The organism is Winogradskyella rapida (assembly GCF_042675845.1).
GTDB classification, from domain to species: Bacteria; Bacteroidota; Bacteroidia; order Flavobacteriales; family Flavobacteriaceae; genus Winogradskyella; species Winogradskyella rapida.
In genome coordinates, this window is sequence record NZ_JBHTKM010000017.1 from 1,328 (window position 1) to 116,670 (window position 115,343).

Genomic DNA, 115,343 nt, shown 5'->3' on the forward strand with positions numbered 1-115,343 from the left:
TGCTCACGCTAAGAGAGCTGCAAAAAATGCAATTAATTTATACAACGAAATAAGATTACATTTATCTTTAGACTATAAAACACCTAATATGGTACACAAATTATCAGCGTAAAACCAATTTTAACCTGTAGCCGTATTTCAGGACTAGACAACATATGAAAAGAATATTGAGTATCATAATATTATTGGTTTCTACATTTGGTTTCGCTACCGAACAAATTCCTGATATTTTGATATGGAAAAATGACACAATTTCTTTACATAGCAATCCATTAGGTTCATATTCGAAATTAGACGACTTGAATTTATTTGGAGACAAAGATGCTGGATATTCGACCGCTTGTTGGAGAGGATATATTGCAGAGTGGAAAATTATTGATAATAAACTTTACTTATCAAATATCTACAGTTGTGATTATTTCTATTCAGAAAATAAAACTAAAGCTGATTTGAAAAAATTGTTTCCAAAAAAATATAACAATGGAATTGTATTAGCAAATTGGTATTCTGGAAAACTTTCAGTACCGAATGGAAAATTAATAAATAAAGAATTGAAAATCTATGAATCAGAATGGCTATTAAGAATAAAAAAAGGACAAGTCATCAATGAAAAACAATTCGACAATTCAAGTTGTCATATTTCTATTTACACAAAAAATCAAGATAGTTTAAATCATTTCATAACAACAAACATCAATTGGAATAAAATACCACGTTTAGAAAAAGGAATTCATAAAGTTTATGGACTTATAAAATCTGGAAAATCGAAGACGGAATTTAGCTTAGAAATAAAATCAAGGACCGAATACAAAGAATTGGAAAAAGAAGCTTTAAGAATATTAAAATTACTACCTGAATTTGATTTTTATATCAAAGCAGGAGAAGTAATAAATGTTAAGTACACTATACCAATAATGTTTAACGAAAATAACAGACCGAAATAAAATACGTATGCTAACACCGTGTATAATTAATTGCTTTGTAAGTGCTCATCTGGAATATTCCTTCGGAATATTCTCAGGTTCGTAAAAGTTTGTTAAATTAGTTGCTAAACCACGCAACTAATCATACACAAACACGTTACCAATAATTCCGATGAAACTCACAAAAATCTTAATATTAGCTATCGGACTATTAACCCTGATTGCATGTGGAACCTACGAACGTAAAAATGACTTAATCGGAATTTGGGAATCCTACGAAACTCATCACGATAAAATTGCTTTGACTTTTTTCATGGATTCAGTCATTACGGAATCTTTCGGAGGGGATATGAGAACGAATTATAAATGGGATGTTGACCAGAGTAAAATTTATCTCAAACAAGTTCGACTTAAAGATACAGTTTTAAAAGACCAGTTGAATTATGAATACAAACTGAATAAAACAAAGGATTCGTTGTGGATTAAAGTTGAGAATGGAAATGAAGACGATTACAGTGTTATGAAAAAAGTGGCTAAAAATCCATTTACACCTTGAATTATAAAAACTATAGCTAACAATTTGTATATTCAATAGCTTAGTCTTACCTATGTGAAAATTTCTTAGGAATTTCCTCAAGTGCGGTTCGTTTTTACTAAATTAGTACCGTAACCACAATAAAAGTGTTTTCAAAATTATGATAAACAGAATCCTAATATACTTTTTGGTATCCATATCGATATTTACTTGCAAAGAAAAAACTGTTGAATTTAAACCTACAAATCCTTTTAAAAATCTACTTGTAATAGAGAAACAAATCTTTGATTTAAACACTCTAAATTACAAAAAAATTACTGGAGAAAAGGGAACAATAATATACTTCAAGCGAGAGAATTTTGACATTAATGAAAATGATAAAGTAACATTAGAACTAAAAGAATACTATAATCGACTGGAGCTAATTTCTGATAATTTAAATACAATAACCGACAAAAATGAACTGTTAGAATCCAACGGTGTGATATATTTAAACCTAAAGGTTGGAGACAAAAAAATCGAGCTTAAAAAAGACAAAAAATTAAAAATCGAATTTGCTCAAAAATTCAGAAAAGGAGACAGGATTTTTAACGGCGTTTTAGATTCCATAAATCAAATTACTTGGAAAGATGATAAAGAAGCATATATAACTTTTCCTGTATTTGATTCTGTAGAAACAAGTCAATTATATGGCGTAGAGACTTATAAAAACAAAATAATATCAATCGATTCTTTAGATTATTATTCTCAGTTAAATCTAGATATGCCATCTGATGCAACAAGTGAACTTTATGCTGTAAACTGGTGGGATTACCCTTCTATTTTGATTAGTGATTTAGGTTGGATAAACGTTGACAAAATTATAGAGCCAGATGCAATTATCTCCTACGAACTAAACCTGAACCAATCAAACCTAGATAACGTATCTACATATTTAATTTATCAAGATTTAAATTCATTCATATCAGATTATCGCCAGCCAAATAATTTAAAATTCACCGATATACCTTTAAAAAATGAAACTTCTTTAGTTGTAATAGCTAAGAAGAATAAAGAAATTTTCACCAATAGAATCCTGCTGTACGAAAACACAATAGGTAAACTACAAATTGAACTGAAAAAAACGGACTCAACTAATTTAAAAAAACTCTTAAAAAAGTAACAATATCCAACTCCCCACAAAATTAATTACTGACCAATCAACTATCTAAAATCCTAGCAAAATCAAAAACTCCATAAAATGTAATTAATAAACTTTATTAGCTCTTTATTTATACTAGCATGCGTTAGCTGTATAAATGATAAAGGACTTGTTAAAGAACTTCCTAAAATTTCTGAAACTAAAACGGAATACGACTTAAGCAAAGCGATAACTATTTACATAGAAGGAAACAATCAATTACTCGTGAATAATGAAAAGGCAGATATTGATGCACTGAAAACGAAAATTCGCGAATATGAAAGTAAAAACAAATCTAAATCAATCATTTCTATAAAAAATTCGCGGGAATCTAGCTACAGTACTTACATCGATGTACAAAATGCCATAGTTGGTGAAATTCGCATGTTAAGAGAAACACTATCTAAAGAAAAATATGATCTTGAATTAGATAGTTTAACCAATGAACAATTATCTAAAATACGAAAAGTCTATCCTTTGAATTTAGTTGAATAAAACCTAAAGCCAAAAACGTAAATGATTAATGGTTTACGGATGACCTAAATAGCAATGCCTTAGGGTCTTTTTACTCACATAGTTGTTTATTATCACCATTAATTCTATACAAAAACCTTATAAAATAATTGAAGAAAACCCTGAACATCCTATTGCTCATTCTTGGAATCGGCGGCCTAATTCTAATCGGAATTACAATTTTTATCGGCACTTCAATGGGAAAGAAAGCTGATAATTATGTTTATGAAAAAACAATACCTCCCCCTCTATTAGGCACTGAAAAAAGAACACTTTTCGTTTTTTATACTGAAATGGCAAAACCAATTATGGACTACGAATTAGTAATTTCAGAGAATGATTCAATCACCAAATATGCTTATAACAATCTAAAAGATACAGAGATGAATATGAGGTTTTCTTATCATAAAAGATCTAAAAAACTAGTTTTCAACTTTAAAGAATACCTTATCACTTCGGATATTGAATTCCAAAATCATAAAATATCAAAATTTAACTTCAGACCTTACAAATTAGAAGCCCCTACCGGTCATGCCACTGGACCAATACTATTCAATCTCAATTATGGAGTGTTAGGTATAGGAAATGGCGAAGGGCCACAATTTATCTTTTTACCAAGTTCTAATCTTGATTTAACAAAAGAAGTAATCAATGAATTGTATAACTAAAAATGTTCTACAATTCCTTATATATTTAATTTCCTGAATCTTGTATTGTAGAAATTTGTAATAAATTTCCGCTCGTTCATTTCGTTTTTCCTAAATTAGATCTTTATCACTAAACCAAATTAAACAGCAATAACAAAAAAATGAAGAAGCTAACATACTTATATTTTTTTTGTTTTGCTTATTATTTTAAGCTGGGAAACCGATAATAGAAACCACGAAAATAAACTAATCGGAAAACGGTGTAATTGTAGAAATAAGAGAAGGAGAATTTGATATGAAATATTGAAAAACGATTTACCATTAACGTATATAATCCTTACAGATATTCTATTTGTTTTTTTTAGTATTAAATTAGTTGCCTAAATATGTATCGAAATTATAACAGAAAACAACAAAAATAAAATGAAAAAATTTATCATCATTTTCACACTTTTAATTTTATCCCAGTCTTGTTCAAAAGATGATCAAGTAAATACTACACCTGACGAAGAAATTGTCGTTGAATTAAATTTATCATTAAGGAGCATTAACTCTTATAGCTCTAGTTTGCAATACAGTTATAATTCACAACTTGAAAATGTGAAATTAATTTATGATTACGACAGCGATGTAGATACGAATAATTATCTTGAAAAAATCGATATTTCAACAAACAATGCAAGTACAACAATCAATAATTTAAAACCAAACAGAGATTATGTTTTTAAGCTTGTTGCAGAAATTGATGGTGAAGCATATTATAGTGATGCCGTTTCTACACGAACTTCAGAAATCCCAACATTATTTAATGGTGAAATTGCTAGCTCCATCACAACTAGTAGTATTGAAGAAGTACTTAAAACAGATGATGGTTACATAATTGTTACTGGATATGGAGAACTTTTTGTGCATAAGATAGATAATGACTTTAACCTTGTTTGGTCAAAAGAAATAGTGGAACGAGATACCAATAACTTCAAATCCATCATTGATTTAGAAAATGGTGAATATATTATATTTGGATCTGGACCTGGAATTACAAATGTAGGTACATACAATACAAAATCTTTTGCTATTAAAATTGATAATTCAGGAAATACACTTTGGACAAAGTATTATCATTACGCAGATAATACAGATATTTCATTTTGGTGGAACGACATTGTGAGATTCAAGAGAAATGGTAGTGACCTAAAACTTCTGACAACAGTTGATACGACTTATTCTGATGCTACTAATAAATTTTATCATGAGTACACTTTAGATTTTAATGGAGATATCATATCACAACAAACGCTTCCTGATAGTAATGACCAGTTTCTTAATATCGTGTATGATGATGAAGGTAACATTTATAATTATGGCTCACCGTACTTTAATTCAAATTACAATTCAACCATAGGATTAATAGAAAAATACAACCAAAATCATGAACTGATTTGGTCGGAACATTATAATACCGAAATTAACGGCGATGATACATTAAATCAAGTTTTAGTCGATCAAAATTATGTGGTAACTATAGGAAAAGAAAGTGATTCTTATGATAAATATCGATTAGTTCAATTTAGAAACAATCAAGGAGATCTATTATGGGAATTTAAAGAACCCGGTAATTGTGATTATGAAGGTTATGATATTATTTCAGAATCTGATGATAATTTCATTGTGTTATTTTTAGACCGTTGCTCTTTATCAAATAAAGCTACATTAATAAATTTTGATACCGAAGGAAATATTATTTGGAGATATCTACATAATGGTGGTTATACTCCGCATAAGATTCTTCATAATAATGGTGAGTATCACATTTTTGGAGTAAAAGAATTTAAACTTTGGGTAAAAAATATTATAATAGATTAAATATGCAATTAGCATTATAACCGTTTAATCATGTAGCTCCATCTTAAACACAATTTCGGTTAGCGATAGAAAATGTACAATAGATCTAAAAGTGTACAAATTCTATTTGGACTATTAGGAGACAAAAACATAGTTGTCGTTAATATTTAGGGTTTTAGTTACAAAGCGTCTATTAGGCTTATCCGAATATTTATCCCTAATTTGCGCACAGTAAACCATATACAATCCGTTGCAGGTAATTAACTATATATATAATGCAAAAACTGAAAGAACAAACTGACGCTAAAATTGCCTTCAGAAGAAAAAACAACCCTGAGTTTATGAAAGGTGTTGATGAAACAATCAATTACTCGTGAATAATAAAAAGGCAGATACAGAATAGAAGATGTTACCGCAGTACGTGTTAATGATATTGAAAATCGTAAAAGAGTAATGCTCTATAAGTGGCGAAAAACTAGCTTGTAATAATATTTAACTATAATAAAGCGATTAAGGTGGAGAAATTTTAATCCAATCATTATAACGCAATGCTCCTCCTCCACGCTATTCAATAACCTTCACCCCATAAAACAACCGCGCCCCAATCCTTAATACAACTACAATCATGAATAAATTAATTCTAGTTACACTACTAATTTTTGCAATTGTAAGTTGTAAAAAAAAACGGATTTACCGCTCGTTGAAAGTCAATTACGCAACAAAACCTTCAGTGTTCCGATCCCTTCTCAAAACGACACTATTTTTTACGAATTCAAAGATTCAACATATCAAGAATATGGTAATTTCTGGAATGGAGAAATTCCTTGGCGCCTTACCCGCTATGAAAATGTCAATTTTTTAGTTCTACGGAATAGGGTTATTGGAATAAGAAAAACGAACGACACGACTTTTAGTTGTCGATATATAGGTTCCTATGAAAATGATTTTGAAATGATTGAAAGAAAGCCAAAATGGAATAAAGAACTTTTAACAGGGACTTGGGTTGAAAAAAATCAATTTGATTATTATACCAACGACAGTATCCCAAAACCACCACCAGCCCCTAAACCTCCTGCACCAGAGGGGTTTTCAGAAAGTGATTTTCACAATATACCACGTTATAGAATAGATACCGATTCAATTTATTTAGACTATAACTATTATAGATCAAAATCAAAAATCCAGATCAACACGACTGGTGAATTTATAAAAATGAATTTAACAAATCATCATATCGACTATAACGTCCAAGAAAATTTTTGGCGAATAAAGCATTTGACAGACAGTACAATGATCATAGATAAAACTTCAAATCATTTACTTGGAAGAAAACATAATAAAGCCTTAAGCAATATTAAACTCATTAAAATACGTTAACGACCGCTTTGAACAACGCATTGTCAGTTCTCTTTTAGATTAAAAATCCAAATAGATATTCTGTTTTGTTTTAATTTATTAATTTTAGAGCTTCATCAAAGCAAGTAAAGTTGCGCAATTTCAATACCTTATCAACAACTTCAGAACAACAAGAATGAAAAACCTATTAGGATCTTTAATTGCCATTTTATTTGTGCAAATCAGCTTTAGCCAAGATTACCAATCTGAATTTTTAAAATATTGTGAGGCTAAGGACAGTATTAAACAGTTAGATGTATTAACCAAATGGGAATCTAAAAACCCAAAAGACGCTGAACTTTTTACGAGCTATTTCAACTATCACGTTATGAAATCTATGCAAGAAGTTATAGCGCTAACTACTAATACACCTAACGAGGAAGCCATGGTGCTCAAAGATAGCCTCAATAAAACAACAGCTTATCTAGAAAGCCAACTATACTACAACCCACAAGAGTTAAAAAAAGGCTTCGATAAAATTGACCAAGGAATTACACTGTATCCTAACCGCCTTGATATGAGGTTTGGTAAAATATATGTTTTAAGTCAAGCTCTAGATTGGGAAAATTTCACTTCAGAAATCATTAAGACCATTGCGTATTCTGCAGCAAACAATAACCAATGGACCTGGACTAACCATGAACCCTATGATGGCACGGAAAAAGAATTTCTTTTAGATATTCAAGATTATCAATATCAATTATACAATACAGGAAATGATGATCTGTTGATTAATATGCGCGAAATTGCCAATGAAGTGCTCAAATATTATCCCAATCATGTAGAAAGCTTATCTAATCTTTCTGTCACCTATTTACTAACAGGACAATACGATAAAGGCATTGCGCCGCTTCTAAAGGCCGAAAAATTAAACCCTAAAGATTATATCGTTCTTGGAAATATTTCCCAAGGCTACAAACTTAAAGGCGATAAGCAAAAAGCTATTGCGTATTATAAAAAGATGGTCCACTTTGGAGATGAAAACGCTAAGGCTTTCGCAAGTCAACAAATTACAGTCTTAGAGAATTAAAACAGTATAACAAATACCATTCTCGTAATTATTTAAGCTTCTTGACTATCATTAAAACCGATTAAAACTTTAGATGAGACACATTTATTATAGACTTATAGATTACAAACAAATCCATCCCATAAGATTTTGGATTATTCTCTTGGTTGTCCTCCTCCTCCTCATCTTATCGGTTTATATCATAAAAAAATAGCCACTAAGAAAAAATCTAAAGCAAATGCTGAAGAAGAAAACCTAAATCCAGAAATAGATAAGCCAAAGGAGAACCGCTACTTCCGTTTTTTAAAGAAAAACAGCTTACTTATAGGCATCATATTAGGGCAATTGATCATCATTATCGCACTCGCTTCATCAATAACGACTAATTATTATCCAATAAAAAACTTAAGGGAAAATCCATCAATCTCCAGTTCAGAGTACCTTTTTGGTATTGATATATCACATTATCAAGGCAAAATTAATTGGACTGAAATGCAGACCTCTCATCACCCCATTGAGTATATCTTTATACGATCAACCATGGGGAAAAATGGGACGGATATACATTTTGAAGACAATTGGAAAAACGCCAAAGCACACAACTACATACGAGGCGCTTATCATTATTATAGACCCAACGAGAACTCTACATTACAGTTTGAAAATTACAAATCCATTGTAAAATTAAATAAAGGCGATTTTGTTCCTATCCTTGATATAGAAAAAGAAAGTCGATTTGGAAGAGAAAACCTAAGAACAGGCGTTTTAAATTGGCTACAACTAGCAGAAGAAGAGTACGGTGTAAAACCTATGATTTATACAGGTTTAAAATTCTACCAACATATTCTAAAAGGGCATGTAGACGACTATCCGCTATGGATAGCTGCATATTCCGGTAAACATCGCGTAAAACATGAACGTTGGACTTTTCATCAATTTACAGAAAAAGCAATCGTTAAAGGTATAAGTACAACCGTAGATGGTAATGACTACAACGGCACTTTAGACGATTTAAAAACCATGTTAAAAAAGTAAAAACACCTTACAATACAGGACTGATTTAGCTGACAACAATCCAGTTTCAAAAATCCAAAAAAATTTCCTAATCATGTTTTATTTACTAACTTAGTTGCTTAACACTACCACTAATTTGAGACCAAGCAGTTCACCACACTAATTAAAAATAAAACCCATGAAAAAATCAAATTACATTTTAGTATTTGCCTTTTTGTTAACCTTTTATGCATTATCTGCACAAGAGGAGATAAAGGTTTCTAAATTTCAATTAATTGCCTCTGGCGGCATTGGTTATGGTATTGTTGAAAATGAGAACGAACCAAATTATAATTTGAATAACAATAGCGGAGAATTGCTATTAAACTATAACATGGCACGTTACTTAGGCATCGCTACCGGTTTAGGTCTAAATGAATTATCTGGAAATGGATTTAATTCTGTTGGTAATTTTTATCAAGAAAGAACCTTAATTAAAATTCCGATAGTATTAACCTTAAACTCAAAAATATCAGACACCTTTACCCTATTTGCAAATTTTGGTTTTTACGGGCAAACCATAGTTAAAGATGAATATCGTTTTTTAAATAGTACTCAAGAAGATGTATATGGAGGCTGGAATTTTGGTACTCAACTAGGCCTTGGTTTTGTATTTAAAATGTTCGATGGTGTTAGCGCTGGTCTTAATTATAGCGGTCAATCTGATTTTAGCAAATTTGAAACCAATAACAATGTGGGCATAAATGACAAACAGAAAATGAAAAACTTGAATTCAATTGGCATAATGCTGATGATTGATCTATAAAAAACAACACTCTAACACTTACACAAACTTTTATTTGACAGCTTATTATAATGACAAAGACCATTCTTAACGTATTACTTCTAATAACCATAAACGTATATGGTCAAAACAACGATAAGCCCGAATTAAGAGGAAATTGGATTAAATACAACATAGAAATGAAAGACGGGAGTCAATTAATTGATCGCTTTCTTACAGATTCCTCCTATCTTAATTTTAGCTTCAAAGAGGAAAAGATGTGTATTAATGGAAATCCCACGCATCATGTAAACATGACCTGTTTACCGTATACCATACAAGAAGATTATATCAAAACATCTTCAACTTCCGGGTATCAAATAGAACGTATAGCCAATGATACTTTAATTCTTAGTGAAAGAATGGAAGGTTTTGAAAATGACAAACTAAAACGATTTTATTTTGTTAGAGCACAAAAGTTGTTTAATGACATAAAAAAGAAAAAAGGGGATCGTAAAAATCAAATTGCAAACCAATTTTACACCCCTGTTCTAACCTCTAGTCTTATGCTTCAACTGAATAAGGGGTTCAAGAAAAAGCATAGCAATTTTAAGGTCAAAGGAACGATAACAATCGATTTAAAAAACGAAAAGATAAATACTTTAATACATGATGCTACTACAGCTGACTCTAGCAATCTTCAGCGTATTAAGACAATCATTAACAATTCTTATTCACTTTGGAATTTAGACAAATTCAAACATATTGAAACCTTGCAAATGCCGTTTGTTTTAAAAGACGAGAAAACAAAAAACTATAGAGGCATTACCGTGAAATTCTTTACGGATTCCTTTTATCAGCTCGATAATTTTTACGGTGGCGACATAAGGGTAATTCAAAAAGCACGAACACATTTCAACAAAGGTCTAAAAGCCTACCAGAAGAAAAAATATGAGGATGCTATTACATTTTTCAGCAAAAGTTATCGACTAGATTCTAAAAATATAGATGCGCTTTATAACAGAGCTGCGATTCATTATGAAACAGGAAAATTGGTTTTAGCATGTAACGATTGGGAGGAACTCTCTCAACTAGGACAAATAAAAGGCACAACACTTTTTACTAACCACTGTAGAAAACCAACCACTAACAAAATTAAATATGAATAGTAGGCCACGGACTATCATCCACTAATTCTATAGATTCACCCCAATGCACTATATCATTTTAAGCTTACTTTTCTTCATAATCCTTATAGGGATCGCCTATTATTATGACTACAAAAAAAAACCACAACAATTTACTTCCGCTGCGCAATCTATAGGAAAAGCCATACTTTTAGGTCTCGTATACGTTGGTTTACTATTCGCATTGAATAGCATCTATGAATTAGTCGTCCCCTTTAACAAAGATCATGGTATGGCCTTCAACACCAAACGTGAACAACTAGGAATACCTAAACTCGGACCAGATTGGGAAAAGCGAAGCAATGATGATGACCAATTTTCCACAGTATGGTGGAACAAGAACGCTAAAGACCCGCATTTTAAAAAAGTCATTGAGTACGGGATACTGAATGCAAAATCTGAGACGGATTATTACACAGTCCCAAATAAAAAAGGAACATTTGCTTGGTCTACATACCATTATGGAAATAATACCCTAGACTATTATTTAGAAAAACCCAACAACACGGATTTTTCAGTTACTAAATCTGGACGCCTAAAGTTTGCAAAGCCAACGATAACAAAAAAAATAGATCGACATGAATTTGAAACCTATAGCCGAAAATAAAACCGTCCATTTTTCAAGGAAAAGAAAAGACCTCGCTACAAGCAGAAACCCCATCTCAAATTTTTAAGGGGAGATACACTCAAGATAAAATGACGCTAACGAGCACAATTCTTGGAGGTTCAACAACGTACCAAATTGTTAAACGTTCTGACAGCACCTTGCATCTTAAATCGCAGCGTTATCAGGTCCCTCCTATTTCTGAAGATGATCGGAATAAAATTGCAGAGCACTATTTTACACTAAGACACAAGCAAACTCTTCAGAAGTAAAATTTACCATTTCAATGGGCTAAAACAAACAACATCTCCCACTCTTACCACCACGTTTATAAAAAAATATCTAATTAGAGATGAATGAGAACATACAGAATATAGCCGACAAGCATAATGCAAAAAAAAGCCCCTTGAATAAAATGAATGAGATTCACCTTATAAAGGAGCTATTTTTAGACTCAAATAATAATTAATTTAGACCATTAAAATCCATTGATTTCAAACTCAATATATTTAAATGTGCTTCTGTTATAGGTAATATTCGTATATACTACACCGTAATAATAGGTTCCGTTTTCCCAAGTTTTACCGCCAGTTATAGGATTAGGAGTTGGCAAAAGATTATCTTCAGTAGCACCAATGGTCAGCGGGGCTCCGTACATATAATGGTTATTATAATTGATGTTGAAACTGTTTTTCATTCCTCTAGTTTCTTCATAACCCGTATGCTCTTTAATTTCAGTTACAATAGCTTTTGAAAAATCAATAGCCTCAATGTTTTCTGGTTTATGGTTATGACTCTTTTTAATTAATAAACCATACATAATACCATCACCTTTAATACTCCCAATTTCTATTGAAGCCCATAATGCTTCATCAATGCTAAACGAAGGATTATCCGCGTCTCTAAAATCGTCATTATTATAAAAATTATTAAAACCGCCTGTACCATTGACATCTATTTTATCGACTCCGAAAACTTGGACGTAAGGAGTAACTTCTGGGTAATCTGAAGCATCAATTAAATTCACTTCTCGTACCTCTTCTAAGACCGCTCCATTTTGGTCTATAACGGTAATAATATAATCGTATGTTCCTCTTGCGGCGTTGGCATCAATATCAAAATGTTGGTGAATTTGAGCATTTTTAACGCCTTGGTATTGATCCCAAATAATCTCATAAGACCAGTCATGAGAATAGGTCTCATCTGTGCGTTGTACGATATTAACCTTTACTAAATCGATAACATCACCAGCTAATATTTCGGCGTTAAAGTGAAAATCTTCACCCAAAACACCCAATTCATTATCGTGTAATCCGACTTCTACATTAAAGATTGTAGGCATTAAGGGTTCAGACACATCGTCACTACTACAAGCGCAAAGCCCAAGCATCAATAATAAAAGAATGGCATTTTGTTTTAAATTTAATTTCATCATGTTTTAGTTTCTTCTGTTTTAAAGATTTAATAAGTTAATTAAGCTTGCACAAGTATATCTAAATTACACTAACGCAATTAAGTTGCAATTATAACAAGAAGTATTAAACTGTACAATGAAATCCTTGCTTATTTAATAAGAAATTAGTTGGTATCGTTCTATTAAATTTTGTGTAAGATGACGCACCAAAATTCTAACTGGAATTTCCTTTTGATTAGGGAAAGGACAACCGATTCACTTTAAGTCTACGCAGATGTTTTACCCCTACTCCAACAATCTTCGATAGTCATAACATTCAATTTCATAAGAAATACCATCATTAATCACTACATGCTTCAAAATTTTATGAATTTTATTTAAAAAATAAAATGCTGATATACAGAAATATACAACCTTACAATTCAAAGTTATTTTTCAACCCGTTTAAACAGACAGCTTTTGTCTATTTGGATTCTAGATTTACAACTGAAATCAAAACTTAACCAAAACAAAAATATGGCCACATTCGAGATTAAAACCAAACGGGCAATGAATGTACAAGGCAAGTATGTAGATGCTGGCTTATCTGTACAAGTCAATAGTATGTTTTCTAACCCTTTTGACGAAGTAGACAAAATAGATAAAGCTTTTAAAAGAGTTCATGGCATTGACTTAAAACCTGAAGGGTATTTGAGTTTGGGGTATTTGGAGTATAGATCAATTTAAAAGAACTACTATTCTGTTCTAAATAACTGATTAATAATAAATTTAATAAAATGTAAATATGGGATTATTTAAAATTTTAACAGCAGCAAAGGCAATTGCTGATTTCGCTACAGATGAAACAACAATTAAAGCGACTAATAATATAAAAGCTTTAGGTCAAAGTGTATCCGGGAAATTTAGAGATACCGATGGAGATGGTGATTTCGATATGGATGATTTTAATTTTCTCTTAGAATTTTCTTGTATGTATTCAAGCATAATTGGACATATCTCAACTGTCGATAGTGAAGAAATTAAAGACGATGAGATGGATGTTGCTATAGAAATTATAAACAATATTTGTTTTTCAGAAAATGGTTTTTTGAATGATGCTGTTATTGAATTTTCTGAAATACCAAAGAAACAAATTAGAAATATGGTTTATGACAAATTCAGTAAACCTAACAGTCTAAAGAAGATAGCTAAATTTGCAACGAATACAGAAAAAGAAGAAGAATTTTATTCAATAGCTTGCACCATCGTAATGGCAGATGGAATCGAAACTAAAAATGAACGAGAATTTTTAAATGTATTTGCAAATGAATTAGAACTAACCAAATTTGATGTAAGAAGTATAGAAAAACAAATAGAAAGGTAATTATGAATAATATTTCAGAATTAAAAGAGGAAAAAAAGAAATTATTAAGAAACTTGAAAATAAAATCTATCGCAATCAAAAAATCATTCTTTTTTGCAAATCATTATTCTTACCTAGATCAATCAGGAAAACAAATTCTATTATTAGTATCTACTTTTATAATAGGTATAATGCTGTCAGCACTTTTGGGATTTACAGGGTTCTTTGTCCCATATTTCGCTTGGGTAGGATATGATATTTATCGTATGGAAGATTTAGTTAGTAAATATAACGCCCCTATAAATCAAAAATTGACTGAAGTAAATAATTTAATAGATGAACATATGAAGGTAAAGTCAGCAATAGAAAATACAGTAGTATTTTTAGGTAAGTTTAATAAAAAAGCATCATAAATCTATGGCATTATTTACGATTTTAACGGTAGCAACAGAGATAGCTTCAAATGAAAAAGCAATGGAAGGGCTTTCTCAATTTGCTAAAAAAGGTTCAAATGCGATTAAAAATTTTCTTAAAGATGAAGATGACTTACCAGAATTAACTGAAAAAGATCTTGATATTATATTTGAATTTACAGAAATGATTTCAAGTTTATTAGGTCAAGGAGCAAAGGTTAATCAACATTTGAGTATAGATAAAATGAAAGTGGTTAGTGAGATCATCGATGAGCTATGCTTATCTAAAAATGGATATATGCAAGAGCCATTACTTAATTACTTAGGATTGTCTGTAGAGAAATTCGAAGAAAATATAGCTCAGAGGATTAAAAATCCCTTTACAATAAAGAAAATTACTCGGTACGTAGCAAAATATGAATTAGAGGATGAATTTTACTCTTATTTATGTAGAGTAATGATGTCCGATAATATTGTAACAGTTGATGAGCAAGAGTTTTTAGATACAATTTCAGATTCATTCGGTATTAATAAATTTGATAAAAGAGCTTTAGAGACATCTTTTAAGGAGTAAGGTAGTTTACTTTTTAGAGTTTTTTTTAAAATATTAGTAATTGAAAAATAACCCATCCCGCCCATACCACCGCGCAGAGATAGACCAACGCTTCACCATAGTAAAAGCGCAAATGCATCAGCAAGCTTTAACTAAAGGTGGAGATGGTATTGCGCTTTATACCGATTGCTACACTGGAAAAACCTTGCGTGGTGGCGATAGGTATGATTACGAGCACATACGGTCTTCGGAAGCTATTTTTATGACTTATAGAGACCGTCTAACCAATACTGAAATCGCTGAACTTGTTAATTGTCCAGGAAATGTTGCGGTGACCTTAAGAAGCATTAATCAATCAAAAGGAAAAATGAGAATGGAAGATTGGATGGCCAAATCTAATAATGTCTTAAATCATGAAATCAATATTCTCTTAACGAAAACGACTTTAGCTAATGCGGATAGAAATATTTTAGAAAAATTAAAAGAAATTGAATCTAGATAAAATAAATTCTCTCTAACATTTTTATAAACGCTGTAATTATAAGCATCTACCCTAGTGTTGCATTTAACTCCGACCATTCCTAATCAGGTCTATCGCGCCCCTATTGATAGGGTTTTAGAAAAATATTAACAGTGTATAAAGTCAAACTATCAGATTAAACTAGTCTAAAAACTATAGGTTCAACAACACATAACACCATTAAATGATTAACTAATAATTCATAAAATTGCAACCCTGTTTAAGGGCTAGTAAATTTAATATGCCTTAAATTTACCCCATAAATAGTCAGTTTTTCATGAAATACCGTATAACACTCGTCATCCTAGCATTTTCACTTCTACTCTGCAATCAAAGTTTTGCCCAAGACAATCTTCAAGGGTCAAAAACGGTCACCTCTGTTTTTAAAGCGCTAAAAAAACAGAATGAAAAAAAATTCTTGAAGCGGCTCCCTACTAAGAAAGATATTGAATATCTGATCCCTCTAATTAAGGAGGCCCGTCCAGAAGAAAAAATTCCGGAAGTCGATTCTGTCATTGCTAATTTTAAGACAGACGCCAGTGAGAATTTTATAAAAGTGATCAAAAAAGGAGAAAACCTTGGCATCAATTGGAACACAATTATTTTAAAAGACGTCAGATCAAAATCGAATCCAGATCATAGAATCAATGTGGAACGGAGAGACATTATTCTTGAATGCACTAGTGGTGACAAAACCTTTATAATCACCTTAAAAAAAACCTACTACATCCGTAACAAATGGCGCCTTATGAATACCATGAAATTACAGCTCTTATAAAGTAGCAAATATATCATTTCAGACATCCCTTAATCCTAAGAACTCATGACCAGCACATTTAAGGACCCTCATATTGAATGCAGAAATGAAGCCAACACCCTAGAAGGCGTTTATTACAAAAACAAACCCTTTACAGGCACCATTATTAATGGCTTAGAAACCATCAATTATAAAAATGGTTGCGTGCATGGCGCTTATACAACGCACTATAGTACGGGCGCCTTAAAACGTGTAGAAAACTACGACAACGGAGATCTAATAGCCTACATTGACTATTACCCTACAGGACGAAAAGAATCAGAACTGCGAGATGGCTCCTATTACAAATGGACCCCAAAAGGTATCCTTTATCAAAAAGATAATTGCTATTTTTTTGAAAATGGAAAAGTAAGAAGTCGTCATGGGAATACAACGGACCATTTCAATATGCAATACTTCTCACCAAACGGAGATTTGTTGGCTACAGAACTAAAGCCAAGCACAAGTGATCCAAATACTGACATACGTTTAGAGTATAACCACAATTCTATGTACAAATGGTACTTCGAGCTTTTAAAGATTGAAATGGCAGGCGCTTCAGAGAATCATCTCAATCAATTTATTTGGAATTGGTTTTGGTACATTTTTGACAACAATCCAACAGAATATTTCAAAATCATAAATACCCTACTCGGACATCCCAATGAAAAGGTTTTAAAATTTATTGCTCAAATTATAGCCTTGCATCGCTTTCAGCCCTATATAGAACCCGAATGTCAAACCAACACAAAAGTCTATAAATTCATCAGAGCCTTCTCTTCAGATCTCGATGAAAAATTTCCGGAACGCCCCACTAAGATCGTTAACTTAGCCCCTAGTTGCTACATCATACCTTTACTGAGACTTAACTCTAACCCAAGCACAATGCAGTTAAAAAATTATGCTAAGGTCGTAGTTGAAAAAATAAAATCAATTTTATAATTTAGAGCATTAAGAATCATTTAAAGTCAAGACTAAATATATTAAATCATGACCGATGGCAATTTGTTATTATTATGGTGTTAATAGCTGTACTCATTGGTGCAATTTCCGTATTATTTGTCCATTAATCACATAAAAACCGAACAACACACTTCACATCTTATAGGTTATTTAACTTAGTATTAATCAACCCATAACACAACGCTAATAAGTCTATAATTCACCCTTATGAAATACAATTCGTATATAAAAGACACCGTTAAGGTTTCTGAAATTGGCTTTGGCGCATGGCAGCTAGGCCAGAATTCAGGATGGAAAAGTATGTCTGAAAATGAGGCGATACAACTGGTAGAAAAAGCCATCGATTATGGCGTTAATTTTTTTGATACAGCCCCAAATTATGGACATGGTTCAGGAGAAGAACGATTAGGAAAAGCCTTAAAAACGACCGACCGCTCTAAGATTGTTATAAACACAAAATTTGGGCATACACATACAGGGACCACCAATTACGAGGCCAGTTACATCCGAGAATCTTTAGAAGGAAGTCTTAAACGTCTACAAGTCGATTATGTCGATTCACTCATTATCCATAATCCACCGTCTTCCTACCTAGATGGCTATAAAAACGACCACTATGAACTCTTAGAAACCTTAATTGAAGAAGGAAAAATAAAGGCTTATGGCGCTTCCGTAGACACCTACGAGGATATAAAACTACTTATAAGCACCACTAATGCTAAGGTTATTGAAGCCTTTTTCAATATTTTACATCAAGACACGGCTAGAGGGTTTGATTTGGCAAAAGAAAAAGATGTCGCGATCATTGCTAAAATCCCGCTAGATTCAGGGTGGTTATCCGGAAAATATAACAAGAACTCTAACTTTAAAGGTATTAGAAGCCGTTGGGCTAAAAAAGATATAGAAACCCGCGCACAGCTCATAGAAAAAATTAAAACCATCACAGGTGAAGACACTCATCTCGCTCAAAAAGCACTTTCATTCTGCCTAAGTTACGATGCTGTTTCTACAGTAATTCCAGGGAATTCCAATTGTAATCAGTTAAAAACTAATGTTGAAAGTGTAAATTATCCCTTGTCTAAAAACACTATTGCCGAATTAGAACAATTTTACCAAACAGAAGTAAAACCTCTTAATTTACCCTGGTAAGCTTTAATCAGAGAACACAACAACGTCTAAACCAAAAGTTTCTTTTGATTAAAAACATGTAATACAAAGTTATTTTCTCTTGAAAAACAAAAAAATAGACAGACCTGTCTATTTTTAAAAATATTGTCTATATTTGTCCCATGAAACATGCCGAAGTAAAACATAGAATTACCGAAACGGCCTCTTTTTTATTTTATAAAAATGGGTATAATTCTACAGGTATTAATCAAATTATTGCTGAAGCAGGAATTGCCAAGGCCACGCTATACAATCATTTTAAATCTAAAGAAGACATCTGTCTTGCCTACCTTCAGCATAAAAATAACAGCTTTCTAAAAAATTTTGAAGCCTTTACAAGCTCAAAGCCTAAAGGGAAAGAACAGATTTTAGCGATGTTCGATTTCTTACAATTGTTTTATCAAGATAAAGATTTTAACGGGTGCTGGTGTATTAAAACAGTTTCAGAAATACCAAAAGATAATGAACGTATTCGCAATGAAATTCAATCTCAAAAAAACGGTTTCATTACTCTTATTACGAAACTTATTGACAACAACCTAGAAGATATTAAGGCGGAACAAATCCCCTCTCTTGCCCGACAAATTTACCTCCTTTATGAAAGTGCTGTTGGCGAAAGTCACCTCCATCAAGACGATTGGCCTATTGTAGAGTCTAAAAATTTATGTCAAAAAATAATCAACTAAAAAAATTTACCAGAACAAAGACAGACTTGTCTGTCTATAATTAATTATTAAATAAAAATTGCTATGAAAGAATTTGAAAACAAAACAGCCTTAATTATTGGCGGAACAAGTGGTATTGGTAAAGCAACTGCCCAAACCCTACTCCAAGGTGGGGCTACTGTTCACGTTGTAGGTAGAAATACAGACAAAATTGAAGAGGCTCCAAACTTAATAAAGCACAGCGCAGACATATCAAACACCAATGATGTTGAGGCCTTAATCGCTAAAATAGATGCCTTTGATCATTTAGATTATTTGGTTAATGCTTCTGGAATTTTTGGTCCTAAACCTTTTTTAGACCATACTATGGAAGATTATAATTCCTATTTAGACCTCAATCGTGGATTCTTTTTCATAACACAAAGCGCTGCTAAAAAGATGAAAGTCAACAATGGCGGATCTATTGTAAACGTCGGATCCATGTGGGCAAAACAAGCCGTAAAAGCAACGCCTTCTTCAGCCTATTCTATGCAAAAAGCAGGTTTACATTCTTTAACGCAAAACCTGGCTATGGAATTAGCAGACGATAATATTAGAGTAAACGCTGTATCACCAGCTTTAGTTAATACACCAGTTTACCACGGCGTTTTTGGTGGTGAAGCGGCCGCACAAGAGGCTTTAGTGGGGTTCAATGCTTTTCATCCGATTGGGCGTTTTGGGGAGTCGCAAGACATAGCCAATAGTATTGCATTCTTACTTTCCGATAAGGCCGCTTGGGTCACGGGAGCTATTTGGGATACTGACGGTGGAGTTATGGCCGGAAGAAACTAAAAACAACCTACACAATATAAGCCATGACCCTGACTGCGGTCATGGCTTTTTTTTAACATGCATTTAAAAGTATAAAATAGAGACGCAACGCATGAAACAATCCCTATTTGCTCTAATTATCGCCTTGATCCTATTCGCTTGATCCTATTGACTTGATCCTATTGACTTGATCCTATTGACTTGTAAAGCTAATGACAGTACAATAGCGCAAACCCTTACACAAACCACAAAACAACAATGCATGATAACCTATAAAACAATTCAAGTTAACGGCTTAAAAATTGCCTATCGCGTAGCGGGTAATCCCCAAAACCCTACCCTAGTTTTGCTTCACGGTTTTCCCGCATCTTCTTTTCAATATCGAAAAGTTTTATAACAAGATTACAATATTTACGATACCGGACATTTTGCTTTAGAAGAAGAGGGCGATGCTATAATTCAAAAAATAAGAAGCTTTATGAGAAAGCTCAACGCAGAAAACCGTCTAAACTAAAAGTAACCATTCCCCTAACCCTAAAACAACCTTATGAAACCATTGATCTTAATCCCCTTTATCGTTTTAACGCTTTGGGCTTGCCAGAATCCTAAAACTGAAAACAACAGTACTACACAGACCAATATTTTGCCACCGCCAACAACTTATAATTATGTAGAGATTGATTCGGTTAAGCTGTTTTACAGAGAAGCAGGACCTAAACATAAACCGACCATCGTGTTGCTTCACGGTTATCCATCCTCATCACACTCGTACAGAAACCTCATTCCTATGTTGGCTTCACAGTACCACGTTATTGCTCCAGATAATTTAGGCTCGGGTTACAGTACGCATTTAGATCCTGAAACGACCAAACATACCTTCGATTTGCTAGCCGATTACACCGAAAAGCTCTTAGACACCCTACTTATCAAAAACTACGTGATGTATATGCAAGATTTTGGCGCTCCTGTTGGCTATCGTTTAATGATGAAAAACCCACAGCGCATAAAAGCTCTAATTGTTCAAAATGCGAATGCTTATTTAGACGGCTTAACACCACAACGTCAAGAGTTTTTTAGAACCGCACAAACAGATACAACGCAAGCAAAGCATGATTTTCTGTATAATTTAACCAGTGAAGATGCTATTATAAACAAGCAATATTTATTTGACATAGATCCTTTAAACAGAAACAGTCAAAGTCCGGATGCTTGGACCCACGACCTGGCGTTTTTAAGCACTAAAAAGGATAGAGAAATTCAAGTGCAACTATTTCAAGATTACAATACCAATTTAATACGCTACCCGAAGTGGCAAAACATGCTGAAAACACAACAACCAAAAACCTTGATTGCTTGGGGTAAAAAAGATGTAAAATTCAACTATAAAGGCGCCAAAGCTTATTTGAGAGATCTCCCCAATGCTGAATTACACTTGCTAGATGCAGGACATTTTGCGGCTGAAGAAAAGACAAGAGAAATTGCAAAACTGATATTAGATTTCTTAGCCAAACACGAAATAGAATAAGCTTAAACAGCACTATTGTAAACCTTAAAAACGTTAAGCCTAGCATATAAAATAATGTGCTATGGCATAACGTTTTTTTGTTTCAGAGCAACACAGCATTAAGAGCTAAAGCCTCCTATTATCTATAAAATAACTTAGGAATCCTCACAAATTTCTATTTGTTTACTACATTAGTTCCAACAACGAATCATTAGGCGATAGTTATACAGTCCTTAAACCCTATTTAAAATGAAAATTCACTACTTACTTGGTATATTATTATGGATTACCCAACTCTCGTTTGGACAAAACCCTCCCAAACTTGTTGAAGAAACTGAATTTTCCATTGGTAAAACCCTTCAAATTAAATCAGAAATCCTAAACGAGGATCGTGTTTTAAATATTTATTTACCGTCAAGTTATACTGAAGACAAAGCTAAAACTTATCCCGTTATTTATTTACTCGACGGTTCTAAAACGGAGGATTTTATACATATCTCAGGCATTGTTCAATTTGCTAGTTTTTCTTGGATCAATATACTTCCGGAATCTATTGTTGTTGGAATCGCAAACGTTGATAGAAAAAGAGATTTCACCTATCCGTCTCAAAATAAATTAGATCAAAAAGAATTCCCGACTTCCGGAAAATCCGAACAGTTTATAGCATTCATTCAGCAAGAACTTCAACCTTTTATAGAAAACAAATACAGAACCACAACCGCTAAAACCCTTATAGGGCAATCCTTAGGCGGGCTTTTAGCCACAGAAATTCTATTTAAATCACCAGAGCTTTTTGATAATTACATCATTGTAAGCCCAAGTTTATGGTGGGACGATCAAAATCTCCTTTCTGAAATTCCTGCTTCTTATAACGATGAAAAATCTATTTATATCGCTGGTGGAAAAGAAGGCGAGATTATGGAAAAAACCGCAAAAACTCTTTATCAAAAATTAGCAGAAAACAAAGGTGCACAGACCCAATTGTACTATGAGTTTCTAGAAGATAAAACCCATGGCGATGCCTTACATATCGCCGTTTATAACGCATTTGAGAAAATTTTTAGCACAGATAAAGAGTAAACCTTCCTGTGAAACGTGTTTAAGCAAGATTCATCCTAAAACATGATGTTTACGGTTGTTTAGACATTTTATATTCCGTATTTATTTGCTAATTTTAAGGTATAATCGTACTGTAAATAAGACCTATATTTCAGTTGTGAATTAAGATCCCAAGACGCTTAAAATGAAAGAACTTATTCTATACTCAGGTTTTGCCGGCATTACTGTTTTTATCGGCGGACTTTTAGCCAATTATTTTAATCATCATATTAAGGAAAGTCCGGTTAAGTATGAAATTACCCATACCATGATGTCATTTGGAGCTGGCATTATTTTATCGGCTTTGGCGTTAGTCCTCATCCCTAAAGGTCTTGAAGAATTAGAGCTCCTCCCCTTTACACTTTCCTTCCTTTTTGGAGCCTTGTTGTTTTTAGTGATCGACCAATATCTGTCTAAAAAAGGCAACCAGACGGCTACACTTTTAGCAATGCTTATGGACTTTATTCCAGAATCTATTGCCCTCGGTGCTGTATTTGCCATAGAGCCTAAAATGGCCACCTTGCTCGCCCTTTTTATTGGCTTACAAAACCTTCCTGAAGCTTTTAATTCCTTTAGAGATTTAGTTCAAAGCGGATTCCCCGTTAAAAAAACACTAGTCATCTTTTTCTGTCTTAGTTTTTTCGGTATTGCAGGGGCACTCATTGGGCATTTCTTCTTAAGTGATTATCCTAATTTAACGGCTCACCTCATGACCTTTGCCAGTGGTGGTATCTTATATTTATTGATTCAGGACATTATCCCTGAAAGCAAATTAGACAAGACATATTTAACGTCCTTAGGCGCTATAATTGGTTTTTTGGTTGGTGTTATTGGTGAAAAGCTTATTTAAATTTGAAACTTTACATAAAGGGTAGATACCGTCAAGAAAGCTAAGAGCATTAACGTTAAACCAAAAGCATTCCCATTTCTTTCCAAGTTTTTGAAGTAAATTTATGCTGTGAAAATTTTAGTAATAGAAGACGAGCCTCAATTGCTCAAAAACATAAAAGAATCTCTTGAAAAAGAGAAGTTTATAGTAGAAACAGCTACCGACTACCCAAGTGCCATCGATAAGATTTTTATTTATGAGTACGACTGTATTCTGCTCGATATTATGCTGCCCTATGGCAATGGTCTTGATATCTTAGTTGAACTTAAAAAAAAGGAAAAGAATGAAAATGTCATTATCATCTCGGCCAAAGATGCTTTAGATGATAAGCTTAAAGGCTTAGAACTTGGTGCTGACGATTACCTTACAAAACCTTTTCATTTAGCCGAACTCAATGCTCGCGTAAAAGCCGTATTAAGAAGACAGAAAATGGAAGGTAAAAATACCATTGAGGTCGCTAACATTGCATTAGACATTACCGAACGTAGCTTTATGGTTCAAAATAAGGTCGTTCCTTTAAACCGAAAGGAGTTTGATATATTGAATTATTTTTTACTGAACAAAAACCGACTCGTAACCAAATCGGCCTTAGCCGAACACGTTTGGGGCGACCATTCTGACGGCGCTGACAACTTTGATTTTGTTTATTATCAAATTAAAAATCTACGGAAAAAATTACAATCGTCTAAGGCTGAGATAGAAATTGAATCGGTCTACGGCGTAGGCTATAAACTTGTTGTAGTATGAAGCTTCTTAACCAATCTATGACCTATTTATCGGTTTCAATCTTAGCTATTGTAACGTTATGGGCGACTGTATTTTACTTTAATATGCTAAGCGAAATTAAAAGCAGTATAGATGAAGGGCTTGAAAATCATAAACGTGTTATCATTAAAAATGCCCAGCAAGACCACACCATACTGACCAAAAACTACTTTGACGAAAGTTTCTTTACCATTGAGCAAATCGATAAGAACCAAGCCTTGGGTATTAAAGATTTATATCTCGATACCTTTTTAAATATGCAAGATGCTGATGATGATGCTCCTGAAGCTGAACCTGTAAGAATGCTCATTACCGCATTTGAATTAGATAACGCTTATTATAAGCTGAAAGTGGCTAATTCTATGGTAGAAGAGGACGATTTAATGCAAGAATTACTCTACGATATTATCTGGTTATACATCTGCTTAATCGTCGCCATCATTTTCATTAACAACCTTGTCTTAAAGAAATTGTGGACGCCTTTCTACAATTTATTACATCAGTTAAAAGATTACCGCTTAGGAAAAACTAAAAATTTGCCTCAAGTACAGACCAATACCAAGGAATTCACCGATCTTCAGAATGCGGTTAATACTTTATTACAACACACGGTTGCCACCTATGAGCAACAAAAAAAGTTTATCGGTAATGCTTCACACGAATTACAAACCCCTTTAGCCATTGTCACTAACAAATTAGAGTTACTCCTAGAAGATGGGAACTTGCAGCAGACACAAGCTGAAAACATTGCTGAAGTAATGGCCATTATTGAGCGTTTAGTCCGCTTGAATAAATCGTTATTGCTTTTAACCAAAATAGAAAACAAACAATTTTTAGAGCATAAAATCATTTCTCTAAACAAAATTGTCAATAACAGCATCCAAGATTACCAAGACATCGCCAACTTTAAAGAGGTTTCATTCCGTTATACTGAGCATGATGACCTTGGGGTTAAAATGGATCCTGCTTTGGCCAACGTCATTGTTTCAAACTTATTTAAAAATGCTATTTTTCATAATTATGACGGTGGTACTATTGCCATAGATATCGCGAAAAACAGCCTAACTATTAGCAATACCAGTAATACTGAAAAGCTCGATGGCAAGCTTATTTTTAATCGATTCTACAAACCCAATCACAATACTAAAGGTACAGGTTTAGGCCTCGCTATTGTAAAAGCCATTTCAGACCTCTACGGCTTTAAAATTTCATATCAGTATACTAACAATAGGCACAGTTTTAAGATAAATTTCCCGCCAACCGCTTAAGTCTTCCCAAGTCTTTCCAAATTCAGGTTGTTCTTTTGTCTCGTAATAAATTATAAATCTAAAAATTTTACAAGATGAAAAAACAAATTTCAATTTATGCCACGGCACTAGCCCTATTTTCTGCGTTACATGCCCAAGACATTCCTCAAAGTCAAGTTCCATCTGTTATCGTCAACGCCTTTCATAAACAATTTCCTAAGGCTATAGATTTAGAATGGGAAATGGATGGGAATTTATACAATGTCGATTTCGAAATGCATTGGAATGAAGATCATGATGTGTGGTATAATGCCGAAGGAAAAATGGTGAGACACAAGGAAGATCTTTCTAAATCCGACTTACCTGAAGCCGTACGTCAACGCATAAAAACAGATTTTTATGGTTATACTATAGATGATTTAGAACGCATTACAGATCGTGGCAACGTGATCTATAAAATGGAACTTAATGCCTTTACCACAACCGATTGGGACGTTGTTATTGATTCTGAAGGCCACATTATTAGTAAAATAGCGGACTAAACAACACTTCAGAAATGCTAAGAATTATCTTAACGCCCCTACTGGTAATTAGCTTTATTTTCAAGGGCTTTGCTCAATTCTCTCCACCAGGATTGGGCGAAGCTCATACCGCAAGTTGGTTTGCTCTTGGTCTAAAACAACCGCTTAATAAAAGCGGAACACTAAGCTCTAAAACTTACTTAGGCTTAGGACGCATAAGCACACCAGACCGTTACAACGGCTTTGAAAAACCTGCAATTTATGTGTTTAATCAAGAAGTTACACACCGATTTCATAAAAATTGGTCCTACGCAGCTGCCTTAAGTTATCGCTATCAATACCAATACAACAGCACACCGCCCTATGCCCAAAGTTCCCCTGACGCACGTCAAGAATTAAGAGCTTACAGCCGATTTTCTTATCATAATTCGGTAGGGAAATTTAATTATGGTTTGAGTTTTAGACCCGAACTTCGTTTTTTTTATAATCCCGACTTTAGTCCTTATTCTAAAAACACACAGCTTAGATCGCGTTTACGCGCTAAAGCCTCATTCTTTCTTAATTCGTCAAAAACACAGCAATTTATAACTACAGCCGAGGTCTTATATGCCACAACTAAAACCAATCAATGGAGCACCTTTAAATATCAAGATACCCGCTTTTGTTTTTATTATTCCGTTGCCTTATCCCAACCGCAAGTCGTTCTAAATGTTGGCTATATGACCGATCTTATAGGGACAACATCGTTAACTGATGTGCACTATATTGCCTTTGATGTGCTACTTATAAACCCTTTTAAACGTAAATAATTGAAGAACATCTAAAGCAAAAATAGGGCGTTTGATTTTTAATCAAACGCCCTATACTATTTATAAGCTTACGGACTAAAAGCTTAGTGTCTACAAGCTTCACATTGTCCCATTAAAAGAATATCTGTAGAATCAATTTTATGATTCTTAACTTGTGGAATTTCAATTTCTAGAGATAAACATTCCACCTTATCACATTCCGTACATTGAAAATGCGGATGGGCATCTACGTGATGTTTAGAATCACAGCCATGACATTTCGCATACCATCTTAATCCATCTTTTCCATTAAACGAATGAATTATTCCATCTTTTTCAAGCCGATCTAAAATACGATAAACCGTGGTTCTATTCATCTCATCTTTCAGCAATTCTATGAGATGAACAACGGATTGCGCATCTTCTTGTTCTTCAAAAATTTGAAGTACAGCAGCTACCGATTTTGTTTTTCTAATTATTCCCATAAATACTAATTTAATGCAACTAAGCCGCATTTACAAATTATTTGAGTCCTTTTTTACATCTATCCGAAAGCTTTAAAAGGGTAAGCTTTATACGGTTCCTATTTTACACCTTCAGAAACCCTAAACGAAAAATAATTCCTCTTCAAATTCCGAATATAGCTTATTGATTTTTAGCATTCTTAACGAATAGACCTCCTATTCCATGTTTAACTCAACCATATAAGAACCATGATGTCAACTTTCGGTTCAAACAAAAAAAGGCCTTCTTAAAAATTGCTAAGAAGGCCTTTTACATTCGCGTAATCCCCTATTTAGCGTTTGGTAAATTTTATAGTATTCCCATTTTCAAACTTTATAATATATAAACCGTCTGGAAAATTAGAAACCTCAATTTTATCGTTATTAGACGCCGTCCCTTGAAACATTTTAGACCCTAAAATATTGTAAATTGAAAAACGTTCATTAGCTGTCATTCCTGAAACCTGAATATAATCACTAACAGGATTAGGATATAACGAAATGCTAGGCGTATTTGGCGTTAACTGATCGTCTAAAGACAATGTAGCAACCTCTACACCTCCAACCCAGTTAGAGCTTGTTGCGGTTAATTCAAAATTATATAAAGTTCCATCTACACCTGAGCTTGAAGCATCGGTTAACGTCGTTACTCCTGTATTATCGCCATTTGCGGTCCCTTGGTCAAAAGTATAATACCCTATTAATCCGGTTTCAGTACCCGTAGAGGCCGTGGTATAATGTTGTGAAATTTCAGAATCTGTACGGGCTATATTCCATAGTCTTACTTCATCTATATGCCCATGAAAAGCATCCGAAGCAGACCATTTTCCTATTTTTAATTTTGAAGAACTAACGGTTATCGATCCCGTTTGTGGTTTTGAGGCGCTTAAAACCCCATTTACAAAAATTTTCATAGTCGCCCCATCATAAACCGCAGCGATATGCGTCCAAGTGTTCAAACTTACAACGTCTGTAGCATCAACTTGGGTCCAACCCAATCCTACAATTTTAAGATGAAACGTAGGAATACCGTTTTGAAGTCTTAAGAGATAAGAATCTTGGTACGTTACATCTCCATATTTGGTAATGATAGAGTTCTCGTTGGCATATTGCGTAGGATAAACAAAAGCTTCCAGAGAAATTTCAGAGGTAATATCGAAAATGGCATCACTAGGAAACTCAACATAATCGTCATTACCATCAAAATTTAAAGCGTTGTTTTGGGCCTTTAACGAAAAAAAAGAAATCAGTAAAAAGGTTGTTAAGTAGAAATGTTTCATAATTTTAATTTTTAAATTTAGTTATAATTAGAGTTAATTGTTTACGTGTTGAGCTACATAAAACAGAAGCGTTTCATGAGCATGAGACATCAAAAGACTGAGGCGAATAGAACCCGATTAATAGTCTACCCACATCTTTTATAAGACGTACAAAATATTGGAAATGAGATTTAAGATTAGGAACTTAACGTGAGGTCCGTTTTGGTCTTAAGATTAAGACTATGCGTTAAGAATAATTGAAGCGTTGGTTCGCTTATAGATTGGTCGTCAAGTTCTCCTATTTGAAATTGCGTTAAAGATTCTGAAGAATTTTTCAGAGCTTTAACAATCGAAATAAAAAAGATTTGGGTCATTTTTTTCAATTTAATCGGTATTTAAAAAAGTAACACCTTTTATAGATATTAGGCGTTGTCACTTCGTTTATGCTACTCCAAATCTAGTCTTTGTCTTCAAATTTTACTTTCAAAATATAACAAATGATACAAAACCTATATTTTTTGATATGAAAACTTGACGCTACAATTTTACCGTGTCATTAAAATGGTAAATTTGCTAACTTTAAAGTATGACACATTTTTAGAGGTTCTTTTCCACACCCAACATTATGCGGTATACTTTAAATGCAAGGCCTTAAAAACCAATAAATAACCCAAACCGTTAAGCAATAAAGCCTACTTGAAAGTTTTTTTAATCCTCATAGCACTACTCTCTTCCTTTTGCGGTTTTTCGCAAGACAGCAACTATGATGAATTTTATAAAACGATTGAAAAACGCGTATTTTATCATGAGCATGCCAAGCTCTTAGATGAGATCAATGTTGTACTGGCTAATAATCCGGATGGGTATAGCACAAGTGAAATTGAGAACTTGAAGGTCTTAAAAGTACAGGCGCTCGTAGATGCCAATTTATTAGATGAAGGACTAGCCCTTTCTAATGAAATATTATCAGAAAATCATTTAACGCCTTACCATCTCACAAGCTTATTAATTCAGCGTGCACTGATCTACGAAATTTTAGAGGAGTTCCAAAAGTCTTTTGATGATCTTAGTGCTGCAAAAGTTTATATCGATAAAGACCAGCGTATTAAAACCAAGTACTACGCCATATGGTTAATACGGATGTCTTCATGGTATCGGGTTCAAGATAAAAAAGAACAATCTTATCACCTTGCGCTAAAAGCTAAGGAATTTGCAGAAGCGCAGCACAATCTTAGTAAAAGCTCTGAGGCCGGTATTCTCCTCGCTTTTTACCATTCAGACCACAAAAATTACGACGAGGCTATTGCGTTAAACAATAAAGCCATCGCTGTGGGAAAAGCGCTAAACAACAAAATAAGCGTTACTTACTTATACTTAAACCTCAGTGGGATCTATAAAAAATTAGATCAGGAACGGCTCTCTAACATCTATATAGACTCGGCCTTTAATCATATTAAGAACACCGATTATCTCGAAATTAAATCGACGAGTTATAAAATGAAAAGTGAAGCTTCTGAAGCCCGACAATTGCTAGACTCGGCCTTATATTACTACAAAACAGCTGTAGACTATGAAAAAGCGCACAATTTTAATCTAAAAACAATTAAAATCAATGAGCAAACTTTAGATTTTGAACTAAAAAAAGAGCAGATTGAAAAAGAAAAGGTCGTAACAGAAAATAAAACCCTCTACAAAAATCTTCTTCTAATTTTTATCATAGCCCTTGTCTTATTAGCTTTTTTAATTCAAGAAATCAAAAGAAAAAAGCAAACGGACCGACAAAAACTCATCATTGAAAAAGAGGCTTTAAAGCTAGAACAAACGGTTAAGGATAAAACCTTTCTGATTCACGAAATCAATCATAGGGTTAAAAATAATTTGGCTGTAATTTTGAGCTTAATCGAAATTCAGGGTCAAGAAAGCAATAAAACCACGGAAGAGCAGATTAAGCAACTTCACGATCGTGTTAATACCATAGCGCTTGGGCATCAACTTTTTTCATACGACCTTGATACGGCAGAGAAATCCTTTGTGAATATGGAAACCTATGCCAAAACGGTTTTTGAAACTAAACGTTCTGCCACGACTAAACCTTTTAGTTACGACATTGAGGCCTCTAAAGTAGAACTCATGGTTGATATTGCCCTTCCTTTTGGCTTGGTGTTAAACGAACTTATTACCAATTCAATTAAGCATGCCAAACCCAGTAATGCTAAGGTTTTAGCGCTGAACTTAAACATTAGTTTACAAGACCAAAACATACAGGTTATTTATAAAGATAATGGAGCTGAATTTCCAACACCTCAAAATTCTGAAGCCATGGGGCTTTATATTGTAGAAGGTATGCTGAACCAAATATCTGCAAGCTATACAAGAGAACAAAGTACATTTTTCATCACTATTCCTTATGCCAAAAACAGCTAATATCCTTATTGTAGAAGATCAAATGCTTATTGCATATTCTATAAAAAAAATGATAGAGAAACACTTCAATACGGTTGAAGTGGTTAAGAATTATGATGAAGCCTTGCAATGCTTAGCCTCTAAACCTATAGACTTAGCGCTTATTGATATTACCTTAAACCAAAGTAAAAGCGGTATTGACGTTGCCATGCAAATTAATAGAACTTATCACATTCCTTTTATTTACTTAACCGCCTCTACAGACGATGCCACCTTAGCAAAGGTATTACAAACGGCTCCTAGCGCCTATATTTCTAAACCTGTACAAGAAACCAATGTTATTACAGCTATGAAAATAGCATTGGCCCATACCACAACAAAAAACATTACGCTAAACGTTGGTAAAACGGAATATCATCTTAATATGTCGGAATTTTTATATGCCGAATCTGAAGGCGTATATATCACCTTACATTTTACGCGAACTTCCTCTATGTTGTTAAGAACCACCTTTGCAAAGCTAGAAACACAACTCCCTGAAAGTCATTTTAAACGCATTAATAAAAGTGAAGCCATTAATCCAGAATTCGTGACCAAAAAAGATACAAATTGGGTTTTTATTGATAAAAAAAGTTTTAAAATCTCTAAGAAATTTTGGAATTAGGCCTTTGAGTCACAATTCTAAATCAACAACAATCGGCTTCACCGAAAAGCAAGCTAAACCAAGTTCACATTTTAATTTTTTAAGGTCAAATAAGCGCTTTTAGCAAAATGACCATGGTCTTCCGACGCCGATGTTTTAGTTAGCGTTCAAGACATACATCCCTAACTTCTACCCTTTCCATTCGTTTATTCGGCATTAATTTGTTAAATTACCTGTAGACGATGATTTCCAATCGTACACTTACCCCCTGTGTATCAACCTTTAAAATTTCAATAAAATGAACACTTCAAATTATACGAAATTTATTCTCATGCTCCTTTGTTCGGCAGTATCAATGTACATCACTATGTATTTTAACACCTATGAATTTAGTCATGTCTTTTTTAGTTGGACTAGATTCTATATGACCCTCATTGGGATTGGTGGAATGGCTCTTATTATGTTTTTGTTTATGCGTAACATGTACAACGATAAAGGTAAAAATAGAGCTCTTGTTCTTGGGAGCATACTGCTCATGATAATCCCAACCTATTTGGTTAGACAACAAATTCCTATTGATGATATCAAGTGGATGAGAGCCATGATTCCGCATCACTCTATCGCTATTTTAACGAGTAATAAAGCCGATATTAAAGATCCTGAAGTCAAAAAATTAGCAGAGGATATTATAAAAGCGCAAGAAAGAGAAATTGCCGAGATGAAGAAAATGATTCAACGACTTGAAAACGAAAAATAGAATGCTAAGAAACATCATAATCCTTGTACTTCTTGTTTTAAACAACAATAGTGTCATTGCTCAAATAGGAACAAATGGAGACGACCGATCCGAAGAAGGACGACCAATAAAGACCTACAATTTAACTATAAATCAAGATGAGGTCACACTTGCTGGCGTAACTGCGGATGGGATGACGGTTAATGGCGGGATTCCTGCACCAACATTAGAGTTTACCATTGGCGATCTTGCTATTATTAATGTCACAAATAATATGGATGTAGAAACCTCTGTGCATTGGCATGGCATTATCCTTCCTAATTTTTATGATGGCGTTCCCTATTTAACCACGCCACCTATAAAACCCGGTACCACATTTCAATATAGAATCCCCATAAACCAAACAGGCACCTATTGGTACCACTCGCACACCATGCTTCAAGAACAAAAAGGCGTGTACGGTTCAATCGTTATCCAGCCCAAGGAAAAAACTTTAGAATATGATAAAGAATTGGTCGTAGTCTTATCCGATTGGACCAATGAAAAACCAGAAAACGTCCTTCGAAATCTTAAAAGAGGGAATGAATGGTATCAAATAAAAAAAGGAACCGCTGTCCCCTTAAGCCGCGCTATAGCAAGAGGTGCCTTTGGTGCGCAACTAAAGATGTGGAGAGACCGCATGGAAGGTGCAGATATTGCTGATATTTATTACCCTTCTTTTTTAAGTAACGGGAAGGCTACAGCCAACTATCCGAATTTTGAAGTTGGAGAAAAAGTACGGCTGCGCTTTATCAACGCTTCGGCATCTACTTACTTTTGGTTAGATTTTGGCGCTGGTAATCCACAAATTGTTTCAAGTGATGGACTAGACGTGCAACCCGTAGCCAAAGACCGATTTCTTTTCGCTATTGCTGAAACCTACGATGTATTGGTGACAATTCCAGATGGCACATTAGAGATTACCGCAACCGCACAAGATGGTTCGGGACATACGTCTATTCGACTGGGAGAAGGCAACCTACTTCCTGCAATGGTTATTGACAGACCGGATAAGGTTGCCATGATGCAACAAATGGCAAAAATGGATATGAAAATGGGCGCGCCGTCTATTGTATTCAACCTTAAAAAGAAAGATCCTCAATTCTTAAAAGACCGATACGGGATGAAAATGGATATGAATCACAATAGCATGATGATGCAGAATTCAACCATGAAAGATTCCACTACAATGCAAAACATGACGATGGCAGGCATGGAACATCATAAGCACCACCAGTCCACGATGCAAAAGGAAGCTACGACATTTGATCACGCAATGCGGAAAACATATTTCAATTATGACTTTTTAAAAGCCAAGACCCCAACAACGTTTCCCGAAGAAGCCAAAGTGAACACGCTTTTGCTTAATCTTACTGGGAATATGAACCGATATATTTGGAGCATGAATGGTGTTCCACTAGCGGAGACGGACAACATCAAAATTAATAGCGATGAAGTTACCCGGATTACCTTTAATAATTCAACTATGATGCACCACCCTATGCACCTCCATGGGCATTATTTTAGGGTTATCAATAAAAACGGCGAACGCTCCCCCCTTAAACATACCGTAAATGTTCCTCCGATGCAGGAGTTAACTATAGAATTCTATAATGAAGAATATGGCGACTGGTTTTTCCATTGTCACGTCTTATACCATATGATGAGTGGGATGACGCGTATATTTAGCTACGACACACCAACAGATGAACGCATGGAAGCCTACCCTGTTGAAAACCTAATTCATGAAACCAATCAATATTACCATTGGGGAATGGCCCGTTTAGGATCAAATTTTAATGAACTAACGCTAACCTCTAGTAATATTAGAAACGAATTTGGACTAAAAGCCGAGTTTGATTATGACGAAAATGCAGAAATTGAAGTGAGCTACAACAGATATCTTAACGATTGGGTGCGGTTATATGCTGCTGTGAATGCAGAAAATGAAAGTCCAGATAGCTTTGGCAACGTAAATACCGTTGGTTTAGCAGGTGTCAAATACTTCACGCCTTATATGTTCAATGTTGATCTAAGTATAGACCATCAATTGCGTCCAATGATCAGGCTAGATAAGGAGCTATTGTTATTCCCAAGGCTATTTCTGGAAGGTGAATATGAATATAGAACCGATTTTGGTTGGGTTAATGATTTTGAGGAAGACGTAAACTATAAAGAGGAAACTGAATGGCTTGTGGCGCTGTCCTATATCCTTTCTAGAAATTTCTCTATCCAAGGTAATTATCACAATCATTACGGTTGGGGTGGCGGTGTATTGGTTCGGTTTTAATACTTCCTCAAGCCAAGAAGAAAAACGACTATTACTGTCGTTAGCTTTTCGTCTACTTTCTTGATTTCATCGCTACTTGAACAGGTTTAAATTTCTCTAAAAAAAGATAACGAACGTGACAAAAGTCATGTTTCTAAAGCTCTACTCATCGTAAATTTACGATAGTTAATTCGTAAAGAGATTTAGCCACATGGATACTATAAATGAATCTGAAAGTTTAGCGAAATACGCCAAAGCCTTAAGTCATCCCACTCGACTTGCCATCTTAAAGCATCTCGAGAACCAATCGTGTTGTTATACAGGTGATTTGGTAGAAATATTTCCCCTCGCACAATCTACAATCTCTCAACATCTTAAAGAGTTAAAAAATGCGGGATTGATTCAGGGGGAACTGAATCCGCCAAAAATAAAATACTGCATCAACCAAACCCATTGGCAGCAAGCCCAAGTCTTATTTCAACAATTTTTTAGTTGAAACCTGCTATAAAACAAACGTATAATTTACCTGAAATAAAAATTTAAAACATCATGAGTAGAGTTATTAAAATATTAGGAACCGGTTGTCCAAAATGCCAATCTATGACTAAGGTCGTACAAACTGTGATTACTGAAAATAACATCGATGCCAGCATTGAAAAAGTTGAAGATATGATGGACATTATGAAGTACAACATCATGACGACTCCAGCATTAGTTATCGATGATGCCATTACCATAAAAGGCCGAGTGCCTTCTAAAGATGAAGTTTTAGCCCTTTTAATATGATCTAAAATGACGTATTCAATTAAAGCAACCTCCCTTGCTAATAAAGCCGGGGAGATTCAGATTAAACAATCGCAGATCACTTTTGGAACCACCTTTCAGAGCTCAGAAACCTTAGCAAACCCTGCGGAATTATTTTTAGCAGCTTTCAGCGCCTGTATGCTTAAAAATGTAGAGCGTTTTTCAGCCATGATGAATTTTTCTTATACCAAAGCAAGCGTTGAAGTCCAAGCGACACGACTAGAGCATCCCCCTAGAATGGACCAGATCAATTATGAGTTAACCCTATACAGTAATGATGACAGATTGAATGTTCCACTTTTAAAGAAGAACATTGAAAAACATGGCACTATTTACAATACAATAGAACAATCGTGCGCCATAATAGGCACTATTAAAACAACAGCAAATGTTTAATTGGCTACAAAATTTTGCAGATTGGCTTATTTACAGCATTTTTAATATTGCTCCTGAAAGCCATTTAGGAACGGCCCTTAATTTTTTTGTATACGATACCCTAAAGATATTAATCCTCTTATTTGTCATTGTATTTTTTATGGGGATTGTAAATGCCTACTTCCCTGTGGAACGGCTTAAAAACTACCTTCAAAACACAAAACTATTTGGCTTAGAATACGTCTTCTCCTCTATTTTTGGAGCCTTGACTCCATTTTGTTCTTGCTCTTCTGTACCGCTATTTATTGGGTTTGTACAAGGTGGAATTCCTTTAGGAGTTACCTTTTCTTTTTTAATTACCTCGCCTTTAGTTAATGAAGTTGCCATTGCTATGTTTATAGGAATGTTCGGACTTAAAGCTACTTTAATCTATGCTTTATCAGGAATTTTATTAGGTACACTAGGCGGCTGGCTTCTTGGAAAATTACATTTAGAACCTTTACTATCAGATTGGGTAAAACAAATTTTAAACCAGAATACCCAACAAAATTTATATGAAACGGAAACGCGTACCTTCTACCAACGCTTGCCTGAAATAGGTCGTGGTGCTTGGAGTATTGTTAAAGATGTGCTTATTTACGTTATAATAGGTATTGCTATTGGGGCCGCGATGCATGGCTTTGTTCCTAAAAACTTTTTTAGTCAGTATCTCGGTGGTGGCCAGTGGTGGACCGTTCCCCTTGCCGTACTTATTGCAGTACCCATGTATGCTAATGCCGCAGCAATTGTACCTATTATAGATGTTTTTGTTGCAAAGGGAGTGCCGTTAGGTACCGCCATTGCCTTTATGATGGCAACCGTTGGCTTATCCATTCCGGAAGCCACCTTATTAAAAAAAGTGATGTCCTTAAAACTGATCGCCATTTTTTTCGGTGTCATAACACTGGCTATTATTTTTTCAGGATTCTTATTTAATCTTCTACTATAAGACTCATGAATTATAGAAACAGTATAAATGCTAACGGACAATAAGGTCTTTTGAAATGAGTAATAAGTCTATTAAATCCTGTTCTAGCCCAAAATTTTAACGAGTAATTCCTTGAGCAAGTCGCCCTGAGAAACCGCATAAGACCCCACACCTTTACTTTTTACATCAAACTCTCGAAGCACTTCAATAACATAACTTACCTTTTTCATAGGGTAGTTTCTGGAAGCTTCAAGATATTCGTTTACAAAATAAGGATTCACTTTTAAAGCTGAGGCTACAGATCGCGGACTCTTATCAGACATACCGTGTAAGTGTAATAACTGAGAGAAAAAACTAAACAATAAAGACACCGAAACCACCATAGGATTGTCCTTCGGGTTTTCAGCAAAATATTTAGCGATTTGATGAGCTTTCACAATATTCCGTTGCCCAACGGCTTTACGGAGCTCAAAATTATTATAGTCCTTACTAATCCCAATATTCTCCTCTATATGGTTGGGCGTAATCTGAGTCCCTTCAGGTAAAACAATTTTAAGTTTATTAAGTTCATTATCTATTTTACTTAAATCCGTACCCAGAAATTCTACGAGCATCTGTGCTGCTTTTGGAGAAATCTCGTAATTTTTTCCTGCGAGGACACGTCTAATCCAATCGGCAACCTGATTTTCGTAAAGCTTTTTACTTTCAAAAACAACACCGACTTTTTTTAATGCCTTATATAACGCCTTACGTTTGTCTAGTTTCTTATACTTATAATTTAAAACTAAAACGGTCGTTGGTTGTGGATTTTCAGCATATTTAGCCAATTGCTCAATGGTTCTACTTAAATCTTGAGCTTCTTTTACAATAACCACTTGACGTTCTGCCATCATAGGGTAACGCTTTGCATTGCTAACAATATCATCTATCGTCACATCGCGACCATAAAGCACCATTTGGTTAAAGCCCTTTTCGGTCTCATCTAATACCGTGTCTTCAATAAAATCTGACACTTTATCAATGTAATAAGACTCATCTCCCATTAAGAAATAAATGGGCTTAAGGTCTCCCTTTTTTATCGCGGCTACTAGTTGTTTTATTTCGTCCAAATTGTAAAAAATACCAAGTTAAATAATTCAATTTTTGTTCTTATCAATGCCCTAGCTAGGAAATCCTTAGATTTTACCAATTGAATATTGTGATTTGTACTATTCTGCTGTAACTTTGAAGAAAATTAGCTATTCTAAGTGTTGCAAGAACTCAACTTTCCAAAGTTTGAATACCGCTTCAAAAGTACAGAAAATAAAGTTTCTATTTTTGATGTGATTCGTAAAAAATTCATCATTCTTCAACCTGAAGAATGGGTAAGACAGCATTGCGTTCATTATTTAATGAATGTCAAAAACTATCCAAAATCTCTAATTAATGTTGAAAAGGAACTGAATCTTAACGGCTTAAAAAAACGTTACGATATTGTTATTTTCAATCCCGATGGAAGCATTTTCTTAATTGTAGAATGTAAAGCGCATAGTATTACCATAAACCAAAACACTTTCGATCAAATTGCGCAATATAATATGGTGCTCAACGCCCAATATTTGATGGTGACCAATGGTTTAAACCATTATTATTGCGAAATGGATATGGCTAACGAACAGTATGCCTTTTTAATGGACATCCCTGATTATACTCTAAATTAAATGCTACAAACCAAAGATATTGCCGTTGTTATTTTAAACTGGAATGGAAAAACCCTCTTAGAACAGTTTTTACCTTCAGTCATACAGCACTCAAAAGACGCCCAAATTTACGTTGCAGACAATGCCTCTACAGATGATTCCGTAGCCTTTGTAAGGTCTAATTTCCCAACGGTACAGCTGATTCAGAATCGTGAAAATGCTGGTTTTGCTAAAGGGTATAACGAAGCCTTAAAAAACCTTGATGCGCCCCTACTCTGTTTATTGAATAGTGATATTGAGGTTACTGAAAATTGGCTCGATCCTATAGTGACAGAATTTAACAGCCATGAAGCTACCGCCATCATTCAACCTAAAATATTAGATTATAAAAAACCTTCTGCTTTTGAATATGCCGGTGCGGCCGGTGGTTTTATAGATGCCTATGGCTATCCGTATTGCCGTGGACGAATTTTTGATACGCTTGAAGAAGACCAAGGCCAGTATAATGACAAGGCTTCCATCTTCTGGGCCTCTGGTGCCTGCATGTTTATTAGGAATGCGGTTTTTAAAGCACTAGACGGTTTCGATGCAAGCTTTTTTGCGCATATGGAAGAAATTGATTTGTGTTGGCGCGCCTACAATAAGCAGTATCAAATTAGATATATTGGCCATTCAACTGTATATCATGTCGGTGGTGCCACCCTAAAGACCGACAATCCTAAGAAAATCTTTCTTAATTTCAGAAATAGCCTCTTTACCTTAGTAAAAAATGCAGCGTCTCAGGTATGGCTTAAAGTCTTTATTAGAATGGTTTTAGATGGCGTGGCGGCGCTTCGCTTTTTAGTCCAATTAAAGCCTTTGTTTTTTTTAGCCATATTAAGAGCTCATTTTGCCTTTTACCTTCAATTACCTCGACTTATAAAATTTAGAAAATCAGCACCAAAGCGTGATGGTTACTACCATTCTAAGTCTATTGTATGGTCTTATTTCATAAAAAAGAAACGGACTTTTGATTGTTTATAAAACTGTTAAAGTTTTTGTTAATCCATGTGTGCGCCGTTATTCTTTTGCATAATTTTGTTAGGTTAAAATTAACTTTTTAAACTAGAAATCAATTATGAAAAAATTAATGTTATTTGGTGTATGTTCTATGCTGTTTTTGGCCTCTTGTGTGTCGAAAAAAGAGTATGCTGCACTTCAAGAAAAAAATCAAAAAACCGAAGATTTATTAAATACAGCAACCGTTAAATTAAATAGTTGCCTTTCTGATGTTGCTGCGGCCAATGCGCGTGTAGAAACGATGAAAGATCAGCTTGCCGATTTACGTAAAGCTAATCAAGATTTAATTGACACCAAAGGGGATTTAACCATCTTAACGAAAAAAGGTTCTGAAAATCTGGAAAAATCTTTAGAAAGCTTAAAAGAACGTGATTTAAAAATTACGAGATTACAAGATGCTTTAACGAAAAAAGATAGTGTAACCCTTGCTGTAGTAACAAGTCTTAAAAAGGCCGTTGGAATCAACGATCCAGATATTGAGATTAATGTTGAAAAAGGTGTGGTCTTTATTTCTATTGCTGATAAACTTTTATTTAAAAGCGGAAGCTACAACGTAACTACTAGAGCTAAAGAAGTATTAGCTAAAGTTGCTAAGGTTATTAATAGCAAGCCAGATTTTGAAGCTATGGTAGAGTCTCATACAGACAACGTACCTTACAACAAACCACCATTAGTGGATAACTGGGATTTAAGTGTAAAACGTGCGACTTCTGTAGTAAGAGTTTTAGAAAGCTTAGAAGTTAACCCACAACAATTAATTGCTGCTGGACGTAGCCACTATGTGCCATTAGTAGAAAATGATACGGCAGAGCATAAAGCTAAAAACAGACGTACACGCATTGTTGTAATGCCAAAAATTGACCAATTCTACGAAATGGTTGAAAATGAAATGAAGAATTTGTCTGAAAAATAAAAAGCAGTCAAAATTTTAAAATAAAAAAGCCCAATGTTTTGCATTGGGCTTTTTCTTGTTTTATAAGCTTAGTTTAAGAGCTCATAAGATTTTACCAACCTAATAAACTCAGCTCTATAACCGTTATGATCCTCTCCTCTACCTTTCTCTGCCAAGGCTAAAACTTGGTCTATTGTAGCATCGTTATCGTATTTAGAATTTCGTAATTGCATTCCGAATAATGCTACAGCAGAAGCAAACTGCATATCCGTGGAGATGTTGTCTAAGGCATTGGCTTGTACGTGCACCATTTCAATACTTTTGTTTTCATTAGGCTTCTTGTATCTAAATTTCACCGTAAACAACTCGTCGTTATAATCCGATTTATTTTCCGCCACAGTATATTTTAAATCAGGCACATTCTTAAGATAGTCACTAGGTACACCTTGCGGAATAATTTCATACAAGGCGGTAACCGTATGCCCACTTCCTAATTCGCCAGCATCCTTAGTATCATCAACAAAATCTTCATCGGCAAGCAATCTATTTTCATAGCCAATTAAACGATAGGCTTGTACTTTATTCGGATTAAATTCAACTTGAATTTTAACATCCTTAGCAATAGTATAAAGTGTACCCCCAAACTCTTGCCCAAATACTTTCTGAGCTTCTTGCATATTATCAATATAAGCATGGTTCCCATTACCTTTATCGGCTAAAATTTCTAGCTTAGAATCTTTATAATTCCCATAACCAAAGCCTAAAACGGATAAGAATACCCCAGATTTACGTTTTTGCTCAATTAACGTTTCCATAGCGTCATTAGTTGAGGCTCCCACGTTAAAGTCGCCATCTGTAGCAAGAATAACACGGTTATTTCCATTTTTCTTAAAATGGGATTGTGCTAATTTGTAAGCCAATTCAATACCTGCTCCACCCGCTGTAGAACCTCCAGAATGCAATTGATCTAAGGCGGTCAAAATCGTTTCTTTTTGATCTCCAGACGTTGGTTTTAACACCACACCGGCAGCTCCTGCATACACCACAATAGATACTTTATCTTTAGCGCGAAGTTGATTGACTAACAGTTTAAACGCACTTTTTAATAAAGGCAATTTGTTAGAGGCTCCCATAGATCCTGAAACATCAATTAGAAAGGTTAAGTTAGAAGCAGGCAAGTCGTCATTTTCATAGGTCTTTCCCTGAAGTCCAATACGTACCAATTGCGTGTCTTGATGCCAAGGCGTTGTAACCACTTCAGAATGTATTGAAAAAGGATGCTCGTCAGTAGGTTGTGAATAGTTATAGTTAAAATAATTCACCATTTCTTCTAATTTCACGGCATCTGGAGGAATGGTTTCTCCATTATTAATCATGCGGCGTACATTACTATAACCTGCTTTATCAACGTCTATAGAAAAGGTAGATAAAGGTGATAAACCTGTAGATTCGAAATCATTTTCTGTAATATTCGCGTAATTTTCGTTGTTTTCTATACGGTAGTTTCCGCCTTTAGTGGTAATTACAATACAACCATTTTTAGCAGACAATCCAAACATTGATAGCGCCTCGTTACCTTTATAAACATTGATATGTTCTATAGATTTTGGGTCAATACTATCGACTAACGTATTGTATGTTTTTTGTACCGGAACACCATCAATAATATATAAGGGATCTTTATGATTTACAGACCCTACACCTCTAATTTGAACACCTGTAACCTGCCCTTTAAGTTGTTGAGCGATTTTAGAATGTGTTCGGTGACGTTGGTTGTTTTTTCGTGTTCTAATCTGTTTAGCAGCACCGGTATAACTGCGAGAAACATGTGTTCCATAGCCTATAACAACGACTTCATCTAACTGAACATCTTCCTCTAAAGCTACATCTATAACTGTTGCGTTTCCTACGGTTACACTAACCGTTTTCAAACCCACATAACTGAATACAAGGAGGTCTCCTACTTGAGCTTTAAGTGTATAATGGCCATCAAAATCAGTAAGCGCACCGACGGTCTGCCCTTTAATAATAACACTAACGCCAGGCAATGGAAGACCATCTGATACTGATGTGACAGTACCTGTAATGTTTTTCTGCTGTGCCTGCACCTGACATAAGGACCACATGAGGCAAAAAATAAGTGTAAGATTTTTCATAATAGACGATTTATAAGTTTATGTAAACCTATTAATAAATGCTACTATGAAAAATCTACAATGAGTGAAGTGAACCCTTCAGTGAGTTAACGTGCTAAAACGGTTTGTAGCGTTTTTTTACGTTGAATTTTTCCGTTGACGGTTTCAGCAAATTTTTCAGAAGTATAAATTTTCTTCGGAACCTCGAATTTATCTAAGGTTTTTAAGTTCTTAATAGACGTCTTAATGTCCTCTAAAGGATCCGTTGGATTTTCAATAATAAGAATTAATTTCTCTCCTAATGTTCCATCTTCTTCACCAGCAACAATAAAACGTTGCGAAATAATAGGCTGTAATTTTTCTTCTATTTGCTCTGGGAATAATTTTACACCACCAGAATTTATAACGTTATCAAAACGCCCTATAAGTTGAAAACTCGTGTCTGAATGTAATTCTACAAGATCGTTTGTTACAAGATCCTCATCGACCAAATTAGGCGCGTGGATCACCAAACAATTTCTATCATCTTTTTTAAAGGTAATGTTTTCTAAAGCCTTGAAATAAGGTTCTCGTTCTCCGGCTAAAGATTCTAACTGTCGTAAGGCTACATGTGTTACAGTTTCCGTCATACCATAGGTTTCAAAAAACTTAGACTCACAGTGCTTAATCTTTTCTACTAAAGGTTTTGTCACTTTAGAGCCCCCTACAATTATGTTCTTAATATTATGAACGTGCCCAATAGTATACTTGAGTTGCAACGGAATCATAGCACAGAAATCATAGGTTTTCTCGTAATCGAAAATAGGATGAGCAGAAGGCTCAACAAAATCAATCTCTAAGCCTAAAACCAATGCTCTTACAAACATCATTTTACCCGCAATAAAATGACTCGGTAAACAATGTAACGCTTTATCCCCAGGTTCTAAATTGAAAAAATTACCTGTAGCAATGGCGGAATTGACCATGGTTTGTTTCTGTAATTTAATCTCTTTTGGCTTTCCGGTAGAGCCCGAAGTGCTAACGTAGATATGATCTTTACGATCTAACCAATCGATTAGAAAATCACCCGTCTCCTTTTCAAAAGGCTGTCCTTCCTTAATAAGACTGTATGCCACTTCTTTTAATTCTTCATGTGTAAAATGAAGCCCGTTAAATTTAAAACGATTATGTACTTTGTCGAATGTTGGTGTCATAATTACTCTATTATTTTATAATCTTCTTTTGCTGGTACTTGTACTTTTCCTGTTAATTTCTCTTTCCAATTGGACCAACCATACTTTTTTGAAAGAATCAATAACAATATAGGATAAACAATTAAAACAGGGGCAACGATTTCAGAAAAAGCCATCTCTTTAGGATCTGCTACCGAAGTTAATAAGGCATCTGTTTGTAAGGCCGACCATTCTGAGGTTACTAGTAAAGCGACGAAAATATTGTTAGCGGCATGGAATCCTAGGGCTAATTCTAAGCCTTCATCCATCAAGGTCATAATCCCTAACAACAGTCCGGTACCGATATAAAACACCATTATTATAGGTCCTAATTTATCGACTTCAGGATTTAAACCATGCAATAATCCAAAAATCACTGAGGTGATAATCAAAGGGGCTAATCTATTTTTTAGTAAAACACCGAAGCCTTGCATAAGGTAACCTCTTAGTAAATACTCCTCGAAACTGGTCTGTAAGGGCATAAAAATAAAGGCGATTAAACACAAAATGATAAAGGGCTGTACGTCTAGGTTATAGACATAATCTTCTGGTGCCAAATAATACGATAAAAATGTACTTCCTATTGAGAAGATTCCCCAAATTACAAAGATGAATCCTACACGCTTCCAATCTATTTTAGATCGTGATGTGGTTAATTTTAAAAAGGATTGTTTATGGATCACTTTAGCCGAAACTATAATTCCAACGAGTCCTATAGCAAAGGACAAGAGCATTAAAAACAGGAATACATTATTCCCGAGTAACTTTGCCATTTGTGTTACATCTGTAGCCATCGCTAAATCGGCGCCATTCATGACTTCTATGCCAATAAAAATAAGCAAAGGAATCATTCCTATAATCTGCCAAAAGACAAAAATTAAAATTAAACCAATGAAATATCTCCACCATTCATGAAGCACGTTGTAGGCTTGTTCTATATAACCCATATTATAAATTAAATTTCCAATTATATTTTAAATCGTAATGCAAAGTACCGTTATTTACCCTTAACGGCGAAGGAAAATTATTACTAAATAAACTCCCTGTTCCTAGGCCTTGTGGTCGTGGATTTTGAAGTGAATACGTCCACTGCGCAATAGCATTGAGTCCTACATTACTTTCTAATGCACTCGTAATCCACCAATCTATGTTCTGAGATTCTGCAAGTGCAATCCACGCTTCACTTCCTTTAAAACCACCTACTAAACTCGGCTTTAAAATGATATATTGAGGTTGAATAACGTCTAAGACCTTTTCTTTATCGCTATTTGCAAAGACCCCAATTAACTCTTCATCTAAAGCAATAGGTAACGGTGTTGCCTCACACAATTTTGCCATTGCTTCTAATTGCCCAGGTTGAATAGGTTGCTCTATAGAATGCAATTGATACTCCGACAATTGCTTTAATTTTTCTAAAGCTTCATCTGGCGCAAAAGCACCATTAGCGTCTACGCGTAATTCGATGTCATCCACAGAAAACTCCTGACGAATAGATTTTAATATGGCCAATTCGGTATCAAAATCAATAGCTCCAATTTTTAATTTAATACATGAAAAACCGGCTTCAATCTTGTCTTTAATTTGACTTCGCATAAAAGCTTCGCTTCCCATCCACACCAATCCATTAATAGGAATTGCGGCAGATCCATCGGTGAAAGCTGAAGGAAAAAGTTCAAAAGGCTTCGGACTCTTTAAAGATTTAAAAGCCGTCTCTAAGCCAAACTGAATACTCGGATAGGCTGATAATTCAGCCAACAAGGCCTCTAAACCTAAATTTATATGCTTACAGGCCCATTGAAGTTTTTCTTCATAATAAGGTTGATCGTCAATAGACAATCCTCTTAAAATTCCGCATTCTCCTACACTGCTGCGATCCCCTTCTTCTAAGGTGATGAACCAGGTTTCTTTTTCGGTCATAACCCCACGAGAGGTACCACTAGGCCGATTAAAATTAAGAATGTATTTTTTATATGTTGCTTTTATCATCTTATATGGTATGGTGCATACTTAGTTGTAATTGGCCTTTACCCCAATTTACGGTCTTCTGGTTCATCCACCCTAATTGAAATCTTATATTGGGATTTAAGACATAACCAAGCCCTAAGTAAGTTCTGTTTCTATCAAAAATTTCTACTGTGTTGCCATCCCCTATATCGGTATTTCCATTTATAAAAATCTCGTTATATAAGGCAGCATAAATGGTTTTTGGATCTAATGTTTTAGCATTTAAAGGCACATTAAGGAAAAGGTTGTAACGATAACGCGTTCTAAAATCTTGATCGTCAACAAAACGTTGTTCGTAACGAAAACGATGGGTTAAGTAAACTCTATTTCCTAATTTCTGAGGTAATAATGCTTCTTGATAAATTCTATGTTCCACAGCGGTCGCAGAACTCTCGCCGAAAGCACCACTTGTTACATGCCCGTAACCTAAAGTAAATTTTACGTTGGTTTCTTTGGGCGTATAGGTAAGTCCTGAACGAAGTAATAATTGCTCCATATCACCGAGTCCTTGCCAATCTCTATATTGAAAATCACCTTGAATACCCCACGCACTTTCTTTAAACTGATGTTTATAAAAGTACATATACCAACTGCCTGTCTGAGACTCATCGACTTGGGCATATAGACCAGAAACACTTAAGCATAAAAGCCATAAAATACGGGTTAATTTCATTGATTTGTTGTCTTAGATTAAAGCATAAAAATACACATCTCCTCGTATCTAAACGCTAATTTATTCTAAAAAAATAGTCTGAATTTAAATTTGTTTTTAAGTGCCTTTGACAGGCTAAAATAGGACTTACAAGCGAATAGAAATACAGTTTTATGTTGAAGGAAACCTCATAATTGCCTTCATGTAAACTCCTAATTTCATTCATGCAATACACCATTAGTCATTACCCACTATGTGGGGGTCTTTATGGGCAGTATTGAGAAGACACTACAAGCTGCATTGATAAACCTTCAACATTTTGTCTACCATCATATCTTCAGAAAAATGACGTTTAGCATGTGCATAGGCATGTTCTCCCAAAAGTATTAATCGTTTAGGATCTGAACTTAGATGTTCAATAATCTTAGCCAATTCGTCGTCGTTTTCAGATTCAAACAAATACCCATTGACACCATCCTGAATTTGATCCTTTGCCCCTTCAATATTAGACCGAATAACAGGTGTTTTCATCATCATCGCTTCCAAAGGAACTAAAGGAAACCCTTCTACCCGAGAGGGAAGAATTAATACATCCATCATATTATAAATATCAGAAGGATCTCTAAAAGGAATAAATGTTAAGCGCTCCTCTAAATGATGTTCCCTTACAAAGTTCTCCATAGCTTTATCTTTTCCATCTCCTAAAATCACGCCATGTACATTGAGATGTGCGCAACGCTGCATTGCTTTTAAAAATATATCGATTCCTTTTCTATGGTTTAAGCTTCCTACAAAGCCAAATAGCATTGGCTCTAATGGGATATGATAGGCTTTTTTTAAATCCTGAATTTCCTGCGGCGTCAAAATACAATTCCGATCTTTAACGCCATTATAAATCCGGACCACTTCAGTCTTTTGGTAGCCGTAATTAGCGACTAAATCTTCTTCTAACTCTCTACTAATTGCAATGGCATAGTCCGCTTTCCTGTTCAACAAATGCTTAGGAATATGCATATTATGATAGGTGACAATAAATTTCTTCCCCGTAAGACTTCTATAAATCGAAGCTAAATAAGTGGTTACAGGATAATGAGCATGGATAACATCTGGCTTTAACTTAAAGAAGTAAAATAAAGCAATTGGAATAGCGAACAGGTAATGCAATAGCTGATTAAACTGCGTTATTAGGTTGATTTTGTTGTAAAGCGGAAATGGTAAGGTGATAAAATTAACTCCGCGTGATTTGGTCTGATGGTAAAGTTGCATGGCACTAGCATCCTTCCCCGGCCCTCTCGAAAGCATATAAACGGTATGCCCACGCTCCACAAGATTCTCTGCCACGGAATACATGTGAGTTGTAGAACCTTCCGCAGGTAAATACCTTGCTAATAGCACAATTTTCATAATAACATCCCCTAGAATTCTAGTCTTCTTTAGCGATTAAAGTTTAATCCATGAAGACTTTATAGCATACAGCGCATTGAAAACGCAATCTGACAGCCTCCTCTAAATTAACTATAAATAACTAGAAATCATAACAATGCAACATTTAAAAGTTCCAAATCCTTGTATTTTGATACTGAGTTTGAAATAGGCTTGAAATGCGTAGAAACTTCTGACATCACAGCCTTAAAAAGTGCTGCTAAAATTAACTATAAGGCTTATGTTTTTACGTAGGGAAAATAAAATATTAGGTAAACCTTCAACTATCGTCTTATGTCATCGACACAATAGTCTATAAAAAAAGGAAGAAATTGAAAGCTGTATAACAAACAAAAGGCTTAAAAGAAGCTTCTAGAACACAAATTATGATTCTATCTACTTTTTAAGCCTATCGTCTTTTTATTAGAAATCGTTTTCCCTTATCGTCTTTCCAACGAAAAGGAAAATCCACAATCTTAGAGCTCCATACTTTCTCCTATATCTAAAAGCATAAGGTCTTTATTTTTATCAAAGAATTTACGTTTGACCTCTTCATGATCAATTTCAATATAACCAAAGGTATCAAAATGGTAACCTAATACTTTATCGCATTCAATAAAATCACTCGCCAGAATAGCATCATCTACCCCCATTGTAAAATTATCACCAATAGGCAGAATGGCTAAATCTAATTGGGTTTGCATCGGAATTAATTTCATATCCATAGTTAAGGCCGTATCACCTGCAATATAGATGGTTTTATGCTCGCCTTCTATAATAAATCCGCCTGGTTGTCCGCCATAAGCGCCATCTGGAAATGAAGAGGTATGGATAGCATTAACGTATTTCACCGTTCCGAATTCAAAATCCCAAGACCCTCCATGATTCATTGGGTGTCCCTCTAAGCCTTTATTCTGGTAGTAAGAAATAATTTCGAAATTAGAAACGATAACCGCTCCAGTACGCTTAGCAATAGCCTCAACATCTAAAATATGATCTTGATGCGCGTGGGTTACCAAAATATAATCCGCCTTAAGGCTATCAATATCGATAGCAGAGGCTTTATCATTTCCTGTTATAAAAGGATCTACAATGAGATTTATATCTTTTATCTGAATGCCTAATGTGGCATGACCGTAAAATGTAATTTTCATAAAATTAAAATTTATCTGCTTAACAAAACACTTTAAAATTAATATAAAATATACCCAACTCCTAAAAATACAGCGATTAGAAATGTAGATAAAGCAACCACCTTTAGTTGACTATCAAAATCATCGGCCTGCTCTGCTTTCTTTACATTATTAAGATGCTTAATTAAAGGTATAAAGCCAATGAGATATAAGAAATTATAAGGCTCTACATAGTACAAAATTGAAAATAGAACCATCAGAAACATGGCTCCAAGGACAAGAGCGAAATGATAGCGCTTAGCCCCTTTTTTACCCAATTTTATAGCCAAAGTTATTTTCCCAGCATTTGTATCTGATTCTAAATCTCTCATATTATTAAGATTTAAAACGGCTACACTTAATAAGCCTAAAGCTACAGCTGGTAATAAGACCAAATGATCAATTTGCTGTACATATAAGAAATACGTCCCTATGGTACTTACCAATCCGAAGAAAATAAATACAAACACATCTCCAAGTGCCCGATAACCATAAGGTGATTTACCCATGGTATAATTTAAGGCCGCATAGACTGATAAGCCTCCTAATGCTGTAAATAACAAGACGTATACAAACTGATTCGCCCCAAAAGCCACATAAAGCAATAAGAGGGTGACCACAATCACGATAGCGATATTTAATCGTATAGCGTTCATCATTTGCTGAGGCGTTATAACCCCACTTTGAATAGCGCGCTGAGGCCCTAAACGCTCATCATTGTCGGTCCCACGAACCCCATCACCATAATCATTTGCTAAATTAGATAGCACCTGTAAGGCAATAGTGGTCAATAAAGCTAGTGCAAATACAAGCCCATTAAATTTCCCATTATAAAAGGCAAAACAACTTCCTAAGATGATTCCTGAAACAGAAAGCGGTAATGTTCTTAATCGCATGGCAGAAAGCCACGGTTTTATTTTATTCATCACCATTCAATTAAGGAATCCACTTTTTTGGAAAATTAGGTTTTCTTTTTTCTAAGAATGCATCTCTTCCTTCTTTCGCTTCTTCAGTCATATAGGCCAATCGTGTTGCTTCTCCTGCAAAAACTTGCTGTCCTACCATACCATCATCGGTAAGGTTCATGGCAAATTTCAACATCTTAATAGAGGTTGGCGACTTCGCTAATATTTCTTGTGCCCACTCATAAGCTGTAGATTCTAATTCTTCATGTGGAATAACGGCATTCACCATTCCCATTTCGTAAGCTTCTTGTGCTGAATAATTTCGTCCTAAGAAAAAGATTTCTCTGGCCTTTTTCTGTCCCACCATTTTGGCTAAATAAGCCGAGCCGTAACCGCCATCAAAACTAGTAACATCGGCATCGGTTTGCTTAAAAATAGCGTGTTCTTTACTGGCTAATGTTAAATCGCATACCACGTGTAAACTGTGACCACCACCAACGGCCCATCCTGGAACGACAGCAATAACCGCCTTAGGCATAAAACGAATAAGACGTTGAACTTCTAATATATTTAAACGGTGGTAACCATCCTCTCCAACATACCCTTGGTGTCCTCTTGCTTTTTGGTCTCCTCCAGAGCAAAAACTCCAAATCCCATCTTTAGACGACGGTCCTTCGGCACTTAACAACACCACACCAATATTTACATCTTCATTAGCATCATAAAATGCATCGTAAAGCTCTGAGGTGGTTTTAGGTCTAAAGGCGTTTCTGATATCGGGTCTATTGAAGGCAATTCTTGCAACTCCATTGCATTTATGGTAGGTTATATCTTCATAAGATTTTGCAACTTTCCAATCTATATGGCTCATATTTATCAATGTTTTAGCCACAAAAGTAAGGAAATAATAATAATACTTTAATCTCAATTTTTAATTTGAGCATATCATTTAATAGAATTATTTTTGCGTTCTATTTTACTCAAAAACAATGAATTACAACCCTAAAATAAGCCCCAAACCATACAAATCGTATCATCTTAGCATAGGAAAAGTGTTTCTTTATGAGAATTTTATCGTTACAGAATTCAATGAAGGTGTAGAAATGAATTTTGAAAGCTTCAATGAAATTTCTGAAATCATTCTGTTAAGTTATAGAAATAAACCTTTTGGTTTTATTGCTAACAGAACTAATGCTTACGCAATTAAGTTAAAGGATGTTTTAGCTTGTAAAAAATCCTACCAAAACTTAAAAGCTTACGCCATTATCGCCTATAGTGACCTTACAGAAAATATTATAGAAATTGAAGATCATTTCTTTAATTTTAACCGTAAGGTCTTTACAGATTTTTCGAATGCTATTCAATGGGTTGAAGAGGTCTTAGAGACCGAACCTAGCCCTATATTATCGTAAGTAAATCCCGTCAGATTTAATTTCAATCTGGCGTTCTTTATATAAAGATCCTACGGCTTTTTTAAAGCTCTTCTTACTCATTTGAAGACGCTCTTTAATCAGTTCTGGATCTGATTTATCATGTACCGGTAGAAAACCACCATTATCATGAAGTTCGTTTAGAATAAAGTCTGCATTAGGTTCAATATTACGATAACCTATTTGGTTTAAAGAAATGTCTAACTTATTATCGGGACGTACTTTCTTTACAATACCTTTTAAGCGATCACCAACACTGATATCTTTATAAATATCATCGTTAAAAACGAGACCTAAATGGGTTTTGTTTACAATCACGTTCATCCCTAATTCTGAAGGATGCGACACAATAAGGTCTACTTCATCAAACTGCCCTACCGTTAATTCTTTATTATCTAAAAAACGGTTGGTTTTACTAGATGCCACCAAACGCTCGGTTTCTTCATCTAAGTAACAGTGTACCAAATACCAGCCGCCTGCTTTCATTTTGAACGCCTGCTCTTTAAATGGGCAAAACAATTCTTTAACAAGTCCCCAATCTAAAAAGGCCCCATATTCTGTAACCTGATTACAGCGCAAGAGTGCAAAGTCCCCATTTTTAATATAAGGATGATCTGTGGTGGCCACAGGACGCTCTTCATTATCTAAATAGACAAAAACTTCAATTTTATCACCAATTTCAAATACCTTAGGGACATAACGGTTTGGTAAAAGAACTTCGCCTTCATTTCCGTCACCCAAAAATAATCCTGGTTCTGTGTCTCTTAATATTTCTAATGTATTGTATTCTCCTAAATGTATCATGGCGCAAAGGTAAATATATTTTTACGAGATTTAAGATAAAGTTTAAAGCAAGCGTAAATAATTTTAACAAAAGAAAAGCGTCATAGAATACATTCTAAAACGCTTTATTTTTTTAAGACGGTGCAACGCTCTATGCGTATACCGATTCTTTATTAAAATGTTTTGTAAGTAAGTAATAAATAACAACTCTATACTTCGATCTGTTGGAACGGCCGTATTGCTCTATAACGGAATCAATGGCGCTATCTAAAGCTTCGCTATCTTCTAAACCTAATTTTTTAATTAAAAAATTATTTTTAACCGTTGCAATTTCTTTAGCATCAGAACCTGAAACTGTAGAAGAATCTGCATTATAAATAGAAGGCCCTAAACCTATAGTCACTTTAGTTAATAAATCCATATCTGGAGTTACACCACATTTGTCTTTTAAATCTGCAGCATATTTAACGATTAAATCATCTCTTTTACTCATGTCTATATTTATATTAAGTTAATAATTGTGTCTTTAAAGGTAGTATTTTTTAGACACAATTAAAACGGAAAAGTCACAACTTAACAATTTAATCGTCTTTATTTAACAGCTTTAAAAAAGTCTAAAAGTATTTTATCATTGAGCTGCGAGGGCGTAAACACTTCTAATAATTTTGGGGCATCACTATCGGCGTAGAACGTCTCTAATGCCGTATTCAGCTCCTCATTATCGTTTGCTGAAACATACTGGAAACCGTACATTTCACATAAATGCGATGCACTTAGATGATGTTTGGTTTCAAAATAACGATCAAAATTAGCGGTATCTTTTTGTCCCGGAAGAATTCTAAAGATCCCACCACCTTCATTATTAACCACAATAATTCTAAAATTTTGAGGGATATAGGCATTCCAAAGGGCATTACTGTCATAGAAAAAGCTTAAATCACCTGTAATGAATGTTGTGCGTTTATCAGAACCTAAAGATGCTCCAATAGCCGTACTCGTGCTCCCATCAATACCGCTAGTCCCGCGATTACAGAAGACATGAATACTCTTTGGAACCTGGAACAATTGCGTATACCGTATTGCAGAACTGTTTCCTACTTGAAGCTGACTATGCTTAGGAAGGCTTTTTAGAAGCGTATAAAACACAGTAAAATCGCTAAATGGTAAACTCTGTATGTATGCTTTCTGCAGTTTTCTGCGCTTTTGGCGTACGGCTAGCCACGTACTCTTATAAGTACTCTTGGTATGATGTGTAACCTGTGGTAAAAACGCAGCTAAAAATGCGTTAGGTGTTAATTTAATATGTTTATTTAAAGTAAAAAAAGTGTCGTTTGCACCATACAAATCAATATGTGCATGGAATTTTGGTTTATAAGTCCTTAAGAAGGCTTTAATTTTTTTAGAGACAATAAGACCACCAAACGTAAAAAGCACATCGGGTTGAAGGGCTTTAAAATCAGCTTCATCTAAAGGTGCTATCATTTTATCTATCCCTGGAAAAAAATCAGGGTGATGCAAATTAGAGGTCGTTTCCGTAAAGACAATAACACTATCATCATCCGCAATTTCCTGAATCCACTGCGCTTCAATAGCATTCGGTGGTAAAACACCAACTAAAATCATTTTTCGTTTCGCACTGTGCCAAACTTCTAAAAGACTTTTTATTTCAAAAGGATCGACTTTCTCTACTCTTTGCTGAAGTTTAAAGGGCTTAGGATTAATACTCAGCTCCTCCACCGTATCGTATAAAGGCTCATCAAAAGGGCAATTAATATGAACAGGCCCCGAGTGTAATTTAGAAATTGTTAGAGCATCATGAATTTCAGATTCATTATGCGACTGAATATCTTTTTGTAAACCTAAGAAGCGCTCTAACTTATTCTCTATACTCTTTAAAATTGGCACCTCTTGATCGGGATGCCCCTGTTCTACCTCTAGCAAATCAAGTTTTAGGTTTGCATTGTGCAGCACATGACTTCCGTATACGTTTTTTTGATTAATGGTTTGTCCATCTCCAATATCAATAAGATGTTTAGGACGATCGGCAGAAATCACCACCAAAGGAATATGGCTATAAAACGCTTCTGAAACTGCTGGGTAATAATTTAACAACGCACTACCCGAAGTACAAACTACTGCCACAGGTTCTTCCAACTGCTGCGCGAGGCCTAAGGCAAAAAAAGCAGCACAACGCTCATCTACTATACTGTAACAAGAAAAATACGCATCGTGCGTAAAGCCTATGGTTAAAGGGGCATTTCTACTCCCCGGCGAAATCACTATATGTTTTACCTCGTGTGTTTTACAAAGCGTTACTACTGTTTGTGATAAGGGTATTTTTGAATATATCATAAAATCAATGTTCTCTTACAAGGCACAGAAGACGCTATAAAGCTCAATTAGTGCCGTGCATTTTTTTAAACTAAAACCGCACCAATCGTTCGCGATTTATTTACGGTTTCTTCCCATTCTGCCAAAGGTTGAGAATCTTTCGTTATTCCGCCGCCAACATAGAGCAGCGCTTTCCCTTCCTTTAATTGCATACAGCGTAGGTTGACATAAAAATTAGAGTGCGTCCTTACTACAGCATACGCATTGTTCTCTACATTTCTACGATTTGTATTTCTGGTTCTAGAAACTTTTAAGTTTAACTCGCCCAAAAAACCGGTATAAAATTCCCGTTTATAATTTTCCTTCTGAAGGATAAAGTTTTTGGCAGTTTCCTTAGGAAATCCACAAACTGCAGGTGTAGGATGTAAAGCCTCTATCACAGCCCTTAAATTTACCGAACGCTCCATAGTTCCTGTTATTTTGGACTTTAAATGGACTAAGTTTCCAGCTCTTACCGTTTCGGCTTGACCAACGGATGTAGTTTTACAATACGGTGCAATTTGCTCACTAATATAATCGGTAACAATTTGCTGCTCTTCCACTTCCTTTGATGACCAACTCACCTTTGAATCTGCCTTATAGGTTTGTGTCCCTGCTAAAGATATGGTGGTTAATTGTGGTCCATTGACCTTTAAAAGCAACTCTGGTGTAGCTCCTAACCACAAGCCTACTTGGGGATGGTACCAACAATAAACCATCGCCTCTTTATAGGTGTTAAATAATTTTTTAAAAATATGAAAAGGATTATCGTTGCTTAGCTCTAAAGATTGACGCCGTGATAACACCACTTTTTTAAGTGTTCCTTCCGTTATCGCTTCTATCCCATTAGCCACCAAGGCTACATGAGATGGTTTTTCAGTTTCCGAGGTTTTAAACGATGAATTCTCAGTAGACACGGTTAATTGCGAGGCATCAATTTGAAACTGTTCACAATCCTGCTCAGGAAATAAAACCGTTTGTTCATTAAAATTAAAAGGGGCAAATACAAATCCGCTTTCCGTAAACGACGCTGTTTTATGTAACGTTGCATCCTTCTGTAACCAACATTTTATTACGGAATTAACAGGCCGACTATAAACCACAAAAGGTAATTGCTTAGAGTATTGTGCTTCTAAGGCTTCAAAAAAAGAATCTTCAGACTCCATAAACTTACTTGTTTTTAGGAAGTGAAATGGTCGATAAACGACAAATGGAAATCAGCTGTCCGGCTTCATCTGTCACTTTGATATCTAGAAGTTGTGTGGTTCTTCCTTTATGCAAAAAAGATGCTTTAGCATATATAAATCCATCTTTTACACTCTTTAAATGATTGGCTGTAATTTCTAAACCTCTAACAAACATATTTTCAGTATCAATAAAAATATGCGATGCAAAACTCCCTACACTTTCCGCTAAGGCTGCTGTGGCTCCGCCATGTAAAACACCATCGGGTTGGTGCACCCTAGAAGTCACTGGCATTCTTGCTACCAAAAAATCTTCACCATAGTCCACCATAACAATATCTAAGGTTTCCATTAGGGTGTTTTTGCTTGCCGCATTGGCTTTCGCTAAGACATCCTCTTTAGTCATTTGCATATAAAAACAGTATTTTTGAATCCTTTACAAAGATACAGAAACCGCCAAGAATAATGAATTCACAAGAGAAAGAAATCACATACACCACAAGTAATTCCTACTCTACCCTTAATCCGTTAACACCACAGACAAAGAGGGTTTGGTTGGTTTTCCATGGCATGGGCTACCTCAGTCGGTATTTTTTAAGATATTTTAAAAGTTTAAATGCTGAAGAAAATTATATCATTGCCCCACAAGCACCCAGTAAATTTTACTTGCAACCCAAGCGCCATGTTGGTGCTAATTGGTTAACTAAAGATGAAACTGCAGCCGGAATGGCCAATATCCTCAACTATTTTGATGCTGTTTTAGAGGCCGAAAAGCTTCCTAAAAATCTTCAGTTAATTGTTTTAGGTTATTCTCAAGGCGTCAGCGTAGCTATGCGCTATTTGGCCCAACGCCAACTGCAATGCGAACAATTGGTATTGCATTCTGGAGGGATTCCGAAGGAATTGAAAGCTTCTGATTTTAATTATTTATCTGAAGCTACTAAGGTGAAATTGATTTACGGCACCGAAGACGAATATTTAAACAAGGCACGTATTGAAGAAGAAACATCAAGAGCCCATGAACTTTTTGGATCACGGGTAAACCTCCTACCTTTTAAAGGAAAGCATGTCGTTAACGTTGATTATATAGAGAAATTAGTCTAATAAGTCTGGACTTAATTTGAATTCTCTTGAAGGTCCGCCATAAGCGCTTTTAATTGCTTAACTTCAATAGGCTTAATAATATAATCTGAAATATCACTAATACTTTTAGCCTTTGCAATATCTACAGGATCTACTGAAGAAGACACCATATATATGGTAATCTCTTTATTAAGTTTAGGCTTAAGCTTTACGTACTCTTCCATAAACTGAAAACCATCCATAATAGGCATATTGATGTCTAAGAAAATAACATCAGGGAGTTCGCTATCACTATATAAGTTATCTATCATAAAATCTAAAGCTTCCTCGCCATCAGAGAAAAGCAATATCTTTTTATTCATTTTAATAGAACTTAAGATTTTAGTAATTGTAAACTGATAGATGTCGTCATCATCAATGACACAAATATTAAAGTGGTTATTCATATTTTTTAAAAAATTATCGTAAAAGTTGAACCTTCATTCACTGTACTGGTCACTGAAATCTCTCCTCCCATAGCTTCTACTTGCGTTTTGGTCATATACAACCCTAATCCTTTGGCCTCCGGATGGCGATGAAAAACTTTATTTAAACCAAATATTTTTTCGCCATGCCGTTCTAAATTTATTCCTAAACCATTATCGCTAACCACTAATTTAGTGCGTCGCTTAGAGGTCATGGATCTTATTGTAATTTCAGGGATTCTATCCTTTGCTCTATACTTTATAGCATTATCCAACAAATTAAGAAAAATACTCTCTAAATATATTTTATAATACTTTATTTCCGGAACCTCTGAAAAATCGGCTGTAATTTGTGCATCGGTCTCTAAAATTTCTGCACTTAAAATTTCTTTAGTTTTAGTTAGTACATCGTCAAATTTAATATTTTCCTGCTTTTTACCTACACTATTTCTAATTTTAATAGCTTCTACTAATGTATTTAACGTTAAGGTTAAATGGTTAATGACACTTTCAAATTTCTTAAACAGAAAACGCTTTTCATCTTCATCATCAGATTCTAAGTAAAAGGTTAAAAGCGCATTTAGATTACTCACCGGAGCTCTTAGGTTATGCGAGGTGATTTGGGCAAAATCGGCAAGTTGATTATTTCTTACAATAAGACGTTCCGTTAAATCTTCAAGATCATTTTTGGCTGCGATTATTTTACTTTGTGCTAATTTCTGAACCGTGATATCGCGGATAGCGGCAGAAACTAAAACGCCCTCTTCAGTTTGTAACGGACTAAAGCTAATTTGTACCGGAATCTCATTCCCGTTTTTATGGGTCGCAAAAAGCTCTTGAGCATTACCAACGCCCATAGCATCTACACTCGGCCCCACGAAAAAACCATCGTGATAGCCAGAATTATCGTCATTAAATTGATAAGGAATAAGTATTTCTACAGGCTGGTCTACCAATTCGGATGCCGCATAACCAAATAATTTTTCGGACTGCTTATTGATTAGTTGAATTACTCCATGCTCATTAAAAATTACCATAGCATCTGGAGCGGATTCTAAAAGTCCTCTAAACTTATTCTCCTCCATTTTTTGCTCCGTAATATCCTGACAAGCCCCCATCATTTCTACTACTTCGCCTTGTTCATTAAGAATAACTTCCCCTAAAAAATGAACGGTTTTCACGTTTCCTTTACTCGTGATAATACGGTGTATAAACTTACTTGAAAACTGCTTTTCCTTAAAGGATTTCTCTACAAAATCAGCAATATAGTCTTTATCCTCAGGGTGAACGTGACTGAAAAAAGTATCGTAGTTGAGATCTGTAATATTTTCATCATATTCAAAAATACGATAGAGATTAGAGGACCATTTTAAGGTGTCTGAAGCCACATCCCATTGCCAATTCCCCATTTGCGTTATCCGCTCTGCAAAATTGAGGATATAATTTTTACGTAAGAGTTCTGTTTCTACCAATTTCTGATCCGTAACATCTTGGCAGGTCCCAATCATCTCAACAACTTCTCCTGAAGCATCCGTAATGACTTCACCTAATAATTGAATTATTTTTAAGTTCCCTTCGCCGTCAATAATCCGGTGTGTAAAACTTTTTAAGTGTTTTTCTTCTTTTGTATTTTTAAAATAAAGGCTAACTTTTTCTTTATCCTCTGGATGAACAAAATTGAAATAAGTTTTAAAACTTTGGTTTTCAGTTTTAGGATCTAGTTTAAAAACGTTATATAAGTTTTTAGACCATTGCACTTGATCATTTACCGTATCCCATTTCCAATTTCCCATGGCGGTCAGTTCTTCCGCATAGTTTAATAACTGATTGTTATGCAACAATTTATTTTCTGCAGCTTTCTTCTCAGAAATGTCTGTAGACACTCCTAAATAGCCTATTAAGGTATTTTCTTCATCTTTTATAGACGTCAATGTTAACTGAACAGGTAATAACTTACCATCTTTTCTTTTGTAGGTCCACTCTCTCGTATCATACCTATTATGTTTTGCTAACTCATATTGAGCATTAAAACCTTCTTCTTTCTTATTATAATGTTTTGCTATATCCGTTACAAAATTTGCACATTCGTCTTTGAGCAAATAAAGATTAGGACGCTCCTTCCCTACCATTTCTTCAACCGTATAACCCGTTAAAATTTCGGCCCCAGGATTAAAACGATTTATGACCCCATCTAAATCGGTGGTCACCATAGCGACGGCTTTAGAATTGAATATCGCTTTTAATTGCGTATTCACTTTTTTAAGTTCTAATTGCGCTAATTTAAAATTATTAATATCTTGAAGAAGCCCATATACCTTAACGGTTTTCCCATTAACTCTTTCAACTTGACCAATGGAACGCACCCAAACAACGTCACCTTCAGCGTTAACTAGTTCTAATTCCAAATCATAGGGTTTCCCATAATCTATAGCCTCTAAAAAGGCTTTTTGAATTTTCTCTCTACTTTCACCTTCTTTATAACTTAGAACACCATTATCCACACTGATCTCAGAATCCTTAGAAATTCCATGAATCTCACGTACAACCTCACTTAAATACGATTGGGAGCTCACTAAATCAACTTCCCATGTTCCTATTCTAGCAACTTCATTGGTCTCATGTAATATTCTTTCTACCTGTTTCCTTTGGCTCTCATTGAATTTAAATTCTGTAATATCAGAGGTATGCATCACCAGACCACCAATACTTCCGTCTGCCTTATACCAAGGACGTGTATCCCAACTGATCCATTGTATTGTGCCATCCTTTCTTACAAATGGGGCCTCATCACAAACATCAATAGCACCTTTTAAACATTGTCTATTTTTCTCTTTCCAATCTTCCCCTATCTCCGGAAATACTTCATAATGGGTTCTACCAACAACCTCCTTACCTTCTAGTTTATAATCCTTAATCCACGTTTTAGACACTGCGATATAGCGTAAATCATTATCTAACATGGCTATGGCTGCTGGTATCTGCTCAATGAAAGCTTTATTAAACGTTTCTCTAGTTTCTAAGTCAACTTTCAACTTCTGAAGCTCTGCCATATTGGATTTTAACTTCTGTTCTGAAACGGCTAACTCTTTATTACTAGACGCTAAAGCATTACCACGCTGCAACAATTGATGTAAGGCCGGAACTAAGATAAACAGGTACTCGCCTAGCAAAATGAGCAAAGCAGTTATCGCCAGGATATAGGTGATATTTTTTAAATTGATGAGATTAGATTCGGCCAGTTTCTGATATTCTTGAACCAAAAGTTCGGTATTACTCAAATAAGGGCCTTCTGCTCTAGAGATAATAGCAATGTTTTTATCCAATGTTTCCCTCGTCTCAGCTTGCATAAGATCTTGACTGGCAATAATCATCACATGCTGATATTCTTTATTAACATGTAAAAGCGAATCTATAACTTCATGCTTACCGTTGTTTATGGAATCTAAATACTGATGAATATGCTCCCATTCGGTAATCAAGTCCCCTAGTTCGGTATGGACTATGTCACGCTGCTCCGTCTGCTCTGCACTCCCAATTTTATAGGCTAATTTAGCAACGCGCTGACTAATGGTACGTTGTTTCCCACAAGTATTAATTAAATAGGCATCAGAATGCTGAGCATCAATACTATTTTTTATAATTAATATCGCCGCTAGGATAATTACAATAAATGTGAATATAAAAAGTGCATATCTCCTTTTTATATATTTTTCAAGTGTCTTCATTAACTGCTTTTATTTATTGCGATTACCCCTTATAAAAAAGGTATTTATTAGAATTCTTAAATTCTTTTTTATTTAAGACCCATTCTAAAAATAAGACGTCACTTATTCTTAAAAAAAAGACTTTTATAATTCAAAAAAAATATCATTATTTTGAATTTTAAAATAAAATTCAATTTACAAAAATAGTTTTGAAAAATCCTACAAATTTTGTTAAACAGATGATTAGAAATAATTGATTTTAAATCGCTTATAACTCATTTCCTTAAATACGTTATAAAGATAAATAAAGACCATTAAAATAAAATATTTCGAATTTAAACCTTAAATATTACCTAAATATTAAATCCGAAAGAATTTTCGATAAAAAATTAAATTTTAAAATCTTCAACCTATTCATCAGCACATTGAAAACAACTTAACAATCCAGCGTTTAAGTCTAAATCTTCAGACCCTTTTAAGGGGGCTTTGAGGAGTTCTTTTTTCTGTATTATGGTATGAAATTCTTTGGCATAGTCTAACAGATTATTACGACGTTCTTTTATTTTGAGTAAAATAGCTTCTCCATCTAAAGCGCTTATCTGAGATGGCCACACCTTTAAGGCTTGTTCTAACTCCTGATCGGTAAGTAAAGCTTGAAGTGTTTTGGCCTGTTCTAAAAACGTGGACTCTGAGGTTTGCGATAAAAAATAGACATCAAAGGGGTAAACCAATCCTTCCATATAATCAATATCTTTTTCAAAAGGTCGTAATTCTTTAACGATGTGTTTATTAGAAAGCAGTTTGGGTATTAGCCCATCGGCATTAAAAAAGGCATTATCGCGATCTCCAGCAACCGGAATAGCGTTATAAATACGATCTTGTTTTTGAACTGCCCATCCCCATTGTTTGGTATGCCGATCCCAATCACCAATAAGTAAATCAAAAAGTCGACTTCTTACTAAACGACCTTCATCAATCACTAACGAATCTTTAAGCTCAAGTTTCAATTCTTGAAGATTATCCGTATCCATAATTTCCATCACATTTTGGTGTGGGGTGTAATTGACATCACTTTTTGTTTCATACTCCAATAAAAAAAGACGATTCCCAAACTCTTGGTTGTAGTTTCCTAAGGTCTTTTGTTTAGGGACAAACACCAATTGTGGGTGTGTATGTAAGACTTCCGCCTTATCTGCCAATTCTGCGACTAACACAGCTGCTAAAGGGTGTTGCGCCGAAATACCGTCTACAACAATATTTTCTAAGTGTAAGGTTTTTAAAAATTGTGGAATTAAAGGATTCACATCCTTATTAACGCTGCGTAAAGTATAACTGATACCATCTACCCCTAGGAGTTCTAAGGAATGTGTTTGCTTTCCTCCTCCTTTTTCAACAATAGACATGCCTCCTTTAAGCGTATCTAAAAAAACAATAGGCACTTTTATTTTGGTTGACCAAGCCGCTCGGTATTGTTCGCCTTGAATCACTTTTTTTACCGCATCTGCCTTATACAAATCACTAGCTGATAACTCTACGGAATCATAAGCTTTAAAATCTACAGTTTCTAAGTCTTCAATATTATATAAGGTGGAGCGTGTAAAAATCTCCTCTGTAGGTTGCGCAGACCAATATAAGAGTGCAATAACAAGGAAGAGAATAATTGTAAGGAGTGAAAAAATAGAGCGTTTAGTCATCGGTCAGTGTTTTAATACTCTAAAATACCGGCTTAAGCGGTTACCTCTTAACTGTATAAGAAAATTTTAGAACTGATTTAAGAAGGTTAATCACGAAGTTCCTACTAAATCTGAAACAATAGCTTTCACCGGACGAATTTCTTTGGTGTGCTCAATACTCGGTCCGGCCACCCACACCGTTTTATAGGTCGCTTTTTTAGCCGCATTTTCAGTCGCTTTCATACCGATTGAAAAACGGATCATCTTTACCCATTTTTTTAAGCTTTTATTCTTATTTAGGAGGTTTTCAATCCAAGTCGCTTTCGTGCCAATTTTTTGAACGTAAGGCGTATTAATTACTGTACATGGTGTTCCCGAAATGCGTTCAGTCATTATAATATCTTTCGCTCCATAATCTACACAAGCCTGTTTATAGTCGTCCGTAACCCCTGCTTCTACTGAAGCGATAAAAGGACTTCCTACAGAAACACCCTGAGCCCCATAACTAAGCATCTTATCAATATCTGCTCTACAACCCACGCCACCTGCAGAAATTACAGGTATGGATAAGGTCTTACTTAATAAATTAGTCAATTCTTCCGGAGATAAATTGCCGCGATGTCCTCCTGCTTCGTTATTGACAGCAATGGCCGCATCAGCTCCCAATTGCTCTACTTTTTTGGCAAATTTTAGATCCGTAACATCACAAAATACTTTGATTCCGGCCGCATGGGCTTGCTTTATGGTTTCTTCCGGACTCCCTAAGGAGGTGATAATAAAATCGCAGCCTTCTTCGCACAACACTTCAAGCTGCCCCTTATACTTTACATTAGATTTATTGACGATTAAATTGAACCCGAAAGCACCACCTTCAACTTTAGCTGCCTTTAATTCTTTTATAGCCTCACGTAAGCCTTCTAAAGTTCTATAATTTAAAGCCGGAATACAGCCTGCAATACCAGCTGTCATAGCTTCACGAACCATCGCCACGTTAGAGACTAGAAACATTGGCGCCTGAATAATTGGATATTTTATGTTGAGAATTTTAGTAAGTTCCGATTGCATATGCATTACTTTTTGTATCACAAATATACTTTATTTTATTATGCACGCATAACATAAAATACGAATTGTGCTTTAAAAAGCACGGAATGTTTCCAAAACAGCAATATTACCCCTAAAAAACCATGAAATCGACATAAAACATCACAAGCCCCTTTAATAAAGATTAGGCGCTATGCTCATCCATTATTACTCTAAAAACCGATAATAGCCACACTTTAGATAAGCCCCTTCCGGAAATGCTATAGGATGATCACTATCGTGTTTTGTTTTAAGTTCGGTTTCAAACAGTCGCGATTGCGCATTTAACACTTGAGCATTTAAATCGAAAAAAGCCTGCGCTAATACTCTTGAAGAACAAGATGCCAGTACCAAAAGACCATTCTTAGCCGTTAGTTGTTCCCCTAAGCTCGCCAATTGGGCATATTTCTTTTTGGCTAAATCTATTTCAGATTGTTGTTTGGCAAAACTAGGTGGATCAATAACCACTACATCATAGGTTTTACCCTTAGCGATTAAGCCTTTCATTTCCTCAAAAGCATCTCCTGAAATGGTTTTGTGTTTCCCTGAATAGGCATTTAATTTTCCGTTTTCACGCGCCATATCTAAGGCTTGTTTACTAATGTCTAAACTTGTGACTTCACTAGCACCTTTAGCTAAAGCATGTACTGAAAAGCCACCAGCATAAGAAAACACATCTAAAACCGTCTTTCCTTTACTCATTTCACCCACACGAAATCGATTTGCTCTGTGATCTAGAAAATATCCCGTTTTATGTCCTTTAATAACATTAGCAGAAAACTTAACGTCGTGCTCTATAAATTGCACCACCTCATCTTCTAAAACGCCGTAGATGACGTCGCCATCTTTAAAATTGTGCTTATCACTATTTTGAAGCCCTCTACTTAAGCGCATAACTACCGTTTTAGCGGTAGATATCTGTTGTAAACTTTCTAAAATAGGCGCCAAATACGGAAGCCATATTTCAGAGTATAGTTTTACCACGAGTACCGTATCATAAACATCGGCAATTAAACCAGGAAACCCATCATTTTCACCAAATAAAAGGCGATAACTGTTGGTGTTGGTTTGCAGTAATTCTCTACGTTTCTCAAAAGCTAATGCGATTTTATGTTGAAAAAACTCAGCATTAATCTGCACTTTCTTTTCGGCATTATGAATCATTTTAATACGAATGGGAGACGCTTTATCGTACAGTCCTAATCCAACGACTTTATTCTTATTCTTACTGAAAATAATAGCTAAATCACCAGTTTCAGCATCGTCATTTATTTTTACTATACTATTGGAAAACACCCAAGGATGCCCTTTAACAACGAATTGTTCGCCTTTGGCATTAAGCTTTACGGCTAATCGTTTTGGTGTGTAATTAGAGTGGATATGATCTGAAAAAGACATTCTTATATTTTAGGCTTCGAAAGTACGAAACTAAATGATAATGTTTTTAATGCGGACTCAGTAATATGGCATGATCAAACAAAAAAAACGCAATCAAATTAATGATTGCGTTTTTTATTATCTAATAGTCTTCCACATTTTCAGGTGTCCAACTTTAAGGTTTTGTGTTAAATGAGATGCGCAACGACGTTGGCATAAGCGATTCACACAGCTTTCGCAAAAAAAGCGAAAGCTGGTTCTCTGAGATACCCACCTACGTTGGCATAAGCGATTCACACAGCTTTCGCAGAAAAGCGAAAGCTGGTTCTCTGCTTACTTCACTTCTTCGAAATCTACATCTTCAACATCACTACTGTCATCAGCAGCTTGTCCTTGAGCACCAGCACCTGCATCAGTTGGTCCACCTTCTGGAGCACCACCTTGAGCTTCAGCTTGCGCTTTGTACATTTCTTCACTAGCTACTTTCCATGCTTCATTGATTTTCTCTAAAGCAGGTTCAATAACAGCGATATCTTTAGTCTCGTATGCTTTTTTCAATTCTTCAAGCGCTGCTTCAATTGGTTGTTTCTTATCATCAGATAATTTATCACCAAATTCTTTCAGCTGACTTTCAGTTTGGAAAATCATAGAATCCGCTTCGTTTAATTTCTTAGCGTTTTCTGCTGCTTTAGCATCTGCTTCTGCATTTGCTTCAGCATCTTGCTTCATCTTTTGGATTTCTTCTTCTGTTAATCCTGAAGACGCTTCGATACGGATATCTTGAGTTTTGTTTGTCGCTTTATCTGTAGCAGAAACTTTGATGATACCATTAGCATCAATATCAAAAGTTACTTCAATTTGAGGTGTTCCTCGTCTTGCTGGTGGAATACCATCTAAGTGGAAACGACCAATTGTTTTGTTATCTGCTGCCATAGCACGCTCACCTTGTAATACGTGGATCTCTACTGATGGCTGGTTATCTGCAGCTGTTGAGAATACTTGTGATTTCTTAGTAGGAATCGTTGTATTTGCTTCAATCAACTTCGTCATAACGTTACCCATAGTTTCAATACCAAGAGATAATGGTGTTACGTCTAATAAAAGAACGTCTTTTACATCACCTGTTAATACCCCACCTTGGATACCTGCACCTAAAGATACAACCTCATCAGGGTTTACACCTTTACTTGGAGTTTTTCCGAAGAATTTCTCTACTGCTGTTACTACTGCTGGAATACGTGTAGAACCACCAACTAAGATAATTTCATCAATATCAGATTTAGATAAACCTGCTGCTTTTAATGCAGACTCACATGGCTCAATAGTACGTTTGATTAAATCGTCAATTAACTGCTCAAATTTAGAACGTGTTAATGTGCGTACTAAGTGTTTTGGTCCACTAGCTGTAGCGGTAACATATGGTAAGTTAATTTCTGTCTGAGAAGAAGATGATAATTCAATCTTCGCTTTTTCAGCAGCTTCTTTTAAACGTTGTAAAGCCATTGGGTCTTTACGTAAGTCCATATCTTCATCAGCAATAAACTCTTCTGCTAACCAATCAATGATTCTTTCATCAACATCATCACCACCTAAGTGTGTATCTCCATCTGTAGATAATACTTCAAAGACACCATCACCTAATTCTAGAATAGAAACATCATGCGTACCTCCACCAAAATCGAAAACTACGATTTTTTGATCCGTACCTTTTTTATCCATTCCGTAAGCTAAAGCTGCAGCTGTTGGTTCGTTAATAATACGACGAACTTTTAAACCTGCAATCTCACCAGCTTCTTTAGTCGCTTGTCTTTGCGCATCGTTAAAATATGCTGGTACTGTAATTACAGCTTCAGAAACATCTTGTCCTAAATAATCTTCAGCCGTTTTCTTCATTTTTTGAAGAATCATTGCTGATAATTCTTGAGGTGTATATAAACGACCATCGATATCTACTCTTGGTGTATCGTTGTCACCTTTTACCACTTTATATGGTACACGTTCTGCTTCATTTTTAGACTCAGAGTACTTGTTACCCATAAAACGCTTAATAGAATAAACGGTTTTTGTAGGGTTAGTTACTGCTTGTCTTTTTGCTGGATCTCCAACTTTAATTTCTCCACCTTCAACGAAAGCGATAACTGAAGGGGTTGTTCTTTTACCTTCAGCGTTTGGGATTACAACTGGCTCGTTACCTTCCATCACAGAAACGCAAGAGTTTGTTGTACCTAAATCAATTCCAATAATCTTACTCATAATATGTATTTGTTAATAGGTTTCCGCTTTCACGGAAATTATAGTGTTATTAATTTTTAAACTCGATTACTAATAGTCAATGATTATGCCATGACAAAAAATATGACATGATGTCACCTAATGAAATTATAAGCTTAAAAACAGACGTCTTAAACTGTAAGAAACCTTCCCTTAACATTCTTAAAAATTTCTTCATACAGCGATAATACTAAGCACATCATAAAGCAACGTTGCGGTGATAATTTCACCTCAACTAAAACAACCTAAATTATGAAACATTATTTACGCTTATTTTTATTCCTTTTTTGCAGCGTAGCAAGTGCACAACTCGCTACCGGAGATCTTGCTTTTGTGGCTTTTAATGCAGATGGCGATGACGACTTTGCCTTGGTTACTTTTGTAGACCTCCCTGCAAATACTGTTATTTATTTTTCTGACAAAGAGTGGACCGGAACCGCATTCAACTCTGGTGAAGCCAATTACGAATGGCAAACCGGAAGCGCCATCATTCCTGCAGGAACTGTAATGACCTTTTATGCCCTTAGTGGAACACCAACATTATCGCACGGAACCCTTATAGGTAATCCTGGAGGCATGTCTGCTTCAGCCGAAGCAGTGTTTGTATACCAAGGACCAAATATAGACACCCCCACAACTTTTATTACGGCGGTTGCCAATTCATCCTCTGCTTATGATGATGGTGCAGGAACCGGATTATTGGGCAGCGGACTTGTAGAAGGAACTACCGCAATCACCTACCCGAACGGAACCGATATCGCTGCTTACCATGGTCCTCGAACCGGATTTACCGCAAATGGGTATGTCGTTGCTTTAAATGACATGAGTAATTATGACATGCAAGATGCTAGCGGAGACCAAAGTATAGACAACGTTACACCCGATGTTCCATTTAATACTGACGCTTTTACCCTTGCTACATCAGACACTAATCCACCAAATATTGCTCAGGTCACAGTTATTAATCAATATACTGTGGAGGTGAGCTTTACGGAAGCGGTAACCTCAACGACTGCAGAAGACTTAAGTCACTATAATTTTAGTCCAACCGTTAGTATCGACGCCATAACCTATAATAATAGTACACTTACTGCGACTATTACACATTCTGGTTTTACAGTCGGTACAGCCTACACCTTATCTGTAAACAATTTAGAAGACGCTTCTGGAAACACGCAAGCAACAGCTTATGTAAGTGATGCATTATTTTACAATGATTTATCTTCAGGCTTAATCTTTACAGAAATTATGTACAACGCGCCTTCTGATGATTCTGATGCCTTAGAATTCTTAGAACTTTACAATACCACGACTACACCACTTTATTTAGGTGGTATAACGGTTAATGATGAAGGAAATTTCACTTTTACCTTTCCTGAAATGACCTTAGCTCCAGAAGCCACTGTTTTATTAGCCACAGATAAAATAACGGCGGAAGCTTTTTATGGCGTTTCATTTTTAGATATGCCACAATCCATTTCAAATGCTTTAGGAAATGGCGGAGAAGTCTTAGAAATTAAAAATTCTGATGGGACTATAATTTCACAGGTTGAATATAGCGATGACGCCCCTTGGCCAACCTCAGCAGATGGGGATGGACCTTCCTTAGAGCTATTAAATCCTAATGCTGATTTTTTTGACGGTACCAATTGGGCTCCTGCTAATAATTTGGTAGGAGCCTCCTTAGGAGATAATGTATTTGCTACTCCAGGAAGCTACACGCCTATTACCACAAGTCTCCCTCAAATTAATTTTTCAGAAAGCACTTATGTGATTCAAGAAAACGGTCTTGCGATAGATCTTACCGTAGCCTTATCAGCAACGCCTACAAGCTTAGTTTCAGTTGACCTTAATTTGGTTTCAGAATTATTAACCGCAACAGGAGTTATTGATTTTACATTCACCAATCAAACGCTCATCTTTCCGGCGTATTCTTCCACTACGCAAAGCATTACTATTCCTATTATAGATGATAATCTTCCTGAAATGGATGAACTCTTTATTCTTGAACTTTCTAACCCGAGCAACGCCACTCTTGGTGGTACCCACACTGCGGGAATTTACATTTTAGATGATGATAACGCAGAACCGTCAAGTGCCAATGCTTTAGATATTCAGTATGTATCTAGTTATATGGTTGACGCTGCTGGGTCTGCAGAAATTGTTGCCCACGACCCTGTTTCAGAACGTTTATTTGTATTAAACTCAGTCGGTCAGAAATTAGAAATTATAGATTTCTCTGATATCACTGCGATTTCCACCCTTAGCGCTATCGATTTATCGAGTTATGGCGACCCCACTAGTGTTGCTTATAAGAATAATATGGTAGCGATCGGCATTTCAAAAGGACCTTTAGAAGATGGTGTTGTGTTATTCTGTACTATTGATGGTGACATTTTAGCAACAGTTACTGCTGGAAATCTTCCCGATATGATAGGCTTTACTCCTGATGGGAATCAACTTTTAGTCGCTAATGAAGGACAACCGAATGCGGATTACTCTATTGATCCTGAAGGCAGCATCTCGGTGATTGATGTTACCGGAGGTTTAGCTAATATCTCACAGGCTGATGTTACACAGCTTAATTTTAATAGTTTTGATAGCCAAATAATCACTTTAAAAACTGCAGGAGTTAGAGTTTTTGGACCAGGTGCTACGGTATCTGAAGACTTCGAACCTGAATACATTACCTTTTCTACAAATTCTCAAACCGCTTATGTAACCTTACAAGAGAATAATGCCGTTGCCGTAATTGACCTAACAACAAATACCATTACAGACATTTTACCCTTAGGCTTAAAAGATCACAACTTAGCAGGTCATAGCTTAGACGCTTCCGATGATACGGATTTCATTTACTTATCTAATTGGCCTGTCAAAGGAATGTATATGCCCGATGCCATCGCCTCTTACGAAATTAACGGCACTACCTATTTAGTTACCGCTAATGAAGGGGATGCTAGAGAATACGACACGTTTGAAGAGGAAGAACGTGTTAGCGATTTAAACTTAGATCCTACAATTTTCCCTAATGCTGAATTTTTACAATTAGATCAAAATTTAGGGCGTTTAACAGCGACTAATGCTCATGGTGATTTAGATAACGATGGCGACTTTGATGAGATTCATGTTTTTGGATCCCGCTCTTTTAGTATTTGGAATGCAACCACGGGAACACAAGTTTATGATAGTGGTGATGATTTTGAACGTATCACCGCTAACCATCCAACTTACGGGACTTTATTTAATGCCAGTAATAGCAATAATAATTTCAAAAATAGAAGTGACAACAAGGGACCTGAACCAGAAGGTGTTACCATAGCTGAAATTAATGGCGAATTCTACGCCTTCATTACCTTAGAACGTGTTGGCGGCTTTATGACTTACAACATTACAAACCCTAACAGTCCTGTGTTTGAAAACTACAGTAATAATAGAACCTTAGGTGATGATGAAGGCGGTGATTTAGGTCCTGAAGGAATTATCTATGTCCAACCCGAAGACAGTCCAAATGCAACTGGATTAGTGATTATGGCCAATGAGGTGAGCTCTACACTCAGTTTTTATGCGCTACAGAATAACACCTTAGGTACTGATAATTATGACATAGCGTCTAAACCACTTAAGTTCTACCCTAACCCTTCTAAATCTGACGACATTGTTTATTTTAATAAAGTCGTAAGCTTAACATTAGTAGATCTACAAGGTCGCGAAATTCTTCAGAAGACAAACACAAGAACATTACAATTACCACACTTAAACTCGGGTACTTATATTGTAAAAATAGACTCAGGAGAAAGCTTAAAACTTATCATCGATTAATTTAAGATTCAATTCTTGAACCCCAAACACCTTCAATCTTGAAGGTGTTTTTTTATTATAACGTTTATGTGATCACTTCCTATAACGTTAAATTCAAGTGTAGCATTCTAATCGTCGTATAAATTTTATAACTTTCATTAAAAATAGAATCCTATGAAAAATTTCATTTATGTATTATTAAGCCTCACCTTTTTATTTATGGCCTGTGAAGGCGATCAAGGTCCTCCAGGTTTAAATGGCCTATCAGCAGATGAATACGCTGCCCTATCCTTCGAAGTTTCCCCTGTAGACTTTCAATATAATCCCGACAACGGTTTGCAAGAAGCGCTCATTGCCCTTCCCTATAATTTACTCGATAGTGACGTGGTTTTAGTCTACCGCTTAGAAGATGTCGTTACAGTTAACGGACAAGCTACGGACGCTTGGGCTCCCTTACCACAGAATTTCTTCCTCGAGGACGCTAATATTATTCAGTATGTATTTAACCACACTTATGCGGACGTTGAATTATTGATTGATGGAAATTTTGAACTTTCAACTTTAGACAGTGCCTATACCCAAAATCAAGTTTTTAGAATTGTGATTTTACCGGCTGACCTTCTTAATCTCAATATTGATGTCTCTCAACTCGATGCCGTTATAGAAGCTTATAATATCACGGACTTTGAGGCCTTATAATGAAGAATCCAACCGACTCAATAAAAAAATCCTGAAAATCTATTTCAGGATTTTTTTTATGTCTAGAACTATTTTCTTTTAAGTCACATCTTCTATATTTGCAACACGACTAAATTGCGATTTAAATGGAATGTATTTCAGTATTCGATATGCTTAAAATTGGGGTTGGCCCATCAAGTTCTCATACTTTAGGACCTTGGCGTGCTGCCGAACGTTGGATACAGGAATTAAAAGATAAAAAACGTTTTGAAAAAGTTGAACAAATAACGGTAGACCTCTATGGTTCTTTATCTTTAACAGGAAAAGGCCATGCTACGGACTACGCAGTAATTTTAGGCTTAACGGGTGCCGATCCAGAGCGAATGCCTATTGAAAACATTGACACTATTATTAATGCTGTAAAAACGGATGAGGTTTTAATGTTTAATAATGAAAGAGCAATTCCGTTTAATTTTAAAACCAATATTGTTTTCAATCGTAAATTCTTACCCTTTCACTCTAATGGGATGGTATTTACCGCCCGTATTAATGGACGTAATTACAAATCAACCTACTACTCTATTGGTGGAGGTTTTGTAGTACAAGAAGAACGTAAATTAGCAAAGGCCAATAAAATAATTTTCTACTGTACGTTCCCTTATCCAGTTTCTTATGGCGAAGAACTTTTAAAGTTTTGTAACCAATTGGATTTACCTATCTCTGGGGTGGTTTTAGAAAATGAAAAGTCCTTAAGAGCGGAATCTGATATTGATTTTGAATTGAAACGCATTTGGAACACCATGTTAGAATGCATGTACACAGGCTGCCATACCGAAGGTAATTTACCAGGAGGGCTCAATGTGAGACGTCGTGCTTTTGACACCCATAAAATTCTCATTGGAGACTATACTTATAATAGTCCGCAAGAATGGCTAGAAACCATAAGAAAAACAGAAGTTAAATTCCGACAAATTTTAAAATGGGTTAGCTGTTTTGCTTTAGCTGTTAATGAAGTTAATGCTGCTTTAGGTCGCGTAGTAACAGCGCCTACTAACGGAAGTGCTGGTGTAATCCCTGCCGTATTGATGTACTATTTAGTGATTGAAAATCATGATGCCGATTTTGAACACATTAAAAAATTCTTATTGGTTGCTGGCGAAATTGGAAGCATCTTTAAAAAAGGTGCTACGATCAGTGCTGCTATGGGAGGATGCCAAGCCGAAATAGGTGTTTCTTCAGCAATGGCTGCGGGTGCGCTTTGCGAATTACTTGGTGGTACACCAGAGCAAGTTTTAGTCGCTGCAGAAATCGCCATGGAACATCATTTAGGTTTAACCTGCGACCCTATTGGAGGTTTGGTGCAAATTCCTTGTATAGAACGTAATTCTATGGGCGCTATTAAAGCTATAAACGCTGCGGAATTAGCTTTAGACACCGATCCTAAAAATGTAAAAGTCCCCCTAGACAAAGTGGTAAACACCATGTGGGAAACAGCAAAAGATATGAATACCAAATACAAAGAAACCTCTGAAGGTGGATTAGCAGTCGGTGTTCACTTAACCGATTGTTAAACGCTCATAACAAATTAAAACGCCAAGCTAATTGTTTATACGTAGCATACCTTTGAGAACCTCAGTTCTAATAGTGCTATTTGCTCTTATTAGCACTGGTATGGTTTCGCAAGAAATCCATTCTCAATATGTTTATAAGAAAGAGAAATTAAAACAAAAATCCACAAACGGAACTTCATGGAATTATGTTGATTCGGACAGTTTAGTGCTTTATAAAAACGGAACTTTTCATCGTATAAAGTTTTACCATTATCACAGCATAATTTATTCGGAACTAAAAGGGCATTGGAGCATTGAAAATAACACTCTAACGCTTAACCTAACATTAGAGAAAGACGATAGATTAGACGATTATTGGACGGAAATTAATTCTACCCTCACCTACCGGATTAAAAAACGAAAGATTAAGCCTATAAACGGATTTGAGTTCTATACGATCCAGAATTTAAAACGCGTTAAGGATTAAAGAGGTTCTGCCAACACCATGCTTCATTCATTGTTTTGAATTTGTCTTAATGAAATTGGCGCGTAAATTATAAAAACGAAAAAGTTAATGGAAACCTATAAAAAATTAAATATTGCCGTTATTCTCATTTTATCCGTCTTAGTCATCGTTCTATTATTAGTGATTAATGATCATCCTCTATCATGGAAAATTCCCGAATCCTTTATTTTAGGATCACCTTTGTTGTTTCTTGTAACGTTCGTTCTCTCTATCATTTCAATTCGAAATCATAAAAACAAAACGGCGATTGTAACCTGTGTAATTTCGAGTATATTTATGGCTTTAACACTGTTAGCCATCATCTATTTGATAAACTACACTTACGGTCATTGAAGGTTTTAAATGTAGAAAACGCCCTCTTTATAGAATAAATGTTCTTGAAATAGAATCTTATTATCGAAAAGCTGAAAATGAATTGGAAAGAATTTAAAATAGACAACAAACCATTTAAATGGGGTCAAACGTTTAACGACTTATTCGATTTATTTGAAGGCGACAATCTGAACAAGACGACTAGCTCATGGAAATTACACAAAGTAAAATCTGAGGGCTTTTTAGGATTAGAAGCCATATCCTGTGAATTCTACGGCCCTGCTTACGATAAACCAATATCTTCAATTTCATTTGAACTAAAACCTATCCAAACAAGATGGCTTCAAAAACCGCATTCTCCTTATATGGATCAACTGGAATCTATTCTAGGAACACCAGATGGAATTCATGAAAATCCACTTCCTAAAGGAAAAAAATATAACGAAGGCTATAGCAGTAGTTATGTAACTTACGCACCGCATTGGTGGTTTGGTGATTTCAGAATCGGCTTATCCGTATATGGAGGTATCAGAAATGAAGAGTATGGAAAAACCGCAGCGTTGCTTTACATTGGCTGGTATAACGAAATAGAAATGGCCAAACCTTACCTCAGCGCATTCTACAAAAAAGAAACGGAGTTCACCAAGGGATTGACTGTCATAGCCAATTTTGAACTGGAGTATTCTCAGACAAAAACCTTCCGAAGACATTACGAATTAGCAGACGCTTCAAAAGCAGATAAGGACGAGGACATCAGAGCCGCACAACTAGCCTTATACCATACAAATCTCTTCAGAACGCCGAAAGCCTTATCAAATGAAATGCGTCCTAAACAAGTTAGCCTGATGTATTCAGACCCTACTAAAAAATACGTATTGGCTACTAAATTTGACTTCACCCTATTTGATAACGCGAGTTCTATTGAATTTATAAAAGTATTACCGGCAAGGGGTTCCGGTGGCACAGAATTTAGAATTGGAGAAATCACCCTCAAGGACCAACCCAACAGCCAAGCATTAGCGTATCTTAAAACCAAACTAGAAACCTTAGAACTTCCTGTAAAATTGTTGGAATACCAAGACGATTAAGACCTCCACACACCTGAATATAATAGCTTAAGCTTTCAATAATTTATAAGTGCTCCGGGCGACCTCTAAACAGTAAATCCTAATACAGGGAACTAAATAAAATTTCAAACAGAATGGCATGATGCTATTTTATTTTATAAATTTGCAGCCGATTTATAGATTTAGTCCAACACTGAAGAAGAAATAGGGACTGAATTTTTAGACATTGTGTAAAAGCACATACTTCAGTTATAAGGATGCTATCCTATAACTCGAGTATGTGCTTTTTTTATTTTTAATAATTTATGATATGAAAAATTTAATTAAAACTGTTTTTATTTTTTTAACTGCAATTTCCATTGTTGGTTGCTCCAATGATGATGAAACCCTAAACCCTGTGGACGATAGAAGTTTCACTACAAATGCGACCACAGACTTCTTTATTAATAAAGATGGAACCGTGAATATATCGGTCTCAGGAACATTACAAGACAACGGTAGCATTGGCAACGTTATTAATCGAGGTTTTGTTTACGGAATGTCGTCACAACCAGAAGTTAACCCAAACAATACAGCTATGGCTTTGGGCGAATTTGATTCTGTTACAGGATACATTGAAGGTTTAACGCCTACAGCAAATTATTTTATAAGAGGCTATTTTGAATATGATGACGGGACTTTTTTCTACGGAAATGAGATGCAAGTGTCAACAGACATTGATGCTAGCACCAATAGAACGATCTCTTTAGACCTAGAATCTGAAGCCTTTTTAATTCAAACTAATTTTATTACCGTAACCATCAATATTAATGCGGTTGAAAAAGAAATGCCTATTGAAGTTGGTGTTGAATACAGCCTCAGCAGCGATTTTAGCAATAGCAGCAGTAATGCAGTGGAGAATTTTAGCGGAGCACACAATCAAGGAACTATTGTCGTTACCAGCTATTCAGCTGTCGCAGAACCACTACAATCTGAAACGTTATACTACTTTAGACCTTACGCAAAATATGCCGATGAGACCTTTACTAATGGCGGAACAAGTACGGCAAGCTTTACAACAAACTAATTGAAATTAAAACGGCTACTTACGAAGCTTTTAAAATTAACGGTTCAGGTATAAACTTGAACCGTTTTGTGTTTCACCTATTGTACCAAAACTCGTGTATAAGCAAAAAGCTGATTTGTTAAAAGCCTTCATTTTTAAAATTTAGAAAACAAAAAAAATTAGGCTCTAAAACTATTTAAACCACAGCTTGTTATATAGGTTTAAAACGACATTTTAAGCGTTATCCTCGTCTTACGCTTTAAATCTCTTGAAACATAAACAGAGTTCAGTAAACTATTTCTTATTTTTACATTCAATTAATAGAATTACAATGTCAGTAGCAAAAAAAGAATACAAAAGAATAACAGTTAAGAGCCTTGTAGACATGAAAGCCCGAGGTGAAAAGATATCGATGCTTACCGCATATGATTATACCATGGCAAAAATTGTTGATGGTGCAGGGATAGACGTTATTCTTGTTGGAGATTCTGCCAGTAATGTTATGGCGGGGCACGAAACGACCCTTCCGATCACCTTAGATCAGATGATTTATCATGCTTCTTCTGTCGTGAGAGCTATTGATCGCTCTTTGGTTGTGGTTGATTTGCCTTTTGGTAGTTACCAAAGTGATCCTAAAGAAGCTTTACGTTCTGCTATTCGAATCATGAAGGAATCTGGAGGTCATGCCGTAAAAATGGAAGGCGGTAAAGAAGTAAAAGATTCTATAAAACGTATTCTTAATGCGGGTATCCCGGTAATGGGCCACTTAGGACTAACACCTCAGTCTATTTATAAATTCGGAACCTATACGGTTAGAGCCAAAGAAGAGCAAGAAGCACAACGCTTAAAAGAAGATGCCTTAATGCTAGAACGCGCGGGCTGTTTTGGAATTGTTTTAGAAAAAATCCCAGCTGCTTTAGCTAAAGAAGTCGCTGAAAGTGTTTCTATTCCGGTTATCGGAATCGGCGCTGGCGCTGGTGTAGACGGACAAGTTTTAGTCTTACACGATATGTTAGGCATGACACACGAATTTAACCCTCGTTTTTTACGCCGCTATATGAATCTGTATGAAGATATGACCAACGCTATTGGCCAGTATGTAGATGATGTTAAGTCGAAGGATTTCCCAAATGATGAGGAACAGTATTAGTTTAGAATATTAGACACTTAGACTTTATTAGATTATTTAGACAGCTAAACCTTGAAATGGCTCATAAATTTAAAGACTTACAGATTTGGAAAAGAAGTAGATTATTCTGCTCTGAAATTTATGCTATTACTTCTAAATTTCCTGATTCAGAAAAATTTGGTCTAACCAATCAATTGAGGAGAGCATCCGTTTCAATTCCTTCAAATATAGCCGAAGGACCTTCTAGAGATTCTAATAAAGATTTTGCTCGGTTTTTACAAATATCAATAGGTTCTGCTTACGAAATAGAAACTCAGCGACTTATTTCTGCTGATTTAAATTTTATCTTAGATAACGAGCTCGAATCATGCCTTTCTGAATTAAGTGAAATTATCAAAATGATTTCAAAATTTAAATCTACTTTAATCTAATATTTTCTATAAGTCTAAAAATCTAAAATGTCTAAGAAAACCCTTTCCAATAAAAACAACCTTCAAGTCATCTATGAGGACAATCACATCATCGTTGTAAACAAACGTGCTGGGGATATTGTTCAAGGAGATCGTACAGGAGACAAACCCTTAAGCGAGGTTGTAAAATCGTATTTAAAAGAGAAATATAAAAAGGAAGGCAATGTATACCTTGGTGTGGTGCATCGTTTAGACCGACCAACCACAGGAATTGTAATGTTTGCTAAAACCAGTAAAGCGTTACCACGGTTAAATAAATTATTCGCCGAGAAAACGGCTAAGAAAACCTATTGGGCCTTAGTAAAAAACGCCCCTCCTCAACTGGAAGACACTTTAGTGAACTGGTTGAAAAAGAACCCGAAGAACAATAAATCTACCGCTTACAGCAAAGAAGTTAACGGAAGTAAAAAAGCAATTCTTCATTATAAATTAAAACAAACTTTAGACAACTTCTACCTTTTAGAAATTGATTTAGAAACCGGAAGACACCACCAGATCCGAACCCAATTAGCCACTATAGGATGCCCCATTAAAGGCGATTTAAAATATGGTTTTGATCGGAGCAACAAGGACGCAAGTATTAGTCTCCATGCTAGAACGCTAAGTTTTGTTCATCCTGTTAAAAAAGAAGATATTTTTATCACCGCCCCTTTACCTAACGATCCGCTTTGGAAAGCGTGTAATACTAACTAGTTTTATACGGGTATTGTAACAATAAGGTTGTTCCCTCCCCTTGCTGGGTTTTTAACTCTAGGTGTGCCTGTATTAATTCGGCTCTTTTTTCTAAGTTGATAAGCCCAGAGCCTTTCGCTACAGTAGCTATATCAAACCCTTGTCCGTCATCTTTCAACGTAATCGTTAAATTCTCCGTGCCATAGGCTAGTGAAACATTGAGATGCTCGGCTTCCGCATATTTTAGCGTATTTGAAAAGAACTCTTGAAGCATTCTAAACAAAATCACTTCATCCTTTTTATTTTCAAAACTCACCTTCTCGCCTACCACAGATAATTCAGACCGAATCAAGCCTGATTTATTTAAACGGTCAATTTCATTTTTAACTGTCGCTTCAAACCCTAATTTAAAAATTACATCACTGTTTAGGGATTTAGACAAGGCTCTCACTTCCTCTAAAGCATCCTTTAAGGCTTTAGCAGAATTATCAACTTTAGACTTATCCTCCACTTTTACACCACTTGCCACTGCATTCATTTGCATAGTCGCTAATACCAACATTTGCCCTACATTATCATGGAGTTCACGCCCCACGTGTTTTAAAGTCTCTTCTTGAATTTCCTGCTGCGTTTTTATTAATTCCGCATCAAATTGCTGCTGCTGCTCCACTTTATCAAGCAATAATTGATTTTTTCGCTTTTGAAACATGAGAAAAAACAACACAAAGACCACTAAAATGGTCAACACAAAAAAGATGACGTAAGACACTAAAGCTATTTCTTCGTTGCTTACTATTTTTTTGTCCGTAATGTGAAAAGAAAACAAAAGGTATAACATAAATAAAGGGACATATTTGCTATAAAAAGATAGAAGTTTCTAAATTCTATAAACTTATCATTGATAACGTTTAAATAGCTATTAAAAATAAAAATCGGAGTGACACTCAAGTACCAAAGCAACAAGCTTGAACTGATATAAAAAACAGGTAATTTGTAGAAGTGTAAAATTTTATCACTTTTAAGGAGTTGCCTATAATAAAACATAACAAAAACAAACACCAAAAATGTTTCTACAAAAACACCATAAGGCAAAGAAAATTTAAAGAAAGTCCCGCTCATCGCAAAATAAACGATCGTAAAACAGACATAAGCAATTACTAAAATTCTTATGAGTTTTGTAACTGAGGGATCTTTGATCACCCGCTCATAAAATTGTCCGAATAAAATTATAGACACCGCGCTGTAGAGGTTATAAAGCCAATTATTAGAACGAAACACCGAATTTTTTATCCAAACAAACCATTCATAATCGTAATCATTCTGCAAAATATAGCCATACATCCCAAAAGTTTCTACAAAGACCGTTACCCATAGGTACCACACAAAAACAACTAAAGTCTTATCTTTAACCTTCAAGCTATAGTAAGACCCCGCTAAGGCGGCTACAAGCTCAACAATGTGCATTGCAAGAACATAATTAGACATGCTAGACCTTTTTTATTGCGGATAATTAGCTCCTGGTGGCTTACCGTGACCGGCAAAATCTAAACCATCAGCCCCTTCAATATCATGACCGCCATCTTGAAGTAGTAACATACCGCCTTCTGAGACATTTTTATAGCCCGTAGGCACAAGAAGAACAGTTGTAAGACCTTTCCCCTCACTTGTATCCGGATGTGCTCCTAAATACAGCCTTAGGCCGTCAAGAATATAACCTTCATTTGAGGCCTGTTGTTTCGCGTAAGCCAAATACCCCTCTAAATCTTCTATGTTATACCAAGCCGATCGATTATCTCCGGTTTTAGAATTTTTAAACAACGAATCATTTATGATGCTATAACGCTCATTATACGCACGATCTAAGGTTTTAATTTGTTCAGGGCTAATTACCCCTGAAGGTGCTGTAACTCCGGGAGGAGAGGTTACAACAGTTTCCCTATGCATTAGAAAATATACAGCCAAAGCACCGCATAGAATTCCTAATACAAATAATCCTAAATTTCTCATTATACGTCGTTCTCGTGGTTTAATTACGGGAAAAGTATCAATTTTATCTTATATAAAAAATATAAATAAGACCTTTCTTACATTAGAGCGCTACCAATCTGAACATCAAATCATCAGCCGTTGTTTTTTGACTTAATATATGAATGGCTTTTTCGGTTAATTGCAATACCCTAGGATAGCCTCCCGTCGTCTGACAATCGCGCATTAACACCACCAATTGACCTGAAGGCGTAAGTTGTACCGTTCCGGGTAATACCGGTCCAGTTAATATGGGTTCTAAATCATTCTGAATTAAAGGTTGCAATTGATAAGCCATACGGCTATTAAATTTGGAAACCTGATAGTCAGACTGCAAAAGCTCATCAACCTGAGTAGGCGTTAATTTTTCAAACTCCGGCCCTTTAAAAACATCTAAGATTTTGGTTTGAAGATAAGAACCATTGAATTTTAATCGCGCATACTTCGCGCTTTTAAGTGTTAACTCATTTTCGATATGCAATTGCTCCCCTGTGTTTAATTTAAAATCCTCAGTAAGCCCTTTTAACATACTACGACTTCCCAAAACCTGAGGCGCTAAAATCCCACCACGAACAGCAACATAGGTCCTAAACCCATCTTTTGCCTGCCGAAATTTTAAAATATCGTTTTTATGAATTTTAATAGATTTAAACATCGCCACGGCCTTCCCATTTATTGTTGCCCCCATATCGGCTCCAGCAATAGCAATCCGTGTTGCTGTGAGAAATTGAAGTTCTGCGCCTATCATAGTCATTTCTAAAACTGCAGCATCCTTAGCGTTCCCTAAGAGCTGATTTGCAAACTTACTAGCATATTGATCCATTACACCGGAGCTAGGCACGCCATATTGCGCAAACCCCAAACAGCCCTGATCTTGAACTGAGGTGTAAAATCCGGATTTTAAAATTTTAATCATGACCTAAAAATTGTTCAGGGTTCATGCTCGCATTCGCATAGTGCTTTTTAAGTTCGAAATATTCTGACTTCGAAATAGCCTTAAACCTAACACGATCTCCCGCCTTTATGAAACAAGGTGGCGTTTCTTGAGGTGAAAAAAACTCCACCGGAGAACTACCTATAATGTGCCATCCTCCGGGACTATCTTGAGGATAAATTCCGGTTTGTTTTCCACCGATGCCTACAGCCCCTTTTTTTATGTTTAAATCGGGAGTATTTTTTCGATCTAAATGTAAACTTTTAGGTAGACCTCCTAAGTACAAAAAGCCAGGTATAAACCCAATAAAATAAACCTTATAAATAACACTAGAATGTAAATTAATAATCGCATCTTTAGACCGATTCACAGCTTTAGCATACGCCGCTAAATCGACCGCAAATTCCTCTTCATAACACACAGGAATTTCAAACAACCTCGACGACAATGCGGCAGGATTTCTTCATTAGCGTACCAATTCTTCAAGCTCAAAACACTGTCATTGACATTATCAATAGTACTACCATAAATAACTAATAATGAATTATATGAAGAGATTACATTAACCAATACTTTAATAGTATTCATTTCAACAAGCGTCTTAAAGCGCAGGACATCATTAAGAATATTCTCATCAATAATTGACGGCCACTCTATTAAAATAGAACGCTCATTATACTGCGAATATCGAAGTTTAAAATCCATAAAAACACTATTGAATACTTATATTATTTTCCTTTAATCTACACACCAAATACTTCACAATTTCCACCGCGTTTTCGGTATCACCATGCACACAAATTGTTGAAATTTTTGTCGCTACTTCCACCCTATTTATGGTCGTTATTTTTTGATCTTTTACCATCCTCAAAACACGATTAAAAACACAGTCTTTATCATGCAAAACCGCTCCTTTTTTCTCCCTAGACACCAATGATAAATCATCCTCATACCCGCGGTCTGCAAAAGCCTCATAAACCAGCTCAACATCATTAAGCAAAGCTATTTTAGCCATTACCGAATTACATGGCGCATACAGTTTCAATACCGGATTTACCGCTTTAAGCACCTTCAAAATAACACGAGCCGTCTCTTCATCTTTAGCCGCCAAATTATATAAAGCCCCATGAGGCTTAATATGATTTAAAACAACACCTTCAGCACGCGCCACCACCTGCAAACGCTCTATTTGCGCTTTTAAACTCGTATACAAATCAGAAGGAGACATCTCTATTACCGTTCTCCCAAAATTCAACCGGTCTGAAAATGAGGGGTGCGCCCCAATCTTCACCTGATTAGATTTCGCTAATCGCACCACATTTGTCATACTTTCAATATCACCAGCATGTCCACCACAAGCAATATTACACGACGACAAATACGGCATTAAAAGCGTCTCATTCCCTACACCTTCACCTACATCTGCATTTACATCTATTGACCTAACTTTCATCTTATATCACATTAAACACGATTAAAACACCTTTCAGTCCTAAAACTATCGTTACCACCATAATCAAAATTCCTAAGGCATTCTGCTTTTTAGTATTCACATACTTTCCTAGAACCGAAGATTTATTCATCACCCAAAGCAAGAACCCCGCCACCACAGGTAACAACACCCCATTAGCCACTTGAGCAAACTTTATAATTTCAATAGATTTAAAACCCAAACTAGAAAACAGCACTCCCAATAAAACAATAACCATCCAAACCGCTCTAAATTTTCTAGATTTCATGTCCGAACCCCACCCCAAGCAACCACTTGCAACAAATGCAGCAGCCAAAGGCGCTGTTATAGCGCTTGTTACTCCAGCAGCAAACAAGCCAACCGCTAAAAAGTATTTTGAAAACCGCCCAAATAAAGGCTCGAGCCCTAAGGCTAAATCAGAAGCGTTTTTAATATCTTGCATTTGTATTGCAGAGGCAGAAATAATTACACACATAGAGACCGTTCCGCCTAAAACCACAGCGACAACCGTATCACGCTTAGCCAAAGCTAAATCACGATCAGATTTCCATTTCGTCTTAGCCAATGAGGCGTGCAAAAAGAGATTGTACGGCACTACAGTAGTCCCAATTAAGGCCACGATAGTCAGAATACTCTCTTTAGGTGTTTCAGGAACAATAAGCCCCTTAAAAACATCGAGAAGATTCGGCTTGGTCAAAATCGCCGTTATTATAAAAGCCAAACTCATTAAAATTACCAAGACTACAAACGCTTTCTCTAAGACTTTATAATTCCCTATATAAAGCAATATAAACGCCATTACCCCAATAATCACACTTGCTCCATTGAGCTGTAGCGCACCAATGGTCCAGCTAAGATTTCCAGTTATCGCCTCAACCCCCAAAGCACCACCACTAATATTACCCGCTTCATAAGCAGCATTTCCTAGCACCACAGCACTAATAATTAGAAGCATAGCCCCACCTTTCACTAGCGGATGCTTTATCTCTTCTTTTATAATTTCAGACAAACCTTTTTGAGCCACCACTCCTAATCGTGCGGCCATTTCTTGAAGAATAACGGTAGCAAACACAGATAAAAGCATCGCCCACAACAACGTAAACCCAAAGTTTACTCCCGCTAACGTACACACCGTAACCGTACCAGGACCTATAAACGCAGCAGCTACAAGGGGTCCTGGACCGATGTTTTTTAAGAATTTTAAAATCATTATTTAGTAGAGTTCAGCGCATAAATAGCAAAACTCCCTAACCAATGGCCACCTTCGTAATGATCACCTACAATATTAGGCAACGAATAATTGATATGCTGATTAGCTACATTGGTTAAGTGCTTCAACGCCGGCATTTCCTTAGCTAAATAATTCAAACTCCATGCTCGGGAAAAATTAACCCCATCTAAATGCACGAGTTTCCCATCCGTTCTGTCAGACACCTCACCAACAGGCAACTTAAAGTCCTTATCAAAAAGTTGAGGCATAAATTTACGCGCCCATAACTCAAAGTCTTCCGTAGGCAACACACGCTTCATTAAAGCCGCTTCCTCTAAGCATGGCGACAGAAAATCATACCCACTCGGCTCCCACCCTATAGGGCAATTTTGATCATTCTGATAAAAATCCTTAGCTCTGTTTTCAATAAGATGCATGAGTTCTTTATGCTGCACAGCAACCGCATAATCATACGCAAAACTCAAACCAAACGCCGTATTAGGATGCTCCCCAACACGTATTGGGTAATTTAACTTCGGAAGAAACTCTAAATATTTATTGACGATTAAATCCGTCATAGGCTGCAGATTAGCTTCTAATTGACGTGCTGCAGGAGCATCCCACTCTCGTAGCTCTTGCGCTAGTTTTAATAACCACGCCCAACCATAAGTCCGCTCGAACGACTTATTATGAGGACCTTCAAAATAAAGCAGCTCTTGAGCGATATGTTCTTCTGAAATATTCTGAAGTAGTTTTTGTGCAATAGCATCTTTCTGGTCTAAATCTGGAAACTGCTTTAACAACGACACCAAACTCCAATGCCCATGAACCGCAGAATGCCAATCGAAACAACCAAAAAATGCAGGATGCAACTCTTGAGGTGTTTTTAAATCTGAAGCACTACCAATTGTCTGACTTAATTTATTTGGATACTCTGTATTTATACAATTTAAAGGCAATTGCGCTAAGCGATTTGCTTGTTCTAAATTCAATTCCACTACTTCAACCGCTTCAATTTCTTCCTCAAGACGATTAGTATTCTCCTTTACATTCTCCGCGTCTTTACAACTAAAAGCCATCAAAATCGCCAATAAAATAAAATGTTTTTTCATCAATTACTTAAAAACTTAATATTAAACTAAAACTTTAAACAAAAACCTGTAATACACTATAAATCAGTATTAACTATATAAGCAAAAACTAACCCAACCAACCATCTCTATCGAGGCTACGGTACTGAATAGCTTCACTTATATGAACTCCTGAAACCTCTTGAGCATTCTCCAGATCTGCAATAGTTCTGGCGACTTTCAAAATTCTATCATAAGCTCTCGCCGATAAATTTAAGCGTTCCATAGCAGATTTCAAAAGCAACATGGATGCATCGTCTAATTTGCAGTAAGCTCTAATCTGCCTAGAATTCATTTGCGCATTGTAATGAATGTTTTCTAAATCCTTAAACCGTTCGGTTTGTTTTTCCCGCGCTTTAGTAACGCGTTTACGAATGTCCACGGAAGATTCCCCTTGACGCTCGTCTGATAATTTCTCAAAAGGCACGGGAGTCACTTCAATATGAATATCAATACGATCTAACAACGGCCCTGAAATCTTTCCCATATAACGCTGCATTTCTGCCGGCGATGAGGTTATTGGCGCATCCGGATCATTAAAAAAGCCACTCGGACTAGGATTCATACTCGCCACAAGCATAAAAGACGAAGGGTAAGTCACCGTAAATTTCGCTCTAGAAATGGTGACCTCCCGATCTTCTAAAGGTTGACGCATCACTTCTAAAACTTCGCGCTTAAACTCTGGCAATTCATCTAAAAATAACACGCCATTGTGTGATAATGAGATTTCACCTGGTTGCGGATAACTTCCCCCACCGACGAGGGCAACGTTCGATATCGTGTGATGCGGACTCCTAAAAGGACGTTGTGCCATGAGTCCTGCATGTGCTTTAACCCGACCTACAACCGAATGAATTTTAGTGGTTTCTAAAGCTTCATGAAGCGTCATTGGTGGCAAAATACTTGGTAAGCGTTTTGCTAACATGGTCTTACCAGAACCTGGAGGACCAATAAGAATGATATTATGACCACCAGCCGCTGCAATTTCCATACAGCGCTTAATTGACTCTTGACCTTTAACATCTGCAAAATCAAATTCTGGAAAATCTAAACTTTTATAAAACTCTTCTCGGGTGTTAATTATAGTTTGTTCTAAGGGTTCTCCTTTGTCAAAATGATTAATGACTTGCGTGATATTTTCTACCCCAAAGACTTTGATGTCATCCACAATGGCGGCTTCTTTGCAATTTTGAACTGGAAGTATGATATTTTTAAACCCTTCTTCTCTTGCTTTCACCGCAATAGGCAGCGCGCCTTTAAACGGCTGTAAACTCCCATCTAAGGACAACTCACCCATAATGAGATAATCCCCTAGGTTTTCGGCTTTAATTTGATTAGAAGCCGCTAAAATCCCGATTGCAAGCGTTAAATCGTAAGCCGATCCTTCTTTGCGCAAATCTGCAGGCGCCATATTTATGGTGATCTTCTTTCCTGGAATTCGATACCCATTATTTTGAAGCGCAGCGGCTATACGGTAATTACTTTCTTTGATAGCATTATCTGGCAACCCGACTAAATGATAGCCAACTCCCTTGTCTACATTAACCTCAACGGTAATGGTTGACGCCTCCACTCCAAAAACAGCACTTGCAAATACTTTCTTAAGCATGAATGATTAGTTTTCCTAAATGTAAGAAAATCAAGGCAATAAAAAAACCTTTCAAAATTTAATCTTGAAAGGCTTTAAAACTTTAAATCGTAAAATTAGTGCAACAGAATCCAAATTGTTTTGCTAAAATCTTCAATTCCAACAGCAACTAAACCTATTATTGAAGGCACATCTAAAAACTGATTAATTCATTTTTTTCACAAACTCCAAAGCACGTCGTTCATTGTAATAAACATTGTCTTTATCTACAAAACCTACATGCCCTCCATATTTAGGCATTTCTAGATATACATTAGCGTTTTGCTTTGCCTCTTTGACGGGATAACAGGCGGCCGACAGAAAAGAATCGTTAAGCGCGTTTATAATTAAAGTTGGTGTTTTTATATGCGGCAGAAACTGTAAACTACTAGATTTCTCGTAATAATCTAACGCATTTTCAAACCCATGCGCTTTTGCCGTATACACGTCATCAAAATCTTTTAAGGTTTTAATCGCATTAAAATCGTCCATAGAAATATCATTAGGAAACTGCTCTAACTTAGGCTTAAGTTTTTCCTTTAAATGCCCTAAAAACCGAATAGCGTAATGTTTATTTTTTAAACTTAATAACGCTCCACAAGACCCTTTTAAATCGCAAGGAGACGATACCGCAATTACCGATTTTAATTCTTGAGGAAGAACACGATCTTCTCCGACATACTTCAGCACCATATTAGCCCCAAGACTTATTCCTTTGATATACACCTCATCATACTGCTCTTTTGACAATACATGCTGCATTACCGCCTCTAAATCTTCAGTAGCTCCAGAGTGGTAACTTCTAAATAGTAAGTTTGGTTCTCCGCTACAGCTTCTAAAATTTACAGCACAGGCATCAATAGCATTTTCATTAAATAATTTTGCCGCTCCTGTAATGTAAGGACGTTGCGCACTACCCTCTAAACCATGAAGTAAAACAATAACTTTATTCGATTTTTCTTCAGCGTAGCTCCAATCTAAATCTAGAAAATCCGTATCCTCTAAAATGATACGTTCTCTGACTTGTTCTACTCCGCTCACCTTTCGAGCTAATCCAGAAAATACGGTTGACACAAAGCTTTTTTTCGCCCAAAATGGTGGTTTATAGGTTGATTCTAATATTGGCATCTTTTATGTTTCTATTGTATGAATTCACGTCAGTTTGAGTGAAATTTCTTTTTTGCAATTTTGTATCGAGAACATATAAACGGAAATATCCCCTAAAGCTTCTCGATACAATTTTTCGTTCCTCAAAAATCACTCGAAGTGACGAATTTATTGAATTAGCACCTGTTATTTAAGTATAGTAAACTCTATAGCCGAATCATTAAACACCTTATGCGTTTGCTTTTGAAAATCACTTTCCTTAGCTTCAAATATATTATCTACGTAAGTTTGTGGATTCGCATCGATATACGGGAAAAATGTGCTTTGTACTTGCACCTGAATCTTATGCCCTTTTTTAAAGGTATGAAATACGTCTTGCAACTTTAAATTCACTGCGGTTTTCTCGTTGGGCACAAAAGGTTCTGGCTGCGACATACTATTTCTAAAACGCCCTCTTATCACTTCACTACGCACCATCATATGATAATTACTTAATTTTAAATGATCTTGAACATCAGCCGTGTTTTTAGTGTCAGCCGGAAATACATCGATGACTTTTACAATCCAATCGGCCGCTGTTCCTGTTGTAGAAACATTTAATTTCGCCAAGATATCACCAGCAAGTGTTACATCCTCCCCTAATAGTTCCGTTTCAAAAGTTAAGACATCTGGACGTCGCGACGCAAAACGCTGATCGTCTGTCATAAATTTACGCGGCGTGAAACCAACACCAATATCTTCTGTATAAGGAACAGGTTTTCTAGGGTCACTAACAAATTCTGATGCCGCTAACATACGATTCGCTTGTTTTGTTAAACGCTCGTTAGGTTGCATAAAATAACTTTCCTTAGTAGCGTTTTTAGGTGGCCAAGAGGCAAACGACTGCCACTCTTTTGTACCGGTATTAAAAAACTGAGCTTCAGCCAAACCAGTATCGCCATTAGCTTCACCTTTTAAGAAATGATTAAAAAACTTGGTTTCAATATGCTTCTGAAAGTAATCAGAGATTCCATCCCCAAAATGAATATTCCCAACAACCTGTCTTTCGCTATTTCTTGCCCAATCGCCATGACTCCAAGGTCCAAAAACAACGGTATTGTAATTATCACTATTCGCTTCAATATGCTTATAAGTATTGAATGGACCGTATAAATCTTCAGCATCAAATAAGCCCCCAACAACCATGGTAGCCGGTTTTATATTTTTTAAATGTTGAATAATGCCACGAGATTGCCAAAATTCATCATACGTTACATGGGTTTTAATTTGCTCCATAAACACATTAGTACTGTCGTAATACTGATCTAACTTACTTAAAGGCATATGATCTAAGAAAAACTGATGTTGATCTTCAGTCTTAAGATTTGGAAGACTATACCAAGCCGATGTTGTAGGCTCATCTTTCATATAACCGAATAAACCTGTTGCTCTCCAATAACTTAACATATAAGCACCATTATGAATAAAATCATCAAAAAAGAAATCCCCAATACACGCTTGCGGCGACACAGCTTTTAATGCCGGATGCGCGTCTAAAAGCGAATACGTCGCATAAAACCCTGGATAAGAAATACCATAAGTCCCGACCTTCCCATTGTTATTGTCAACATTATTAACCAACCACTCAATGGTATCATAAGTATCACTAGCTTCATCCACTTGATTTCCTGTTTTATTTGGAATATAAGCACGCATATTATCATAAACCCCTTCGCTATTCCAACGACCACGCACATCTTGATACACCATAATATTCCCTTCTTCCATAAGGTATTTATTAGGACCAATTTTAGATCTAAACTGATCTTCACCATAAGGTTTACAACTATACGGTGTTCGCATCATTAACATCGGATAGGTTTTACTCGTGTCTTTAGGCGAATATATGGTGGTGTGTAATTTTATACCATCGCGCATGGTAATCATCACCTCTTTTTTAGTGTAATGTTCACTCGGATTGTAAACCGCCTCAACAGCAACTTCTGTTGTTTCTTTTAAGGTTGAGGTTTCTGAAGGCTTACAACTCGCAAGGGTTATAAAAATTAATAAAAAGAAGGTAATTCTTTGAAATATCATACTGATTAGATTTTAAAAATTATAAAGATATGAAGTTTGCATCCTATGAGCACAAGGTTTTTAAAACCTAATAGGCTGGCGTTACTTTTAATGAAAATTTAATTGAAATGCATTTAAAATATACGGTTGATGAACCACTAAAACCTTGCTCTAAGCGACTTCTACGGAGGTGAATTCAAATTTACCACCATCAAACAAGCCTTTATCACTAAGTTTTAATGCAGGAATCACCAACAATGCCATAAAGGACAAACTCATATAAGGCGCATGAAGCTGACTACCCAATGTTTTGGCCATTTTATCTAATTCTGAATAATGTTGACCAATAACCTCAGCATTTTGGTCGCTCATTATTCCAGCCACAGGCAAAGGAATCACTTGTTCCTCCGTGTCTGAAACCGCACAAATACCGCCTTCATTTTCAATGAGAAGATTCACAGCCTTACAAATAGCTTCGTCCGACACCCCAATAGCAATAATATTATGCGAATCATGTCCTACCGAACTTGCAATAGCACCTTCCTTGAGGCCGAAGTTTTTAATAAACGCTATCGCTGGTTTGTCATTCTGATAACGATTAACAACCGTCATTTTTAGAACATCCGTTTCCGTATTAGAAATCAAATTTCCATCCTTAATAGTCGCATTCTCCGTAAGAGCGTTGGTTACGAGCTCGCCATCCACACATTCAATAACTTTAATTTTTGTGGTTTGCGACTCGAGTCTAAACTCTGAAACGTCTTTTTTACTCGTATTGAAGTTGTTGAGGTTTGCAAAGGCTACATGTTTTACTTTTGAACTGCCGTGATCAGACACTAATTCGCCATCAATATAAGTCTGAAGCGTTTTAAACTCTTTTAAATCTTCCACAACGATACAATCTGCAGCATCACCAATATTTAACAAGCCGACATCCAAATTGTAATGCTTCACCGGATTTACACAAGCGGCTTGCAACACTTTAAACACATCATTGCCTTTAGCAATCGCTCTTGCACAAAGTTGATTGATATGACCGAGCAACAAATCATCTGGATGCTTATCATCACTACAAAACATCATATTTTCATAGTGTTCGTCTAACAAATCGATAAGGGCATTGAAATTTTTAGCTGCACTCCCCTCTCGGATAATCACCTTCATGCCTTTTTGCAATTTCTCTAGACCCTCATCAAAAGTAAAACACTCGTGATCTGTAGAAATTCCTGCCGCAATATATTTTGTTAAATCGTCTCCTCGTAATCCTGGGGCATGACCGTCAACTGGTTTATTATAATGTTTTGCCCATTCAATTTTCTTCAATACCTCAGCGTCATCATAAATCACACCTGGGTAATTCATCATTTCGGCTAAATATTTAATATCCGGATTTGCCATTAAGGTTTTAATAGCGTCAGAGTCTATTACAGCGCCTGCAGACTCAAAACTTGTTGCCGGCACACAAGATGGGGCTCCAAAATTAAATTTAAAAGGCGTTTGCTTTCCGTTTTCAATCATAAACTCCACACCTTTTACACCAAGTACATTGGCTATTTCATGTGGATCAGAAACCGTAGCAACCGTCCCGTGATTCACGGCGATTTTTGCAAACTCAGAAGGCACCAACATTGAACTTTCAATATGGATATGCGCATCTACAAAGCCAGGGAGAATGTAATGATCTTCTTCGCAGTCCTTTGCTTCAACAGAGGCAATTTTACCGTTTTCAATGGTGATCTCACCTTTAAAAATTCTACGGTTTATAATATCTACAATGTTTCCTTTTAATTTCAAATTTCTAAATTTATAATTTCAAAATAAGCACAACTAAACAATTCAACTAACTTAAAAACAATTTAATAAGTCAATTTACCGAACTATAACTTTAAGCATGTGCTTTGTGTTTTCTGTGACTTTAAATCGGCCGTCGGCACGTTTTCCTACCAACCAAACCACCTTATCTCCTGAGGTTAAAACCCAAGTTTGTTCCTTTTCTACTAAGGATACTTTTTCGTCTTTCAGGTATTTACTCACCTTCTTTTTTCCGATCATTCCTAAGGGCTGAAACACATCTCCAGCTTTCCATAGGCGTAATTCTAAAGGAAATTTTAAGAGCTCCTTATCGACAAAAATACTGTTTTTTGAAGCTTCAGGCCTCACCTCAACATCCTCTAATCGCAGCTCTCCAATTGGGGTATCTACAGCATTATTATCCGCTTCGATTAAGATTGAAGTCTCTCCATTTTCAGCTGGTTCTAAATCGGCTAAAATCAAAAACTCTCGATGTTTAATTAAACGATGTGTGTTCGATTTTACCATTTTCCCCGATTGGGCCTCTAATAAATTCACCACATCATTCCACTCGGTAAACCCGCAATGTTTAAAGATTTCAAACATATACGCTTTAGGATTGCTGTGCTTTTTAAACTCAGCTACCTTAAAGGTTTGCCCATATTGATTATCGGCGACTAAGGCTTTCTTTAAAAAATCGGAAAGACTATCCTCTACAATGTCCGCAGAATCCTTCAGATTGGTCATTGTGCTCCGAAAACTCGCTAAAAGCTGAGGGTTGATCTCCTTTAATAAAGGCACCACCTCATGGCGCAGTTTATTTCTCAGGTATTTTCGGGAGGCATTACTTGCATCTTCTCGCCACGTTATTTGATGGGCTTTAACGTAAGTTTCAATCTGATGTCTAGAAAACGGCAATAATGGCCGTACAATATTATTATTAATCATCGGAATTCCGGTTAAACCGTTGAGTCCTGTCCCGCGTGTAAAGTTAATAAGAAAGGTTTCAAGGTTATCATCGGCATGATGTGCCGTGAGGATATAATCGTAATGAAGTTGTTGCGCTAACTCTGCAAACCAATCGTAACGCAACTCGCGCGCTGCCATCTGTATAGAACACTTATGAATTTCTGAATACTGCTGGGTATCAAAATGCTGTACAAACACCTCTACCCCTAACGTGTCGGCCAGTGCTACAACAAAAGCCTCATCTTTATCACTTTCAGAAGCTCTTAGTTTAAAGTTACAATGTGCCAAAGCGATATCCAAGCCCATAGCATAACACAAATGTGCTAGCACTACGCTATCAATGCCGCCTGAGATAGCAATTATAAGTTTACTTTCTTTAAGTATAGAAAGCTTATTTTCGATATGATTCTTAAAGTCTTTACGCACCTTTCAAAGGTATTGAATTTTATTCTTTCTAAAATTGAACCTGCTTTAAAAATTTAACGGCCTATTCTTTAATGTGTATTTTCATATTTTAGCAAAAATTTAATTATTAAAACCTCATTATCAGTAACTAAAATGAAAGCACAATTTTAAGAAATGGTTTTTTTAGGTTTAAACAAATGACGATTATCACATTAGAATCATTTCTTTTTAATTAACTTTAAGAGAATTTATAATTAAAAGGTTATGACTGTATCAGATAAATTATCACCAGAATCTGCAAGAACCACCTTTGACAAAAAGGTCCTTTCTGCACTCCCACATCTACATCCATACGTTAAACACAGAATATATATTGCTGAAAGCACCGGCATTTTACCTAAGAATATGTTTTCGTCTAACGGACTCATTGATGAAAGTATCATTTTACTTTATGATCAGGAATTTGATCGTAATGCTGACGCTATGGCCGTACGTTTAGAGTTGTTTAAAATTGTAGACAACTATATGAACCTCCTTTTTAAAAACGAAGCTTATCATAAACAGACGATTAGCACAGATGATATCTTAAAAAATGAATTAGCTAAACTTAATGAAGATTATACGGTTGATGCTGATTTTGATTTTATCTTAAATACGGAGCTCAACGACATTTCTTATAAACAAGAAACATCAGACCCTATACAACTGTATGCCGATAAAGAATCGTCTTTATTAAAAGCTTTTGAGCTTAACAACCTGTCTTCGAGTCAGTCTAACAAAGCCTTTAAGCACCTTTACACTTGGCTTCCATTTAACGTGTCTAATATTGTAGACTTATATATTATAGGTAAACTGGACTTTGAAGCGATTGCTAAGATTAAAAACATTGAAACCAAACGTGTAATTGCAATTTTTGATAAAGTGAAGCGCACCTTTAGACGCCATATTGAATAACTAAGCATTCCCTTCTAATAAGCACCTATAGCATGTTTAACCTTAGGCTGAAGGCTTTTTTCGAGACGAAGTGAAACGTAATTTTATATCAGACTTACTTTTCTAATGCCTCACGCATGGCCTTGGCTTTGGTTAAGCATTCTTCGTATTCTTTTAGCGGATCACTTTTTGCGGTTATTGCACCTCCAACAGAAAAGGACACGTAGTTTTCACTCGCATTATAGAGGATACTTCTAATGACCACATTAAAATCGAAATCTCCCTGTGGCGTAAAATACCCGATTGCTCCGGAATAAAGACCGCGTTTAGCATCTTCTAAATCTTCAATAATGCTCATGGCTGAAATTTTAGGGACGCCCGTCATACTTCCCATAGGAAAGGTTGATGCAATAATATCTACCGGATGAGTATCTGGAGACACTGTTGATGCTACAGTAGAAATCATTTGATGCACTTGTAAAAAGGAATACACCTTACAGAGTTCCTTTACCTGCACACTCCCTTTAAGCGCGGTATGCGATAAATCATTACGCACAAGATCTACAATCATAATATTCTCACTGCGTTCCTTAAGATCTTCAACTAAGTCTTGCTTTAACTTGGCATCCTCCTCCGAATCTAAAGCGCGTTTAGCTGTCCCCTTTATAGGTTGCGATATCACCGTTTGCCCAGTTTTCTGAATGTAACGCTCGGGTGATGCCGACAATGCATAACGATCAAAATGTTTAAAGAATGTAGCGAAAGGCGGCTTAGAAATACGATTTAGAGTTTTAAAGGTTTCAAGCGGATTAATACTACTGTCTTCAGCATAAAACTCCTGACAAAAATTAGCTTCATAAATATCTCCACGATGAATATGATCCAACATGTCGTTTAACTTTTCAAAATAAGCTTCCTTAGACGTACGTAATTTAATTTTAAGAGCCGTTTTAGATTTTGAGATTTCAGGTGCTACCATGTTTTCAATAGCTAGGAGATCTTGATCTATCTCATCATCTACCATTTTAAGATACTGCAGTTCTACTTGATCGCCTTGAATTAAAAACAACTTTTGAGGTTGAAAAAAATACAGATCCGGAAATCCTAAACCATCAAAATTTTGAGATTTTAAAGGTTCTAAACCATTTTTTAAATCATAGGTAAGATAACCAAAAATCCAATCTTCAGTTGTTGATTGGTATTCCCTTAAACGACTAAACCCTTCATCGTAATCTGTAGTGATAGACGTAAAGGCTTCTACGGCCAACACAGCATCATAACGACTGTATTCATCTTTATGTTGATTAGAGTCTAGCCAAATGACATCTGTAAATTGCTGACCCCAAAGCAATAAGTTTTGCTTAAAGATCTCTGGGTCTTTTGGGGAATAAATACGCTGTGTTCTCAATACTTAAATAATTGCCGCAATTTACCGAAATTAAAGCTTGTAGGGAAATAAATTTACAAGCCCTGCCATTTTAAAACCTAGAGAAGAATTGTATCTTTCACCAAAAATTAAAGTCCATGTACAGTATAAAAAACGAGCTCCTTAATATAGGTATAAAAGCTAAAGGTGCAGAATTAAGTCAGATCACCTCAGCGAAACATCAAACGGAATTTATGTGGCAAGCCGACCCTAAATTTTGGGGCAGCTCAGCACCCAACTTATTTCCTATTATTGGTTGTATGAAGGAAGACTGCTATACCTATGAGGGCCAAACTTACAAGATGCCTAAGCATGGTTTTGCTAGACATAACGAAAATTTTACGGTAAGCAAGCAAACCGATTCTAGTATTACGTTTGTACTCACATCAGATGAGACTCTCTATTCCCTCTACCCTTTTAAGTTTGAGTTGCACATTACTTATACACTTACTGAAAACACGCTCTCAGTACATCATACGGTTAAAAACCTTGATACGAAGCCGCTTTATTTTTCATTAGGAGGCCATCCTGCTTTTAATTGCCCTATTAATGCCGATGAAGAGTATAGTGATTACTATTTAGAATTTGAAAAACCTGAAGAGAGTCCATCTTATTTACTCAATATGAGCAGCGGTTTGTTAACGGAACACACAAAGCCTGTCTTTACTGAAGGGAACATCATAAAATTACGTCCCGATTTATTTGACGAAGATGCTTTAATTTTCAAATCTTTAAACTCTAGAGTTATCAGTTTAAAGCATAAGTCTGAAGGCTTACTTCTCAAAGTTGATTTTGAAGATTTTAAGCAACTCGGTATTTGGGCTAAACCCAATGCCCCGTATGTCTGCATAGAACCATGGTTAGGTTATGCCGATCTTGAAACTACCGATCAAAACATCAAAAATAAGGACGGAATTTTAGAGCTTGAAGCCGCTTCAACTTTCACTGCAGCCTACCATATTAGCATAGAAAAAAATCGTTTAGTGTAAGTTGATTAATAAAGTAGTAGCTTTGCACCAAAATATGACAACGTGACTTTTAACGATCTTAACTTAAATACGCCTTTATATAACGCCTTAGATGACTTAGGGTTTACAACACCTACACCTATCCAAGCTGAATCCTTTAACGTGGTTGCAGCAGGTAAAGATGTTGTTGGTATAGCACAAACAGGTACCGGAAAAACCTTTGCCTATATGCTTCCAATCCTTAAAAATCTCCCTTTTTCTAAGCAAGACAACCCTAGAGTTTTAATCTTGGTACCAACTCGAGAATTAGTCGTTCAGGTAGTTAGTGAAATTGAAAAGCTTTCTAAATACATTAATAATCGTGTTTTAGGAGTTTACGGAGGCACCAACATTAACACTCAAAAACAAGCGGTTGCACAAGGGCAAGATATTATTGTAGCTACTCCTGGTCGTTTGTATGATTTAGCCGTGAGTCGTGTTTTACAATTAAAATCTATTCAGAAATTAGTTATTGATGAAGTTGATGTGATGTTAGATCTTGGATTTAGACACCAACTTCTTAATATATTTGACATCTTACCAGAGCGTCGTCAGAATATCATGTACTCGGCTACGATGACCAAGGATGTAGACGATTTAATTGTGGATTTCTTTAAGAAACCATCTAAAATTGCCATTGCAGTATCTGGAACACCTTTAGAGAATATCACTCAGGTGCGCTACGATGTCCCAAACTTTTACACTAAAGTAAATTTATTAGAAGCCCTACTTAAAGATAAAGAGGTGTTTTCTAAAGTCTTAATATTTGTGGCTTATAAGAAAATGGCCGATCGCTTATTTGATCAGCTCGAAGACTTATACCCTGGACAATCTTGTGTGATTCACTCTAACAAAACACAGAACTACAGATTACGTAGTATTGAGCAGTTTAGAGAAGGTGAAAACAGATTATTGGTTGCTACAGATGTTATGGCGCGTGGATTAGATATCGAAGGCGTTTCTCATGTTATCAATTTTGATACTCCAGATTATCCTGAAAACTATATGCACCGTATTGGACGAACAGGTCGTGCAGAAAAGAAAGGACAATCTTTATTATTTTCTACCGCTAAAGAGCAAGAAGGTTTAGAACGTATTGAAACCTTAATGCAAATGAAAATAGAGACGCTTGAAATTCCGGAAGAGGTAACGATATCTACCGAATTAATAGAAGAAGAGCGTCCGCAGATTAGAGAGCGTAATAATCCTACTAAGCGTCGTGATGAAGATGCCCCTGGACCGGCTTTCCATGAGAAAAAGGAAAAGAACAAAAAGGAAAATTTAGGAGGTTCTTATAAATTTAAGATTGCAGCAAAATATAAAAAGCCTAAAACAAGAGGTGATAAAAACTATAACAAACGCAATAAGAAAAAGTAACTCTTTCTTATTGCCTTTAGTAGCGTAGCGGCCATTTCAACATGCTTTGCTTAATTCTCAAGACACAATTGCCCTGAAGTGACGTGCATTAGTTCCTGAAGTTTTTTATCATGAGGACGTATGGCGTAAGCCAATTGAAACTCAGAATAGGCCGCTGAGATTTTGCCTTTAGCTAAACGGTTTTCTCCAGATTTCATTAAAAAGTTAAATGCCCAATCGTCCTTTTGAAAGTTTAGCATTTGGACTTTATTTTGATGCTGTTTAAAGCTTTGTACCAAATTAGTAATGGACAGCAACATAATAAATCCTAAGACGAAACCGAAAATGATTCCAAAATCATAAATCGGCCTTTGTTTTGAAGGTTGTATTTTAAATTTCCGACTATAAGTAGGCAAGGCTGTAAAGGACTTTTTGCGTTGCATAGAAAAAGGGGCACGCGCTCGCATCCCATAAATCCATTTTTGCATTCCTAACCCCATGTAACCCATTATAAATCTTTACCTTATAAGTCTACATTAAGGTATAATTGTTACACAAATCAGTAAAAATAAAAAACCCGTTAGTTTTTTAACACTAACGGGTTTTCTTTGGACGTTTTAGTAGATTACTGACCACTGGCTGCTTTTAAAGCATCTAACTGACGCTGCAAAGCGTTAATCTTTTCAGTTTGATCCTCTACTTTAGGAATCGCTATTATAGAATCTGTAGCTTGGATTAAAATATCTTCGTCTTGCGGTTCTTTCTTAAAATAATAGCCAATACCTTCACTAGCTCTCCACGCCTCATTAAGTTGATTATAAACTTCTTCATCCCATGTACTTGGGTGTTTTACATCAATCCAAATGACATCTCTATATTCGCTATCAATTAAAACCAAATCTGGGGTTGCTGCCCCATCAAATTGCTGAGAGTCTGTTGCACTTATAGACGAAATAGTTCCTAAGAAAAACATACGTTTACGGCCTGCAATATTTTTAATATAAGGTCTAAACTCCACCGGTGTACTCGCATTCCAATCGTACTCTTTGCGGGATTCTTTAACTTTTAATGGCATAGCCGATACCCCAGCATACCCTTGTTTTTTAGAGGCATGATCATAATAGTACAATTCATCAGTACCATCTGCAGGAACAAAAACACTATAACTTAAACTGGTACGCTCATTCCCTACGGGTTCTAACCCGAACCAATGGTACAAACCACTATAGGCATTAGAATTAGAGCCTGAAAAATCAAAATCCGTAACGTAAGGCTGTTGGTTCTGATCTTTTGGCATTACAGGAATTTTTACAGCAGTCTCCATATTCCACGGTAATGGATCACTAAATCCGCCTAAGAATTTTAAAGATTCGGCTTGTAATTGCGATACTTTTTCAGACAAGGTGTTTTGTTTATTTAAAAAAGGATAGTTTTTTATCTCATCAGGGCTCACATAAGTCCCTTTTCCTATGGTAATACGTTCTAAATAATCATTAAAATCATGTTCTCCATTTTCAATAATCATAACTCCACCAAAACTCGGATACGGGAAAAAGAACCCTTTCCACTTAATTAAACTCACCACTTGAACCCATTCCCCTGAATCGTTTTTCATATAAAAGGTATCACTTGGCTCGTGGTTAAAAAGCATCCACGGGTTAAAGCGTTGCACCACGGCATTGTAGGTATTCCTACTAAATTTTAAGGATTCGCCTATAGAAAACGTTACACTTACACGGTTTTCATTTGAAAATCGCGGAAACGGTGTTGTACTACTTACAGAAAATACTTCTTCTGTATTGTCATTAATACGTTGCATCACGTATTTTTCACTAGGCTGAATAGCCATTGTCCATTTATTCTGATCATCCACTCTCACCAAATGAGGCAAAGACACATCTTTAGTTTCACCAACACTTTCACGCCCCATAGAATGAATATTTCGCAAAGGTTGAATACGTTCATTTTGGGTAAGCGGCAACTCATTAATTTCAATCTTATGCATGCTATTAAACACATTGTAGGTTTTCATGTAATCGTACATTTTAAAATACCAACCCACGAGGTATAACAATCCAAAAAACGCAATAAGCAATGCTAAAACGCCTAAACGCGTACTGACTTGCGATGAATTTCTAAATTTTCGTAAGCCAAAGAACAGCACCAAACTACTTAATAGAATTATAAAAATGAATTTTCTAATAAACAGTAATAGGGGTTGATAATCGTCTCTAAAAAAGAACAATAAACCCACCATAATTAAGCCGACCAAAATGACGATTCCTTTTTGCTTTCCGCCTTTACTCCAATACTTTTTTATCATAATTCTCTGTTATTCCTACCGCAGTAGAACTCTAATTATATTATTTTTTAATGTTGCCTGCAATTCAGCAGACGCTCTTATTATGTTTTATCCCCATAGGGTTTCCTCCTAGGCTTTACAACAAGCCTTTATCCTTTAAACGGTCTCTAGCACTTGGCTTATCGGTTTCTGGATTTGTTTTAATTTCTTCCTTAGCCTCTTCAACCACTTTAGGATCTCTAACTTTTAAATCTTCGATAAAATCTTTACCTTTTTCTACAACATCTTCAAACCTATCTTCTATAGAATCGCTTTGTTCCTCTATAACTTCAGAAGTTTTAATTACAAAACTTGCTACATAGGTTCCGATTAAAGTTCCCACAATAAAAGATGCAAACGCCGAAACCCCATAGTAAGAACTAAATACAGCGATAGGCGTTAGAAACTCAATGATCAGTGCTGCTAAGAGCACAAAACTAACCACAAAGATCAAGCGTGGTAAAAAGCTCTGCTGGTAAATAAAGCCTTTGGGATTATTCGGACTCATTTGAAGAGCCTTACTATTCACCATTTTATTTAATAAACGGTAGGCACCATTACCATTAGACTCTCTCCAGTACAGAAAAATTCCGAATAAAATAGCCGTAATAAATATAACGAGTTCTAGTCCCATGCTTTATTTTTTTTAGATTGAACGCTTCCACAACAGCATTCGACACGATTAATACTTTAATTTAAGATTCCGCTATTAAGCAAAATACAGTCCTACACCTTATTGGTCTCAAACACTTAGATATTGTTACGAATACGCTCAATAACCCAATCTTTAAAAGAATCTTCCCAAGTGGCATAATGCTTATAAAACTGCTCTTTATCATACCAATATAAAAATAGCACATCTTTAGGCGCAATATTAATAAGTAATTTATGAATTAAATCGCGATGTACCGCAGACAACGAGGAATGCGGTTGGTGCAAAGCAAAATATAAAGAGGGCTCTACGATATCTTCAATTTTATAAGCATTGCTACGCTCTAATTTTTCGAGATAAATTTCGACACTCATTACTTGCTTCCGAGCTTCAATATCAATTTTGTTAAGATAACTTTTAAACAAGACTTTATCATCTAGAATCGTCGCTAAAGGATGCTGAGGTTCTTTAATAAACTGTGCCAATTCAAACTTCTTTATACGATCGTAATTAGCCGTTTTTACAATAGCCTCTAAGTCGCACTCAATAATGATATGATCTTTTAGTTTATCCATTAACTCGGATTGCGAAATGTGATAAATTAAAACCTCGTGTACGGTGTCTTTAATAGCTTCTTTATAACTGGCTTTACTTACAAAAATTGCGATTGGTTTTATAAAATCGCGAAGCAAATAAACCCCACCAAAGGCCCGTGTATAAAAGGAGCTCACTGAAAAATTTAAGGCCTGCAAGTGCAAATCTCGATGTCTTAAATCGCCATAGGCTTTGGCCGAATTTAGCAGTTGTTGCTGAAGGGTTTCGTCAATAAAATTATTTCCGTTTTTAAAGGTCTCTACAAGCGCTAACTGCTCTCTTTGCTTGTCTTCAAGCTGATCTATAAGCCTAAAAGTGATTGTAACACTGCTGTATTTTAAAACTTCTAAAGGCTCATAAAACACATCAATTCCTTGGTCAAAATCAATACAAATTGCAGCGTCTCTCGTAATATCATTAATTTTATCGCCATGAGTTTTAAAAATTAACTGCATCATCTCTCTATCAAAAGAGTGGTATGGCAAATACACCGGTTTATTTTTCTGCAAAGGAGAAATGATAATACCATGAGGGTTCGCATCGCCATGATTAAGGTAATGATTATCCTTTTTTTCTTCAGCAATTTCAGGGCTCCACCCAATACCATCAATTGAAAACGACGTTAAGCTTGTTGGACTAAACCCTAAGGTTTTTAGACATTTGTTATAACGCTCAACCAGTTTTCCATTAATAGGAATGAGTTCACTTCTAAATAAATTGGCTTCTTTTAATTTGTTCATTTTATACCCTATCGGAATTCCTTTTACTTCTTTCTTTGTTCAAAATCGCTCATCTTCTTTGTTTTTAGAAGATGTTTAACTTAACCCAGCAACTTATGGATTTGCGCATATTGCACTAACATAATTGTTTTGGCATCTTTAATTTCTTCGGAAGCTATCATTTCTACAACTTTGGTAAATGGAAGTTCTAATACTTCTATTTCTTCATTTTCACTTTCCAAACCACCGCCTTCACTGATTTTTGTAGCCTCGGAATATTCTGCCACATATAAAAACATTTTTTCGGTTAAAGCCCCTGGTGAGGTATAAGCTTTATACACTTGCTTAGCGTCCTTTATCTTATAGCCTACTTCTTCCTCGGTTTCTCTAATCACGGTCTCTAAAGGATCATCATTATGCTCTATAGACCCGGCACAAACCTCTATAGACATACCTTCGTCTTCGGTATTTTCATAGATAGGCATTCGGAATTGTTTAGTTAAAATTACCGTTCCTTTCTCTACATTATAAAGTAAGATTGCCGCACCATTTCCGCGATTATAACATTCTCGCGATACCGATTTCCAGGCGCCATCTTCAAACTGAAAATCATAATCAATTCGAGTTAATGTTGCCCATTCCTCAGAAAGGATGGTTTTTGTAATGTTTTTAATCTTATTCATAAATAAAGGGTTCAATTATATGTTCTAAATTAAAGGTTCTTATTAAAACCCAGCGTATTAGCCTTTAAACTCTGCTCTCGCTTTGGTTTCTATTTCTAATTGGTGTACTCTTGAAGCGACTTGACGTTTAAAATCAGTATCTGCTATGGTGGCCACGTTATCTAAATAACGAATCACTTCTTGACGTCTAATATCCGAAAAATTTAAACCTTTCATATTAGACTTCATCAATTCCTGAAGCATTTGAAACTTACTGTTGTAATCTTTTTTGAAATACTTCTCAGGATGCTCAAACCAATCTTGTTCTAAATCGAAATCTGTTAATCGTAAAGATATAGCCGATTGGATATTACGAACATCTCTTGAAGAGAAAAACGGAAATATCTTCTGAATTTCTTTATACAGCGCCGCGTAAAACATATGATCGGTTTGATCATGAAGTTGTTCAGCCTTATCAAAAGCTTCGTGAACTCGGGCTTCTGAAGGTACATCTAAGGCATGAAGAATTTCTCCCATACTGTTGGCTAAACCTTGTTCTGACAAGTATTTATACACCTCAGGATCGTTCATATTTACAAAATCAGGCATGGTCTCTTGTAATTTCTTCCACCAAATATAATCCTGATCTACAAAATCGTGCGTGGTACGTGCCCCATCAATTTTAAAACGGCCTTGCACACGAGAAATGACAGCTTTATCTAGCATTTCAGGAAGGTTGGTAAATAAGCCAATAGAGCTATTCCCATAATTAACGGCATAAGCACCTTCTGTATATCTCAAGAAAACCCCAATCACTTCTTTAACGCCGGCAGAAACCCCTTGCGTGGTTCGTTCTTGTAAATTATTTTCAGCATCATCAATTGGAGCAAAAATCAGTTTTGTAGGGTCTTGCATCGGCTTCATCCACTCCACCATTTTCTCTGCCGACCCTCCTTGAAACGTACTAATAAGGGTGTCTGGCATTGGGTGAAACAAAAATGGAATGTCTAAATGGTCTGCATGTTCTTTTAATCGGGTGGCAATGGCCGCAATAAGCATACTTTTTCCGGTTCCTGGAATACCATAGCCCATAAAAACCGGCATAAATCCGCCTAATTCTTGAAATGGATTTTTCTTGGCTTCAAAATCATAACTCAACATACGCTCTGTTAAACGTCGTGCAAAATGTTTGGCATCCCTATTTCCTACAATTTGTTCAAACTGAATTTTATTAAATTCAATACTTTTGGCCGTCCCAGAAAACACATTGTCCCAACCCGAAATAGCAAAGTCTGACTTCTCTAGTTTGTAAGTTCTATCTACAATGGTTTCGGTATACTCCAAACTGCTTTTACGCAATTGAATTTCTTCAATTAAAGCCTCAAAATACACCACGGTAAAATCTAAAACATCTTGATCTGAATTTATAATTTCAGGATGTCCTAAGTATTTATCGTAGTAAAATAGCTGACAAGAAATTCCTTTTAAGGGTGTTAAAAAAGACACCTCGGGAATTCCTGCAAATTTTTGCTTCATTACCGACAAATCATCGGAGGTATGCGGTTTTAAATCATGTAATATTTTATACGACAAGGCAAACAACATAAAAGCCGTTGCTGTGTGCATTTTACTCTCATACTCCCGACGTCCGGAACGGTCTAAAGCCGATTTGTTTTCACTTAAGCTCGATAAACCTGAAGCATCGTAATACGAATCTTTAATCCAAGTCCCTAAGACCAAGCCTTCTTGGACCGCGTATAAGGTCTGGTTTAATAATATAGGTAAGGCTACCGACTCTGGTAACAACCGTTTTTTTAATGATAATATCGTTTTAGAAACCGAGGTAATACTCAAGTTGCTCCCATTGTTTGCTCTAGACAAATACAATAAGATAGACTGGTCTTTAGTATCGCCTTCTCTGTTTTTTGCACGCTGACTCTGCTCCCACTGAATGGACTTTAAATAAGAGGTGGCTTCATCGCGAAGCATATCTAATTCATTAATTTTTATAGGAAAAGTAGTGTTGTGTTCCATAGGTATCGTGTCTTCTCTGTAATGCGTACGTCGGTTTCAAAAATTACTGTAGCCGCCTACGCTTACTTTATTTATTTTCAGTCTCAATTTTCAGTGCTTCACCGTGTAGTCTATTGAGGCTTTTTTTTGTTTTTATTTTATAACTTGAATTCATTAGGATTTTGCCACAGTAGCATCGTGCTCTTATGCTGTTTCAAGAGGTTCACGCTTGGCATCTCCTAAACTGTTTTTTTTGATTTGAAAAGCCTAAGCTTAAAGGATAACATCGGTGCTGTTACTTTTTATGATTTACCATTGAAGCCTGCAAACTGCTTACCTGAACAGGTGGCATGGCCAACTTATCCATAATTTCAGGCGTTTTATTGTATAACATTTGAATGATTCTATGCGGTGCAAAAAGATAATGCTGCCTATAAGCGGTATCCCAACGCTGAAAAGTTTGCTTACTAAAAAAGCTTCCTTCTTTGAATTCGCTTTCAGATTTTAAATCATCGACCTTAAGTGAGATCACATAAGACTCTAAAGGAATTTCTTTTTGAGCAATACTCTGTAAAATAGCATGGGTTAGTTTGTTTTCATCTTTTGCGAATACATTATGAATAGGTCCAAGATCTACACGTCTTATTAACTTCGGAAATACTTTTGGCAAGCGTTTATCTATACCATAAGCCATAGTATCTAGAGCCATATCTCTATCGGCACTATTTTTTAAAGCCTCATAAATCTCTTCCTTGTAGCTTTGAACGTCTTTACCATCGTAATTAAAATACATATAGCATACAAACGGTCGGTTATGCGAAATATCGTAAAAGCTCCAACTCACTAAATGCTCTGCTACAGATCCTTCTGGGGCATCAATAATTTTACCTTGCACAAACCGATTAAAGATATATTCTTTTTTAGCCGATGAATAATAGACTATGGATGCGGCTTGAAAGAGTTTTCGTTTAGAGATTGGCGTTTTCTTTCGCATAAGCGTGTCTAAAAACTCCTCTTTTAAGGTCTGTATATTGGTGAGTTTTTCTAAATAATCTTCACGCAGGGCCAAATCATTAAACAGATAGCGGAATTCTAAATAATTAGGAAAACTAGAATCGGTTAAATCGACCTTCATATTTTCCTCATCGTCATACATATATTTTACACGCATGGCTTCTATAGAATACAACAACAAATCTGAGTATTGCTTAAATAAGCGTAGCTCTTGCGGATTTAATATCTGTTTTTCTTGTACAGCAACAATGAGTTCCTTGAGTGCAAAATCTATCATTTTATGATAGAATACATATTGCTCTTTGGAATCTAATATTGCGGAATCTAAAGGTGTAACGATCATTTTTAGTAAACAATTGGGTGTATGCAGTTAATGATGAGTTAAGACCAGCTCGGTTTGGTCTTTATTTCTAAACCACATCTTGGTATCCTCTAAAGCCAAAGCTTTGTATATAGGACACTTGTGTAGACGCGTTAAGGATTGCAACGGCATCCTTTTTTCTTTTTCTGAAAAAAGATATAGTGGAAAGCCTGACCTACTTTTGTCATTAAAACAAAAGTAGGTAACGCCCTCATTAATTTAGCCTAACAAATCATCTTCAGGAGCTGTTGGTTTTGGTTCGCTAGCCGGTTTCCCTGCTGTGTCTCCAGAAGGGGCGTTGGCATCAGCAGCGTAATAATCTTCGAAAATTTCTTTCATATCAATGCCGTAACGCTCCGCAAAATTCTTTTGAATTGATTTATCTTTTTCTCTAATTTCACTTAAAGCCTCAGCGTAACTGCCGTAAACGCCTTGCATCACTTTTTCGTGAACCGGAATATTATCCATCATTTCTTGACGTGCACGTGCACTTGCCGTATGCATAGCCGCTAAGGTTTCGCCAATATGCTCATCGGTTTTCACTCCTAAATGTTCTAAAATAGCAGCAAATTCTTGGTCTGTACGTGCTTTTAACGCCACTACATAGCCATCGTAATATTTAAGACGCTCATCTGTATCTGACTTTAACTTTGCACGATGCGTTTGTAAATTACTACGTAACGAGGTTAAAACTTTGATGGTTAAATTGTGCTTATGAACGAAACTATCTTTAGATGCCGCAAGTGTGGTGTAGGCGTTTTTAAGACCTTCTAACTCTTCTACTTTTTGCTCTAAAGTGGTCACTTTACTTAACGCATCTGAATATTCGGTAGACTGCTTATCGGCCACTTCCTCTAAAGATTGGCGCGCTTGCTTTAATAAAGCATACTGCTCCTCGAGCTTCTCCTCCACTTCTTTTTTCTTCTGAAGCGCTTTGGTATGGTTGTTAGAAGCATCTACAATTGCCGTTTTAAGGCTCTCTTCCACTTCTTTAATTTCAATTTCTCTATCTTTTAAACGCTTAATGGCCGCCTGACTTTTAAACGACAATTCATTTAATAAGGTCTGCACATCAGCAGTCTCTATACGTTGTTGAAACATGGCTTTGGCCTCATTATCTGCAGCATCACGTGTTTTTTGCGCGTTTTTGAGTTCGGCCTCTGCATCTTTAATCTTGCTTTTGCGTCCCCAAAGGTTATTCCACCAAGTATCGGGTTTATTATTAGCATTTTCAAGTTCTACCTTAGCACGCTCTAAACGTCTTACCGCATCATCGATCACTTTTTGTTCCGTAGCATTTAAAGCCGAAAAACCTTCAAACATGATACCGACTTCGTCTTGATAGTCTGTTAAATCCTTAATAGCATCTAATAAGGTAGAACGGTCTTTTTCGGCCATATCGACCACATTATCTAAGGTCGCATTTAGTATTTTCTGACGACTTTCAGGATCATCTTCTTGTGCTAGCTTCGACTTCATTTGGTCAATTGCTTTTCCCCAATTTACATCGACTTTTTCAGTCTTTTCTTGTGCGTTGGTTTCTAATAAATCAAAATCATCAGACATAGGTGTTGGTTTTATTTTGGTTGAACAATTTTAGGTTAACAATTTCGGTAATTTTTATGATTATAAAAACTATACTTCCTAGTAATATGTAGCAAATCTTATAAATCTGTTACAGCTTTTTCATTTTAAATGCAGATTCAATATCTTTATCTAAAATTAGGAATCCGATGAAATTACTGAAAACCACCTTATTACTTTGCACAATTCTTGTTGCGACGAGTTGTAAAACAGAAACAAAAAAAGAAAAGGATATTGCCATAAAAGCGAGTAAAGCCATTATTGAAAGTCCGGCGGAATTAAAAATAACACCTATTTCTCATGCCACAATGGTATTACAAACCGAAGACAATACCATTTATGTAGATCCTACAGGCGGACTAGAGGCTTTTAAAGCACAAGCAAAACCCAACTTAGTCTTAATAACAGATATCCATGGCGATCATTTAAGTTTAGAAACTTTAGAGGCTATTGACCTTTCTGGCGCCACGCTTATTGCTCCTGAAGCTGTCGTTGAAAAATTACCAACAACGATAAAAGCCAAAGTTGTCACCTTACATAATGATGATACTTATAATTTTGAAGGCATCACTATAAAAGCCATCCCTATGTACAATTTAAGAGAAGAGGCCTTAAAATTCCATAGCAAAGGAAGAGGAAACGGCTATTTACTGACCATTAATGAGGAGCGCATCTATATTTCTGGCGATACTGAAGATATACCCGAAATGCGGGCTTTAAAAAATATAGACAAAGCATTTGTTTTCATGAATTTACCCTATACCATGCCCGTAGAAAGTGCGGCCAGTGCGGTAATTGACTTTAAACCAAAAACGGTATATCCTTATCATTATAGAGGCACCGAAGGTTTAAGTGATATTGAGAAATTTAAGTCTATCGTTAATGAAAAAGCGCCTACTGTAGCTGTAGTTTTTCTAGATTGGTATCAATAAAATACTGATTTTGTGCGACTTGCCAAAACTTATTACAGCGCGTAAATAATGCGGTTTGCCGATATTTAACAAACTTTAATCGATAAAATTAACACAATTTTTATCTAAATTATTTAGAATTAGAGGTTTAAGAATGAGATTTTTCCTATATTAGCCGTGTAGAAAGGCTATCCAAATCTAAACATTGACTTCATGCTTAATTCATTATTTTTTAAAGTTTTAATGGTAACCACAACACAGTTAACCTTGATCTTAATTACTGTGGCTTCTATTTTTCTCATTTTTATCCTTGTAGCGATTATAAAAATGTACAAGCTGAAAGCGGAAAACAAAAAATTAATGGAAACAAGCAGTATTAAAGAGGAAGAAGAAACCTATACTGACTTTACAAATGGACATTTGTACGGCGATAATTAAGGTTGTAAAACAATCAACTAGTCTGTATATTTAAATCCTTTATATTAATGAAGTTCTATTTTCTATAACTTTTAGCCTTAAGTCAAAACTTATAAAAGTAACATTTATCACAATAAAAAAAGCCAGCAAATCGCTGGCTTTTTTATGTATACAAACTGGGTCTTAACGCACCAATTTCTTGTATTTAATACGTTTAGGCATTAAATCACCACCTAAGCGTTTTTTCTTATTCTCTTCGTAATCACTAAAGCCACCTTCAAAGAAATACACTTGCGAATCACCTTCAAAAGCTAATATATGTGTACAAATTCTATCTAAAAACCATCTATCGTGACTAATTACCACAGCACAGCCGGCAAAGTTTTCTAAACCTTCTTCTAAAGCTCTTAAGGTATTTACATCTAAATCATTGGTTGGCTCATCTAATAGTAAAACGTTCCCTTCTTCTTTAAGCGTCATTGCTAAGTGTAAACGGTTTCGCTCTCCTCCAGAAAGTAATTTTACTTTTTTATTTTGCTCTCCTCCAGAAAAATTAAATCGGCTTAAATAAGCTCTAGAATTCACTTCTTTTCCGCCCATCATGACTAATTCTTGCTCATCACTAAAGTTTTGCCAAATGGTTTTTTCAGGATCTATATTAGAGTGCTTCTGATCTACATAGGCAATCTTCGCGGTTTCACCCACTTTGAATTCCCCTTTATCCGGATCTTCCTCTCCCATAATCATTCTGAAAATCGTGGTTTTACCCGCCCCATTAGGACCAATAACCCCAACGATTCCTGCTTGTGGTAGATTGAAGTTTAAATCGTCATAAAGTAATTTATCGCCATAAGCTTTAGCAACGCCTGAGGCTTCAATAACATTAGTCCCTAAACGCGGACCATTAGGAATAAAGATTTCTAATTTTTCGTCAAGTTGTTTTTGATCTTGACTCATTAATTTATCGTAATTCTTTAAACGCGCTTTCTGTTTTGTTTGACGCCCTTTTGCTCCTTGACGTACCCAATCGAGCTCTCGCTCTAAGGTTTTTTGACGCTTAGAGGCTGTTTTGCTCTCTTGCGCCATACGTTTTGATTTCTGATCTAACCAAGAAGAATAATTTCCTTTCCAAGGAATCCCTTCACCTCTATCGAGTTCTAAAATCCAACCCGCTACGTTATCTAAGAAATATCTATCGTGTGTTACAGCGATTACGGTTCCTTTATATTGTGCTAAGTGATGCTCTAACCAATGTACCGACTCGGCATCTAAATGGTTGGTAGGCTCATCTAATAGTAAAACGTCTGGCTCTTGTAATAATAAACGACATAAAGCTACACGACGACGCTCACCACCAGAAAGCACTCCGATTTTCTTATCACCATCTGGCGTGCGTAAAGCATCCATGGCAATTTCTAACTTGGTATCTAATTCCCATGCGTTAGAAGCATCAATCTGATCTTGTAATTCCGCTTGGCGGTTCATCAGCTTTTCCATTTTTTCTGGATTGCTGTAAACCTCTTCTAAACCAAATTGGTCGTTAATTTTATTGTACTCATCAAGAATTGCTACCGTTTCAGCAGCGCCTTCTTTAACAACTTCCATAACGGTTTTCTCATCATCGAGTTGTGGTTCTTGCTCTAAGTAGCCTACAGAATAACCAGGTTGAAAAACCACATCACCTTGGTAGTTTTTATCAACTCCAGCAATAATCTTTAATAAGGTAGATTTACCTGATCCGTTTAAACCTAAAATACCAATCTTGGCTCCGTAGAAGAAACTTAAATATATATTTTTTAAAACGGGTGTATTCGCTCCTGAAAAGGTCTTGGTAAGACCAGACATCGCGAAAATTACTTTTTTATCGTCACTCATAATTTGTTTTTAATTTTTTGCAAAGTTATGCATTACATTATTACTTGTATGGGTTTACATACGTCCTTTTAGGGCGTTAAAAACCCACGCAATACAGTAAAATCCGCCACCAACAGCAGCAAAACCCCAACCTGCGACCTCATCATATCTAAAGGCTCCAAGCGCTATTAATCCACACCCTACAAACACCATTATCCATGTTGCCCAAGCTAAAACTGTATTTTTATTCATTGCCATAGTCCATCTAAAATTTAATAATTATTTAATTTTCAAATATCGTGAATTTTGGCAAGAAAATATATAAAATCATCAGTCAATTAACAGTACTCATTGTATTTATAGCTTAAGATCTGCCCTATGCCTATCAATTTAAAAGCTTAACGTTTTTCGCTTTCAATAATAATCATTGTTTTCTAAGCCCATAAACCTACTCACATTGAAATATTTAGGCTCACCATACTACCTCCAAGACATGAAGGGAATCATTCCTCCATATTTAAGTTTTAGAAATTTTAATATTAATGAATTACCGCCTGTTTTTTGTTCAACACACGCTTCAACCTAAGGACATTATAATAGGAGCTTTACAATTGGGCTTTAAATTTTTCAATTTCAATCTGCAACATTTCCTTAAGCTCTGCATCTCTAATTTCTCCGTCTTTAAAATGCGTACTAAAAGAGGGTAATGAAAATGAGCCAACAATATTGGCGTCATGACGAGGAAAACGATCTAAGGCAATCTGCAATACGGATTGTCCACCGCGACCACCTGGAGAAGTCGCCATAAGAAGCATCGGTTTATTAAACCAGTTTTTTGACTCGATAACCGAGAGCCAATCGAATAAATTTTTAAACACTGCGGAATAAGCACCGTTATTTTCAGCTAAAGACAGAATGATGCCATCGCTTTTCTTTATTAAATCTAAAAATATGGCAGCATTCTGAGGTATACCCTCTGCTTCCTGTAAGTCCTTACCATATATGGGAAGTTCAAAATCGTTTAAATCTAAAATGGTAGCTTCAGCTGTGTCTACCAAACTTGCCGCGTAAGTGGCTAATTGTTTATTAATGGAATCGGAACTATTACTTCCTGCAAAGGCAATTATGTCTTTCATATTTATAATTTCAGATTAAAGTACAAAAGCAGCCTATACTTTCCAAGCTAAATACGGCCTTGAATTTTATTTTAACAGAATATTCACTTTCCAAACCTCTAAACATTTTCGTAAATTCGTGCAAAACAATTTTGTCAATGGATATCAAATTCAACATTAATGAAGACCATAATAAACTCTTACTTTCGGATCTCAAAAAGAGATTAGTCCGTGTAAAATTAGGAGGTGGCGAAAAGAGCATTGAAAAACATCATGCTAAAGGAAAAATGACGGCGCGAGAGCGTATAGACTACCTTTTAGACCCTCAATCTAAATCTATTGAAATTGGTGCTTTTGCAGGTGAAGGCATGTACGAGCAATACGGCGGCTGCCCTTCTGGTGGTGTGGTTGTAAAAATGGGTTATGTGCAAGGCAAGCAGTGTATTGTGGTTGCTAATGACGCCACAGTAAAAGCTGGAGCTTGGTTTCCTATTACTGGTAAAAAGAATTTAAGAGCTCAGGAGATTGCCATAGAAAACCGACTTCCTATTATTTATTTGGTAGATAGCGCTGGTGTATTTTTACCTATGCAAGACGAAATTTTTCCTGATAAAGAACATTTTGGGCGCATTTTTAGAAATAATGCGATAATGAGCAGCATGGGGATTACTCAAATTGCTGCGGTTATGGGCAGTTGTGTTGCCGGTGGAGCCTACTTACCTATTATGAGTGACGAAGCCCTTATTGTAGATAAAACAGGAAGTATCTTTTTAGCGGGAAGCTATTTAGTTAAAGCGGCCATTGGGGAAACCATAGATAATGAAACCTTAGGCGGTGCAACGACGCATTGTGAAATTTCGGGGGTTACCGACTATAAGGCTAAAGATGATAAGGCTGCCTTAGATAAGATTAAATCTCTGATTGATAAGATTGGTGATTACGATAAGGCGGGCTATAATAAAGCTGAAGCAAAAAAGCCAAAGGACAACCCTGAAGATATTTATGGCATTCTACCTAAGAGTCGGGCAGACCAATACGATATGAAGGAAATCATAAAACGTTTGGTTGACGATTCTGAATTTGACGAATACAAAGAAGACTACGGAAAAACAATTATTACGGCCTATGCTCGTATTGAAGGTTGGGCTGTTGGGATTGTAGCCAACCAGAGAAAGTTAGTCAAGAACAAACAAGGCGAAATGCAATTTGGAGGTGTAATCTATAACGATTCTGCAGATAAAGCCACACGATTTATTGCCAACTGTAATCAGAAGAAAATACCATTGGTGTTTTTACAAGATGTTACCGGATTTATGGTTGGAAGTAAATCTGAACATTCTGGAATTATAAAAGATGGTGCTAAGATGGTGAATGCTGTAAGTAACTCTGTTGTTCCTAAGTTTACTATTATATTAGGTAATAGCTACGGTGCAGGAAATTACGCCATGTGCGGAAAAGCCTATGACCCACGCTTAATTGCCGCTTGGCCAAGTGCCGAATTAGCGGTGATGAGTGGAAACTCTGCAGCGAAAGTTTTACTTCAAATAGAAACGGCATCTTTAAAGAAAAAAGGTGAAACCATAACTAAAGAAAAAGAAGAAGAACTTTACCAGAACATTAAATCGCGTTATGATGATCAAGTCTCTCCGTATTATGCAGCTTCGCGTATTTGGACAGACGCCGTGATTAATCCGTTAGATACACGAACTTGGATTTCTATGGGCATTGAAGCCGCTAACCACGCTCCTATTGAGAAACCTTTTAATATGGGTGTTTTACAAGTTTAAGACAATAATTATGGCCCTTGAAAAAGGGCCATAAAAAAAGAGCGCAAATAGCGCTCTTTTTTTTATATCTTAACTTAAGGATAACGCAATACAACTATTGTGTTAAACCTTCACGTTTTGCTTTTTTCTCTTCTCTAATCTCTTTTAAACGCTCCATAGAAGCCCCAAAAAGCCAATAAGGAACTACAAAGGTTAAAAGGAAAATCATTAACCAAAATCCAATAGTTAATATGGTTAAAAATGCTAAAAATCCTAAATACTGATCAAAGTCGAACATAATTCTTGTGTCGTTTACGTTTTGTGTGCACAAAGATATAACCAAAATCTAAGTTTTACAATAGCAATCCCTAGTTTTATTCAAAGGTTATTAAAATTTATAGGGCTTTCACTAATAAATCTGCTGTAGCCGGATTGGTTGCCAATGGTACATTATGGACATCACAAAGACGCATTAACATTAAGATATCTGGTTCGTGCGGATGGCGATCTAATGGATCTCTAAAAAATAAGACCATATGACACTTACCCTCAGCGACTCTTGCTGCAATTTGTGCATCACCTCCTAAAGGCCCAGACATTAAAGCATTAACACCAAAACCTGCTTTGGTTACTTTTTCTCCTGTAGTTCCGGTAGAAATTAAATGAATGCCTTTTTTATGTAATATTTCGCTGTGCTGGTTGAGAAACTGAACCATTTCAGCTTTTTTTCCGTCATGCGCTATAATTGCAATTTCCATAGTTATAAATTGTTTACGTGATAATTGACTAAACCTTCAATTGGGCGTCTTACAAAATTCCCAACTTTAAAACCTAATTCTTCAGCAACTTGCTTGATTTCAGCTTGGGCAAAAAATGCAATTGAGCCTGCAAAATGCACAGGAACCCCTTGCTCTAACTCTTCTTTAAACTGAAGAATCATATTTTCTGCAAACAAACGGATACCTTTAGTAATTAAGTTACTGATATATTCTGAATCTTTATTTATAAACATAAACTCGGCATGAT

General features: G+C 35.8%; 111 protein-coding genes (1 of these 111 cut by a window edge). 58 read left to right on the forward strand and 53 right to left on the reverse strand.

From position 1 onward, the window contains the following. The first annotated feature begins 155 nt into the window (after positions 1-155). The 13 genes from ACFQ13_RS03795 (at position 156) to ACFQ13_RS03855 (ending at position 11,884) form a co-directional block, all read left to right on the forward strand. Positions 156-944, forward strand: coding sequence for a hypothetical protein (locus ACFQ13_RS03795; RefSeq protein WP_386114183.1), 789 nt, complete (start codon positions 156-158; stop codon positions 942-944). A 151-nt stretch (positions 945-1,095) separates the two neighbouring features. After that, positions 1,096-1,479 (forward strand): hypothetical protein, encoded by a 384-nt coding sequence (locus tag ACFQ13_RS03800; RefSeq protein WP_386114185.1) that lies wholly within the window; start codon positions 1,096-1,098, stop codon positions 1,477-1,479. 139 nt (positions 1,480-1,618) lie between these two features. Then, a complete protein-coding gene (locus ACFQ13_RS03805) occupies positions 1,619-2,620 on the forward strand; it encodes a hypothetical protein (protein ID WP_386114187.1) in 1,002 nt (333 codons plus the stop codon). 111 nt (positions 2,621-2,731) lie between these two features. Next, a complete protein-coding gene (locus tag ACFQ13_RS03810) occupies positions 2,732-3,133 on the forward strand; it encodes a biopolymer transporter ExbD (protein WP_386115115.1) in 402 nt (133 codons plus the stop codon). Positions 3,134-3,261: 128 nt separating this feature from the next. Beyond that, positions 3,262-3,819, forward strand: coding sequence for a hypothetical protein (locus tag ACFQ13_RS03815; RefSeq protein WP_386114190.1), 558 nt, complete (start codon positions 3,262-3,264; stop codon positions 3,817-3,819). 402 nt (positions 3,820-4,221) lie between these two features. Further along, positions 4,222-5,661, forward strand: coding sequence for a hypothetical protein (locus tag ACFQ13_RS03820; RefSeq protein WP_386114193.1), 1,440 nt, complete (start codon positions 4,222-4,224; stop codon positions 5,659-5,661). Between the two features lie 930 nt (positions 5,662-6,591). Continuing rightward, a complete protein-coding gene (locus ACFQ13_RS03825; RefSeq protein WP_386114195.1) occupies positions 6,592-7,017 on the forward strand; it encodes a hypothetical protein in 426 nt (141 codons plus the stop codon). A gap of 154 nt (positions 7,018-7,171) precedes the next feature. Continuing rightward, positions 7,172-8,065: a tetratricopeptide repeat protein gene (locus ACFQ13_RS03830; protein ID WP_386114196.1), complete on the forward strand. Its 894-nt coding sequence runs from the start codon at positions 7,172-7,174 to the stop codon at positions 8,063-8,065. 129 nt (positions 8,066-8,194) lie between these two features. Further along, the gene (locus ACFQ13_RS03835; protein WP_386114199.1) at positions 8,195-9,079 is read left to right on the forward strand and encodes a glycoside hydrolase family 25 protein; all 885 of its coding nucleotides are present in this window, start codon (positions 8,195-8,197) and stop codon (positions 9,077-9,079) included. Between the two features lie 157 nt (positions 9,080-9,236). After that, entirely contained in the window at positions 9,237-9,863 is a 627-nt protein-coding gene (locus ACFQ13_RS03840) for a hypothetical protein (protein ID WP_386114201.1), read from the forward strand. Positions 9,864-9,913: 50 nt separating this feature from the next. Beyond that, positions 9,914-10,990: a tetratricopeptide repeat protein gene (locus ACFQ13_RS03845; RefSeq protein ID WP_386114203.1), complete on the forward strand. Its 1,077-nt coding sequence runs from the start codon at positions 9,914-9,916 to the stop codon at positions 10,988-10,990. 43 nt (positions 10,991-11,033) lie between these two features. Continuing rightward, the gene (locus tag ACFQ13_RS03850) at positions 11,034-11,615 is read left to right on the forward strand and encodes a hypothetical protein (RefSeq protein ID WP_386114205.1); all 582 of its coding nucleotides are present in this window, start codon (positions 11,034-11,036) and stop codon (positions 11,613-11,615) included. An 89-nt stretch (positions 11,616-11,704) separates the two neighbouring features. Further along, entirely contained in the window at positions 11,705-11,884 is a 180-nt protein-coding gene (locus ACFQ13_RS03855; RefSeq protein ID WP_386114207.1) for a hypothetical protein, read from the forward strand. 206 nt (positions 11,885-12,090) lie between these two features. Here the strand turns inward: ACFQ13_RS03855 and ACFQ13_RS03860 are convergent, their stop codons facing one another. After that, a complete protein-coding gene (locus tag ACFQ13_RS03860; RefSeq protein WP_386114209.1) occupies positions 12,091-13,047 on the reverse strand; it encodes a DUF4625 domain-containing protein in 957 nt (318 codons plus the stop codon). 495 nt (positions 13,048-13,542) lie between these two features. Between ACFQ13_RS03860 and ACFQ13_RS03865 the strand changes: the two genes are divergently transcribed. The 17 genes from ACFQ13_RS03865 to ACFQ13_RS03945 all read left to right on the forward strand — a co-directional run bounded on the left by ACFQ13_RS03865 (position 13,543) and on the right by ACFQ13_RS03945 (position 27,088). Then, the gene (locus ACFQ13_RS03865; RefSeq protein WP_386114211.1) at positions 13,543-13,752 is read left to right on the forward strand and encodes a DUF6140 family protein; all 210 of its coding nucleotides are present in this window, start codon (positions 13,543-13,545) and stop codon (positions 13,750-13,752) included. Between the two features lie 58 nt (positions 13,753-13,810). After that, positions 13,811-14,389 (forward strand): tellurite resistance TerB family protein, encoded by a 579-nt coding sequence (locus tag ACFQ13_RS03870; protein ID WP_386114214.1) that lies wholly within the window; start codon positions 13,811-13,813, stop codon positions 14,387-14,389. 2 nt (positions 14,390-14,391) lie between these two features. After that, a complete protein-coding gene (locus ACFQ13_RS03875; protein WP_386114215.1) occupies positions 14,392-14,781 on the forward strand; it encodes a hypothetical protein in 390 nt (129 codons plus the stop codon). Between the two features lie 4 nt (positions 14,782-14,785). Then, positions 14,786-15,355 carry a hypothetical protein gene (locus tag ACFQ13_RS03880; RefSeq protein WP_386114217.1) on the forward strand — a complete coding sequence of 190 codons (570 nt, stop codon included), beginning with the start codon at positions 14,786-14,788 and terminating at the stop codon, positions 15,353-15,355. 40 nt (positions 15,356-15,395) lie between these two features. Further along, a complete protein-coding gene (locus tag ACFQ13_RS03885; protein ID WP_386114220.1) occupies positions 15,396-15,836 on the forward strand; it encodes a hypothetical protein in 441 nt (146 codons plus the stop codon). Between the two features lie 295 nt (positions 15,837-16,131). Then, the gene (locus tag ACFQ13_RS03890; protein ID WP_386114223.1) at positions 16,132-16,632 is read left to right on the forward strand and encodes a hypothetical protein; all 501 of its coding nucleotides are present in this window, start codon (positions 16,132-16,134) and stop codon (positions 16,630-16,632) included. 45 nt (positions 16,633-16,677) lie between these two features. Continuing rightward, positions 16,678-17,592, forward strand: a complete 915-nt coding sequence (locus tag ACFQ13_RS03895; RefSeq protein ID WP_386114226.1) for a toxin-antitoxin system YwqK family antitoxin — start codon at positions 16,678-16,680, stop codon at positions 17,590-17,592. 228 nt (positions 17,593-17,820) lie between these two features. After that, positions 17,821-18,762, forward strand: coding sequence for an aldo/keto reductase (locus tag ACFQ13_RS03900; RefSeq protein WP_386114228.1), 942 nt, complete (start codon positions 17,821-17,823; stop codon positions 18,760-18,762). 140 nt (positions 18,763-18,902) lie between these two features. Next, entirely contained in the window at positions 18,903-19,466 is a 564-nt protein-coding gene (locus tag ACFQ13_RS03905; RefSeq protein WP_386114231.1) for a TetR/AcrR family transcriptional regulator, read from the forward strand. 63 nt (positions 19,467-19,529) lie between these two features. Continuing rightward, a complete protein-coding gene (locus ACFQ13_RS03910) occupies positions 19,530-20,276 on the forward strand; it encodes an SDR family NAD(P)-dependent oxidoreductase (protein ID WP_386114233.1) in 747 nt (248 codons plus the stop codon). 526 nt (positions 20,277-20,802) lie between these two features. Beyond that, positions 20,803-21,780, forward strand: coding sequence for an alpha/beta fold hydrolase (locus tag ACFQ13_RS03915; protein WP_386114234.1), 978 nt, complete (start codon positions 20,803-20,805; stop codon positions 21,778-21,780). Positions 21,781-22,008: 228 nt separating this feature from the next. After that, positions 22,009-22,839, forward strand: coding sequence for an alpha/beta hydrolase (locus ACFQ13_RS03920; RefSeq protein ID WP_386114237.1), 831 nt, complete (start codon positions 22,009-22,011; stop codon positions 22,837-22,839). A 163-nt stretch (positions 22,840-23,002) separates the two neighbouring features. After that, a complete protein-coding gene (locus tag ACFQ13_RS03925) occupies positions 23,003-23,707 on the forward strand; it encodes a ZIP family metal transporter (RefSeq protein WP_386114239.1) in 705 nt (234 codons plus the stop codon). Between the two features lie 108 nt (positions 23,708-23,815). Continuing rightward, a complete protein-coding gene (locus ACFQ13_RS03930; RefSeq protein ID WP_386114242.1) occupies positions 23,816-24,493 on the forward strand; it encodes a response regulator transcription factor in 678 nt (225 codons plus the stop codon). Beyond that, positions 24,490-25,779 carry a sensor histidine kinase gene (locus ACFQ13_RS03935; RefSeq protein ID WP_386114245.1) on the forward strand — a complete coding sequence of 430 codons (1,290 nt, stop codon included), beginning with the start codon at positions 24,490-24,492 and terminating at the stop codon, positions 25,777-25,779. Before ACFQ13_RS03930 ends, ACFQ13_RS03935 begins: the two co-directional genes overlap by 4 nt. A gap of 74 nt (positions 25,780-25,853) precedes the next feature. Then, entirely contained in the window at positions 25,854-26,300 is a 447-nt protein-coding gene (locus ACFQ13_RS03940; protein ID WP_386114248.1) for a PepSY-like domain-containing protein, read from the forward strand. A 14-nt stretch (positions 26,301-26,314) separates the two neighbouring features. After that, positions 26,315-27,088 (forward strand): DUF2490 domain-containing protein, encoded by a 774-nt coding sequence (locus tag ACFQ13_RS03945; RefSeq protein ID WP_386114251.1) that lies wholly within the window; start codon positions 26,315-26,317, stop codon positions 27,086-27,088. 83 nt (positions 27,089-27,171) lie between these two features. Here the strand turns inward: ACFQ13_RS03945 and ACFQ13_RS03950 are convergent, their stop codons facing one another. From ACFQ13_RS03950 to ACFQ13_RS03960, 3 genes are all read right to left on the reverse strand, one after another. Beyond that, the gene (locus ACFQ13_RS03950) at positions 27,172-27,552 is read right to left on the reverse strand and encodes a Fur family transcriptional regulator (RefSeq protein ID WP_386114253.1); all 381 of its coding nucleotides are present in this window, start codon (positions 27,550-27,552) and stop codon (positions 27,172-27,174) included. 311 nt (positions 27,553-27,863) lie between these two features. Then, a complete protein-coding gene (locus ACFQ13_RS03955; protein WP_386114255.1) occupies positions 27,864-28,850 on the reverse strand; it encodes a LamG-like jellyroll fold domain-containing protein in 987 nt (328 codons plus the stop codon). Between the two features lie 176 nt (positions 28,851-29,026). Then, positions 29,027-29,203 carry a hypothetical protein gene (locus ACFQ13_RS03960; RefSeq protein ID WP_386114258.1) on the reverse strand — a complete coding sequence of 59 codons (177 nt, stop codon included), beginning with the start codon at positions 29,201-29,203 and terminating at the stop codon, positions 29,027-29,029. 322 nt (positions 29,204-29,525) lie between these two features. Between ACFQ13_RS03960 and ACFQ13_RS03965 the strand changes: the two genes are divergently transcribed. From ACFQ13_RS03965 to ACFQ13_RS04000, 8 genes are all read left to right on the forward strand, one after another. After that, the gene (locus ACFQ13_RS03965) at positions 29,526-31,253 is read left to right on the forward strand and encodes a sensor histidine kinase (protein ID WP_386114260.1); all 1,728 of its coding nucleotides are present in this window, start codon (positions 29,526-29,528) and stop codon (positions 31,251-31,253) included. After that, positions 31,237-31,896, forward strand: coding sequence for a response regulator transcription factor (locus tag ACFQ13_RS03970; protein WP_386114263.1), 660 nt, complete (start codon positions 31,237-31,239; stop codon positions 31,894-31,896). The genes ACFQ13_RS03965 and ACFQ13_RS03970 overlap by 17 nt, the downstream gene beginning before the upstream one ends. Before the next feature lie 277 nt (positions 31,897-32,173). Beyond that, positions 32,174-32,632 (forward strand): DUF305 domain-containing protein, encoded by a 459-nt coding sequence (locus tag ACFQ13_RS03975; RefSeq protein ID WP_386114266.1) that lies wholly within the window; start codon positions 32,174-32,176, stop codon positions 32,630-32,632. Position 32,633: 1 nt separating this feature from the next. Beyond that, a complete protein-coding gene (locus ACFQ13_RS03980; RefSeq protein ID WP_386114269.1) occupies positions 32,634-34,940 on the forward strand; it encodes a multicopper oxidase domain-containing protein in 2,307 nt (768 codons plus the stop codon). A gap of 190 nt (positions 34,941-35,130) precedes the next feature. Continuing rightward, positions 35,131-35,415, forward strand: coding sequence for an ArsR/SmtB family transcription factor (locus ACFQ13_RS03985; RefSeq protein WP_386114272.1), 285 nt, complete (start codon positions 35,131-35,133; stop codon positions 35,413-35,415). Positions 35,416-35,468: 53 nt separating this feature from the next. Continuing rightward, the gene (locus tag ACFQ13_RS03990; protein WP_386114274.1) at positions 35,469-35,705 is read left to right on the forward strand and encodes a thioredoxin family protein; all 237 of its coding nucleotides are present in this window, start codon (positions 35,469-35,471) and stop codon (positions 35,703-35,705) included. 6 nt (positions 35,706-35,711) lie between these two features. Beyond that, positions 35,712-36,119 carry an OsmC family protein gene (locus tag ACFQ13_RS03995; RefSeq protein WP_386114277.1) on the forward strand — a complete coding sequence of 136 codons (408 nt, stop codon included), beginning with the start codon at positions 35,712-35,714 and terminating at the stop codon, positions 36,117-36,119. Next, positions 36,112-37,086 (forward strand): permease, encoded by a 975-nt coding sequence (locus ACFQ13_RS04000; protein ID WP_386114280.1) that lies wholly within the window; start codon positions 36,112-36,114, stop codon positions 37,084-37,086. The genes ACFQ13_RS03995 and ACFQ13_RS04000 overlap by 8 nt, the downstream gene beginning before the upstream one ends. 83 nt (positions 37,087-37,169) lie before the next feature. On the opposite strand, the gene holA is transcribed toward ACFQ13_RS04000, so the two are convergent. Next, positions 37,170-38,174, reverse strand: a complete 1,005-nt coding sequence (holA, locus tag ACFQ13_RS04005) for a DNA polymerase III subunit delta (protein WP_386114283.1) — start codon at positions 38,172-38,174, stop codon at positions 37,170-37,172. A gap of 141 nt (positions 38,175-38,315) precedes the next feature. Between holA and ACFQ13_RS04010 the strand changes: the two genes are divergently transcribed. The 3 genes from ACFQ13_RS04010 (at position 38,316) to ACFQ13_RS04020 (ending at position 40,716) form a co-directional block, all read left to right on the forward strand. Further along, entirely contained in the window at positions 38,316-38,765 is a 450-nt protein-coding gene (locus ACFQ13_RS04010; protein ID WP_114309636.1) for a type I restriction enzyme HsdR N-terminal domain-containing protein, read from the forward strand. Beyond that, positions 38,766-39,767 carry a glycosyltransferase family 2 protein gene (locus tag ACFQ13_RS04015; RefSeq protein ID WP_386114286.1) on the forward strand — a complete coding sequence of 334 codons (1,002 nt, stop codon included), beginning with the start codon at positions 38,766-38,768 and terminating at the stop codon, positions 39,765-39,767. Positions 39,768-39,861: 94 nt separating this feature from the next. Next, positions 39,862-40,716: an OmpA/MotB family protein gene (locus tag ACFQ13_RS04020; RefSeq protein WP_114309634.1), complete on the forward strand. Its 855-nt coding sequence runs from the start codon at positions 39,862-39,864 to the stop codon at positions 40,714-40,716. A 68-nt stretch (positions 40,717-40,784) separates the two neighbouring features. Here ACFQ13_RS04020 and ACFQ13_RS04025 read toward each other — a convergent pair whose 3' ends face one another. The 9 genes from ACFQ13_RS04025 to ACFQ13_RS04065 all read right to left on the reverse strand — a co-directional run bounded on the left by ACFQ13_RS04025 (position 40,785) and on the right by ACFQ13_RS04065 (position 51,067). Next, positions 40,785-42,851 carry a vWA domain-containing protein gene (locus ACFQ13_RS04025; RefSeq protein ID WP_386114289.1) on the reverse strand — a complete coding sequence of 689 codons (2,067 nt, stop codon included), beginning with the start codon at positions 42,849-42,851 and terminating at the stop codon, positions 40,785-40,787. A gap of 86 nt (positions 42,852-42,937) precedes the next feature. Then, positions 42,938-44,023, reverse strand: coding sequence for an AMP-binding protein (locus tag ACFQ13_RS04030; RefSeq protein ID WP_114309632.1), 1,086 nt, complete (start codon positions 44,021-44,023; stop codon positions 42,938-42,940). Positions 44,024-44,025: 2 nt separating this feature from the next. Further along, entirely contained in the window at positions 44,026-44,988 is a 963-nt protein-coding gene (locus tag ACFQ13_RS04035) for a CPBP family intramembrane glutamic endopeptidase (RefSeq protein WP_386114292.1), read from the reverse strand. A 1-nt stretch (position 44,989) separates the two neighbouring features. After that, positions 44,990-46,027 carry an o-succinylbenzoate synthase gene (locus ACFQ13_RS04040; RefSeq protein WP_386114295.1) on the reverse strand — a complete coding sequence of 346 codons (1,038 nt, stop codon included), beginning with the start codon at positions 46,025-46,027 and terminating at the stop codon, positions 44,990-44,992. A gap of 1 nt (position 46,028) precedes the next feature. Next, positions 46,029-46,718, reverse strand: coding sequence for a DUF2490 domain-containing protein (locus ACFQ13_RS04045; RefSeq protein WP_386114297.1), 690 nt, complete (start codon positions 46,716-46,718; stop codon positions 46,029-46,031). Between the two features lie 267 nt (positions 46,719-46,985). Then, entirely contained in the window at positions 46,986-48,101 is a 1,116-nt protein-coding gene (locus tag ACFQ13_RS04050; protein ID WP_386114300.1) for a glycosyltransferase family 4 protein, read from the reverse strand. A gap of 494 nt (positions 48,102-48,595) precedes the next feature. Continuing rightward, positions 48,596-49,273: a metal-dependent hydrolase gene (locus ACFQ13_RS04055; protein WP_386114303.1), complete on the reverse strand. Its 678-nt coding sequence runs from the start codon at positions 49,271-49,273 to the stop codon at positions 48,596-48,598. Positions 49,274-49,311: 38 nt separating this feature from the next. After that, entirely contained in the window at positions 49,312-50,217 is a 906-nt protein-coding gene (gene menA / locus ACFQ13_RS04060; protein WP_386114305.1) for a 1,4-dihydroxy-2-naphthoate octaprenyltransferase, read from the reverse strand. Positions 50,218-50,227: 10 nt separating this feature from the next. Next, positions 50,228-51,067 (reverse strand): 1,4-dihydroxy-2-naphthoyl-CoA synthase, encoded by an 840-nt coding sequence (locus ACFQ13_RS04065; RefSeq protein ID WP_114309626.1) that lies wholly within the window; start codon positions 51,065-51,067, stop codon positions 50,228-50,230. Between the two features lie 118 nt (positions 51,068-51,185). Here ACFQ13_RS04065 and ACFQ13_RS04070 point away from each other — a divergent pair, with 118 nt between their 5' ends. Further along, entirely contained in the window at positions 51,186-51,608 is a 423-nt protein-coding gene (locus tag ACFQ13_RS04070; RefSeq protein WP_114309625.1) for a hypothetical protein, read from the forward strand. Here the strand turns inward: ACFQ13_RS04070 and ACFQ13_RS04075 are convergent. The 5 genes from ACFQ13_RS04075 to ACFQ13_RS04095 all read right to left on the reverse strand — a co-directional run bounded on the left by ACFQ13_RS04075 (position 51,600) and on the right by ACFQ13_RS04095 (position 56,375). After that, on the reverse strand, positions 51,600-52,430 hold the full coding sequence (locus ACFQ13_RS04075) for a CvfB family protein (RefSeq protein ID WP_386114308.1): 831 nt from the start codon (positions 52,428-52,430) through the stop codon (positions 51,600-51,602). The genes ACFQ13_RS04070 and ACFQ13_RS04075 overlap by 9 nt on opposite strands. Before the next feature lie 130 nt (positions 52,431-52,560). Further along, the gene (locus ACFQ13_RS04080; protein WP_114309623.1) at positions 52,561-52,902 is read right to left on the reverse strand and encodes a DUF2853 family protein; all 342 of its coding nucleotides are present in this window, start codon (positions 52,900-52,902) and stop codon (positions 52,561-52,563) included. Between the two features lie 98 nt (positions 52,903-53,000). Next, positions 53,001-54,761 carry a 2-succinyl-5-enolpyruvyl-6-hydroxy-3-cyclohexene-1-carboxylic-acid synthase gene (gene menD, locus ACFQ13_RS04085; protein ID WP_386114311.1) on the reverse strand — a complete coding sequence of 587 codons (1,761 nt, stop codon included), beginning with the start codon at positions 54,759-54,761 and terminating at the stop codon, positions 53,001-53,003. A 65-nt stretch (positions 54,762-54,826) separates the two neighbouring features. Then, positions 54,827-55,945, reverse strand: coding sequence for a chorismate-binding protein (locus tag ACFQ13_RS04090; RefSeq protein ID WP_386114314.1), 1,119 nt, complete (start codon positions 55,943-55,945; stop codon positions 54,827-54,829). A gap of 4 nt (positions 55,946-55,949) precedes the next feature. Continuing rightward, positions 55,950-56,375, reverse strand: a complete 426-nt coding sequence (locus ACFQ13_RS04095; RefSeq protein WP_386114317.1) for a hotdog fold thioesterase — start codon at positions 56,373-56,375, stop codon at positions 55,950-55,952. Between the two features lie 53 nt (positions 56,376-56,428). Between ACFQ13_RS04095 and ACFQ13_RS04100 the strand changes: the two genes are divergently transcribed. Beyond that, on the forward strand, positions 56,429-57,067 hold the full coding sequence (locus ACFQ13_RS04100) for an alpha/beta hydrolase (RefSeq protein WP_386114319.1): 639 nt from the start codon (positions 56,429-56,431) through the stop codon (positions 57,065-57,067). Positions 57,068-57,078: 11 nt separating this feature from the next. On the opposite strand, the gene ACFQ13_RS04105 is transcribed toward ACFQ13_RS04100, so the two are convergent. The 6 genes from ACFQ13_RS04105 to dnaK all read right to left on the reverse strand — a co-directional run bounded on the left by ACFQ13_RS04105 (position 57,079) and on the right by dnaK (position 67,600). Next, entirely contained in the window at positions 57,079-57,492 is a 414-nt protein-coding gene (locus tag ACFQ13_RS04105; RefSeq protein WP_386114322.1) for a response regulator, read from the reverse strand. Positions 57,493-57,497: 5 nt separating this feature from the next. After that, positions 57,498-61,235 carry a PAS domain S-box protein gene (locus ACFQ13_RS04110; RefSeq protein ID WP_386114325.1) on the reverse strand — a complete coding sequence of 1,246 codons (3,738 nt, stop codon included), beginning with the start codon at positions 61,233-61,235 and terminating at the stop codon, positions 57,498-57,500. A gap of 389 nt (positions 61,236-61,624) precedes the next feature. Beyond that, positions 61,625-62,908: a hypothetical protein gene (locus ACFQ13_RS04115; RefSeq protein ID WP_386114328.1), complete on the reverse strand. Its 1,284-nt coding sequence runs from the start codon at positions 62,906-62,908 to the stop codon at positions 61,625-61,627. A gap of 90 nt (positions 62,909-62,998) precedes the next feature. Next, positions 62,999-63,952, reverse strand: coding sequence for an NAD(P)H-dependent flavin oxidoreductase (locus ACFQ13_RS04120; RefSeq protein ID WP_386114331.1), 954 nt, complete (start codon positions 63,950-63,952; stop codon positions 62,999-63,001). 186 nt (positions 63,953-64,138) lie between these two features. Then, positions 64,139-65,368: a class I SAM-dependent rRNA methyltransferase gene (locus ACFQ13_RS04125; protein ID WP_386114333.1), complete on the reverse strand. Its 1,230-nt coding sequence runs from the start codon at positions 65,366-65,368 to the stop codon at positions 64,139-64,141. 312 nt (positions 65,369-65,680) lie between these two features. Then, on the reverse strand, positions 65,681-67,600 hold the full coding sequence (gene dnaK, locus ACFQ13_RS04130; RefSeq protein WP_114309609.1) for a molecular chaperone DnaK: 1,920 nt from the start codon (positions 67,598-67,600) through the stop codon (positions 65,681-65,683). Between the two features lie 270 nt (positions 67,601-67,870). Between dnaK and ACFQ13_RS04135 the strand changes: the two genes are divergently transcribed. From ACFQ13_RS04135 to ACFQ13_RS04175, 9 genes are all read left to right on the forward strand, one after another. Next, the gene (locus tag ACFQ13_RS04135; RefSeq protein WP_386114336.1) at positions 67,871-71,440 is read left to right on the forward strand and encodes a choice-of-anchor I family protein; all 3,570 of its coding nucleotides are present in this window, start codon (positions 67,871-67,873) and stop codon (positions 71,438-71,440) included. A 153-nt stretch (positions 71,441-71,593) separates the two neighbouring features. Then, entirely contained in the window at positions 71,594-72,118 is a 525-nt protein-coding gene (locus ACFQ13_RS04140; protein ID WP_386114339.1) for a collagen-like protein, read from the forward strand. A 125-nt stretch (positions 72,119-72,243) separates the two neighbouring features. Next, the gene (locus tag ACFQ13_RS04145) at positions 72,244-73,668 is read left to right on the forward strand and encodes an L-serine ammonia-lyase (RefSeq protein ID WP_114309606.1); all 1,425 of its coding nucleotides are present in this window, start codon (positions 72,244-72,246) and stop codon (positions 73,666-73,668) included. Positions 73,669-73,768: 100 nt separating this feature from the next. Continuing rightward, positions 73,769-74,134, forward strand: a complete 366-nt coding sequence (locus ACFQ13_RS04150) for a hypothetical protein (RefSeq protein WP_386114342.1) — start codon at positions 73,769-73,771, stop codon at positions 74,132-74,134. 449 nt (positions 74,135-74,583) lie between these two features. Continuing rightward, entirely contained in the window at positions 74,584-75,573 is a 990-nt protein-coding gene (locus ACFQ13_RS04155; protein ID WP_386114344.1) for a hypothetical protein, read from the forward strand. Positions 75,574-75,862: 289 nt separating this feature from the next. Next, entirely contained in the window at positions 75,863-76,618 is a 756-nt protein-coding gene (locus ACFQ13_RS04160; RefSeq protein WP_386114347.1) for a hypothetical protein, read from the forward strand. A 310-nt stretch (positions 76,619-76,928) separates the two neighbouring features. Continuing rightward, complete coding sequence (panB, locus tag ACFQ13_RS04165; protein ID WP_386114350.1) at positions 76,929-77,747, forward strand: 3-methyl-2-oxobutanoate hydroxymethyltransferase; 819 nt, start codon at positions 76,929-76,931, stop codon at positions 77,745-77,747. 56 nt (positions 77,748-77,803) lie between these two features. Next, entirely contained in the window at positions 77,804-78,157 is a 354-nt protein-coding gene (locus tag ACFQ13_RS04170; RefSeq protein ID WP_386114353.1) for a four helix bundle protein, read from the forward strand. Positions 78,158-78,184: 27 nt separating this feature from the next. Next, entirely contained in the window at positions 78,185-78,889 is a 705-nt protein-coding gene (locus ACFQ13_RS04175) for an RluA family pseudouridine synthase (protein WP_386114356.1), read from the forward strand. Here ACFQ13_RS04175 and ACFQ13_RS04180 read toward each other — a convergent pair. The 13 genes from ACFQ13_RS04180 to tilS all read right to left on the reverse strand — a co-directional run bounded on the left by ACFQ13_RS04180 (position 78,882) and on the right by tilS (position 93,613). Then, entirely contained in the window at positions 78,882-79,706 is an 825-nt protein-coding gene (locus ACFQ13_RS04180) for a sensor histidine kinase (protein ID WP_386114359.1), read from the reverse strand. The two genes, ACFQ13_RS04175 and ACFQ13_RS04180, sit on opposite strands and share 8 nt — an antisense overlap. Before the next feature lie 659 nt (positions 79,707-80,365). Then, positions 80,366-80,875: a hypothetical protein gene (locus ACFQ13_RS04185; protein WP_386114362.1), complete on the reverse strand. Its 510-nt coding sequence runs from the start codon at positions 80,873-80,875 to the stop codon at positions 80,366-80,368. 82 nt (positions 80,876-80,957) lie between these two features. After that, entirely contained in the window at positions 80,958-81,809 is an 852-nt protein-coding gene (locus tag ACFQ13_RS04190) for a 5-oxoprolinase subunit C family protein (RefSeq protein WP_386114365.1), read from the reverse strand. After that, positions 81,802-82,275 (reverse strand): 5-oxoprolinase subunit PxpB, encoded by a 474-nt coding sequence (gene pxpB / locus ACFQ13_RS04195; protein ID WP_386114368.1) that lies wholly within the window; start codon positions 82,273-82,275, stop codon positions 81,802-81,804. The genes ACFQ13_RS04190 and pxpB overlap by 8 nt, the downstream gene beginning before the upstream one ends. After that, on the reverse strand, positions 82,215-82,532 hold the full coding sequence (locus tag ACFQ13_RS04200; RefSeq protein WP_386114371.1) for a carboxyltransferase domain-containing protein: 318 nt from the start codon (positions 82,530-82,532) through the stop codon (positions 82,215-82,217). The genes pxpB and ACFQ13_RS04200 overlap by 61 nt, the downstream gene beginning before the upstream one ends. Positions 82,533-82,539: 7 nt before the next feature. Beyond that, positions 82,540-83,280, reverse strand: a complete 741-nt coding sequence (pxpA, locus tag ACFQ13_RS04205; RefSeq protein WP_386114374.1) for a 5-oxoprolinase subunit PxpA — start codon at positions 83,278-83,280, stop codon at positions 82,540-82,542. Position 83,281: 1 nt separating this feature from the next. Beyond that, positions 83,282-84,508 (reverse strand): Nramp family divalent metal transporter, encoded by a 1,227-nt coding sequence (locus ACFQ13_RS04210; RefSeq protein ID WP_386114376.1) that lies wholly within the window; start codon positions 84,506-84,508, stop codon positions 83,282-83,284. Continuing rightward, the gene (locus tag ACFQ13_RS04215; protein ID WP_386114379.1) at positions 84,508-85,620 is read right to left on the reverse strand and encodes a DUF2891 domain-containing protein; all 1,113 of its coding nucleotides are present in this window, start codon (positions 85,618-85,620) and stop codon (positions 84,508-84,510) included. The genes ACFQ13_RS04210 and ACFQ13_RS04215 overlap by 1 nt, the downstream gene beginning before the upstream one ends. A gap of 88 nt (positions 85,621-85,708) precedes the next feature. Further along, entirely contained in the window at positions 85,709-87,247 is a 1,539-nt protein-coding gene (locus ACFQ13_RS04220; RefSeq protein ID WP_386114381.1) for a YifB family Mg chelatase-like AAA ATPase, read from the reverse strand. Between the two features lie 183 nt (positions 87,248-87,430). Continuing rightward, positions 87,431-88,393: a YheT family hydrolase gene (locus tag ACFQ13_RS04225; protein WP_386114384.1), complete on the reverse strand. Its 963-nt coding sequence runs from the start codon at positions 88,391-88,393 to the stop codon at positions 87,431-87,433. A gap of 165 nt (positions 88,394-88,558) precedes the next feature. Continuing rightward, positions 88,559-90,448 (reverse strand): CocE/NonD family hydrolase, encoded by a 1,890-nt coding sequence (locus ACFQ13_RS04230; RefSeq protein ID WP_386114387.1) that lies wholly within the window; start codon positions 90,446-90,448, stop codon positions 88,559-88,561. Between the two features lie 150 nt (positions 90,449-90,598). Beyond that, positions 90,599-92,221: an adenine deaminase gene (gene ade / locus ACFQ13_RS04235; RefSeq protein ID WP_386114390.1), complete on the reverse strand. Its 1,623-nt coding sequence runs from the start codon at positions 92,219-92,221 to the stop codon at positions 90,599-90,601. A gap of 75 nt (positions 92,222-92,296) precedes the next feature. After that, a complete protein-coding gene (gene tilS, locus ACFQ13_RS04240) occupies positions 92,297-93,613 on the reverse strand; it encodes a tRNA lysidine(34) synthetase TilS (RefSeq protein ID WP_386114393.1) in 1,317 nt (438 codons plus the stop codon). Positions 93,614-93,856: 243 nt separating this feature from the next. Between tilS and ACFQ13_RS04245 the strand changes: the two genes are divergently transcribed. After that, positions 93,857-94,546 (forward strand): hypothetical protein, encoded by a 690-nt coding sequence (locus ACFQ13_RS04245; protein ID WP_386114396.1) that lies wholly within the window; start codon positions 93,857-93,859, stop codon positions 94,544-94,546. A gap of 94 nt (positions 94,547-94,640) precedes the next feature. Here ACFQ13_RS04245 and ACFQ13_RS04250 read toward each other — a convergent pair whose 3' ends face one another. Then, on the reverse strand, positions 94,641-95,933 hold the full coding sequence (locus tag ACFQ13_RS04250) for an anthranilate synthase component I family protein (protein WP_386114399.1): 1,293 nt from the start codon (positions 95,931-95,933) through the stop codon (positions 94,641-94,643). A gap of 116 nt (positions 95,934-96,049) precedes the next feature. Between ACFQ13_RS04250 and ACFQ13_RS04255 the strand changes: the two genes are divergently transcribed. Together ACFQ13_RS04255 and ACFQ13_RS04260 are read left to right on the forward strand one after the other, a co-directional pair. Then, the gene (locus ACFQ13_RS04255) at positions 96,050-96,940 is read left to right on the forward strand and encodes an aldose 1-epimerase family protein (protein ID WP_386114402.1); all 891 of its coding nucleotides are present in this window, start codon (positions 96,050-96,052) and stop codon (positions 96,938-96,940) included. Between the two features lie 42 nt (positions 96,941-96,982). Further along, positions 96,983-98,335, forward strand: coding sequence for a DEAD/DEAH box helicase (locus ACFQ13_RS04260; protein ID WP_386114404.1), 1,353 nt, complete (start codon positions 96,983-96,985; stop codon positions 98,333-98,335). Between the two features lie 50 nt (positions 98,336-98,385). Here the strand turns inward: ACFQ13_RS04260 and ACFQ13_RS04265 are convergent, their stop codons facing one another. The 8 genes from ACFQ13_RS04265 to ACFQ13_RS04300 all read right to left on the reverse strand — a co-directional run bounded on the left by ACFQ13_RS04265 (position 98,386) and on the right by ACFQ13_RS04300 (position 108,236). After that, a complete protein-coding gene (locus ACFQ13_RS04265; protein WP_386114407.1) occupies positions 98,386-98,814 on the reverse strand; it encodes a hypothetical protein in 429 nt (142 codons plus the stop codon). A gap of 125 nt (positions 98,815-98,939) precedes the next feature. After that, positions 98,940-100,637: a hypothetical protein gene (locus ACFQ13_RS04270; protein WP_386114409.1), complete on the reverse strand. Its 1,698-nt coding sequence runs from the start codon at positions 100,635-100,637 to the stop codon at positions 98,940-98,942. A gap of 115 nt (positions 100,638-100,752) precedes the next feature. Then, positions 100,753-101,289: a hypothetical protein gene (locus ACFQ13_RS04275; protein WP_386114411.1), complete on the reverse strand. Its 537-nt coding sequence runs from the start codon at positions 101,287-101,289 to the stop codon at positions 100,753-100,755. A gap of 116 nt (positions 101,290-101,405) precedes the next feature. Further along, a complete protein-coding gene (locus tag ACFQ13_RS04280) occupies positions 101,406-102,641 on the reverse strand; it encodes a DUF6638 family protein (RefSeq protein ID WP_386114414.1) in 1,236 nt (411 codons plus the stop codon). An 80-nt stretch (positions 102,642-102,721) separates the two neighbouring features. Further along, positions 102,722-103,303 carry an NUDIX domain-containing protein gene (locus ACFQ13_RS04285; protein WP_386114416.1) on the reverse strand — a complete coding sequence of 194 codons (582 nt, stop codon included), beginning with the start codon at positions 103,301-103,303 and terminating at the stop codon, positions 102,722-102,724. Positions 103,304-103,360: 57 nt separating this feature from the next. After that, on the reverse strand, positions 103,361-105,316 hold the full coding sequence (locus ACFQ13_RS04290) for an AAA family ATPase (protein WP_386114419.1): 1,956 nt from the start codon (positions 105,314-105,316) through the stop codon (positions 103,361-103,363). Positions 105,317-105,590: 274 nt separating this feature from the next. Next, positions 105,591-106,652, reverse strand: a complete 1,062-nt coding sequence (locus tag ACFQ13_RS04295; protein WP_386114422.1) for a hypothetical protein — start codon at positions 106,650-106,652, stop codon at positions 105,591-105,593. A gap of 237 nt (positions 106,653-106,889) precedes the next feature. Next, positions 106,890-108,236 (reverse strand): microtubule-binding protein, encoded by a 1,347-nt coding sequence (locus tag ACFQ13_RS04300; protein ID WP_386114425.1) that lies wholly within the window; start codon positions 108,234-108,236, stop codon positions 106,890-106,892. Between the two features lie 167 nt (positions 108,237-108,403). On the opposite strand from ACFQ13_RS04300, the gene ACFQ13_RS04305 reads away from it, so the two are divergent. Further along, the gene (locus ACFQ13_RS04305) at positions 108,404-109,186 is read left to right on the forward strand and encodes an MBL fold metallo-hydrolase (RefSeq protein ID WP_386114428.1); all 783 of its coding nucleotides are present in this window, start codon (positions 108,404-108,406) and stop codon (positions 109,184-109,186) included. A 192-nt stretch (positions 109,187-109,378) separates the two neighbouring features. Beyond that, positions 109,379-109,603 carry a hypothetical protein gene (locus ACFQ13_RS04310; RefSeq protein ID WP_386114430.1) on the forward strand — a complete coding sequence of 75 codons (225 nt, stop codon included), beginning with the start codon at positions 109,379-109,381 and terminating at the stop codon, positions 109,601-109,603. A 162-nt stretch (positions 109,604-109,765) separates the two neighbouring features. Here ACFQ13_RS04310 and ettA read toward each other — a convergent pair whose 3' ends face one another. From ettA to ACFQ13_RS04325, 3 genes are all read right to left on the reverse strand, one after another. Continuing rightward, entirely contained in the window at positions 109,766-111,457 is a 1,692-nt protein-coding gene (ettA, locus tag ACFQ13_RS04315; RefSeq protein WP_114309573.1) for an energy-dependent translational throttle protein EttA, read from the reverse strand. Between the two features lie 54 nt (positions 111,458-111,511). After that, complete coding sequence (locus ACFQ13_RS04320; protein ID WP_114309572.1) at positions 111,512-111,694, reverse strand: CAL67264 family membrane protein; 183 nt, start codon at positions 111,692-111,694, stop codon at positions 111,512-111,514. Positions 111,695-112,041: 347 nt separating this feature from the next. Beyond that, positions 112,042-112,572 carry an NADPH-dependent FMN reductase gene (locus ACFQ13_RS04325; RefSeq protein WP_386114435.1) on the reverse strand — a complete coding sequence of 177 codons (531 nt, stop codon included), beginning with the start codon at positions 112,570-112,572 and terminating at the stop codon, positions 112,042-112,044. A gap of 137 nt (positions 112,573-112,709) precedes the next feature. Here ACFQ13_RS04325 and ACFQ13_RS04330 point away from each other — a divergent pair, with 137 nt between their 5' ends. Then, entirely contained in the window at positions 112,710-114,338 is a 1,629-nt protein-coding gene (locus tag ACFQ13_RS04330) for an acyl-CoA carboxylase subunit beta (protein ID WP_386114438.1), read from the forward strand. Between the two features lie 94 nt (positions 114,339-114,432). On the opposite strand, the gene ACFQ13_RS04335 is transcribed toward ACFQ13_RS04330, so the two are convergent. The 3 genes from ACFQ13_RS04335 to ACFQ13_RS04345 form a co-directional block, all read right to left on the reverse strand. Beyond that, positions 114,433-114,615, reverse strand: a complete 183-nt coding sequence (locus tag ACFQ13_RS04335) for a hypothetical protein (RefSeq protein ID WP_114309569.1) — start codon at positions 114,613-114,615, stop codon at positions 114,433-114,435. 97 nt (positions 114,616-114,712) lie between these two features. Then, a complete protein-coding gene (locus ACFQ13_RS04340) occupies positions 114,713-115,075 on the reverse strand; it encodes a methylglyoxal synthase (RefSeq protein WP_386114441.1) in 363 nt (120 codons plus the stop codon). Between the two features lie 2 nt (positions 115,076-115,077). Further along, a protein-coding gene (locus tag ACFQ13_RS04345) for a BadF/BadG/BcrA/BcrD ATPase family protein (protein WP_386114444.1) crosses the window boundary here: on the reverse strand, positions 115,078-115,343 show its 3' end. 598 nt of this gene lie beyond the right edge of the window; 266 of the gene's 864 nt are visible here — the last part of the coding sequence; the start codon falls outside the window, past its right edge — the gene reads right to left on this strand; it ends in the stop codon at positions 115,078-115,080.

Coding starts and splice junctions, on each gene's coding strand:
- ACFQ13_RS03860 (WP_386114209.1), bottom strand. CDS start 13,047: ATGATGAAATTAAATTTAAAACAAAATGCCATTCTTTTATTATTGATG.
- ACFQ13_RS04160 (WP_386114347.1), top strand. CDS start 75,863: ATGAAAAATTTAATTAAAACTGTTTTTATTTTTTTAACTGCAATTTCC.
- ACFQ13_RS04120 (WP_386114331.1), bottom strand. CDS start 63,952: ATGCAATCGGAACTTACTAAAATTCTCAACATAAAATATCCAATTATT.
- ACFQ13_RS03970 (WP_386114263.1), top strand. CDS start 31,237: ATGCCAAAAACAGCTAATATCCTTATTGTAGAAGATCAAATGCTTATT.
- ACFQ13_RS04050 (WP_386114300.1), bottom strand. CDS start 48,101: ATGAAAATTGTGCTATTAGCAAGGTATTTACCTGCGGAAGGTTCTACA.
- ACFQ13_RS04230 (WP_386114387.1), bottom strand. CDS start 90,448: ATGATATTTCAAAGAATTACCTTCTTTTTATTAATTTTTATAACCCTT.
- ACFQ13_RS03800 (WP_386114185.1), top strand. CDS start 1,096: ATGAAACTCACAAAAATCTTAATATTAGCTATCGGACTATTAACCCTG.
- ACFQ13_RS04155 (WP_386114344.1), top strand. CDS start 74,584: ATGAATTGGAAAGAATTTAAAATAGACAACAAACCATTTAAATGGGGT.
- ACFQ13_RS03825 (WP_386114195.1), top strand. CDS start 6,592: ATGATTGAAAGAAAGCCAAAATGGAATAAAGAACTTTTAACAGGGACT.
- ACFQ13_RS04290 (WP_386114419.1), bottom strand. CDS start 105,316: ATGGAACACAACACTACTTTTCCTATAAAAATTAATGAATTAGATATG.
- ACFQ13_RS03980 (WP_386114269.1), top strand. CDS start 32,634: ATGCTAAGAAACATCATAATCCTTGTACTTCTTGTTTTAAACAACAAT.
- ACFQ13_RS04020 (WP_114309634.1), top strand. CDS start 39,862: ATGAAAAAATTAATGTTATTTGGTGTATGTTCTATGCTGTTTTTGGCC.
- ACFQ13_RS04245 (WP_386114396.1), top strand. CDS start 93,857: ATGACTGTATCAGATAAATTATCACCAGAATCTGCAAGAACCACCTTT.
- ACFQ13_RS03960 (WP_386114258.1), bottom strand. CDS start 29,203: ATGACCCAAATCTTTTTTATTTCGATTGTTAAAGCTCTGAAAAATTCT.
- ACFQ13_RS03920 (WP_386114237.1), top strand. CDS start 22,009: ATGAAAATTCACTACTTACTTGGTATATTATTATGGATTACCCAACTC.
- ACFQ13_RS03895 (WP_386114226.1), top strand. CDS start 16,678: ATGACCAGCACATTTAAGGACCCTCATATTGAATGCAGAAATGAAGCC.
- ACFQ13_RS04095 (WP_386114317.1), bottom strand. CDS start 56,375: ATGCAAATGACTAAAGAGGATGTCTTAGCGAAAGCCAATGCGGCAAGC.
- ACFQ13_RS03985 (WP_386114272.1), top strand. CDS start 35,131: ATGGATACTATAAATGAATCTGAAAGTTTAGCGAAATACGCCAAAGCC.
- ettA (WP_114309573.1), bottom strand. CDS start 111,457: ATGAGTGACGATAAAAAAGTAATTTTCGCGATGTCTGGTCTTACCAAG.
- ACFQ13_RS04275 (WP_386114411.1), bottom strand. CDS start 101,289: ATGGGACTAGAACTCGTTATATTTATTACGGCTATTTTATTCGGAATT.
- ACFQ13_RS03975 (WP_386114266.1), top strand. CDS start 32,174: ATGAACACTTCAAATTATACGAAATTTATTCTCATGCTCCTTTGTTCG.
- ACFQ13_RS03900 (WP_386114228.1), top strand. CDS start 17,821: ATGAAATACAATTCGTATATAAAAGACACCGTTAAGGTTTCTGAAATT.
- ACFQ13_RS03910 (WP_386114233.1), top strand. CDS start 19,530: ATGAAAGAATTTGAAAACAAAACAGCCTTAATTATTGGCGGAACAAGT.
- ACFQ13_RS03905 (WP_386114231.1), top strand. CDS start 18,903: ATGAAACATGCCGAAGTAAAACATAGAATTACCGAAACGGCCTCTTTT.
- ACFQ13_RS04270 (WP_386114409.1), bottom strand. CDS start 100,637: ATGATAAAAAAGTATTGGAGTAAAGGCGGAAAGCAAAAAGGAATCGTC.
- ACFQ13_RS03805 (WP_386114187.1), top strand. CDS start 1,619: ATGATAAACAGAATCCTAATATACTTTTTGGTATCCATATCGATATTT.
- ACFQ13_RS04295 (WP_386114422.1), bottom strand. CDS start 106,652: ATGATCGTTACACCTTTAGATTCCGCAATATTAGATTCCAAAGAGCAA.
- pxpA (WP_386114374.1), bottom strand. CDS start 83,280: ATGAAAGTTAGGTCAATAGATGTAAATGCAGATGTAGGTGAAGGTGTA.
- ACFQ13_RS04065 (WP_114309626.1), bottom strand. CDS start 51,067: ATGAGCCATATAGATTGGAAAGTTGCAAAATCTTATGAAGATATAACC.
- ACFQ13_RS04220 (WP_386114381.1), bottom strand. CDS start 87,247: ATGCTTAAGAAAGTATTTGCAAGTGCTGTTTTTGGAGTGGAGGCGTCA.
- ACFQ13_RS03955 (WP_386114255.1), bottom strand. CDS start 28,850: ATGAAACATTTCTACTTAACAACCTTTTTACTGATTTCTTTTTTTTCG.
- ACFQ13_RS04080 (WP_114309623.1), bottom strand. CDS start 52,902: ATGAGTAAAAGAGATGATTTAATCGTTAAATATGCTGCAGATTTAAAA.
- ACFQ13_RS04335 (WP_114309569.1), bottom strand. CDS start 114,615: ATGTTCGACTTTGATCAGTATTTAGGATTTTTAGCATTTTTAACCATA.
- ACFQ13_RS03875 (WP_386114215.1), top strand. CDS start 14,392: ATGAATAATATTTCAGAATTAAAAGAGGAAAAAAAGAAATTATTAAGA.
- ACFQ13_RS04090 (WP_386114314.1), bottom strand. CDS start 55,945: ATGGAGTCTGAAGATTCTTTTTTTGAAGCCTTAGAAGCACAATACTCT.
- dnaK (WP_114309609.1), bottom strand. CDS start 67,600: ATGAGTAAGATTATTGGAATTGATTTAGGTACAACAAACTCTTGCGTT.
- ACFQ13_RS03865 (WP_386114211.1), top strand. CDS start 13,543: ATGGCCACATTCGAGATTAAAACCAAACGGGCAATGAATGTACAAGGC.
- ACFQ13_RS04110 (WP_386114325.1), bottom strand. CDS start 61,235: ATGAAGACACTTGAAAAATATATAAAAAGGAGATATGCACTTTTTATA.
- ACFQ13_RS03915 (WP_386114234.1), top strand. CDS start 20,803: ATGAAACCATTGATCTTAATCCCCTTTATCGTTTTAACGCTTTGGGCT.
- ACFQ13_RS04210 (WP_386114376.1), bottom strand. CDS start 84,508: ATGATTTTAAAATTCTTAAAAAACATCGGTCCAGGACCCCTTGTAGCT.
- ACFQ13_RS04045 (WP_386114297.1), bottom strand. CDS start 46,718: ATGAAATTAACCCGTATTTTATGGCTTTTATGCTTAAGTGTTTCTGGT.
- ACFQ13_RS03880 (WP_386114217.1), top strand. CDS start 14,786: ATGGCATTATTTACGATTTTAACGGTAGCAACAGAGATAGCTTCAAAT.
- ACFQ13_RS04285 (WP_386114416.1), bottom strand. CDS start 103,303: ATGAATAAGATTAAAAACATTACAAAAACCATCCTTTCTGAGGAATGG.
- ACFQ13_RS03935 (WP_386114245.1), top strand. CDS start 24,490: ATGAAGCTTCTTAACCAATCTATGACCTATTTATCGGTTTCAATCTTA.
- ACFQ13_RS04115 (WP_386114328.1), bottom strand. CDS start 62,908: ATGACTAAACGCTCTATTTTTTCACTCCTTACAATTATTCTCTTCCTT.
- ACFQ13_RS04325 (WP_386114435.1), bottom strand. CDS start 112,572: ATGAAAGACATAATTGCCTTTGCAGGAAGTAATAGTTCCGATTCCATT.
- ACFQ13_RS03855 (WP_386114207.1), top strand. CDS start 11,705: ATGACGCTAACGAGCACAATTCTTGGAGGTTCAACAACGTACCAAATT.
- ACFQ13_RS03945 (WP_386114251.1), top strand. CDS start 26,315: ATGCTAAGAATTATCTTAACGCCCCTACTGGTAATTAGCTTTATTTTC.
- menA (WP_386114305.1), bottom strand. CDS start 50,217: ATGAATAAAATAAAACCGTGGCTTTCTGCCATGCGATTAAGAACATTA.
- panB (WP_386114350.1), top strand. CDS start 76,929: ATGTCAGTAGCAAAAAAAGAATACAAAAGAATAACAGTTAAGAGCCTT.
- ACFQ13_RS04000 (WP_386114280.1), top strand. CDS start 36,112: ATGTTTAATTGGCTACAAAATTTTGCAGATTGGCTTATTTACAGCATT.
- ACFQ13_RS04330 (WP_386114438.1), top strand. CDS start 112,710: ATGGATATCAAATTCAACATTAATGAAGACCATAATAAACTCTTACTT.
- ACFQ13_RS03995 (WP_386114277.1), top strand. CDS start 35,712: ATGACGTATTCAATTAAAGCAACCTCCCTTGCTAATAAAGCCGGGGAG.
- ACFQ13_RS04310 (WP_386114430.1), top strand. CDS start 109,379: ATGCTTAATTCATTATTTTTTAAAGTTTTAATGGTAACCACAACACAG.
- ACFQ13_RS03845 (WP_386114203.1), top strand. CDS start 9,914: ATGACAAAGACCATTCTTAACGTATTACTTCTAATAACCATAAACGTA.
- ACFQ13_RS04305 (WP_386114428.1), top strand. CDS start 108,404: ATGAAATTACTGAAAACCACCTTATTACTTTGCACAATTCTTGTTGCG.
- ACFQ13_RS04040 (WP_386114295.1), bottom strand. CDS start 46,027: ATGATAAAAGCAACATATAAAAAATACATTCTTAATTTTAATCGGCCT.
- ACFQ13_RS03990 (WP_386114274.1), top strand. CDS start 35,469: ATGAGTAGAGTTATTAAAATATTAGGAACCGGTTGTCCAAAATGCCAA.
- ACFQ13_RS03890 (WP_386114223.1), top strand. CDS start 16,132: ATGAAATACCGTATAACACTCGTCATCCTAGCATTTTCACTTCTACTC.
- ACFQ13_RS04030 (WP_114309632.1), bottom strand. CDS start 44,023: ATGACACCAACATTCGACAAAGTACATAATCGTTTTAAATTTAACGGG.
- menD (WP_386114311.1), bottom strand. CDS start 54,761: ATGATATATTCAAAAATACCCTTATCACAAACAGTAGTAACGCTTTGT.
- ACFQ13_RS04190 (WP_386114365.1), bottom strand. CDS start 81,809: ATGATTAAAATTTTAAAATCCGGATTTTACACCTCAGTTCAAGATCAG.
- ACFQ13_RS04265 (WP_386114407.1), bottom strand. CDS start 98,814: ATGGGGTTAGGAATGCAAAAATGGATTTATGGGATGCGAGCGCGTGCC.
- ACFQ13_RS04140 (WP_386114339.1), top strand. CDS start 71,594: ATGAAAAATTTCATTTATGTATTATTAAGCCTCACCTTTTTATTTATG.
- ACFQ13_RS04180 (WP_386114359.1), bottom strand. CDS start 79,706: ATGTTATACCTTTTGTTTTCTTTTCACATTACGGACAAAAAAATAGTA.
- ACFQ13_RS04300 (WP_386114425.1), bottom strand. CDS start 108,236: ATGTCTGATGATTTTGATTTATTAGAAACCAACGCACAAGAAAAGACT.
- ACFQ13_RS03820 (WP_386114193.1), top strand. CDS start 4,222: ATGAAAAAATTTATCATCATTTTCACACTTTTAATTTTATCCCAGTCT.
- ACFQ13_RS04145 (WP_114309606.1), top strand. CDS start 72,244: ATGGAATGTATTTCAGTATTCGATATGCTTAAAATTGGGGTTGGCCCA.
- ACFQ13_RS03840 (WP_386114201.1), top strand. CDS start 9,237: ATGAAAAAATCAAATTACATTTTAGTATTTGCCTTTTTGTTAACCTTT.
- ACFQ13_RS03795 (WP_386114183.1), top strand. CDS start 156: ATGAAAAGAATATTGAGTATCATAATATTATTGGTTTCTACATTTGGT.
- ACFQ13_RS04255 (WP_386114402.1), top strand. CDS start 96,050: ATGTACAGTATAAAAAACGAGCTCCTTAATATAGGTATAAAAGCTAAA.
- ACFQ13_RS04225 (WP_386114384.1), bottom strand. CDS start 88,393: ATGCCAATATTAGAATCAACCTATAAACCACCATTTTGGGCGAAAAAA.
- ACFQ13_RS04150 (WP_386114342.1), top strand. CDS start 73,769: ATGGTTTCGCAAGAAATCCATTCTCAATATGTTTATAAGAAAGAGAAA.
- ACFQ13_RS04070 (WP_114309625.1), top strand. CDS start 51,186: ATGAATTACAACCCTAAAATAAGCCCCAAACCATACAAATCGTATCAT.
- ACFQ13_RS04215 (WP_386114379.1), bottom strand. CDS start 85,620: ATGAAAAAACATTTTATTTTATTGGCGATTTTGATGGCTTTTAGTTGT.
- ACFQ13_RS04125 (WP_386114333.1), bottom strand. CDS start 65,368: ATGTCTTTTTCAGATCATATCCACTCTAATTACACACCAAAACGATTA.
- ACFQ13_RS04015 (WP_386114286.1), top strand. CDS start 38,766: ATGCTACAAACCAAAGATATTGCCGTTGTTATTTTAAACTGGAATGGA.
- ACFQ13_RS04320 (WP_114309572.1), bottom strand. CDS start 111,694: ATGGCAATGAATAAAAATACAGTTTTAGCTTGGGCAACATGGATAATG.
- ACFQ13_RS03940 (WP_386114248.1), top strand. CDS start 25,854: ATGAAAAAACAAATTTCAATTTATGCCACGGCACTAGCCCTATTTTCT.
- ACFQ13_RS04055 (WP_386114303.1), bottom strand. CDS start 49,273: ATGAAAATTACATTTTACGGTCATGCCACATTAGGCATTCAGATAAAA.
- ACFQ13_RS04175 (WP_386114356.1), top strand. CDS start 78,185: ATGTCTAAGAAAACCCTTTCCAATAAAAACAACCTTCAAGTCATCTAT.
- ACFQ13_RS04075 (WP_386114308.1), bottom strand. CDS start 52,430: ATGATACATTTAGGAGAATACAATACATTAGAAATATTAAGAGACACA.
- ACFQ13_RS04340 (WP_386114441.1), bottom strand. CDS start 115,075: ATGGAAATTGCAATTATAGCGCATGACGGAAAAAAAGCTGAAATGGTT.
- ACFQ13_RS03830 (WP_386114196.1), top strand. CDS start 7,172: ATGAAAAACCTATTAGGATCTTTAATTGCCATTTTATTTGTGCAAATC.
- ACFQ13_RS04200 (WP_386114371.1), bottom strand. CDS start 82,532: ATGGATTTTAAACTTCGATATTCGCAGTATAATGAGCGTTCTATTTTA.
- ACFQ13_RS04100 (WP_386114319.1), top strand. CDS start 56,429: ATGAATTCACAAGAGAAAGAAATCACATACACCACAAGTAATTCCTAC.
- ACFQ13_RS03925 (WP_386114239.1), top strand. CDS start 23,003: ATGAAAGAACTTATTCTATACTCAGGTTTTGCCGGCATTACTGTTTTT.
- ACFQ13_RS04105 (WP_386114322.1), bottom strand. CDS start 57,492: ATGAATAACCACTTTAATATTTGTGTCATTGATGATGACGACATCTAT.
- ACFQ13_RS04170 (WP_386114353.1), top strand. CDS start 77,804: ATGGCTCATAAATTTAAAGACTTACAGATTTGGAAAAGAAGTAGATTA.
- ACFQ13_RS04185 (WP_386114362.1), bottom strand. CDS start 80,875: ATGAGAAATTTAGGATTATTTGTATTAGGAATTCTATGCGGTGCTTTG.
- ACFQ13_RS04280 (WP_386114414.1), bottom strand. CDS start 102,641: ATGAACAAATTAAAAGAAGCCAATTTATTTAGAAGTGAACTCATTCCT.
- ACFQ13_RS04135 (WP_386114336.1), top strand. CDS start 67,871: ATGAAACATTATTTACGCTTATTTTTATTCCTTTTTTGCAGCGTAGCA.
- ACFQ13_RS03870 (WP_386114214.1), top strand. CDS start 13,811: ATGGGATTATTTAAAATTTTAACAGCAGCAAAGGCAATTGCTGATTTC.
- ACFQ13_RS04035 (WP_386114292.1), bottom strand. CDS start 44,988: ATGGGTTATATAGAACAAGCCTACAACGTGCTTCATGAATGGTGGAGA.
- ACFQ13_RS03850 (WP_386114205.1), top strand. CDS start 11,034: ATGCACTATATCATTTTAAGCTTACTTTTCTTCATAATCCTTATAGGG.
- ACFQ13_RS03950 (WP_386114253.1), bottom strand. CDS start 27,552: ATGGGAATAATTAGAAAAACAAAATCGGTAGCTGCTGTACTTCAAATT.
- ACFQ13_RS04025 (WP_386114289.1), bottom strand. CDS start 42,851: ATGAAAAATCTTACACTTATTTTTTGCCTCATGTGGTCCTTATGTCAG.